Annotated in this window: 101 protein-coding genes and 10 pseudogenes (1 of these 111 running past the window's edge); 69 read left to right on the top strand and 42 right to left on the bottom strand. The window is 69.8% G+C overall.

Features of this window, described 5'->3' with window-relative positions; all coding sequences use genetic code 11:
* The 3 genes from HC362_RS00555 to HC362_RS00545 form a co-directional block, all read left to right on the top strand.
* Positions 1 to 270, top strand: partial view of a class II aldolase/adducin family protein gene (locus tag HC362_RS00555; RefSeq protein ID WP_243081688.1) — the end only. It extends 522 nt beyond the left edge of the window; only the last 270 of its 792 coding nucleotides appear in the window; its start codon lies off the left edge, out of view; its stop codon occupies positions 268 to 270.
* 341 nt (positions 271 to 611) lie between these two features.
* Complete coding sequence (locus tag HC362_RS00550) at positions 612 to 2,288, top strand: hypothetical protein (protein ID WP_243088297.1); 1,677 nt, start codon at positions 612 to 614, stop codon at positions 2,286 to 2,288.
* Positions 2,289 to 2,342: 54 nt separating this feature from the next.
* Complete coding sequence (locus tag HC362_RS00545) at positions 2,343 to 2,561, top strand: helix-turn-helix transcriptional regulator (protein WP_243088296.1); 219 nt, start codon at positions 2,343 to 2,345, stop codon at positions 2,559 to 2,561.
* A gap of 107 nt (positions 2,562 to 2,668) precedes the next feature.
* On the opposite strand, the gene HC362_RS00540 is transcribed toward HC362_RS00545, so the two are convergent.
* Positions 2,669 to 3,466, bottom strand: coding sequence for a lysophospholipid acyltransferase family protein (locus HC362_RS00540; protein WP_243081687.1), 798 nt, complete (start codon positions 3,464 to 3,466; stop codon positions 2,669 to 2,671).
* Positions 3,463 to 4,218, bottom strand: coding sequence for a GNAT family N-acyltransferase (locus tag HC362_RS00535; RefSeq protein ID WP_243081686.1), 756 nt, complete (start codon positions 4,216 to 4,218; stop codon positions 3,463 to 3,465). Before HC362_RS00535 ends, HC362_RS00540 begins: the two co-directional genes overlap by 4 nt.
* 457 nt (positions 4,219 to 4,675) lie before the next feature.
* Between HC362_RS00535 and HC362_RS00530 the strand changes: the two genes are divergently transcribed.
* Positions 4,676 to 5,353 (top strand): lysophospholipid acyltransferase family protein, encoded by a 678-nt coding sequence (locus HC362_RS00530; protein WP_243081685.1) that lies wholly within the window; start codon positions 4,676 to 4,678, stop codon positions 5,351 to 5,353.
* A gap of 421 nt (positions 5,354 to 5,774) precedes the next feature.
* Here HC362_RS00530 and HC362_RS00525 read toward each other — a convergent pair whose 3' ends face one another.
* Entirely contained in the window at positions 5,775 to 5,984 is a 210-nt protein-coding gene (locus HC362_RS00525) for a hypothetical protein (RefSeq protein ID WP_243081684.1), read from the bottom strand.
* 784 nt (positions 5,985 to 6,768) lie between these two features.
* Here HC362_RS00525 and HC362_RS00520 point away from each other — a divergent pair.
* Positions 6,769 to 7,143 (top strand): carboxymuconolactone decarboxylase family protein, encoded by a 375-nt coding sequence (locus HC362_RS00520; protein ID WP_243081683.1) that lies wholly within the window; start codon positions 6,769 to 6,771, stop codon positions 7,141 to 7,143.
* A gap of 402 nt (positions 7,144 to 7,545) precedes the next feature.
* Here the strand turns inward: HC362_RS00520 and HC362_RS00515 are convergent, their stop codons facing one another.
* Positions 7,546 to 7,830 (bottom strand): TetR-like C-terminal domain-containing protein, encoded by a 285-nt coding sequence (locus tag HC362_RS00515; protein WP_243081682.1) that lies wholly within the window; start codon positions 7,828 to 7,830, stop codon positions 7,546 to 7,548.
* 515 nt (positions 7,831 to 8,345) lie between these two features.
* Here HC362_RS00515 and HC362_RS00510 point away from each other — a divergent pair.
* Positions 8,346 to 9,314 (top strand): hypothetical protein, encoded by a 969-nt coding sequence (locus HC362_RS00510; RefSeq protein ID WP_243081681.1) that lies wholly within the window; start codon positions 8,346 to 8,348, stop codon positions 9,312 to 9,314.
* Between the two features lie 365 nt (positions 9,315 to 9,679).
* On the opposite strand, the gene HC362_RS00505 is transcribed toward HC362_RS00510, so the two are convergent.
* The 7 genes from HC362_RS00505 to HC362_RS00475 form a co-directional block, all read right to left on the bottom strand.
* The gene (locus tag HC362_RS00505; protein WP_243081680.1) at positions 9,680 to 10,669 is read right to left on the bottom strand and encodes an ArsA family ATPase; all 990 of its coding nucleotides are present in this window, start codon (positions 10,667 to 10,669) and stop codon (positions 9,680 to 9,682) included.
* Positions 10,660 to 10,917 (bottom strand): cory-CC-star protein, encoded by a 258-nt coding sequence (locus HC362_RS00500; RefSeq protein ID WP_019359067.1) that lies wholly within the window; start codon positions 10,915 to 10,917, stop codon positions 10,660 to 10,662. Before HC362_RS00500 ends, HC362_RS00505 begins: the two co-directional genes overlap by 10 nt.
* Positions 10,914 to 12,614: a carbon starvation protein A gene (locus HC362_RS00495; RefSeq protein ID WP_243081679.1), complete on the bottom strand. Its 1,701-nt coding sequence runs from the start codon at positions 12,612 to 12,614 to the stop codon at positions 10,914 to 10,916. The genes HC362_RS00500 and HC362_RS00495 overlap by 4 nt, the downstream gene beginning before the upstream one ends.
* 374 nt (positions 12,615 to 12,988) lie before the next feature.
* Complete coding sequence (locus tag HC362_RS00490; protein ID WP_243081678.1) at positions 12,989 to 13,246, bottom strand: DUF3311 domain-containing protein; 258 nt, start codon at positions 13,244 to 13,246, stop codon at positions 12,989 to 12,991.
* Between the two features lie 63 nt (positions 13,247 to 13,309).
* Positions 13,310 to 13,633, bottom strand: a complete 324-nt coding sequence (locus HC362_RS00485) for a hypothetical protein (RefSeq protein ID WP_243081677.1) — start codon at positions 13,631 to 13,633, stop codon at positions 13,310 to 13,312.
* On the bottom strand, positions 13,630 to 14,208 hold the full coding sequence (locus HC362_RS00480) for a sigma-70 family RNA polymerase sigma factor (protein WP_243081676.1): 579 nt from the start codon (positions 14,206 to 14,208) through the stop codon (positions 13,630 to 13,632). Before HC362_RS00480 ends, HC362_RS00485 begins: the two co-directional genes overlap by 4 nt.
* Positions 14,205 to 15,752: a sodium:solute symporter gene (locus tag HC362_RS00475; protein ID WP_243081675.1), complete on the bottom strand. Its 1,548-nt coding sequence runs from the start codon at positions 15,750 to 15,752 to the stop codon at positions 14,205 to 14,207. Before HC362_RS00475 ends, HC362_RS00480 begins: the two co-directional genes overlap by 4 nt.
* Before the next feature lie 604 nt (positions 15,753 to 16,356).
* Between HC362_RS00475 and HC362_RS00470 the strand changes: the two genes are divergently transcribed.
* Entirely contained in the window at positions 16,357 to 18,939 is a 2,583-nt protein-coding gene (locus HC362_RS00470) for a glycoside hydrolase family 32 protein (protein ID WP_279240052.1), read from the top strand.
* 274 nt (positions 18,940 to 19,213) lie between these two features.
* Here the strand turns inward: HC362_RS00470 and HC362_RS00465 are convergent, their stop codons facing one another.
* Complete coding sequence (locus HC362_RS00465) at positions 19,214 to 19,516, bottom strand: putative quinol monooxygenase (protein ID WP_243081674.1); 303 nt, start codon at positions 19,514 to 19,516, stop codon at positions 19,214 to 19,216.
* A gap of 128 nt (positions 19,517 to 19,644) precedes the next feature.
* Entirely contained in the window at positions 19,645 to 20,607 is a 963-nt protein-coding gene (locus HC362_RS00460; protein ID WP_243081673.1) for a carbohydrate kinase, read from the bottom strand.
* A 245-nt stretch (positions 20,608 to 20,852) separates the two neighbouring features.
* On the opposite strand from HC362_RS00460, the gene HC362_RS00455 reads away from it, so the two are divergent.
* The 7 genes and pseudogenes from HC362_RS00455 to HC362_RS00425 all read left to right on the top strand — a co-directional run bounded on the left by HC362_RS00455 (position 20,853) and on the right by HC362_RS00425 (position 29,188).
* Positions 20,853 to 21,869, top strand: coding sequence for a sugar ABC transporter substrate-binding protein (locus HC362_RS00455; protein WP_243081672.1), 1,017 nt, complete (start codon positions 20,853 to 20,855; stop codon positions 21,867 to 21,869).
* A gap of 151 nt (positions 21,870 to 22,020) precedes the next feature.
* A complete protein-coding gene (locus HC362_RS00450; protein WP_243081671.1) occupies positions 22,021 to 23,034 on the top strand; it encodes an ABC transporter permease in 1,014 nt (337 codons plus the stop codon).
* Positions 23,031 to 23,867, top strand: coding sequence for an ATP-binding cassette domain-containing protein (locus HC362_RS00445; protein WP_243081670.1), 837 nt, complete (start codon positions 23,031 to 23,033; stop codon positions 23,865 to 23,867). Before HC362_RS00450 ends, HC362_RS00445 begins: the two co-directional genes overlap by 4 nt.
* Before the next feature lie 75 nt (positions 23,868 to 23,942).
* Positions 23,943 to 24,980 (top strand): LacI family DNA-binding transcriptional regulator, encoded by a 1,038-nt coding sequence (locus HC362_RS00440; protein WP_243081669.1) that lies wholly within the window; start codon positions 23,943 to 23,945, stop codon positions 24,978 to 24,980.
* Between the two features lie 1,001 nt (positions 24,981 to 25,981).
* Entirely contained in the window at positions 25,982 to 26,506 is a 525-nt protein-coding gene (locus HC362_RS00435; protein ID WP_243081668.1) for a hypothetical protein, read from the top strand.
* Positions 26,507 to 26,930: 424 nt separating this feature from the next.
* A pseudogene (locus tag HC362_RS35020) lies at positions 26,931 to 27,350 on the top strand (transposase family protein); the annotation flags it as partial.
* A 629-nt stretch (positions 27,351 to 27,979) separates the two neighbouring features.
* Entirely contained in the window at positions 27,980 to 29,188 is a 1,209-nt protein-coding gene (locus HC362_RS00425; protein ID WP_243081666.1) for a cytochrome P450, read from the top strand.
* Positions 29,189 to 29,206: 18 nt separating this feature from the next.
* Here HC362_RS00425 and HC362_RS00420 read toward each other — a convergent pair whose 3' ends face one another.
* Positions 29,207 to 30,448, bottom strand: coding sequence for a cytochrome P450 (locus tag HC362_RS00420; RefSeq protein ID WP_243081665.1), 1,242 nt, complete (start codon positions 30,446 to 30,448; stop codon positions 29,207 to 29,209).
* 770 nt (positions 30,449 to 31,218) lie between these two features.
* Here HC362_RS00420 and HC362_RS00415 point away from each other — a divergent pair.
* A pseudogene (locus HC362_RS00415) lies at positions 31,219 to 31,325 on the top strand (RNA polymerase subunit sigma); the annotation flags it as partial.
* A gap of 118 nt (positions 31,326 to 31,443) precedes the next feature.
* On the opposite strand, the gene HC362_RS00410 reads toward HC362_RS00415, so the two are convergent.
* From HC362_RS00410 to HC362_RS00385, 6 genes are all read right to left on the bottom strand, one after another.
* Positions 31,444 to 32,604, bottom strand: coding sequence for a sugar ABC transporter permease (locus tag HC362_RS00410; protein ID WP_243088294.1), 1,161 nt, complete (start codon positions 32,602 to 32,604; stop codon positions 31,444 to 31,446).
* 101 nt (positions 32,605 to 32,705) lie between these two features.
* Positions 32,706 to 33,479 (bottom strand): ATP-binding cassette domain-containing protein, encoded by a 774-nt coding sequence (locus tag HC362_RS00405; RefSeq protein ID WP_243081664.1) that lies wholly within the window; start codon positions 33,477 to 33,479, stop codon positions 32,706 to 32,708.
* A gap of 44 nt (positions 33,480 to 33,523) precedes the next feature.
* Positions 33,524 to 34,633: a substrate-binding domain-containing protein gene (locus HC362_RS00400; protein ID WP_243081663.1), complete on the bottom strand. Its 1,110-nt coding sequence runs from the start codon at positions 34,631 to 34,633 to the stop codon at positions 33,524 to 33,526.
* A 68-nt stretch (positions 34,634 to 34,701) separates the two neighbouring features.
* Positions 34,702 to 37,173, bottom strand: a complete 2,472-nt coding sequence (locus HC362_RS00395) for a SpoIIE family protein phosphatase (protein ID WP_243081662.1) — start codon at positions 37,171 to 37,173, stop codon at positions 34,702 to 34,704.
* A 326-nt stretch (positions 37,174 to 37,499) separates the two neighbouring features.
* The gene (locus tag HC362_RS00390; RefSeq protein WP_243081661.1) at positions 37,500 to 38,000 is read right to left on the bottom strand and encodes a cupin domain-containing protein; all 501 of its coding nucleotides are present in this window, start codon (positions 37,998 to 38,000) and stop codon (positions 37,500 to 37,502) included.
* A 50-nt stretch (positions 38,001 to 38,050) separates the two neighbouring features.
* A complete protein-coding gene (locus tag HC362_RS00385; protein WP_243081660.1) occupies positions 38,051 to 38,626 on the bottom strand; it encodes a nuclear transport factor 2 family protein in 576 nt (191 codons plus the stop codon).
* A 58-nt stretch (positions 38,627 to 38,684) separates the two neighbouring features.
* Between HC362_RS00385 and HC362_RS00380 the strand changes: the two genes are divergently transcribed.
* Positions 38,685 to 39,590, top strand: a complete 906-nt coding sequence (locus tag HC362_RS00380; protein ID WP_243081659.1) for a LysR family transcriptional regulator — start codon at positions 38,685 to 38,687, stop codon at positions 39,588 to 39,590.
* A 438-nt stretch (positions 39,591 to 40,028) separates the two neighbouring features.
* The gene (locus HC362_RS00375; protein ID WP_243081658.1) at positions 40,029 to 41,063 is read left to right on the top strand and encodes a tetratricopeptide repeat protein; all 1,035 of its coding nucleotides are present in this window, start codon (positions 40,029 to 40,031) and stop codon (positions 41,061 to 41,063) included.
* Positions 41,064 to 41,534: 471 nt separating this feature from the next.
* Here HC362_RS00375 and HC362_RS00370 read toward each other — a convergent pair whose 3' ends face one another.
* Positions 41,535 to 42,464: an NADP-dependent oxidoreductase gene (locus HC362_RS00370; RefSeq protein WP_243081657.1), complete on the bottom strand. Its 930-nt coding sequence runs from the start codon at positions 42,462 to 42,464 to the stop codon at positions 41,535 to 41,537.
* 75 nt (positions 42,465 to 42,539) lie between these two features.
* On the opposite strand from HC362_RS00370, the gene HC362_RS00365 reads away from it, so the two are divergent.
* The 9 genes and pseudogenes from HC362_RS00365 (at position 42,540) to HC362_RS00330 (ending at position 50,121) form a co-directional block, all read left to right on the top strand.
* Positions 42,540 to 42,920: a helix-turn-helix domain-containing protein gene (locus tag HC362_RS00365; RefSeq protein ID WP_243081656.1), complete on the top strand. Its 381-nt coding sequence runs from the start codon at positions 42,540 to 42,542 to the stop codon at positions 42,918 to 42,920.
* Positions 42,921 to 43,836: 916 nt separating this feature from the next.
* Positions 43,837 to 44,217, top strand: a complete 381-nt coding sequence (locus HC362_RS00360; RefSeq protein WP_243081655.1) for an SseB family protein — start codon at positions 43,837 to 43,839, stop codon at positions 44,215 to 44,217.
* Positions 44,214 to 44,894 carry a hypothetical protein gene (locus HC362_RS00355; protein WP_243081654.1) on the top strand — a complete coding sequence of 227 codons (681 nt, stop codon included), beginning with the start codon at positions 44,214 to 44,216 and terminating at the stop codon, positions 44,892 to 44,894. The genes HC362_RS00360 and HC362_RS00355 overlap by 4 nt, the downstream gene beginning before the upstream one ends.
* Positions 44,894 to 45,283: pseudogene (locus HC362_RS35015) on the top strand (putative T7SS-secreted protein); the annotation flags it as partial. The gene HC362_RS00355 and the pseudogene HC362_RS35015, both read left to right, overlap by 1 nt.
* Positions 45,284 to 45,305: 22 nt before the next feature.
* A complete protein-coding gene (locus HC362_RS00350; protein ID WP_243081653.1) occupies positions 45,306 to 46,583 on the top strand; it encodes a putative T7SS-secreted protein in 1,278 nt (425 codons plus the stop codon).
* A gap of 77 nt (positions 46,584 to 46,660) precedes the next feature.
* A complete protein-coding gene (locus HC362_RS00345) occupies positions 46,661 to 46,957 on the top strand; it encodes a YrhB domain-containing protein (protein WP_243081652.1) in 297 nt (98 codons plus the stop codon).
* 35 nt (positions 46,958 to 46,992) lie between these two features.
* Entirely contained in the window at positions 46,993 to 48,309 is a 1,317-nt protein-coding gene (locus HC362_RS00340) for a YrhB domain-containing protein (protein WP_243081651.1), read from the top strand.
* Positions 48,310 to 48,972: 663 nt separating this feature from the next.
* On the top strand, positions 48,973 to 49,323 hold the full coding sequence (locus HC362_RS00335) for a hypothetical protein (protein WP_243081650.1): 351 nt from the start codon (positions 48,973 to 48,975) through the stop codon (positions 49,321 to 49,323).
* A gap of 354 nt (positions 49,324 to 49,677) precedes the next feature.
* The gene (locus HC362_RS00330; RefSeq protein ID WP_243081649.1) at positions 49,678 to 50,121 is read left to right on the top strand and encodes a hypothetical protein; all 444 of its coding nucleotides are present in this window, start codon (positions 49,678 to 49,680) and stop codon (positions 50,119 to 50,121) included.
* 420 nt (positions 50,122 to 50,541) lie between these two features.
* Here HC362_RS00330 and HC362_RS00325 read toward each other — a convergent pair whose 3' ends face one another.
* From HC362_RS00325 to HC362_RS00305, 4 genes are all read right to left on the bottom strand, one after another.
* The gene (locus tag HC362_RS00325) at positions 50,542 to 51,390 is read right to left on the bottom strand and encodes a GNAT family N-acetyltransferase (protein WP_243081648.1); all 849 of its coding nucleotides are present in this window, start codon (positions 51,388 to 51,390) and stop codon (positions 50,542 to 50,544) included.
* Positions 51,391 to 52,091: 701 nt separating this feature from the next.
* Positions 52,092 to 52,259 carry a hypothetical protein gene (locus HC362_RS00320; protein WP_243081647.1) on the bottom strand — a complete coding sequence of 56 codons (168 nt, stop codon included), beginning with the start codon at positions 52,257 to 52,259 and terminating at the stop codon, positions 52,092 to 52,094.
* Positions 52,260 to 53,085: 826 nt separating this feature from the next.
* Complete coding sequence (locus HC362_RS00315; protein ID WP_243081646.1) at positions 53,086 to 54,381, bottom strand: PQQ-binding-like beta-propeller repeat protein; 1,296 nt, start codon at positions 54,379 to 54,381, stop codon at positions 53,086 to 53,088.
* A gap of 706 nt (positions 54,382 to 55,087) precedes the next feature.
* Positions 55,088 to 56,119, bottom strand: a complete 1,032-nt coding sequence (locus tag HC362_RS00305) for a LacI family DNA-binding transcriptional regulator (RefSeq protein WP_243081645.1) — start codon at positions 56,117 to 56,119, stop codon at positions 55,088 to 55,090.
* A gap of 139 nt (positions 56,120 to 56,258) precedes the next feature.
* On the opposite strand from HC362_RS00305, the gene HC362_RS00300 reads away from it, so the two are divergent.
* The 10 genes from HC362_RS00300 to HC362_RS00255 all read left to right on the top strand — a co-directional run bounded on the left by HC362_RS00300 (position 56,259) and on the right by HC362_RS00255 (position 74,085).
* Positions 56,259 to 57,563, top strand: a complete 1,305-nt coding sequence (locus tag HC362_RS00300) for an extracellular solute-binding protein (protein WP_243081644.1) — start codon at positions 56,259 to 56,261, stop codon at positions 57,561 to 57,563.
* 32 nt (positions 57,564 to 57,595) lie between these two features.
* Entirely contained in the window at positions 57,596 to 58,561 is a 966-nt protein-coding gene (locus HC362_RS00295) for a sugar ABC transporter permease (RefSeq protein ID WP_243081643.1), read from the top strand.
* Positions 58,558 to 59,388 carry a carbohydrate ABC transporter permease gene (locus HC362_RS00290; protein WP_243081642.1) on the top strand — a complete coding sequence of 277 codons (831 nt, stop codon included), beginning with the start codon at positions 58,558 to 58,560 and terminating at the stop codon, positions 59,386 to 59,388. Before HC362_RS00295 ends, HC362_RS00290 begins: the two co-directional genes overlap by 4 nt.
* 107 nt (positions 59,389 to 59,495) lie before the next feature.
* Positions 59,496 to 61,823: a glycoside hydrolase family 3 N-terminal domain-containing protein gene (locus HC362_RS00285; RefSeq protein WP_243088293.1), complete on the top strand. Its 2,328-nt coding sequence runs from the start codon at positions 59,496 to 59,498 to the stop codon at positions 61,821 to 61,823.
* Positions 61,824 to 62,621: 798 nt separating this feature from the next.
* Positions 62,622 to 65,003 carry a TOMM precursor leader peptide-binding protein gene (locus tag HC362_RS00280; protein WP_243081641.1) on the top strand — a complete coding sequence of 794 codons (2,382 nt, stop codon included), beginning with the start codon at positions 62,622 to 62,624 and terminating at the stop codon, positions 65,001 to 65,003.
* Complete coding sequence (locus HC362_RS00275; RefSeq protein ID WP_243081640.1) at positions 65,000 to 66,970, top strand: TOMM precursor leader peptide-binding protein; 1,971 nt, start codon at positions 65,000 to 65,002, stop codon at positions 66,968 to 66,970. The genes HC362_RS00280 and HC362_RS00275 overlap by 4 nt, the downstream gene beginning before the upstream one ends.
* A 10-nt stretch (positions 66,971 to 66,980) precedes the next feature.
* Positions 66,981 to 68,762 (top strand): SagB/ThcOx family dehydrogenase, encoded by a 1,782-nt coding sequence (locus HC362_RS00270; protein WP_243081639.1) that lies wholly within the window; start codon positions 66,981 to 66,983, stop codon positions 68,760 to 68,762.
* Positions 68,759 to 71,548: a lantibiotic dehydratase gene (locus tag HC362_RS00265; RefSeq protein WP_243081638.1), complete on the top strand. Its 2,790-nt coding sequence runs from the start codon at positions 68,759 to 68,761 to the stop codon at positions 71,546 to 71,548. The genes HC362_RS00270 and HC362_RS00265 overlap by 4 nt, the downstream gene beginning before the upstream one ends.
* On the top strand, positions 71,545 to 72,672 hold the full coding sequence (locus tag HC362_RS00260; RefSeq protein ID WP_243081637.1) for a lantibiotic dehydratase C-terminal domain-containing protein: 1,128 nt from the start codon (positions 71,545 to 71,547) through the stop codon (positions 72,670 to 72,672). The genes HC362_RS00265 and HC362_RS00260 overlap by 4 nt, the downstream gene beginning before the upstream one ends.
* Before the next feature lie 366 nt (positions 72,673 to 73,038).
* Entirely contained in the window at positions 73,039 to 74,085 is a 1,047-nt protein-coding gene (locus HC362_RS00255) for a methyltransferase (protein ID WP_243081636.1), read from the top strand.
* A gap of 79 nt (positions 74,086 to 74,164) precedes the next feature.
* Here the strand turns inward: HC362_RS00255 and HC362_RS00250 are convergent, their stop codons facing one another.
* Entirely contained in the window at positions 74,165 to 75,424 is a 1,260-nt protein-coding gene (locus tag HC362_RS00250) for a glycosyltransferase (RefSeq protein WP_243081635.1), read from the bottom strand.
* A gap of 295 nt (positions 75,425 to 75,719) precedes the next feature.
* Here HC362_RS00250 and HC362_RS00245 point away from each other — a divergent pair, with 295 nt between their 5' ends.
* Complete coding sequence (locus HC362_RS00245) at positions 75,720 to 76,169, top strand: PaaI family thioesterase (protein WP_243081634.1); 450 nt, start codon at positions 75,720 to 75,722, stop codon at positions 76,167 to 76,169.
* Positions 76,170 to 76,240: 71 nt separating this feature from the next.
* On the opposite strand, the gene HC362_RS00240 is transcribed toward HC362_RS00245, so the two are convergent.
* The 6 genes and pseudogenes from HC362_RS00240 to HC362_RS00215 form a co-directional block, all read right to left on the bottom strand.
* Complete coding sequence (locus tag HC362_RS00240) at positions 76,241 to 77,323, bottom strand: methyltransferase (protein ID WP_243081633.1); 1,083 nt, start codon at positions 77,321 to 77,323, stop codon at positions 76,241 to 76,243.
* Complete coding sequence (locus HC362_RS00235) at positions 77,301 to 78,014, bottom strand: hypothetical protein (protein WP_243081632.1); 714 nt, start codon at positions 78,012 to 78,014, stop codon at positions 77,301 to 77,303. Before HC362_RS00235 ends, HC362_RS00240 begins: the two co-directional genes overlap by 23 nt.
* A 42-nt stretch (positions 78,015 to 78,056) precedes the next feature.
* The gene (locus HC362_RS00230) at positions 78,057 to 78,716 is read right to left on the bottom strand and encodes an iron-containing redox enzyme family protein (protein WP_243081631.1); all 660 of its coding nucleotides are present in this window, start codon (positions 78,714 to 78,716) and stop codon (positions 78,057 to 78,059) included.
* A gap of 88 nt (positions 78,717 to 78,804) precedes the next feature.
* Complete coding sequence (locus HC362_RS00225) at positions 78,805 to 79,269, bottom strand: PaaI family thioesterase (protein WP_243081630.1); 465 nt, start codon at positions 79,267 to 79,269, stop codon at positions 78,805 to 78,807.
* Positions 79,270 to 79,339: 70 nt separating this feature from the next.
* Positions 79,340 to 80,452 carry a ferritin-like domain-containing protein gene (locus HC362_RS00220; RefSeq protein WP_243081629.1) on the bottom strand — a complete coding sequence of 371 codons (1,113 nt, stop codon included), beginning with the start codon at positions 80,450 to 80,452 and terminating at the stop codon, positions 79,340 to 79,342.
* A gap of 426 nt (positions 80,453 to 80,878) precedes the next feature.
* Positions 80,879 to 81,374, bottom strand: a pseudogene (locus tag HC362_RS00215) (transposase); the annotation flags it as partial.
* A 230-nt stretch (positions 81,375 to 81,604) separates the two neighbouring features.
* Here HC362_RS00215 and HC362_RS00210 point away from each other — a divergent pair.
* Both HC362_RS00210 and HC362_RS00205 read left to right on the top strand, forming a co-directional pair.
* Positions 81,605 to 82,153, top strand: a complete 549-nt coding sequence (locus HC362_RS00210; RefSeq protein WP_243081628.1) for a DUF2975 domain-containing protein — start codon at positions 81,605 to 81,607, stop codon at positions 82,151 to 82,153.
* Entirely contained in the window at positions 82,153 to 82,401 is a 249-nt protein-coding gene (locus HC362_RS00205) for a helix-turn-helix transcriptional regulator (RefSeq protein WP_243081627.1), read from the top strand. The genes HC362_RS00210 and HC362_RS00205 overlap by 1 nt, the downstream gene beginning before the upstream one ends.
* 93 nt (positions 82,402 to 82,494) lie before the next feature.
* On the opposite strand, the pseudogene HC362_RS00200 reads toward HC362_RS00205, so the two are convergent.
* Positions 82,495 to 83,025: pseudogene (locus tag HC362_RS00200) on the bottom strand (transposase); the annotation flags it as partial.
* Positions 83,026 to 83,391: 366 nt separating this feature from the next.
* Positions 83,392 to 84,234, bottom strand: a complete 843-nt coding sequence (locus HC362_RS00195; RefSeq protein ID WP_243081626.1) for a helix-turn-helix transcriptional regulator — start codon at positions 84,232 to 84,234, stop codon at positions 83,392 to 83,394.
* 392 nt (positions 84,235 to 84,626) lie between these two features.
* Here HC362_RS00195 and HC362_RS00190 point away from each other — a divergent pair, with 392 nt between their 5' ends.
* Positions 84,627 to 85,547, top strand: a complete 921-nt coding sequence (locus tag HC362_RS00190) for an NAD-dependent epimerase/dehydratase family protein (protein ID WP_243081625.1) — start codon at positions 84,627 to 84,629, stop codon at positions 85,545 to 85,547.
* Positions 85,548 to 86,647: 1,100 nt separating this feature from the next.
* Here HC362_RS00190 and HC362_RS00185 read toward each other — a convergent pair.
* Positions 86,648 to 87,607: a zinc-binding alcohol dehydrogenase family protein gene (locus HC362_RS00185; RefSeq protein ID WP_243081624.1), complete on the bottom strand. Its 960-nt coding sequence runs from the start codon at positions 87,605 to 87,607 to the stop codon at positions 86,648 to 86,650.
* Positions 87,608 to 87,786: 179 nt separating this feature from the next.
* Here HC362_RS00185 and HC362_RS00180 point away from each other — a divergent pair, with 179 nt between their 5' ends.
* Positions 87,787 to 88,407, top strand: a complete 621-nt coding sequence (locus HC362_RS00180; protein WP_243081623.1) for a TetR/AcrR family transcriptional regulator — start codon at positions 87,787 to 87,789, stop codon at positions 88,405 to 88,407.
* 397 nt (positions 88,408 to 88,804) lie between these two features.
* On the opposite strand, the gene HC362_RS00175 is transcribed toward HC362_RS00180, so the two are convergent.
* Positions 88,805 to 89,209 (bottom strand): MerR family transcriptional regulator, encoded by a 405-nt coding sequence (locus HC362_RS00175; protein WP_243081622.1) that lies wholly within the window; start codon positions 89,207 to 89,209, stop codon positions 88,805 to 88,807.
* A gap of 61 nt (positions 89,210 to 89,270) precedes the next feature.
* Between HC362_RS00175 and HC362_RS00170 the strand changes: the two genes are divergently transcribed.
* Positions 89,271 to 89,996: an SDR family oxidoreductase gene (locus HC362_RS00170; protein WP_243081621.1), complete on the top strand. Its 726-nt coding sequence runs from the start codon at positions 89,271 to 89,273 to the stop codon at positions 89,994 to 89,996.
* A gap of 159 nt (positions 89,997 to 90,155) precedes the next feature.
* Here HC362_RS00170 and HC362_RS00165 read toward each other — a convergent pair whose 3' ends face one another.
* From HC362_RS00165 to HC362_RS00155, 3 genes are all read right to left on the bottom strand, one after another.
* Positions 90,156 to 90,626, bottom strand: a complete 471-nt coding sequence (locus tag HC362_RS00165) for a flavodoxin family protein (RefSeq protein ID WP_243081620.1) — start codon at positions 90,624 to 90,626, stop codon at positions 90,156 to 90,158.
* A 232-nt stretch (positions 90,627 to 90,858) separates the two neighbouring features.
* Positions 90,859 to 91,377, bottom strand: a complete 519-nt coding sequence (locus HC362_RS00160) for an RDD family protein (protein ID WP_243081619.1) — start codon at positions 91,375 to 91,377, stop codon at positions 90,859 to 90,861.
* A 178-nt stretch (positions 91,378 to 91,555) separates the two neighbouring features.
* The gene (locus HC362_RS00155) at positions 91,556 to 92,260 is read right to left on the bottom strand and encodes a hypothetical protein (RefSeq protein WP_243081618.1); all 705 of its coding nucleotides are present in this window, start codon (positions 92,258 to 92,260) and stop codon (positions 91,556 to 91,558) included.
* A gap of 164 nt (positions 92,261 to 92,424) precedes the next feature.
* Between HC362_RS00155 and HC362_RS00150 the strand changes: the two are divergent.
* Positions 92,425 to 93,610 (top strand): annotated as a pseudogene (locus tag HC362_RS00150) (IS701 family transposase).
* A gap of 160 nt (positions 93,611 to 93,770) precedes the next feature.
* Here the strand turns inward: HC362_RS00150 and HC362_RS00145 are convergent.
* Positions 93,771 to 94,301: a hypothetical protein gene (locus HC362_RS00145; RefSeq protein WP_243081617.1), complete on the bottom strand. Its 531-nt coding sequence runs from the start codon at positions 94,299 to 94,301 to the stop codon at positions 93,771 to 93,773.
* A 99-nt stretch (positions 94,302 to 94,400) separates the two neighbouring features.
* On the opposite strand from HC362_RS00145, the gene HC362_RS00140 reads away from it, so the two are divergent.
* The 13 genes and pseudogenes from HC362_RS00140 (at position 94,401) to HC362_RS00080 (ending at position 102,452) form a co-directional block, all read left to right on the top strand.
* Entirely contained in the window at positions 94,401 to 94,688 is a 288-nt protein-coding gene (locus HC362_RS00140; protein WP_243088940.1) for a hypothetical protein, read from the top strand.
* Entirely contained in the window at positions 94,624 to 95,211 is a 588-nt protein-coding gene (locus tag HC362_RS00135) for an aminotransferase class I/II-fold pyridoxal phosphate-dependent enzyme (RefSeq protein WP_243081616.1), read from the top strand. Before HC362_RS00140 ends, HC362_RS00135 begins: the two co-directional genes overlap by 65 nt.
* 108 nt (positions 95,212 to 95,319) lie before the next feature.
* Positions 95,320 to 96,744, top strand: coding sequence for a hypothetical protein (locus HC362_RS00130; RefSeq protein ID WP_243081615.1), 1,425 nt, complete (start codon positions 95,320 to 95,322; stop codon positions 96,742 to 96,744).
* A 102-nt stretch (positions 96,745 to 96,846) separates the two neighbouring features.
* A pseudogene (locus tag HC362_RS00125) lies at positions 96,847 to 96,942 on the top strand (IS5/IS1182 family transposase); the annotation flags it as partial.
* 266 nt (positions 96,943 to 97,208) lie between these two features.
* A pseudogene (locus tag HC362_RS00120) lies at positions 97,209 to 97,364 on the top strand (IS5/IS1182 family transposase); the annotation flags it as partial.
* A gap of 46 nt (positions 97,365 to 97,410) precedes the next feature.
* Positions 97,411 to 97,974 carry a protein kinase gene (locus HC362_RS00115; protein ID WP_243088292.1) on the top strand — a complete coding sequence of 188 codons (564 nt, stop codon included), beginning with the start codon at positions 97,411 to 97,413 and terminating at the stop codon, positions 97,972 to 97,974.
* The gene (locus HC362_RS00110; RefSeq protein WP_243088291.1) at positions 97,971 to 98,342 is read left to right on the top strand and encodes a GNAT family N-acetyltransferase; all 372 of its coding nucleotides are present in this window, start codon (positions 97,971 to 97,973) and stop codon (positions 98,340 to 98,342) included. The genes HC362_RS00115 and HC362_RS00110 overlap by 4 nt, the downstream gene beginning before the upstream one ends.
* An 81-nt stretch (positions 98,343 to 98,423) precedes the next feature.
* The gene (locus HC362_RS00105) at positions 98,424 to 98,933 is read left to right on the top strand and encodes a hypothetical protein (RefSeq protein ID WP_243081614.1); all 510 of its coding nucleotides are present in this window, start codon (positions 98,424 to 98,426) and stop codon (positions 98,931 to 98,933) included.
* 63 nt (positions 98,934 to 98,996) lie between these two features.
* On the top strand, positions 98,997 to 99,794 hold the full coding sequence (locus HC362_RS00100; protein WP_243081613.1) for a DUF6042 family protein: 798 nt from the start codon (positions 98,997 to 98,999) through the stop codon (positions 99,792 to 99,794).
* Complete coding sequence (locus HC362_RS00095) at positions 99,787 to 100,350, top strand: AAA family ATPase (protein WP_243081612.1); 564 nt, start codon at positions 99,787 to 99,789, stop codon at positions 100,348 to 100,350. The genes HC362_RS00100 and HC362_RS00095 overlap by 8 nt, the downstream gene beginning before the upstream one ends.
* A gap of 291 nt (positions 100,351 to 100,641) precedes the next feature.
* On the top strand, positions 100,642 to 100,893 hold the full coding sequence (locus tag HC362_RS00090; RefSeq protein ID WP_243081611.1) for a hypothetical protein: 252 nt from the start codon (positions 100,642 to 100,644) through the stop codon (positions 100,891 to 100,893).
* Between the two features lie 249 nt (positions 100,894 to 101,142).
* Complete coding sequence (locus HC362_RS00085) at positions 101,143 to 101,454, top strand: hypothetical protein (RefSeq protein WP_243081610.1); 312 nt, start codon at positions 101,143 to 101,145, stop codon at positions 101,452 to 101,454.
* A gap of 410 nt (positions 101,455 to 101,864) precedes the next feature.
* A complete protein-coding gene (locus tag HC362_RS00080; RefSeq protein ID WP_243081609.1) occupies positions 101,865 to 102,452 on the top strand; it encodes a hypothetical protein in 588 nt (195 codons plus the stop codon).
* Between the two features lie 115 nt (positions 102,453 to 102,567).
* Here the strand turns inward: HC362_RS00080 and HC362_RS00075 are convergent, their stop codons facing one another.
* The gene (locus tag HC362_RS00075) at positions 102,568 to 102,741 is read right to left on the bottom strand and encodes a hypothetical protein (RefSeq protein ID WP_243081608.1); all 174 of its coding nucleotides are present in this window, start codon (positions 102,739 to 102,741) and stop codon (positions 102,568 to 102,570) included.
* A 392-nt stretch (positions 102,742 to 103,133) separates the two neighbouring features.
* Between HC362_RS00075 and HC362_RS00070 the strand changes: the two genes are divergently transcribed.
* On the top strand, positions 103,134 to 103,712 hold the full coding sequence (locus HC362_RS00070) for a dihydrofolate reductase family protein (RefSeq protein WP_243081607.1): 579 nt from the start codon (positions 103,134 to 103,136) through the stop codon (positions 103,710 to 103,712).
* Positions 103,713 to 103,787: 75 nt separating this feature from the next.
* Here HC362_RS00070 and HC362_RS00065 read toward each other — a convergent pair.
* Positions 103,788 to 104,674, bottom strand: a pseudogene (locus HC362_RS00065) (IS982 family transposase).
* 170 nt (positions 104,675 to 104,844) lie between these two features.
* Between HC362_RS00065 and HC362_RS00060 the strand changes: the two are divergent.
* The 12 genes and pseudogenes from HC362_RS00060 (at position 104,845) to HC362_RS00005 (ending at position 114,861) form a co-directional block, all read left to right on the top strand.
* Positions 104,845 to 105,975, top strand: a complete 1,131-nt coding sequence (locus HC362_RS00060) for a hypothetical protein (RefSeq protein ID WP_243081606.1) — start codon at positions 104,845 to 104,847, stop codon at positions 105,973 to 105,975.
* Positions 105,976 to 106,037: 62 nt separating this feature from the next.
* Positions 106,038 to 106,391 carry a hypothetical protein gene (locus HC362_RS00055; protein ID WP_243088939.1) on the top strand — a complete coding sequence of 118 codons (354 nt, stop codon included), beginning with the start codon at positions 106,038 to 106,040 and terminating at the stop codon, positions 106,389 to 106,391.
* Positions 106,342 to 106,839: pseudogene (locus tag HC362_RS00050) on the top strand (ABC transporter permease); the annotation flags it as partial. The gene HC362_RS00055 and the pseudogene HC362_RS00050, both read left to right, overlap by 50 nt.
* The gene (locus HC362_RS00045; protein WP_243081605.1) at positions 106,836 to 107,519 is read left to right on the top strand and encodes an ABC transporter ATP-binding protein; all 684 of its coding nucleotides are present in this window, start codon (positions 106,836 to 106,838) and stop codon (positions 107,517 to 107,519) included. The pseudogene HC362_RS00050 and the gene HC362_RS00045, both read left to right, overlap by 4 nt.
* Before the next feature lie 1,395 nt (positions 107,520 to 108,914).
* Positions 108,915 to 109,454, top strand: coding sequence for a winged helix-turn-helix domain-containing protein (locus tag HC362_RS00040; RefSeq protein ID WP_243081604.1), 540 nt, complete (start codon positions 108,915 to 108,917; stop codon positions 109,452 to 109,454).
* Positions 109,451 to 109,978, top strand: a complete 528-nt coding sequence (locus HC362_RS00035; protein WP_243088290.1) for a transposase — start codon at positions 109,451 to 109,453, stop codon at positions 109,976 to 109,978. The genes HC362_RS00040 and HC362_RS00035 overlap by 4 nt, the downstream gene beginning before the upstream one ends.
* A 1,188-nt stretch (positions 109,979 to 111,166) precedes the next feature.
* Positions 111,167 to 111,466: a hypothetical protein gene (locus HC362_RS00030; protein ID WP_347568403.1), complete on the top strand. Its 300-nt coding sequence runs from the start codon at positions 111,167 to 111,169 to the stop codon at positions 111,464 to 111,466.
* Between the two features lie 730 nt (positions 111,467 to 112,196).
* Complete coding sequence (locus HC362_RS00025; RefSeq protein ID WP_243081603.1) at positions 112,197 to 112,664, top strand: ATP-binding protein; 468 nt, start codon at positions 112,197 to 112,199, stop codon at positions 112,662 to 112,664.
* A complete protein-coding gene (locus HC362_RS00020; protein WP_243081602.1) occupies positions 112,651 to 112,884 on the top strand; it encodes a hypothetical protein in 234 nt (77 codons plus the stop codon). The genes HC362_RS00025 and HC362_RS00020 overlap by 14 nt, the downstream gene beginning before the upstream one ends.
* A complete protein-coding gene (locus tag HC362_RS00015; protein ID WP_243081601.1) occupies positions 112,884 to 114,026 on the top strand; it encodes a hypothetical protein in 1,143 nt (380 codons plus the stop codon). The genes HC362_RS00020 and HC362_RS00015 overlap by 1 nt, the downstream gene beginning before the upstream one ends.
* 57 nt (positions 114,027 to 114,083) lie before the next feature.
* Entirely contained in the window at positions 114,084 to 114,341 is a 258-nt protein-coding gene (locus tag HC362_RS00010; protein ID WP_347568527.1) for an endonuclease/exonuclease/phosphatase family protein, read from the top strand.
* A 133-nt stretch (positions 114,342 to 114,474) separates the two neighbouring features.
* Entirely contained in the window at positions 114,475 to 114,861 is a 387-nt protein-coding gene (locus HC362_RS00005) for a hypothetical protein (protein WP_243081599.1), read from the top strand.
* The last annotated feature ends 482 nt before the right edge of the window (positions 114,862 to 115,343 follow it).

Genomic DNA, 115,343 nt, shown 5'->3' with positions numbered 1-115,343 from the left:
CGCAACCACGGCCTGCTGGCCGTCGGCGAAACCCCGGCCCAGGCCTTCCTGCGCATGTACTACCTGGACAAGGCGTGCGAGATCCAGACGGCTGCCGCGGCAGGCGGAGGCAAGCTCGTCACACCCCCGCCCGACATCTGCGCTCTCACAGCGCGCCAGCTTGCCGGTGAGGACGACAGCTCCGACCTCCAGGACGAGAAGGCCTACGACCTTGCCTGGTCGGCACTGCTGCGGCTCGTCGAGCGCGTCGCCCCCGACTACCGGGACTGATCCGAGCAGCCTCACACAACAGATGCGGGCCCCCCGGGGCCCGCACCGTGCCCGAGTGACTCCCGGTCAGTGACCGACACCATGTCTACGAGACGCGCAATGGCGGTTCGGGCAGTGCTGTCGTCGTCCCGTCCGCTTCGGCGGCCGGTTCGCGGACCGCTCCTCGCGCGACCGCGCCACGGCCCTGAGGGCCGTCGCCCTGGTGGTGCCACAGGTTGGGGCTCAGGCCGGTGCCCGCGGCGGGGGCCGTCTGCCGTGATCACGCTGTCGACCGCGTACCGTGGGTCCGGGCAAGATTGACGTAGCGGCAGATGCGCAACCACGTCAAGGGGAACGGGCTTATGTGCGGCTTCGCGGAAGCGGACCTCGAAGCGCTGGCCGGCGCAAGGTCCTTCGAGCGGGGGCTCGGCTATCTGGACGCGGTGTCGGGTGTCGAGGTCGGTGACGGCTGGATCACCGCCAGCGTCCGCGGCACGGAGCGCTACGAGGCCGAGCTGACGCTGGAGGGGCCCGACGGGCTTTCCGGCGAGTGTGACTGTCCGTTCGGCCTGGAGGGCAACTTCTGCAAGCACTTGGTTGCCCTCGGCCTGACCGTACTCCAGCAGGAGGAGAGCCTGCCGCGGCAGCGGCAGGCTGGCCGGGACCGTGTACAAGATCTCGACACGTGGCTGTCGGCGCTGTCCAGGGACGAGTTGCTCGCTCTGGTGCGGGAACTGAGCGGTGAGGACCGGCAGTGGCGGCGGCGCCTGGAACTGCGGGCCGCGAGCGAGCGCGGGGACCTTGCCTCGGTCCGGGCCCGCATCCGTGAACTGCTGGATATCGGCCCGTTCGCGCAGTACGGATACGTCGATTACTCCGACGCCCGCGCCTACGCGGATCAGGCGGGGCAGGCGGTGTCCGCCATCGGCGGGCTGACCTCCTCGGGCCGGGCCGACCAGGCTGTCGCCCTGGCGCGGGAGGCGATGCGGCTGCTGGCCGAGGCCGCAGAGAGCGTCGACGACTCCGACGGCCGACTGGGACAGGTGGCCACCGATCTCGCCGCGGCGCACCTCGACGCCTGCCGTGCCGCACGTCCCGATCCGGAGGAGCTCGCACGCTGGCTGACCGGTCACGCGCTCGGCGACTTCGACGCGGGCCTCACCGACATCGATCCGCTCGACTACGAGGACGTCCTCGGCGAAGAGGGGATGGCCGTCCTGCGGAAGCTGTCGGTCGAGGCGTGGCGGGGCAACCGCCGCGGCTGGGCGGAGAAGTACCTGCTGAAGCGCGTGACCAAGGCCGCAGGCGATGTCGACGCACTGATCGCCGTGCACGCGGCCGACCTCGCACCGAACGGCAACACTCATCTGGTCATCGCCCGGGAACTGGACGCTGCCCGGCGCAGTGGCGAGGCCCTGAACTGGGCGGAACGCGGCATCCAGGATGTCCGCGAACTCTCCGATGTCGACACTGCGCTTGTCGACTACCTCTGCGAGCGCTACGCACAAGCGGGTCGGCTCGCCGACGCCGTCGCCCTGCGTCGCGACCACTTCGGTGCCCGCCGCACCCTGTTCGCGTACCAGCAACTACGGTCCGCCGCCCGGGCGACGGACCGCTGGCCGGCCGAGCGTGAGAGCGCACTGGCGCTGCTGCGCACCGATGCGGAGGCAGAGCAGGAGGGCCGGTACGGCAACCGCACCTTGGTCGACGCCCTGCTCGACGACGGGGATGTCGACGCCGCCTGGCAGGCCGCCACCGAGGGCGGCGCCGACGACCGGCAATGGCTCGTCCTCGCCGACCGAGTCCGTGCGGGCCGCCCATCCGACGCGCTCGGCGTCTACCTGCGGCTGATCGAACCGCTGACCGGCCAGACCGGAAATGCGGTCTACGAGCAGGTCGTCAGCCTGCTGCTGAGCATCCGCGACTGCCACCGCCGCCTTGGAACCCCCGAGGAGTTCACCGCATACGCTGCCGGCCTGCGCACGTCCCAGAAGCGGAAACGAAACCTGATGCGTTTGTTGGACGAACACCGTCTGTGAGTCGCCCTGCGAGTAGGGATCGCGGTGCTGGTGCAGGCCGTCCTCGCCCCGGTACTGCCGGCGCTCACCACGGAGATACTGGTCAGCGGTACCCTGCTGGCCGAGCGCGGTATGACCCTGTCCGAACTCGCCGCCAGGGTAGGGGTGACGGTGGTCAACCTCTCCATTCTCAAGAACGACCGGGCGAAGGCGATCCGCTTCTCCACCCTCACCGCGATCTGCCGCGAACTGGACTGCCAGCCCGGCGACCTGCTCAGCATCCGCGAAGACTGACCAGACCACCTTCCGGACGGCCTGATCAGCAAGGCATCCAGTGTCGCGACCCCGGACTCCGGCGAGCCCATGCGGCCCGCATGCGGCCGGTGAAGCCCTTGAGCGGTTCAGACGTGCGCGGGCGCTTCCGTGCCACGGATCGCCGCATGGGCGCTGACGGCGAGCCTCCGTCTGTCCGGCAAAGGGCGCAGTTCAGGGTGGGCCATGACGCTCACTCTGAGCTCCCGGGCACTGATCACTCGGTGGAGGGAGGAGCCGAACGAGTCGTCGCCGAGGAACGCCGCCACTGTGCTGGGCATGCCGCGCTGCCGGTAGCTGACCGTCACCGGCCGGACGGGGGCATCAGCGTAGATCGCTGCCTGGAACATCGCACGTCTGAAGCCGCTTCCGGACTCGGTGCACCAGGTTGTGCCCTGCGGGAAGACCACGACCGAACGGCCGTCGCGCAAAGTGGCCGTGACCTGCGCCACGGTGCCGGGGAGGGTGCGCAGCCGGTCCCGGTCGATGAAGCGCACGCCCGCCTGCCGGGCCAGTGTCCCGAACAGCGGCCACTGGGCCACCTCCCGTTTGGCGAGCGTGGTTGCCGGTTCCACCGCGAACAGCGCGAGGGCGTCGAGCCAGGAGATGTGGTCCGACACGATCAGCGATCCGGGCTCGCCGGGGCGGCGTGGTCGGGTGAGCGCGGTTGTCGAGGTCTCCAGCTCCAGTCCGAGAGCGCGTATCACCCCACGGGCGCGGGCTCGCAGGACCTCACGTCGTACCAACCTCGGCCCTGTCGCCACCCCATGGGCCAGCGCGGTGGTCAGGGCCACGTACCGACGCGCCCGCACCGCAGCCGTGACCGGCGGCAGGCGGTGGCTGGCGCACTCCGCCGTGCAGGGCGAGGAGACGGCCCAGGGGCTCACTGCGACTGCCCGAGGAAGTAGCGGCGATACCGGTCGTCGAGCTCTTCCATGTCGAGGATGACGAAGAAGACCGCGACGCCGAACTGCGGGTCATGGGCGGGCGGGCCGCACACCCAGGCACCGAGCCGCAGATAGCCGCGGAACAGCGGCGGGAGCTGTGCGTAGCCGGCTGGGGCTGTGCCAACGGTGGCCTGTGTTCCGGGTTCCCAGGGGCGCCGGGGGAACACCGCAAGGCCCGGCGGTGGGGTGTGCCGGGCCGCACACAGCGACCACGCGTTCGCGGCCGTCCGTCCGCCGTCGGCCAGCGGCACCGAAGCACAGCCCGCGAGGTAGCGGTGCCCCGAGAGCAGCACATAGCGGGCGAGCGCCGACCACATCAGGTTGACCACGGCCCCGGTGCGGTGACCGGGGTGCACACACGAACGTCCGGCCTCGATCAGCGACGGGCGGATACCGTCAAGCGCGCTCAGGTCGAACTCCGTGTCCGAATACGAGTGCTTCACCCTGCCCGGCAGCAGAAGACGGTACGTTCCCACCACGTCACCCGTCGAGGTGTCCGTGACGATCAGGTGGTCCGCGAAGTCGTCGAAGGCATCCACGTCGTGGTGTGCCACGGGGGAGTCGAGAGTCGCGCCCATCTCCGTGCCGAAGACTTGGTGGCGGAGCCGCTGCGCGGCCCGTATCTCGGCGGTCGAATCGGCGACAGCGGTGACGTATGCGGCGTCGGCCTTTGCGATGGATGGAGTCGTCATGGCTGGTCGTGCCTCCTGGCAGACTCGTGCGGGGCTCGTCCCAGGTGATGGAGGGGGCCTCTCGCCCGATCGTCACAGTGCCGGCCGAAGAACATGTGAGCTGCTCATGAAGCGCGTACGACCAATGGCCGATATCCGGCGGCTGCCGTCCGCCGACCTGGCCGCCGTGCAACGGGCGCTCACCTTGTGAAGACGGCATACCGCAGGGGTGACGAAACGTCAGCCTCCACGAGGTCACCCCTGCGAGTCGGTAGCCGTACGGGGGGCTGTCAGGACTCGCCGAGTGGATCGTCGGTGCCGTGCCGTGCCGTGCCGTAGGCGTTGGCGGTGCTCCGCTCGACCATGGCCCCAGTGCGGCAATAGTGGGATAAAGCCGAACACGGCATAAAGTGCACACGAAACGTTCGCGTCGTCGACGAGGTGCACCGCTGATCGTCAGCCAAGCTGAGGGGGTGTCGTGCTCAGCCGTATCGCAGGCGTCGTGGTGCCCGTCTTCGGCCGTTTGAACATCACCTCGGATGCCGGTGCCGCGCCGGCGGCGGGCAGCATCATCATCGCCAACCACACCTCCCTCAGCGATCCCGCGATCATCCTTGCCGCGCTGCGCCGTCTGGACACCGACCCCGACCCCGTCGCCCTGGCGGCCGCCGGGTTGTGGCGAATTCCCCTGCTGGGCCGTGCCCTCACCAGAGAGGGACACATCCCGGTGCACCGCCACGACCGGCGGGCCACGCAGGCACTGCGGGACGCCCAGGCCGCACTGGCCGCCGGCCGGCCTGTGCTGCTCTACCCGGAAGGTGGGCTTCCGCACCGCGGAGGCGTCCAAGAGGCCCCGCCCCGCCCCTTCCACCCGGGCGTGTTCCGTCTCGCGCGGTCGACCGGCGCCCAGGTCGTGCCAGTCGGCCAGGCCGGGGCCCGGGCGCTCGCCTCGGGCGGCCCCGCCGAAGTGCTGGCCAGGCTGCTCAGCGCTCCGCTGCGCCGCACGGGTCTGGAGGTGCACGTCGGCGCTCCGCTGTGGTTGGGCGGCGAACAGACCCAGGCACAGGCGCTTGCCCTGGCTCGCGGTGCGCTGACCCGGGCCTGGTACACCGCTGCCCGACGACTCGGCGGGCCGGCGACTCCGCTCGCGTCCTGATCCGGTTCTCCTCCTGCAGTCGCTTCCGAAGGGGGCCGCGGACCGGTCGAGGTCGAGGAGGGAAACGGGCCGTCGGGTGACAGACGGGCGCTGCAGACAGTGACGGTGTCGGCCCCGACCCGGCTGGTGGTCACCCCTGACGGGGTTCTCCGCCGGAGTCGTCGCGACCGACTGGTCGTCGGTTACTTCGGCGCCGGCACCGGGGCGACCGCCGTGCTGTGGCGGCTGCCGAACCGGATGTGCGGGCCGCCGTCGTCTCCCGGGGCAGCAGGCCCGACCTGGCCGGTCCACAACTGCCGTGGCGAACCGGCCCGGACCGGGGACGAGGCCGGACCTTGCGGCATGGCAGCCGAGACAACCACTGCCGGTGTTCTTCGTCGGACAGGTGGTGCCGGCCGCGCCGTTCAGCGTGACAGCGTCGCTACAGGCCCTGGGAGAGCAGGATCTCGTGGGCGAGCCGTGCGCCGCGGGCTGTTTCCTCCGGCGGCGTGTCCTGCGACGGGACCGCCTCCAGGCCGCGAGCCAGCGCGCGCACGGCCTCGGCCAGTGTCCTCACCTGTGCTTCCAGTCGGCTCAGCCGGGCCTCCGCCGTGGGTGGTGTGTCGGGGCCGGGAGCGTCGTTCTGTGCCATGTGGTGGTTCCTTCCATGCGTTGACCGGCGTGACCGGGGGTGTCGGGCACTGGCGGGGGCGGGGCCGCTGTTCGGTGGGGGCGAGATCAGGCCGTGATGGCCCGCGTAGCGGTGGTACAGGACGTTCCCCGCTGCCCGGTGGTGTCGTTGGCGAGGAACACGAATGGGTGTCCGGGCAGGTCCAGTTGCTGCTTGGTCTCGAACGTTCTTCCGGGGAGCGGCGAGGCCGCTGATCGTGAGTGGTGCGGCGGTGTCACTCATGCGTTCCCGGCCGGTGTGCGCCTGGGTGAGGCGGTGGCTCCTCGGGCCGGACTGGTACAGCACTCTGTCGTCACCGGTGTCGATGTCGGTGAACAGCCAAGAAATCGTAGTCCGTCATCTCGATTTCGAAGGAACCCTCGTCGGGCGATTCGCGGCTGACGGTTGCGGCGGCGACGTGTGCGCGGGCCAGGGTGGCAGTTGACGTCCCGATCGGCCGAGCGATCACCCACCCGGCCCAGGGCCGGGTCGGCCACATGGGTCAGCTCGACACGTGCGAACAGGCAGGTTCCCGCGGACCCGTGATGATGCCGCCCGGCGTCGCCGGGATACGCGAAGATGCAGACGGGCACCCTGTTCGACCGAACGCGTGAGCCGGTGTGCGCGCATCAGCCGCGAGCACCTCCGTCCAGCGGCTGAACCACGCCGAAGCGGAGCGTCCGAGTCGTACGGAGTCGCCAGGCTCATACTGAAGTGCCGGACGACCACGACCCACGACCCACGACCTGCGGAGGCGGAACACGTCATGAGCAGCAGTTACGGCAGGGCCGTCCGGGAAGAGCTACGCCCGCTCACCCGGGAGCTGCGCCACGCCATCCCGGGCGTCTACCGGGGCTACCGGGAACTGCACGACGCCGCTTTGCAGACAGGCGCCCTTGACGCAAAAATCAAGGAACTGATCGCGTTTGCCGTAGCCGTCAGCAAGCAATGCGATGGCTGTATGGCCGCGCATGCCCACAGCGCTGTCCAGCAGGGCGCGACTCCGCAGGAAGCCGCCGAGGCCATCGGCGTCACCTTCCTGATGAACGGAGGACCCGCGACCATCTACGGAGCCCGGGCCTTCGCCGCGTTCAGCGAGGCGTACGAGGCGGGGGCCGGCAGCGACGACGCGCCCCGGTAGCTTTGGAGGGGCCCGCCGCCGGCGGAGCTCGGCCGACCGGGCTGCCGGAACGCTGCGCGGGTTCGCAGATCACCGGGCGCCAGGCTCGCTGCACGCACGTTCCGGCTCCGCCGGTGGCGCATGAGACCCCGGCGCCTCGTCGCCGACCATGCACGAACTCGTCAGGGCGCGATGGCCTTGCGCAGGGTGTGCAGACACAGGGTCAAGGCGGTGTGCTTGGACGCCCCGGCGGTGCGGGTGTGACTCACCCATGCGCCATACAGTAGCGCTCCTTTCCGTGAGGAAAATCGAGCGCTCTCATCCACGCGTGCCCGCTCCGAGGCTCGTGGGCGCACGTCGGTCTCGCGCTCCGCCCGGGACGCGGGTGGGAGTTCTCCGATCGCTTCGCGAGGTTTATGAGGGTTACACGTGAGTGGGGTGCATGCGCGGGTCGCCTCCGAGTTGGCGGCTGTTTTCGACGAGTGCCGGGTCGTCGATGGCGATTCCGCGCAGGAGCGCCTCGACGGCATGCCCCACCTCGTCGTCGCTGGTGGGGGCGTGGCCGAACAGGGCGCGGTAGTGGACCAGAGATCCGAACATGTCGAGCACAAGGGTGCGGTCCAGGTCCGGGCGCAGATCTCCGCGTGCCACGGCGCGGTCGAGCATCCGGGCCACGGCCGAGCGCGGTGGGTCGAACAGCGAGGACATGAACGCGTCCCGCGGTTGGGGGGCCGCGGTGCAGTCGGCGAGGAGCGGTCCGTACGTGCGGATGGGTCTGGCCGAAGGTTGTGATGAAGACGTTGATGCCTTCGTTGAGGTTGCAGATCGTGCACCCGGTGTCCGGAGTCTCGATTCCGCCGAGCCGGGTGGCGAGGGCGGCGAGCACCAGGAAGTGGCGGCCGGGCCAGCGGCGGTGGATGGCGGGCTTGGTGGTTCCGGCACGGCGTGCGACCTCCTCGATGGCGAGCTGACTGTAGCCCGTCTCATCGAGCACGCTCAGCGCAGTGTCGAGCACGGCTGCGCCGATGCGGGGGTCGCGGGGACGGTCCACTTCTCTCCACCGGCGTTGCCGTCGCTGAGACGGTGCTGTCCGGCCGCGAGGTGGGTTCACTGTCCGTACATCCCGCGGCGCCCGGTGGTGCAACCCGCCTCCGGGCGCGGAAGGCCGTCACCTCCCCTAGTGTGAAAACGGTGGAAAGCACGCAAATGCTTTGAGGTGCGGTATGAGGGACGACACTGGCGCGGACGAGGAGGAGCGCGATGCATACCCGTCCGACAATGACGAGCGTGCGGACGAGGAGCCGGCCGACGCGGAGTGGACCGGGGAGGACGAGGGTGAGGATCCTCTGGAAGGCGAGCTGGCAGAGGCCCCCTCGTCAGTTGACAGGTCCGGTGACCCGGACGTTCTCCTGGACGTACCGCAGCTGAGGGTCGAGGAAATCAATCTGCAGGTCGAAGACCTGCAGGCCAGGGTCTCCCTCCAGGCGGAGGTCCTGGACCTCCTCAAGCTCAATGTCGGCGCCGACGTGTCGCTCGGCCGCGTGGAACTCGACATCAAGGGCGTGGAGGCGCAGGCCCTGCTCAAGGTCCGGCTCGACAACGTCGCCGCGATCGTCGGCAGGGTGCTGTCGACCATCGACCGCAACCCTCAGCTCCTGGAGCAGGTGACCTCCGGCGTCGGGTCCGCGGCGGAGAGCCTGGGCGGCGGTGCCGGGAAGGCGGTTGGCGAGCTGGGGGAGGGTGCGGGCGCAGCGGTCGAGGATGTGGGTCAGGGCGCGGGCAAGGCTGTGGAAGACGTCGGGGCGGGCGCGGGCGGAGCCGTGAAGGACGTGGGTGGGGGAGCCGGGAAGGCGGTCGAGGACGTGGGTGGGGGAGCCGGCAAAGCCGCCGAAGATGTGGGTGGGGGAGCCGGGAAGGCCGCCGAGGAGGTGGCCGGCAGTGCCGGGCGGGCTGCCGAGGAGGTGGGGGACACCGCATCCGAGACCGCTGAGTCGGCCGGACGTGCCGCGAAGAAGTCCACGAGCCGGGTGTCCGGCAAGGTCTCGGGGAAAGCCTCGGGCCACGGCTCGAAGGCAACAGGGCGGACCGCGAAGAAGGGCTCGGACGACTCCCGAAGCAGGGGCACGTCCGAGCGGGCGGCACACAGCAGCAAGTCTGCGTTCCGCAGCCGCGAGCGGGGACGGCCGCCATGAACGTCCGCCTCCGACATCGAGGCCGTCCCCGACATCGAGGCCGCCTCCGTCGTCGAGGCCGATCGACTGCGTTCCCGCGAGCCCGGCCGGGGCGGCGCGGGTGCGGCGCGGCACCGGACGTCGGTCTTCCGCGCGGTACGCCGCTACCTGTCGTAAGGCACACCCCCCTGACCGGACGAGCAGCGTCCGGCCCGCTCGGACTCGGCGGCGCAGCCAGGGAGTGCGGACGAGCGAGTCGACCTGTCGGTCGAGGACACCCGGGACCTGAGGACCTGTTGTCCTTCCGGCTTGAGGACAGCGTTCTCCCGCAGGCAGAGGGCGTCGCGCGCCCCGGACCAGCAGGCGGTCCGGCATCATCCGGAAACTCAGGAAGAGGAGGGTCCGAGCAGGTCGGCCAGCGCGGCAAGTGCCTGAGTGCCCACCAGATCCCCCGGCAGCAGCGGTACGTCGAGCAGTGGTACGTCCACCTGCCGCCGCAGTCGGACGAGGTGCTGGTCCTCCTGCCCCCGGCGCCGGGCGAGCAGCTCACCGGCGTCCGCCGGGGAACGGCGGTTGGCGACGAGTGCGGCCACCTCGACACCGAGGCCGGTGAGCTTCTCGTACACCTCCACGGTCTCGGCGATGGGGAGCAGCTCAGCGGTCAGCACGACCACGAACCCCGCCTGAGCCGGGTCCGTCACCACCTCGCGCAACCGGGAGAAGCGGTCGCGGCGGCGCAGCAGGATCCGGCGCAACTCGGCGTCGCGGTCAGCCTGCTCGCCGCCGCCGAGGCCGCGCACCGCGGCGCCGAACCGCTCGGACCGGTCACGGTTGGCGAGCAGGGTCTCGGTCCAGGAGGTGAGCTGTTCGGGCAGCGCGAGCAGCCGTAGCGTATGGCCGGACGGGGCGGTGTCGAAGACGACCAGGTCGTACGCCTCCTCCCCGAGCTCCACCGCCTCGGCGATCCGCTCGAGCACCGCCGACTCGTGGGTGCCGGGTGCCAGCCGGGCCAGCTCCAGGTGCCGGGCGGCCGGTGCGTGCATCCGTTCGGGCAGCAGCCGTCGCATCGTCCCGGCGACCGCGGACAGGTGCTGCTCGACCGTGCGCTCGGGGTCGATCTCCAGTCCGTCGACGTGACCCGCCGTCCCGGCCCCGGGGGAGAGGTCCCCGGGGCCGGCGAGGCGCGTGGGCTCGTCGCCCACCACGCGGTCCCAGAGGTGGCCGAGGTTGTGGGCGGGGTCGGTGGAAACCAGCAGCACGCGGGCGCCCGCCCTGGCACGGCCGAGGGCGAGCGCCGCGGCGATGGACGTCTTGCCCACCCCGCCCTTGCCGCCGACGAAGACAACTCTGCGCGAGGTGAGGAGGTCTAGCAGCACCCGACATGCTCCAGTGGCGAGCGGTCCATGCCCATCCGGCGGTGCCAGGCGTGGAAGTCCTCGTAGAGGGCGGGCATCAGCTCGACGGTGTAGTACGCCGCCGGGTCGGGTACGCCCAGTGCTTCCGCGAGGACGACCATCCGGAAGAGGTCGTCCTCCTCGCGCCGGGCGCGGGCGAAGGTACGCCGGTAGGGGCCGGCGTAGAACTCCTCCAGCCCGGCCCGGAACGAGGCCCAGCGGGATGTCACCCCGTCACCTCGGCCTTCTCCGTCACATCGGCGTCAGGGGCCTCCGGTGGCTCCTGGGACGCCCGCCGCATCGCGACAACCGCCTCGAAGGCGACCCACACGGCGGCGACGATGATGACGACGTCGATGGTCAGCAGCAGCCAGTCCCGGGCGTCGTAGAGGTCGCCGAGCTGCGCGAGCGCGGCCCAGAACGCCATCACGAACACGACCGCGAGCGGCACCAGCGCAGGAGCCGGGTTGCGCCGCTTGCGGATCAGCATGACCGCGACGATGGACAGGGTCAGGGAAGCCAGCAGCTGGTTGCTGGTGCCGAACAGCGGCCAGATACGGAGGCCGCCGGCGCCATCGGCGCCCTGGCTGAAGGTGAGTCCCATACCGGCGGCGAGCGCGATGACGGTGCCGACGCCATTGCTGATCTTCAACTTTGCGACCTCGCCGGCCTCCTGGACGACGAAGCGCAGCAGGCGCATGCCGGTGTCCATGGTGGTAGCGGCGAACAGGATCGCCATGGTGGCCAGGACCGTCGAGCTCAGCGAAGCCGACAGGCCCAGGCCGCTGTTGACGATCTTGCCGCCGCCCGTGACGAAAGCCCCGACGCCGCCCTCGCCGAAGGCGGTGTAGACGGCCTTCCAGTCGGCCATGGTGCGGTAGCCCGCGATGGCGGCGATGATCGCGCCGAGCGCGAGCATGCCCTCGCCGACCGCGCCGAAGTAGCCGACGAAGCGGGCGTCGGTCTCCTTGTCCAGCTGCTTCGAGGTGGTGCCCGAGGAGACCATGCCGTGGAAGCCGGAGATGGCGCCGCACGCGATGGTCACGAACAGCAGTGGCAACAGGTCCGGGGTGCCCGCGGGCACGGCGTCGTTGAATGCCGGGGCGACGACCGTCGGGGCGCTCAGCACCACTGCGACGAACAGGATGCCGAGCCCGACGAAGAGCTGGACGCCGTTGATGTAGTCACGCGGCTGGAGCAGCACCCACACGGGCAACAGGGAGGCTATGCCGGCGTAGACGAAGAGGGCGACGATCCAGAAGGTGGCCGGGGACATGCCCAGGATCGGGTCGGGCAGCTCGACGGGGACGGCGTCACCGAGGAGGATCAGGGCGTAGAGCGCGACGACGCCCACCACGGTGACCAGGCCGAGGTTCATCCTGTAGCGGTAGACGGCCTGGCCGACCAGCAGCGCCACCGCGACCGCGCCCCAGGCGGGGATCACCGCCGAGGGAGTGGAGATCAGCAGGTCCTTGATGACCACCGCGAAGGCCGCGATCACCATCAGGAGCAGCAGGAAGATCACGACGAGGAAGAGGTTCGCGCCCCGGGCGCCGATGTAGCGGCCCGAGAGCGTGCCCATCGAGCGGCCCTTGTTGCGCGCCGAGGCCCACAGAGCTCCCAGGTCGTGCATGCCCGCGAAGAAGACCGTGCCGAGGGTGACCCACAGGAACGCGGGCACCCAGCCCCAGATCACGGCGACGGCGGGGCCGACGATCGGCGCTGCCCCCGCGACCGAGGTGAAGTGGTGACCCCACAGCACGAACTTGTTGGTCGGGACGTAGTCCACGCCGTCCTGCAGCTCGTGCGCGGGCGTCTTGAAGGACGCGTCAAGCTTGTAGACCCGGTTGCCCAGGAATTTCGAGTAGAGGACGTATCCGCCCGCGAATATCGCAAGGCCGATCAACAGCAGCGGAAGTGCGTTCATGCGAGACGCTCTCTGGGTTCTGGGAAAGGGTTCTGGGGACTTTGAGCAGTTGCCCTGCGCGGGACGTGCACCTGGCAGGCAGACCGCGTGGACGGGGAGCGTGGCCCTCCTCGACGGAGGCAGACCGGCGACCGGAACGGGGGACCGGGCGCTGGCGCCCGCTTTGCATGGCTCGGCGGCGTACCCGGCCACGGGGTGCTGGTCCGTATCCGCTGTCTGCCAACGGTGCCTCCTGACCTCCTGCATGGATGCCGCGAGCCGGCCGCCCGGCGGTCTGCTCAAGAGTTGCCGGGGGTTCCGATTCGGTTGACAGGAGATTTCCCTGAGTTTCAGGTGGCGGGTCATGACGTCACGGATACGCTTGACCCCCTCTTTCACTCCCCGGCGTCCCCGCTCCGGCGTGCCCGCTGGTCACGCCGCCACAGTTGGTAGGCAATCATCGTCAGCACTGCGGAGAGCGGCACCCACAGCATCTGGTACCAGTAGAAGAACGGGATGCCCATCAAGGCGGGGCCGTTCTTGGCGTAGGAGCCGACCCACAGCATCGCCACGAACGGGGCGACGAGACACAGGGCGATCACCACCCGGGCCGGCGTGATCACCGCTGGCTTCAACTGAGGTCTCCCCGGCATACGGGCGGCTCCATTCCCTCGCCGACTACGCGAACACAGCAGGACATCAAACCGGTCGAGAGGTCACACGGCTGGGGCGCAGGGCACGAGGCAGTCGGGGAGGGGCCGGGGGAGTGACGCGAGAACCCCGCTGGTGGACCCCGCACCGGAAAAGATGACCCCCCGCTCCGAGGGCGTCTGGTTCAGCACCCACAGGCCGATCACCGTGGCCAGTGTGAAGACGGCCGCGATGAGCACCGCGAGGACGAGTCGGCGCCGACGCTCGCGGCGCAGCCAGTCGCCGCGCGCGGTGCTGTAGGCGTCGGGGGCACCCCGCACCCCGTCCGCGAGTGCGGCCAGGGCTTCGCCCAGTTCCCTCTCCGTCCGGTCGGGACTGGTGTCGTTCATTTCCGGGCCTCCATCGCCTGGGTCAGCGCTGCGATACCGCGCGCCGTATGCGTCTTGACGGATCCGGCGGAAATTCCCATCGCAGCGGCGATCTCACTTTCCTTCAGCCCGAGCCAGTGCCGCAGCACCAGCGCCTCACGCTGCCGGGTCGGTAGCTGCCGCAGCGTGTCGATCAGCACACGTTGATCGTCGCGCAGCAGCGCGGTGCTCTCGGCCGAGGCGACCATCTCGTCGGGTGGTCTCACCGCGTGTTTGCGTGCCATTTGCAGATGGCGTATCCGCATCCGCGTCAGGTTGCAGACCGTGGAGCGCAGATACGCCTCGGCCGCCGCGGTGTCCCGCAGCCGTCGCCATCTGCGGTAGATCTGGTAGTAGGCCTCGGCCACCACGTTCTCCGGATCGTCGGCTCCCAGCAGCACGGCGAGTCGCAGCATCGGGGTGTAGTGCAGTTCGAACAGCCGGGCCACCCCGGCCTCCCTCTCCGCGTCGGCGGGGTCGTCGATCGCGGGGGCGAGTGCCTCGGCTGGAACTGCGGGCTGCGGCACGGGCACAGGGATGCCGGATCTGTGTCTCATGGGTTCTTCGCTCCCGTCTCGGGGTGCCGCCTGACGGTCAGACGCGGGGGCAGGTCGGTGAGGTCGGCGCCGCGCGGGACGCGGAGACGTTCGAGAGCGACGCTCCCGGCCACTGCGACAGTCAGATTGAGCAGCAGCGCGACGAGCCCGACGTATATCTCCAGCGGTCCGGCATCCGTGCCGAGTGGCACGATGGGCGAGAACCCTTCCCGCACCACGAGGAACGTGCCGGCCACCATGCCCACGCCCCACCCGGCAAGCAGGGCCCGGGGGTGCAGCCATCGGGTGTACAGCCCCACGGCCACAGCCGGGAAGATCTGCAGGATCCAGACCCCGCCGAGCAACTGGAGGTTGACGGCGTCCTGATCGCGCAGCCCGAACACGAAGGCCACCGCGCCCACTTTCGCGGTGAGCGACACCAACTTGGCGACGCGCACCTGCCGCTTGGGCGTGGCCGTCGGATGGACGTACTCGACATAGACATTGCGCACGAAGCTGGTCGCGGCCGCGATCGACATCACCGCGGCCGGGACAAGCGCCCCCACGGTGATCGCTCCGAACACCAGCCCGGCCAGCGGACCCGGCATCAGCCGGTCCACCAGCATCGGCACCGCCGCCTCGGCCGCGCCCTCCGGCACCCGCACCCCCACCGCGAGCGCAGCGATCCCCAGGAACCCGAAGAGTGCGAGCAGCCCGGTCCACGCGGGCAGCGCCACCGCGGTCTTGCGCAGGGTGCGCGAACCGTCGGAGGCGAAGCCCGCCGTGAGCACGTGCGGGTACATCAGCAGGGCGAGCGCGGAGCCCAGGGCGAGGGTGGCGTAGGCCGGCTGATGAGCGGGGCTGAGGAGCAGCGCGGGAGAGCCCAGCCGCTGGGCGGCGCCCTCGAAGACCGCACCCGGACCACCGAGCCGTACCAGGACCAGCCAGGTCACGGCGGTCAGTGAGACGAAAACGGCGACCGCTTTCAGCGCGGAGATGACGGTCGGCGCCCGCAGCCCGTGCCGGTAGGTCGCCACCGCGAGCCCGGCGAACAGCGCCGCCATCACCAGATCGCCGGTCGCGCCCCGCGGGTACATGCCGCCGGCTGTCAGCACCGCGCGTATGCCCAGCAGCTGCAGCGCCAGATACGGCATCGTCGCGAGGATCCCGGTCAGCGCGACCACCAGGGCCAGTGGCGCGGATCCGTACCGTCCGCGCACGAAGTCGGCGACGGTGATGTAGCCGTGCCGGCGGGCCACCGTCCACAGCCGGGCCAGCAGGACGAAGACGAGCGGGCAGACGAGTACCGTGTAGGGCACCGCGAAGAACGCGGGCGCGCCGTTGCCGTACGCCAGTCCTGGTACGGCGGTGAAGGTGTACGCCGTGAAGATCGTGCCGCCGAGCAGCAACCAGGTCCACAGGGGTCCGAGGCTCCGGTCGGCCAGCGCCCAGCCCTCCAGGGACGGAAGCCGGTCGTTGGGGCGCAGGCGGCGCGCGGTGACCGCGAGCAGCGACGCCCCGGCGAGCACCGCGAGAAACGTCGCAGTCATGGCTGTACCGGCCATGGGTCACCGTCCTTGGTGTGCCTGTTCCCTTGCGCAAGAGTTGCCCGGGCCGCCGGGCCGGAGGACAGGGAGCGAAATCCGCCGGAAATGTACTGTCAACCCTGCCGACGGGTGGAGAACTCCTGCACAGGCCTACAGCGGCCAGGAGAGGATCGTAGGCCATAGCACGAACCGTGCGTCACCGACTACGATGCGTCACGATCACGCGTGCTGCTTGTTGCGGCCCGGCCCGAGCCTGCGGAGGGCCTCGACGCGCCGGGATCAAAGATTTTCACCGACCGGTCCCGGCCCCCTGCGCCACCGCGCAAGCCTGCCGGGGAGCGCCCGGCTCACCGCGCTGACCTGTTCGATTGCCGGCTCCACCCGCCACGGACAGGCACCCTGTCGCAGTCCACGGCCTTCGGCGAGGCGATATGGAGCGGGAGCCCGAACCGGAGCAACCGTGTTCACGCCGTTGACGCGCCGGCCTGATTGCGCTTCATTGATCGGGGCAGGCGATGTCAACGCTGACACAAGTCAACGTTGACACCCCTTTTCCGGTCCGTCCGCCCCGGAGCCGCAGTCACCGCTCGTTGCGCGGACGGCCGCGGGACAAGGAGACCTCATGAGCTCTGTGCACGTATTCCGGCATGCCCGCACGCGGTCGACAGCGGCGGTGGCGATGGTCTGCGCACTGTCCGCGGCCACGCTCGCCGTCCCCCGAGCCGCGGCGGCCGACACTCCGCTGTACGCCGAGACCTACAGACCGCAGTTCCACTTCACGCCGCAGAAGAACTGGATGAACGATCCCAACGGACTCGTCTACTACCAGGGCGAATACCACCTCTTCTACCAGTACAACCCGAACGGCAACTCCTGGGGAGACATGTCCTGGGGGCACGCGGTGAGCAAGGACCTCGTGCACTGGAAGGAGTTGCCTCTCGCCCTGTCGCACGACGACAAGGAGATGGTCTTCTCCGGCAGTGCCGTCGTCGACTGGAACAACACCTCCGGTCTCGGCACGAAGAAGAACCCGCCCATGGTGGCGGTCTATACCAGCGCCTACAAGGACGGCGGCAAGCAGGCCCAGTCGCTCGCCTACAGCACCGACCGGGGCCGCACCTGGACCAAGTACCGGGGCAATCCCGTCATCGACATCGGTTCCAGGGACTTCCGGGACCCCAAGGTTCAGTGGCACGCGCCCACCAAGAGCTGGCTGATGACGGTGTCACTGTCCGCCGAGCACAAAGTGCGGTTCTACTCGTCCAAGAACCTCAAGGACTGGAAGCAGCTCAGCGATTTCGGTCCGGCCGGCGCCACGGGCGGCGTGTGGGAGTGCCCTGATCTGTTCCCCCTCGCGGTCGACGGCGACAAGAACAACATCAAGTGGGTCCTGGTCGTCAATATCAACCCAGGTGGTATCGCGAGGGGTTCGGCCGCCCAATACTTCATCGGCGACTTCGACGGCAAGAAGTTCACCCCCGAGGACAAGGGCACCTACACTCCGCCCGTCGGCACGGCGGTGCAGGACTTCGAGAGCGCCGGTTTCGGCTCGTGGACAACGACCGGCACCGCGTTCGGCCGGGGACCGGCCGCCGGGGCGGTGGACGGGCAGGGCGCCGTGACCGGTTTCGACGGCAAGGGTCTTGCCAACAGCTTCCACGAAGGCGACGGCTCCACCGGCACCCTCACCTCCCCTGGATTCACTGTCGCCAAGCCCTACCTGAACTTCAAGGTGGGCGGCGGACGGCATCCCCACCAGTCCGGAACCGTCATGGAGCAGCGGCCCGCGCCGGAGGGTACGGTGCTCGCAGATTTCGAGGGCGGCACCTACGGCGACTGGACGAGGACCGGCGACGCCTTCGGCACCGCACCAGCCACCGGCCCGCTCCCCGACCAGCAGCGGTTCTCCGGCTGGTTGGGAGACGGTCTGGTCAACACGTTCCGGAACGGCGACTCCGGCACCGGCACCCTCACCTCTCCCGAATTCACCCTCGACAAGAAGCACATCAACTTCCTCATCGGCGGCGGCCGCCACCCGGCCGGTTCCGGCAATCCCACCGCCGTCGAACTCCTCGTCGACGGCAAGGTGGTACGCAGCGCGACCGGCAAGGACGACGAGGTGCTCGACTGGGCTTCCTGGGACGTTGACGACCTCGCCGGAAAGACGGCGAAGATAAGGATCGTCGACGACAACACCGGTGGCTGGGGCCACGTCAACGTCGACCACATCGTGCTGTCCGACACCAAGGCCCAGCCCCGCTCACGGGAGACGTCCGTCAATCTGATCGTCGACGGCAAGGTCGTCCGAAGCGCGACCGGCTCCGACAGCGAGACCCTGGACTGGGCGTCCTTCGATTTGCGCCCCTGGCTCGGCAAGAAGGCGCGGATCCAGGTCGTCGACATGAACACCGGCGGCTGGGGCCACGTCCTGGCCGACCAGTTCACCGCCGCCGACGCCCCCGCCAAGTCCACCCTGCAGCGCGCCGACTGGGCCGACTACGGCAAGGATTACTACGCGGCGGTGTCCTGGGAGAACGTCCCGGACGGTAAGCGGTACATGATCGGCTGGATGAACAACTGGGACTACGCCGGCGCCATCCCCACCTACCCCTGGCGTGGGGCCCAGAGCATCCCCCGCGAGATGGCCCTGCGCACTGTCGACGGCCGCATCCGGCTGACCAGTCAGCCCGTGCAGACCGTCAAGACCCTGCGGCGGAAGCGCCCGGCGACCGCGACCGGCGTCACGGTCAGGAACTCCTCACAGCCCCTGAGCGGCACCGCGGTCAAGGGGGGCAGGGGAGTCGAGGGCAAGACCCTCGATATCGAGGCGACCTTCTCCCTCAAGGACGCCGAACGCTTCGGCTTGAAGGTACGCACCGGCACCGGCGGTGAGGAGACCGTCATCGGTTATGACACCACGACACGCGAGTTGTACATCGACCGCACCCGCTCCGGTGCGGTGGATTTCAGCGACACTTTCCCCGGCGTCCAGACCGCGCCCCTGAAGGCCAGGAACGGCAAGGTCAAGCTGCGCATCCTCGTCGACTGGTCGTCGGTCGAGGTCTTCGGCGGCAACGGCGAGGCAGTGATCACCGACCGGATCTTCCCCGACCCCTCCAGTACCCGCGTCGACGTCTTCGCCGAAGGCGGCGCAGTCACCCTCGACGCCCTGCGGGCGTGGCGGCTGAGGTCCATCCGGCGGTGACGACCTTCTCGGTTCCGTACGCCGGCTCGGACCGCCACCCGCAGCCGGCCGGTCCGGCTCTGCCGCACCTGCCCGGTGCGGCAGAGCAAGGCCGGTCGTCGGGGAGGCGGAACAGCGCGCTTTACGGCGGTCCGGGGTCGCCGCGTACCCGGAACAATTGCCGCATGTCCACGCCCCGGTGGAACACGCAGACGGACAGACCCATCGGCCCGAAGCCGGGGGCCGGTCTTCCCGTGCGCTCCGGCTTCGGGCCGCCTCCGGCGTGGGAGGCTCGCTACGAACGCGTGGACAGCGGATCGAGGAACGTCAGCACGGAGGCGTCCTCCTCGATCAGCGGGGCGAGGGCGGCGTTGAACGGGGGGCCGTACGGGGCGTTCAGGTGTGCCGTGAAGGCGTCCTCGTCCCGGTAGACCTCGAAGATCCAGTAGGCGCGTGGGTTGTCCGCCTTGGTGTAGACGTCGAAGGCCAGGTTGCCTTCCTCTGCGCGCACCTTCAGGGCGTACTCCCGGATCAGGCGGGTGACCTCGTCCTGTGCTCCCTGTCGGGCGGTGAACTCGGCGAGCAGGCTTTTCGTCATGGTTTCGTGTCCTTGTCAGTGGGCGGAGTCGTCCTTGTCAGTGCGTGGAACTCCAGGCATCGGATGACGGCCTTGTCCGTGTGGGCCGACAGCCGACCCGCCGCGGCGGCGCCGGCAGCCGTCAGCCGTCAGACCTTTCCGGCGGTTGCCGACTGTGCCAACTCGTCCCGCCAGGGCGGGTTGGGGCCGGCAACCGAGCAGGTCAGCGCCGCGACACGGGTGGCGAACCGGCAGGCCTCGGCAACCTCGTCGAGACCGAGACCGTCCAGTCGACCGGACAGGAGTCCATGGGCTTCGAGGTGGTGCAGCAGCCCGGCGGTGAAGGAGTCCCCCGCTCCCACCGTGTCGATCACCCGTGTCGCCGCCACCGGCACCCGCAGCCGTTCGCCGTCGAGTGAGACCAGGGCGCCGTCGGCACCGAGTGTGATCACGATGAGCCGTGCCCCTGCGGCATGCCAGATGTCGCATGCCTGCTCGGGCGGGGTGCCGGGCAGAAGCAGGTCCAGATCGTCCTCGCTCAGCCGCAGGATGTCGGCCAGGCCGCACCAGTGCGCCAGTCTGGCGCGGTAGACGTCCGGGGACACCAGCAGCGGCCGGACGTTGGGATCGATGCTGATGGTGGTCCGGGGAGAGGCCGCCGCAAGGAACTCTTCCACCACCGCCGCGCCGGGCTCCCGGACCAGCGCCAGTGACCCGGTGTGCACACAGGCCGTTTCGGACAAGTCCACCCGCGCCAATTCCCCTGGGCTCCACTGCCAGTCGGCCGTGTTCTGCGCGTGGAAGGAGTACGCGGCCTGTCCCTGGGCGTCCAGCTCCGCCACCGCCAGTGTGCTGGGCTCAGCCGCCGCCACGGCATACGAGAGGTCCACGCCGGACGCCTCCAGATGGGTCCGGAACAGGCGGCCGAACACATCTGCGGACAGACGTGCGAGAAAGCGTGCAGGGGTGCCCAGCCGTGCCAGGGCCACCGCCGTATTCGCAGGTCCGCCACCGGGCAGCACGCGCAGTGCGAGTTCGCTGGAAGCACTCGCGGGTGCGCAGAAGGCGTCCGCGACACACTCTCCCAAAACCGTTATCCGACGCGGGTTCATGGGCTGTCTTCCCTCCGGAAGGACGGGGCGGACCGGTCTTCGCGCCACGGCTGCCGGGCGGTACGCCTGGGCTGCGCTCGCGGATGTTGCCGATTCGTGACGGGTGGAAGGCATTGACGTTGCCTTGATCCGGAGTCCATCATCCTCGCCATGCGGTGTCAACGATGACATAAGTCAGCGATGACACCGGGGGGCAGGCTTCGATCCCAACCCCCCACGCCGTCGGCTATCCCACAGGAGTGATCATGTCGCGCCCCACTCGCCTGTCCCCCTCCCTCCTCAGAGCCGCCGCCGTCTCGGGTGCCGCGGCTCTCACCCTGACGGCCTGCGGGTCCGGATCGAGTGCGTCCAGCACCGGTTCGGGCGACATCAAGGTCGGTCTGATCACCAAGACCGACACCAACCCCTTCTTCGTGAAGATGAAGGAGGGCGCGGAGAAGACCGCGAAGGCCAAGGGCGTCAAGCTCATGACCGCGGCCGGCAAATTCGACGGCGACAACAGAAGTCAGGTCACCGCCATCGAGAACATGGTGTCCGCCGGGGTGAAGGGCATCCTGATCACCCCCAGCGATTCCAAGGCGATCGTGCCCGCGGTCGAGAAGGCCCGTGCGCGGGGTGTCCTGGTCATCGCCCTGGACACCCCGACCGAGCCGAAGAGCGCGGTCGACGCTCTCTTCGCCACCGACAACCTCAAGGCCGGTGAGCTGATCGGCGAGTATGCCAAGGGCGCCATGAAGGGCAAGAAGTCCAAGATAGCCACCCTCGACCTCGCGCCGGGCGTCTCCGTCGGCGTCCAGCGGCACAACGGCTTCCTCAAAGGCTTCGGCATCAAGAAGGGCGACCCCTCCATCGTCTGTTCCCAGGACACCGGAGGCGACCAGGCCAAGGGGCAGACCGCGATGGAGAACTGCCTCCAGAAGGAACCCGGAATCAACGTCGTCTACACCATCAACGAGCCGGCCGCCCTGGGCGCATACACCGCGCTGAAGGCAAAGGGCCGGGAGAAGGACGTGCTGATCGTCTCCGTGGACGGCGGCTGCACCGGCACCCGGGCGGTCAAGGACGGCAAGATCGCCGCCACCTCCCAGCAGTACCCGTTGGAGATGGCGGCCGAGGGCGTCAAGGCCGTCGTGACATACGCCAAGGACGGCAAGAAGGCGTCCGGTTACACCGACACAGGCACCACTCTCATCACCGACAAGGCACGGGACGGGGTCGCGTCGAAGGACACCGCCTACGGCCTGAAGCACTGCTGGGGCTGAAGAAACCGCCCTTGAGGACCGTCCGAGACCGCCATCCCTCAGCGGGTCGGCCGCCCCAGCCTCCTCGACCGGCGGGGACGGCCGTCCCCCTTGTCCTGGCGACACGCTCGTCCCGGCGACAAGGAACACTGTCTTCCGACAAGGACCTCGCATGACAGCCACGTCCACGCCCCCCAGCACGTCCGCTCCGTACGCGGAGCTCGAAGCACCGACCACGGTCCGCAGACTGCTCACGCAACCGACTACGGGTCCCCTGGTCGCCCTCATCCTGGCCTGTGTCTTCTTCTCCCTGACCTCCGACCAGTTCCTCACCGGCGGAAACTTCTCGCTGATCGTGCAGCAGGTCATGGTCGTCGGCACCCTGGCGATGGGGCAGACGCTGATCATCCTCACCGCGGGCATCGACCTGTCCTGCGGGGCGGTGATGGCGTTCGGCAGCATCGTGATCGCCAAAATGGCGGCCGAGGGCACCCTGCCGCCGCTCGCCGCCATCGCCCTGGGCCTCGTCGTCTGCGGCGGATTCAGCCTGCTCAACGGGGTGTTGGTGCAGAAGGTCCCGCTGCCGCCGTTCATCGTCACCCTCGGCATGCTCAACGTGGCATTCGCGCTGACCCACATCTACTCCGAAGAGCAGACGGTCACCAAGCTGCCCGAACCGCTGACGGCCCTCGGCCGGACCTTCCCGCTCGGCAACACCGACATCACCTACGGCTCGCTGGTCACCATCGCCCTGTTCCTCCTCCTCGCCTACGCCCTGAGCAGCACCAGCTGGGGCCGGCACGTCTACGCCCTGGGCAACAGCCGGGAAGCGGCGCGGCTGAACGGCATCCGTACCTCCAGGCTGACCATCGGCGTCTACGCGGCGGCCGGTCTGCTGTACGGCATCGCAGCGCTGCTGCTCATCTCCCGCACCGGAGTCGGAGACCCGCAGGCCGGGCAGGACGACAACCTCAACAGCATCAGCGCCGTGGTCCTCGGCGGCACCAGTCTCTTCGGCGGGCGCGGATCGGTTCTGGGCACCTTCATCGGCGTTCTCATCGTCGGTGTCTTCCGCAACGGCCTGCAGCTGATGGGTGTCTCCTCCATCTACCAGACACTGATCACCGGAATCCTGGTGATCCTCGCGGTGACCGTCGACCAGATCTCCCGGAAGAGGGCCCGATGACCGCCACCACCTCACCCACCCCTGTCCTGCAGGCCCGCGGCCTGGTCAAGCGATACGGCCACGTCACCGCCATCGACGGCGCCGACTTCGACCTGCTGCCCGGCGAGGTCCTCGCCGTCATCGGCGACAACGGTGCCGGCAAGACCAGTCTCATCAAGGCCCTCACCGGCGCCCTGGTGCCCGACGCGGGCGAGATCCGCCTCAACGGCGAACCCGTCCAGTTCTCCGGTCCGCAAAGCGCCCGCCATCACGGCATCGAGACCGTCTACCAGGACCTTGCCGTGGCCGCCTCCATGGACATCGCCTCCAACGTGTTCCTCGGCCGCGAACTGCGCCGCCCCGGCGTCCTCGGCAGCGTCTTCCGCATGCTGGACAAGAAGCGCATGCGCCAGGATGCCGCCGAGCACATGGCCGACCTGAAGATCGGCCTGCGCTCGCTCACCCAGTCGGTCGAGACGCTCTCCGGCGGACAGCGGCAGGCCGTCGCGGTGGCCCGTGCCGTCGCCTGGGCGCGCAGCGTCATCGTCATGGACGAACCCACCGCAGCGCTCGGCGTCAAGGAGTCCGGGCAGGTACTCGACCTGATCCGCCGGGTCCGCGACAAGGGTATGCCGGTCGTCCTGATCAGCCACAACATGCCCCACGTCTTCGAGATCGCGGATCGGATCCACGTCCACCGGCTGGGGAGGCGTGCCGCCGTGCTCAAACCGTCCGACTACTCCATGGCCGAGGTTGTCGCCATCATGACCGGCGCGCTCACCGTCGACGAGGGCGGAGGTACTGTCGTAACGGACTCGGAAGCCGCCAAGGCCGCAGGAGTCCAGGCCACCTGACAGCGCAACCCGCTCCCAAGTCTCCGGCGGAGGCCGCCGCCGGAGACGGGAGCCGCACAGGAGACGGTTTCCTCCATGGCAGCGAACCGCCGCCCCACCCTGGCCGACGTCGCACGAGAAGTGGGCGTCAGCGCCAAGACGGTCTCACGCGTCCTCAACGAGGACGGGCCCGTCTCGGCACAGACGCGGGAACAGGTACGCGCCGCGGTGGACAAGCTGGGCTTCCAGCCGAACCTCATGGCCCGCAACATCCGCGTCGGCGGTCTGGACACCACCATCGGACTGGTGGTTCCCGACCTCGGCAATCCCTTTTTCGGAGCGGTGGCCCGCGGCATCGAGGACACGGTCCGAGAACGTGGACTGACTCCGCTGATGGGCTCGTCCGCGGACGAGCCCGACCGCGAACGCGCCCTGACGGACACGTTTCTCGCCCGGCGCGTCAGCATCCTGATCGTCGTGCCATCCGTCGGCGCGAACCACGCGCACCTCAAGCCCCACCGTGCGGCGGGGCTGCCCGTGGTCTTCCTCGACCGTCCGGGAGTCGGCCTGTCCACGGACAGCGTCGTCAGCACCAACCGCACAGGCACCCACGACGGTGTCGCCCACCTGATCGCTCACGGGCACCGCCGTATCGGCTTCGTCGGTGACCTGCCCGTCAAGCTCTACACCCGCCGCGAGCGACTCGCCGGCTATCGCACGGCTCTGCGAGAAGCAGACATCCCCTACGACCGCTCGCTGGTCCTCAGCGCACACGACCAGCAGGGGGCCGAGGCCGCGACCTCCCGGTTGCTCGAACTGGCCGATCCGCCCACGGCCCTGTTCGCCGGGAACAACATCATGGCGCTCGGAATCGTCTCTCAACTCGCCCGCAGCAAGCGCAAGGACGTCGCCGTCGTCGCCTTCGACGACGTGTCCCTCGCCGAGGCGCTGGAACCGGCTCTGACCGTCGTCGCGCAGGACCCCGAGGAAATCGGCCGCAGCGCCGCGGCCACGGCCTTGGCCCGGCTCGACGGCGACCGCTCCCGGGCACGCACCATCACCGTTCCCACCCGGCTGATCGTACGGGGATCGGGCGAGCTACCCGCCGGTGCGGCGCAGAAGTCGCCCTCCTGAAGGTGTCTTCGCCACCCCGAAGGCGAAGACCGCGTCCGCCGGTGAGGCGACCGGATGCCGCCACCGTGATCACATCGCTGTGACCCTCGTACAACCCGGGCTCACCACGCCGGCCCCACCGGCAAGGCCGAGCTCTTGCCAGAAGCCGGGAACCCGCCCGCGCCATGGCCCCGCGCAGCAAAAAGGTCCTGGTCGACCGCCATCACGACCAAGACGTGAGCGCTTCCCTTGGAGTACCTGAATGTGTCGGGAGGGCGTATCGAACCATACGCACACACTGGTGGCGTCCGGGACGCTGGACGTGCGGGCTGAGTGACCCGTACGGCGGCGCAGGGTTCTTTTCGGCTGGCTCTTCAAGCCCTGCCGTTGGCTTCCCGCAAAGGTGGCGTCGCGGCGGTGGTGCGTTGGTCAGCGTTGAGCGTGGCGCTGGCGTAGCGGCGCGGTCAGGGAGTGTCTATTCGGTGCAGCAGTTCCCAACGAGTGCGACACCATCGGGTCCGTCGGCCGGACGTGGCAGGGACTGGTAGGAGGACCGCCCAAGGGGCGATCGGCCGTGCTGGCGTGAGCGCGCGTTGCAGCAACTCTGACGGAACTGTTCCGCGTGCTGTATTACCGGGAAGCAGCCATGGATTACCGCGTGCCGACCAGGTCTCAGGTGAATTCCTGTCCATGGCCCGCAGCTTGAGTGTGGGACGCCTGAGTGGTGGCTTCGGAACCTCAAGTGCGCATGCGACACTCGACACCTACCTAAGCTAAATGCCTGAGTTGTGACTTTATGAGTCCGCGTCAGGCGCGGCTGCGGGTGTCCGCCTGCAATCAATCCGCTGGTCAATCGGCGTGGCGGTCGCCCTCCATAGCGACCGAGGGTCACCCGGGCTGAGACCCATGGACGATGCGCCGTATGGCATAGGGGGAGGGGAGAGGGCGCACTGCGTCAACGGTGTTCTTGCCATGCGTACGGCACCTTGTGAAGATGCTACGCACGACTGGGGGAGGGGCGAATGGCAACACCGGGTGAGAGAGAGCTGGGCCGGTTCGTGGCTCGGTACGAGACCGACGTAGCGCGACATGGACGGGTCGGGATCATCTGGCTGCCGATCGGGTTGGCCGCCTTGGCCGGCTCCATTCCGGTCGTCATCCAGACCTTCAAGGAGTCGGCCAGCGGCGCCTTTGCCGGACTGCTGCTCGGCGTGGCGCTGCTGTCTCTCTGGTCGGGGATCACCAATGGGCTGCGCTACCTGAGTCGGCATGGCGAGGTCTACATACTGCGCCAGGGCGGACTGGTCTATCGCAGGACTGGAGAAACCCGGGTGATTCCATGGGAAAGTATCACCAAGGTATCTGATCAAGGGCAGCGCAACGCAATCAGTGGGGCGATGGGGTGGGACGTGCACTGCCGAATCCGGACCAGGGTCGGCAAGCGTCTGCTGCTCACCGGATTCACTGAAGACGCCGCGCAGCTGTCGCTGATAGTGCACCGTGCCGTACATGAGGGTGTACGGCCATTGCCGCCCGGGGCGGCGTAGGGGAGAGCTTCCCGTAACCGCCGACCGATCGCCGGGCACGAGCCACGTGGCCGACGGGTCACTTGGCGTGATGCCCGTGCTGCCGATGCCGCAGCACGTCGGCTCTACTGGTTCCGCGGTTGTGACGTGGAATCGGTCCACAGGTCCACTGCCTGCTGCAAGGTGAGCGCCGCAACCTGTTCGCGGGCGATCCCGACCGTGCGGATCAGCCTCTCCGCAGGCCAGTCGGGTACGGGCTCCTTGGGTGGCAAAGCTGGCGCGGTTACGTCTCCGGACAGCCGTCCGAGCCGCTCGATCACATGAGTGAGGCGAGTGAATCCAGGTTGGCTGCCTCCGGACTCCTTGCCTCTGACGGTGGCTTCCGCATACGCCTCTGCATCCGTGCGGGCTCCTACCGCCCACACTTCGCGGATCGCCACCTTTTGACCGCAACGTCGGCTCTGCGTCACGCAACTACCGGTTCTCGGCGAACCTGCACGTCTTCGTGGACGCCGACACCCGCCTGGTGATCGCGGCGGCCCGGCCGGTGTCGGGCACCACTGCGGACGCGCACGCCGGCGGGCCTCCGGCCTGGCCGCGCAGTGCCAGGGCGTGACGTCCTCGGCGATGGCGTCCACCTCAACTGCGGCCTGATCACCCCGCACCGCAAACGCCCCCACCGGCCATTGCTGCCGGGCGAGGAGGACGACAACGCCGCCCACCGCAAGGTCCGCGCCCGGGTGGAGCATGTGATCGGCCGGATGAAGAATCACAAGATCCTCCGTGACTGACGGCAACACGGCGACGGCCTCCACCATGCGGTCAGGCTGTCGCCCGCATGCACCACCTCGCCCTCGCATCATGACCAGAGGACTGTCTCCACGGGCCCTGACCTGTCCGAACACGGCCTTGTGCGACACGCTTTGGCCTGCTCGGAGAGCAGGTTCAGGCGATGAGCCGGGTCAGGGTCACCCCGGTGGGGATCTTGTCGTCGTCGATGCTGATCCGGTCGGTGTACCGGGACGACCGAGGATCGGAACTCCAAGCCATGCAACGCGGTGCGCACCGATGCGCGGTGCGGTCGCCGGCCGCGTGGTGGACGAGGACGCCATCCGGTGCGGAGGATCAAGGGACTCCTGTCGCGTGCGGGAAGCAGATCACGTTGACGCGTCCGCCTATGCGCAGTTGGGGGGCATCCGCGCACGTGGCGGAGAGCATGAACGGTGCACCGGGGCGCCATCGGACGGACGGGGTGTAGCCGCTCAGGGCCTCAGCGGCTGGCGCATACAGCCGTCCGCTTGTCGCCAGGGCAAGTCGGCGCAGTGGTCCTCATCAGCCTTACGGGTGACGAGGTGCGGGGTGTGGCACTCACCACGGCGAATCGCCGCAGACCTCCCGATCCGCTCCTCCGGACCCGAAGGGCGATCTGTTCGTGGACCTGCCCGGGCTCCTAGGGTGAGTCCCCCCCGCCGCCGTCCTGTGCCGGAGGTCCCCATGCTCGACGCCCGTCCGGTCAACCTCTTGGAGCTGCACCCGGACTTCGCGACCGATCCGTACCCGGCCTACGCGGCGCTGCGGGAGCGGGGTCCGGTGCACCGGGTGACCACCGACGGGGAGGAGTCCTTCTGGCTGGTCGTGGGCCATGAAGCGGCTCGGGTCGCCTATACGCATCCCTGGCTGAGCCGGGACTGGCGACGGTACGGCGCTCTGGCCACCGGCCTGCCGACGCCGACGACGCTGGAGAGCCCGGGAAACGCGCACATGCTGCTCGCGGACCCGCCCGACCACACCCGGCTGCGCCGCCTCGTCTCGCGGGAGTTCACACCGCGCCGGGTCGCGGCGCTGGCCCCGGGCATCCAGGAACTGACCGACCGGTTGGTGGACGCGATGCTGGAGGCACCGGAGCGGCGCGGTGATCTCGTGGACTCAGTGGCCTTCCCGGTGCGGCTCACCGTGATCTGTGAGCTGCTGGGCATCCCGGACATCGACAGGGAGGCGTTCCGTCGATGGTCGGACGAGGTCGTCGCCCCCACGAGCGGCGACTCCGCCCGCGCCGCACACCGGGAGGCGGTCGCTCATCTGACGGACCTGATAGCGGCGAAGCGCACGGACCCGGGGCCGGATCTGCTCAGCGCGCTCATCCACACGGTGGACGACGAGGGCGACAGGCTCTCCGAGGACGAACTGCTCTCCACGGCGTTCCTCCTCCTGATCGCCGGGCACGAGTCAACGGTGAACTTCCTGTGCAACGGGATCAGCGCCCTCTTCTCCCATCCGGAGCAGCTGGCTGCGCTGCGCTCCGGTCCGGACACCCTGTTGGAGGGGGCGATCGAAGAGATGCTCCGCTACGACAGCCCGGTGGAGACGTCGACCCCGCGCATCGCGGTCGAGGACGCGGACATCTGCGGCACCGTCGTACCGGCCGGTGGCGTGGTGCTGATCGCCGCGGCGGACGCGGGCCGGGATCCGGCCCGCTACGACCGGCCGGAATGTTTCGACATCCGCAGGGGCGGCCGGGGGCACCTGAGCTTCGGCCATGGGGCGCACTTCTGCCTCGGCGCTCCGCTGGCCCGGCTGGAGGGGCGCATCGTCCTGCGCACGCTCCTCTCCCGGTTGCCCGGGCTCGCGCCCGACGGACCGCCGGCCGACCGGCTGTCCAGCCTGGTGTCCCGCGGCATCCGGCGGCTGCCCGTCCGCTGGTGAGCGGGTTGAGCGCCGCCGTCACCGGGCGGTGACGCTCATGGTCAGTCCCGCCGGTAGCAAGGTGGTGCGGACGTCCGGCCGGGGCGCCATGCTGGTGACGGTGAAGCGGAGCGAGCCGGCCAGGACGCTCACCAGCGCCGAGAGTTCGACATCGGCCAGCGCCTTGCCGACGCACCAGCGGGTGCCCATGCCGTACGGCAGATAGGCGCCGGCTTCCGGTTTCAGATCCTGCCAGCGCTCCGGGCGGAAGCGGTCGGCGTCGTCGCCGAACGTCGCCGTGTTCCGGTGCAGCACGTACGGGGAGATCAGCACGGCGGCACCCTCGGGTATCCGCCAGCCCGCGGCCTCCTGCTCCCCTCGCGCGGTGCGCACGATCAGCCAGTTCGGTGGCCAGAGCCGGAGCGTCTCGGCGAGCGTCCACCGGACGTAATCCGGCACGCATCCCTCCTCCGCCGAGTGGAGTGCGCGCGCACATGCCTCGGCCGTCCGGGGGTTGTCGGCCAGGGCGACCAGACACCAGGTGACGGCGGCCGCGGGCACCCGGTAGGAGGCCAGACCGCTGGAGACGAGGACGCGCACCACGGCTTCCGTGCCGAGTCCGGAGGCGGTGAGCGTGTCGACGAGTCCACCGCTGCCGGGCCTGGCGAGCGCGCCGCGCAGTTCGTCCTCCAGAGCGTTCTGCGCACGCACCGAGCGGCGGTAGCGCGGGAGAAGCCGCCGGAGCGCCCGCGGCAGCTGGAACGGGCTGGCGATCAGCGGGGTGATGGAGGTCAGCAGTTCGGCCGTGCGGGCGGGGACCTGGCCGGCGTCCCGCGAACCGAAGCAGTAGGTGGTGAAGGACCGTGCGGTGAGCTGTTCCAGGCCGAGGAGGGGGTCAGCGATGTCACCTGCCGTCCGCCACTGCCGGCACAATGCCTCGGCCGCGGAGGTGAGCCACCGCCGGTGCTTCCGCAGCGGGTCGGGAGACATGCCGCGCTGGGTGGCCCGGCGACCGCGCATCCACTCCTGCGTGGCCGGATCGTCGCGCACACCGCTCACCTCGTCGCGCCGGATGGTGCTGGTGACGAGAAAGTCGGTGTTGGTGCGGCGCAGCACCTCCTGCGCCGCGGCGGGGTCGTTGACCAGCACGGTGCCCTCGGCGAGCTGTACGACCGGGCCGTGCTGCCGGACGGCGGAGCCGAGCGTGCCGAGGCGGTCCTGCTCGTATCTCTCCAGGAACTCGGCGGGTGAGAACCCCGTGGGCGCGGGTGGACGGAGCACGGATCCCTCTCCTTCGGACAGTGCCGGCAGTCCTCCGGAGCGTGCCGGCGGAGCTCAGGCGCGGGCGGCCCGGCTCCGGTGGGTGCCGGGGCCGGGCCGCCGTGGAACTGCCGTGGCGCGGTGCCTAGGGGTTCAACAGGTGTCTACGTCGTCAGTTGTCTACGGAACCCAGGGGTAGGCACCGGCCGCCCCCTTGACGGTGATGCCCAGCTTGCTCGCCGCCTTGAACAGCACGCGCTTGGCCATGAACGTCCCCTGTTCTGCGCGAAGTTGCCGACCGAGGGCCGACCCGACGCGCAGCAGCAAACCACACGCGCGCGCCCGCCGCCAGAGAGCGGAAGCACGCTGCGCAGCCCTCTGACCAACGGGTCTCCTTGCGGGGGCGGTTGGCCCCGGCCATCCCGCGTGCACCGCCGCCGGCTGTTCCCCCGCTCTTACGGGCAGCCACGCGGGGGTGTCCTCGGAGAGGGGCTCCCCGCGTGTTCATGCCGTGAACATGGGCCGACGGGCGCGCGTGGCGCCCGTATCGGCAGACGAGCGGGTCCGCCGTATCCCGGTGTCGATCGACGGGGTGGAGCGGCTGAGCCTGCTGGCTTGCTATTACTGCTGCTGGGCGGGGAGCAGCCGTATCGACTCCAGGCGGTCGGCTCCACCTCGGGACAGTCCCCGCACGCGGCCATCGGGTGGGTGCCGCACTCGCTGGGCGAACTCCTCGAACGCTCAGCAGACCCGTGTGCAGAGGAGGCCGCAGGTCCGGCCTCTGAGCGGGCCCGGAGGCCGCCGAACGCCTCGTAGGCGCGCTGCACCGCGACGTCCGGCGGTACGTGGCCCACCTCGGTGTCGACCCCGGGCGGCCGATGACCTCGCCCAGGACACCCCGACCGGGCGCTTTTTCGGCGCGCTTTCTGTGGGGTCCTCAACTCGTGCAAGCGGCGCGGGTAGCCCTACGGCTGACCTGGTACACGGCGGCGCTGCCGTCCGATGCCGCACTGCTCTCAGGCCAGGCCGTGGGCGTGCATCGTGCGGCGTGCGAGCGTGTCGATGATGACAGCGGCGAGCAGTACCACGCCGGTGATCATGAGCTGGACGGCCACCGGGATGCCCAGCAGCGCCATGCCAGAGGCGATCGACTGGATCACCAGGATGCCCAGGAGCGCCGACCAGGTGCGGCCTCGGCCGCCGAAGAGGCTGGTACCGCCGATGACGGCTGCGGCGATGGCCTGCATCAGCAGATTGCCGGAGCTCGCCGTCTCGCTGGCGGAGGTGATCCGGGAGGCCAGGAACAGGCCGCCGATCGCGGCCATCGTGCTGGAGATCATGAAGACCGACACCCGTACCGACACCACGGCGATGCCGGCGCGGCGGGCCGGCTCCACGCTACCGCCGAGGGCGAAGATCCGGCGGCCGTAGGTCGTCCGGCGCAGCAGCAGATCGAGGCAGACGAGGAACGCGAGGAAGATCAGCAGTGCGAGGGGCAGGCCCAGGAACTGGTTGAGCGTCCAGGCGGCGGCGAAGGAGACGGCAGCGAGGGCGAGGGTGCGCAGCACGATCTCGCGCGAGCCCTGGACCGGCAGGGCGCCGATGGCTCTGCGGCGCCGCGCGGTCCGGTAGGACAGCAGAAAGTAGGCGGCCGTACCGAGGGCCGCCAGGCCGTAGGCGACGGCGACGTCGTGGAAGTAGTAGTGGGTGAGTGTGACGACCAGTCCTTCGTCGTCGAGGATGATGGAGCCTTGCCCGCCGAAGATGTACAGCGTCAGACCGTTCCAGCCCAGCAGACCCGCGAGCGTGACGACGAACGACGGCACGCCCACCCTGGCGACGAGAAAGCCCTGGACGGCGCCGACGGCCGCGGCCGCTGCGAGGGCGAGGAGAACGGCGGGCACCTCCGGGATGCCGTAGTGCACATTGCCCGCCGCGAACAGTGCTGCGGCCAGGGCGCTGACCGAAGCGACCGAGAGGTCGATCTCGCCCACCAGCAGCACGAACACGACGCCGACGGCGATCAGGCCGGTGCCGACGATGTCCACGCTGAGATTGGAGAGATTGCGCGGGCTGAGGAAACTGGTGTCGAGGCTCTCGAAGACGGCCCAGATCACCACCAGGGCGACGATGACGGAGGCCGATCCGAGTTCCCCGGCGCGCAGCCGTCGCCGCATGACCTCCAGGAGGCCCTTGTGCCGGTGCCCGGTCTCCTTGCCGGGTGAGCGGGTGGACCCGGCTGAGCCGGAGGAGTCGGTCGGGAGCTGTTCCGTGGACGTCATAGTTCCCACTCCGGTGTCGCACGGCGGGACACAGCGTTGTCGGTGGCACCTGTGATGGAGGAGACGATCTGCTCCTGGGACGTGGTGGTGACGTCGAAGAAGCCGTTGTTCCGTCCCAGCCGCAGCACCACCGCACGATCCGCGACGGCCTTGACGTCGCCGAGGTTGTGGCTGATGAGCATGACGCCGAGTCCGCGTTCCCGCAGCCGTTCGATGTAGTCGAGGACTTGTACGGATTGCTGGACGCCCAGGGACGCGGTCGGCTCGTCCAGCAGAATCAGCTCGGGCTCGCCGAGGAGGCAGCGGCAGATCGCGATCCCCTGCCGCTGCCCGCTGGAGAGCGTGGCGACGGGGGCGCGCAGGTCGGGGATGTGGAGGGAGAAGGTATTCAGCAGTTCCCTGGTCCACTGCTCCATCGCCACCTCGTCCAGGACGCCCAGCCGGGTGACCTCCCGTCCGAGGAAGAGATTGCCGATCACGTCGAGGTTCTCGCACAGGGCGAGGTCCTGATAGGCGGCGGCGATGCCCAGCTCGCGGGCGTCGCGCGGCTGGAGGATGCGCACAGCGCGGCCCCGCCATTCGATCACGCCGTCGTCGGCCGGCCCGGCGCCGGTGATCACCTTGACGAGTGTGGACTTGCCCGCGCCGTTGTCGCCCACCAGGGCGACGACCTCACCGGAGTGGATCTCCAGGTCGACGTCGAGCAGCGCCTGCACGGCACCGAACCGTTTGGAGATGCCGTGCAGCGCCAGCACGGGGGTGGTCGACACGTGAGCTCTTCCCTTGCCTTGAGCACCTGCCGTCCGGCCGCGGTCTATTCAAGGAGGCCGGCCCTCGCGCAGGCGGAGCGGAATTCGGGGGTGCAGATCTGGTCGACGGTGTACATGCCGTCCTTGATCACGGTTTCGATGTCGGCGACGGTCAGTGAGACGGGTTCGAGTACGACGGAGGGGATGTCCTGGAAGGAGCTGTTGCTGACTGTGCCGGTGGCGATGTCGGCGACGCTCTTGCCCCGCCCCAGGGCGACGGCCATCTCGGCGGCGGCACGGGCCTCACGGCTGAAGGGTTTGTAGACCGTCATGTACTGCTCGCCGGTGATGATGCGCCGCACGGCGTCCAGGTCCGCGTCCTGGCCGGTGACCGGGGGCAGTGGGCGGATGTTGGCGGCCTTCATGGCGGCGACGGCTCCGAAGGCGAGGCCGTCGTTGGCGGCATAGACGCCGTCGATGCGGTCGGGTCCGACGGCGGAGATGGCCGCGGCCATGTCGGTGTAGGCGATCGACGGGTTCCAGTTGAGAACGTCGTATTCCTTGGGGATCTCCACCCGGCCCCTGAGGACGGAGAGGGCCCCGTTCTTGAAGTCCGAGGCGTTCGGATCGTTGGGCGAGCCGTTCAGCATGACGATGCTGCGCCGCGGTGCCCCGGGGCCCAGCGCCTTCAGCAACGCCTTGCCCTGGAGCTTGCCGACCTGCTTGCCGCTGAAGGAGACATACCCGGAGATCGGCCCCTCGGCCAGCTGGTCGTAGGCGATGACCGGCACCTGCGCCGCTGCCGCCTCCCGGACGGCGGGCCGTGCCGCCCTGGAGTCGACGGAGCCGATGATCAGCACGTCGATACCGCTGGAGAGCAGGGATTGGGCCTGCCGCTGCTGGGCGGCCGCATCCGCACCGCCCGCGACGTAACGCACTGTGCAGGTGCGGCACAGTTCGTGGACTCTGCTGTTGATCAGCGGCCGGTCGAACTGCTGCCAGCGGGTGGCCTGGCGGGACGGGAGGAGGAGTCCGATGGTGAAGCCCCCGTCGTGGTGGGGCCTGCTCCTGTTCGGCTGCCTGTCGGACTGCTTCGCCTGCCCGCAGGCGGCGAGGACCAGCATGAGCATCGCGGCGGCCAGGACGGCCCCGGTACGACCCGGGTGAGGCTTCATCCACGGCACCTCCCTGGCCGGTCCGGCACACCTGTCAGCTCAGAGGAACCATAATGTCCTAGTATTTCCTACTTCATGGCTGCGGCATCTCCATGGCCGGGTCCGTTCCCCTGTGTGGCCTCCCCTTCCTGGGCGAGCCGGTCGGGTTCTCTCGGCGGCAGGGCGATCTCGCTCCACACCTGTTTGCCGCCGCTGAACGGCACCGATCCCCAGGACTCGGACAGCGCGTCGACGAGGAGGATGCCCCGGCCGCCAGTGGCCTCCCAGTCCATGCTGGCCGCTCGGATGGGCGTACGGGGTGAGGAGTCGCTGACCGCGACGCGCAGCCGGTCGCCGGCCAGCGTGAGATCCAGCCGGACCTCGCCCCGGGTGTGCACCAGCGCGTTGGTCACCAACTCGGAGACGACCAGGAGAACCGTGTCGGACTCCTCCGTCGCGTCCCACTTGCGCAGCGTGCGAGTGGTGAAGCGGCGCGCGTGCACGGCGGCATCGGGCAGCCGCCACACCGCCCAGCCGGCCCGGCGGGGCCTGACCGCCATTCCGTCGTAGCGCAGCAGGAGCAGCGCCACATCGTCGTCGCGGCACGCGGTGTCGCCGAGCAGGGAATCCGCCGTCCCGTCGGGGTCGGACGGGTCCGCGGCTACCAGGGACGCACCGACGCGGCGCAACCCCTCCTCCACCTCCATGTGCGCGGACTCCACCAGGCCGTCCGTCATCAGGGCCAGGACGGAGCCGGGGGCGAGCGTGGCTGACGCCATGGTGTACTCCGCTTCCGTGAATACGCCCAGTGGCGGCCCGATCTCGGCGTGCAGCTGCCTGGTCGTGCCCTCCGGGTCGCGGATGACGGGCGGCGGGTGCCCCGCCTGGACGAACCAGGCGTTTCCCTCCTCCATGTCCAGCGCGACGTAGCAGACGGTGGCGAACAGATCTGTCTCCATGTCGACCAGCAGCCTGTTGGCGTGCGAGACGACCACGTCGGGGGCGTGACCCTCCACCGCGTAGGCCCTGATCGCCGTGCGCATCTGGCCCATGATGGTCGCGGCGGCGGCACTGTGGCCCTGCACGTCCCCGATGACGAAGGCGACCTGCCCGTCCGTCAACGGGATCACGTCGTACCAGTCGCCGCCCACCTCCAGCCCTGCGGTGGCCGGCAGGTACCGGGCCACGGCGACTCCGCCGGGCAGCGCGGGCAGCCTGCGGGGCAGCAGGCTGCGCTGGAGCATCGTCGCGAGCTCGTGCTCGGCGTCGACCGCACGGGCCCGCACCAGGGCCTGCCCCGCCAGAGAGGCGATGGCGGTCAGCAGCGAGCGCTCCTCCAAGCCGAACTCGTGCGGCTCGTCCCAGCCGACCATGCACGCGCCGACAACCCGGTCCTCGGCCGGCAGCGGCAGCAGAGCCAGTCCGCCGGGGCCCAGCCGGGCCAGGTCCGGCTGGACGGCCGTACGCGACGGCCACAGGCGGATGGTCCCCTCGCGCAAGGCGGCCTCCAGCGTCGGGAGGGAGCTGGAGGGCGCGTCGGGCCACTCCGTGCGCCAGGCAGACCGCCACGCCCGTGGCCAGGCGTTCTGATCCGAAGGTTCCAGAACGGTGACCACGAGCCGGTCACCCACCAGTTCGGCGAGCGCCACCCGGTCGGCTCCCAGCGAGTCGAGCAGGGCGGTGACGACGACGCTGCCTACCTCGCGGACCGTCGTGGCGTCGGCGAGGGCAGTGGCCAGACGCTGGACCCGGGAGACCTCGTGAGCGCTGGGCCGCAGCTGGGAGGCGTCGGCGACGACGCCGAGCAGCCGGTCCGGCCGCCCGGCCGAGGCGAGCTGCACCTGGCAGCTCAACGAGAGCCAGCGCAGTTCGCCTGTGCTCAGCCGAACCCGGAATTCCAGGTCCCGGACGTGCGGAGGACGCCGGTCGGGCTCCATGAGGGCCATCATGGAGGGCAGGTCGTCCGGTACAGCGCGCGAGAGCAGGGCCTCGATGCGCCCGTCGAAGTTCTCGGGTGCGATGCCGAACAGCCGGAGCATCTGGCTGTCCGCCTCGATGTCGCCCGTGTCCAGGCCGAGTGCGAAGGCACCCGGACGGATCCGGTGCAGTACCGAGGTACCGCGGGCACGCTCCCCGCCGGGTTCGAGGCCGGACAGTGGCAGGCCGTCCGCCTCGAGCCGGATCACGACCTGGGCGGCGTACATCTCCAGCAGGCGCCGCCGAGTGGGGTCGAAGCGGTCCGGACCGTTGGCGACGACCAGCAGGCAGCCGAGCGGTGCGTGCACCACGCCCAGCGGCAGGGCCCCCACGGATACCGCCGGTGTCTCCCCGGCGGTGGCCGGGTGAGCCGTGGCCGGCCACACGGACCGGCCGGTGCGGTAGGCCTCGGTCACCGGGTGGTGATCACTCAGGGACAGGACCGGAGGCAACTCGTACGGCGTGCTCGTCCGGCCGAGCTTCTCGGTCATCCGCAGCCGGTCGCCGTCCTTCCCGTCGCGCGCGTAGACGGCCGCCATTGCCGCCCCCGCGAACCCGAATGCCGCTCCCGCGTTCTCCTTCATCTCATCGCCTCCGACCCGGCCGGGTGCGGCCTCTTCCAGAGTAAGGAGAAACGTCCGCACAGCTCGCGCTGAGCAGGCGGTGCAGAGGCGGGGTGCTCAACGCTTCTGACCCGGACGGGTGACATCTGGAGCAGCCAGGTCACAGCCGCATGGCCGGGGCTTCGCGCGGAGCGGCCGGAGTGGGTAGGCCCTCGGCGCGCACGCTCTACGCCCTGGCACGCCCGCACGCTGTGATCAACGCCGAATGGCTATCAGCCCCCGAGGGCGCGGCCGGGTTGCCCGGCTCCGCGAGGACCGGGCCATCCGGACCGGGGCGGCGGAGTCGATCACGCGGAGCCCTCCAGGGCAGCCCGCCAGACGGGGCTGTCGACGTAGTGGTTGTCGAACCGCTCCGCGGAGGCGGCGATCTCCTTCGCGTCGGCCTCGCCACGCATCACCCGGCCCAGCAGGCGCAGGTAGTCGAACCGGCCCATGCCCGGCGTGAACACGAACAGCACGTCCGCCGTGCAGCCGGGCGCCGCGGCGAAGGCGTGCGGGGTGTGGGGCGGCACGGCCAGGAAGTCGCCCGTTTCCAGGACGGTGACCTCCTCACCCACCAGGACCTGGAGGGACCCGCTGATCACGAAGAACAGTTCCGTCGCCTTGGTGTGGAAGTGGGCGGGTGCCCCGACGGCCCCCTTGGCGAACGTGGACCGGTAGCTGGTGAAGCCGTCGGCGCTGCCGTCCGAGTCGGCGAGGAGCGTCATCACACTGCTGGGGTCGGCACAGGTCTCGGCCTCGGTGTGACGGGTCAGTACCGGCCGTCCGCCGGTCATTTCGGTCTTCATGTCGTGCCCTTTCCAGTGGATCGGTGAATGGTGCTGCTGCAGGTTTGGTGTCAGCCGAAGATCGCGGTGGGGTCGCCGGTGTACCAGGTGTTGTCGATGCGGAGCCGACGGATGACCCAGCGCTCGCCGTCACGGACCAGTTCGACGTCGTAGGGGTTCTTCAGCAGCGCGTGTGTGGTGGCGTCGGCGATGAGCAGGTGCTGGGCTTCCACCAGGGCGGTGAGCCGCGCTGCGTCGCCCTCGATCGTGATCCGCGTGTTGGTGATCTGGTGGGTGGTGTCCACCCGGCCGGTGAACAGGGCCAGAATGGTGGTGACGATGGTGTCGCGCCCGGACATCAGCGGCGGCTCGGCCCCCCACTTGGCGGCGGCCGGGCGGAAGTCCAGTTCGGCGTCGGCGGCGAAGGCCGACGCGAACAGTTCCTTGTCCTTGAGGTCCTGGCCCAGGCCGAAGCGGTGGAGCGCGTCGGTGATCTCCGCCCGGTCCCTGAGTTCCTCGACGGCTGCGGCGGTGTCGTGCGCGGGGGTGGTCAGTGCGCGGTCGCGGGTGACGTACATGATGTTCTCCGGTGCAGGTGAGGCGGCCTTTTCGATGCTTCTGATCCTGCTGCGGTCCGGGTAGGGCATCAATGCGCACCTGCGCAACGATCGTTAAGCTCAGGTTGACGATGGGAGGGGTGCGGGGATGCTGGAGCGGCACGAACTGGAGGCGTTCTTGACGCTCGCCGAGGAGCTGCACTTCGGCCGCACCGCCGAGCGGCTGCACGTCTCCACGGCCCGGGTCAGCCAGACCATCGCCAAACTGGAGCGCCGCATCGGCGTCCCGCTGTTCAACCGCACCAGCCGCCGGGTACAGCTGTCCCTGGTGGGGCGACAGCTGTACGAAGAGATACGCCCCGCCTGGTCCCGGATCACCGACGCGTTCGAGCGCGCCGTCGACGCCGGTCGCGGGCTGACCGGGCTGCTGCGCGTCGCCTTCACCGGGCCGGCGGCGGGCCAGCTGCTGGTCGGGGCCGCGGAGGCGTTCCGCACCCGGCACCCCGAGTGCCAGGTCCAGAACAAAGAGGCACACCTGGCGGAAGTCCTGCCATGGCTGCGCAGCGGCGAGGTGGACCTCGCACTGACCTACCATCCGATGCACGAGGAGGGCATCGTCATGGGGCCGGTCCTGGTGCGGGAGGCACGCGTGCTCGCCGTGCCGGCAGGGCATCCGTTCGCCCGCCGCGCAGCCGTCTCCGTCGAAGACCTGGCGCGCGTGACCGTGCTGCAACTGCCCGATACGCTGCCGGAATCCCTGCGTGAGGACCGCGCCCCGTGCCGGACGCCCACGGGGAGACCGATCGCACTCGGTCCGTCGGCCATGACGTTCAACGAGACGCTGACGCTCGTGGGCGCCGGGGAGGGGGTCTTCGCCGTCGGCGCCCACACCAGGCGCTACTCCGCTCGCCCCGACGTCGTCTATGTCCCCTTCGAGGACGCCGCGCCAGTGGACTGGGGTCTGGTGTGGGCCGCCGACGGTGCGACAGCCCGCGTTCGCGCCTTCAGCGAGACAGCGCTCAACCTGCTGCAGGCACCTGCACGAAACTCCTGACCGTCACGACGGCCCGGACGCCATCTTCGGGCGGAGCGCTGGGAAGCAATTTCCGTGCCCGCCCCTGGTTCTGGGGGCTCTGGGGTACAGCCGGGGTGCTGCGCCGTCGGCGCAGCTTCTCTTCGCGGCCTCGATGTGCCCAGCGGGACCTCCCGCACTCAGATCGTTCGTCATCCGGCTGCCCGACCGCTGGAACGGCGGTCCGGCCGTGGCCCGTACTCCGGCAACCCGAGCAGTACGCCAACGACCGGGCCATCGCCTCGGCCCGCCCCCCGGCAGCCGACCCCGAAGATCCCCTACGTCTTGATGACGACGTCCACCACCCCATGTGGAACCGCAGAGGTAGAGCCGAACCCTTATGCGGGCGGATTCGGCGCGCCCTGGGCGCCGCATAACTTCGTGTCCGGACCATGAAGTTGATCGAGAGGCCAGGGATCGATGTACGGCACGGCGTTTGCGCCCGAGTACCAAGGCGCGCTGAGCGAGAAGCTGGACGTGAACAGCTCCTACGAGGACGTCCTCGCAGCAGCCGCCAGCGCCCTCGCCGACGCGGACACCGCTTTGGACCGGGCCCGCGCCGCGCTCGCCCTGGCCGAGGCCCATCGGCGCCTCGGCCAGGTCGAGGAAGCGCAAGCCGCCTGGCGTACGAGCTACCGCAGCGCCCGCACCGCGGGCGATCCGGACGCCATGGCATGGGCCCTGTGGAGCGGCGGCACCCTCGCCCGCCAGTGTGGCCGGCTTGCTCTGGCCCGGCGCCTGCTGACCTGGGCGGTCAACCTGGCCGCCGAGGGCTGTGACCGGATCGCCCACGGGTACGCGCTCGCCGGGCTCGCCGAGACAGGCCGTATCCAGGGGGATTACGCGGCCGTCGCCGAACTCCACGAGCGCCTTCTGGAGCAGGCGCGTAAGCACGGCGAGGCCCGCCACATGGTGTGGGCGATGTCCGGGATCGCCCAGATGCACCGTAACCAGGGCGACCACCGCAAGGCACTCGAGCTGTTCGAGGAGGCCGCCCGCATCGCGGGTGAGGCGGGAGACGCCCGGGGACGTGCCTGGTCCTTGCGCGGGGTCGCCGACGTCCTGTCGCTGCGCGGTGATCCGGACCGGGCGCTGGCGCTGCTGACGGAGGCCGAGGTGACCTTCCGCAGCATGGATCTGACCAGCGCGCTCGCCTACAACCACAAGATGCGCGGCAATGTCCTCTTCCGGGCCGGATGGTACGAGGCGGCACGCGCCACGTACGGCATCGCCCTGGAAGAGTTCGACGCGATACGCGAGCCGCGCGGTGCGGCCCTCTCCCGTCTCGGGCTGGTGAGGTCCCGCGCGCGCCTGGGTGGTGAGCGGGACGAGACCCTCGCCGAACTCGCCGATCTGGACGCCGCCTTCGCCCGCATCGGCCTGAAGGCCGCACGGGAGACCGTCGCGGCGAGCCGGGCCGAGGTGATGGCGGAGACGGCATCAGTGGCGGTCTGAGACAAACGCGTCGACAGCGCCCTCCGCGCCCGGCAAAGGGGCCGTCCTGTGACGAGCAGTGAGCCGTGGGCCCGAGAAACCGCCGCACCGACCGCTAGGACGCCGAGAAGGACGAGACTCCTCCCGGTCGACTCCCGTGTCTCACTTGGTGAGTCGCTCCCCGGCGCCGTCTGCGATCGTCCGGGTGGATGGTGGGGACGAGGCCGGAGCGTCCGCTTCACCAGACGAGGCCGACGCACTCCCTGCCCCGCTCTCTCATGACGGAGAGCAGGCCGGAGGAGCGTGGCGGCCAGAATGCTGGACGGACCAGGGCTTGCTGAAGGACGGCCGGCGTCCTGTTCGTCGGATCCCACGTGGTTCTGCTGGCGGAGGAAGGCGCGGGCCGTGGCCGGGGTGCCCTGTTGACGACGTGCACCTTGCATTACGCACGGGTCTCATGGGGCCTCGCTCACGCGAGGCCCCATGACGGGATCAGACGGTGAGGACGAGCTTGCCCTGGAGGTGACCGCCGTCGAGCAGCCGGTGCGCCTCGGCGACCCGCTCGAACGGGAACGTCTCCTGCACGTGGACCCGGAGCCTGCCCTGTTCGACGAGTTGCGCGAGACCTCGCAGGGCGACCGGATCAGGGTCGACCGCGATGCCGCTGAAGCGCATGCCGGCCGCCTCGTACTTGGCGATGAGCTCCGAATCCTCCTCGGCGACCGCCGTCACCAGGTGACCACCTGGGCGGAGCACTTCGAGCGACCGCTGGACGGTGTCGCCGCCGATCGTGTCGAGCACGACGTCGATGTCGCGGACCGCCTCGGTGAAGTCGACCGCCGTGTAGTCGATCACCTCGTCAGCGCCGAAACCCTCGACGAAATCCCGCTTGCTCCCGCTGGCGGTCGCGATCACGTGCGCGCCGAGCGCTTTCGCGATCTGGATCGCGACGTGGCCGACCCCGCCACCACCGCCGTGGACCAGGACGCGGTCGCCCTCGCACACGCCGCCCAGGTCGACGAGGCCCTGCCACGCCGTCAGCCCGACGACCGGCAGCGCCGACGCCTCGACGTGCGAGAGCGACGCCGGCTTGCGTGCCAGGTGCAACGCCGGCGCCGACACGACCTCGGCGTACGCGCTCGCCGCCCGCGGGAACAGCGGCATCCCGAACACCTCGTCGCCGGGCCTGAACCGCCACGTTTGCGGGGCCTCCTCGACCACGCCGCTGATGTCCCAGCCGAGGATGAACGGCGGCCGGCCGATCAGCGGGAACTCGCCGGCGCGCAGGCGCGCCTCCAGCGGGTTCAGCCCGATCGCCTTGACGCGGACGAGAACCTCGGTCGGGAGGGGCTGGGGCTCGGGCGCGTCCACGATGGTGAGCACCTCGGGACCGCCGAGCGTCTCCTGGGTGATGACTCGCATGACTCTCCTGGCTTTGGAAGGGGGAGAGAAGCCAGGCTAGATTTCCGACAGGAACCAGCAGGTACCTTTGGCGCCATGAGCGGTTTCGGTCCCGGTGAGCTCTTTCTCGCCGACTGCCCGGCGCGTCTGGCGGTCGAGCTCATCGCCGACAAGTGGACGGTGGTCGTGCTCGCCGGCCTCAGCCAGGGCCCCGTGCGCCATGGCGAGCTGATCGAGCTGATCGGCGGCATCTCCCGCAAGATGCTCACCCAGACGCTCCGACGGCTCGAGGCGCACGGCCTCATCCGCCGCCACGCCTACGCCGAGGTCCCGCCCCGCGTCGAGTACGAGCTCACCGCACTCGGGGCAACGCTGATCGAACCGATCCACACGCTGGCCGAGTGGGCGAGGGCGAACGGCGACGCAGTGCTCGATGCGCTCGACGCCGATCCCAAGCCGGTCGCCCCCAACGACTGACACCCCCCGCCCGGCACGAGTACCCAACTCGCCATTCACACCAGATCCGTGATCTGCGACTTCACGAGGCACACCCCGCAGTGTTTGAACGTCTGGTTGTTGTAATCGACTTGTTGGGAGTTTGGTGGGTAGCCCTCCGCTACCTGGAGCCCGAGCGCCCAGACCGTGACGGCGTACTCGTCTCGTACCCGTGACAGGTGTCTGCGGCATTGGGACACTTCCGTCCGGCCGCGCCTCTCGTCGCCGGGGAAGTCGCGGACGAGATGGCCGCTGTGGTGCTGCCGTTCCTGGCCGAACGACTCTGACGCGCGCTTCCGGCCACCGCTCCGGGACAGAGCACCGACCCCCGGAGGACCTCTCTTGGGAGCCAACTCTGGCGGCTGCCGGCCGACACCGTCTTCGCCGGCCCACACGGTGTACGGGCTGGTACGGGGGCTTGATCTGCTGGACTCCACTCCGCGCGCGCCCATGAATACCGGGACGGCCTCGCGGCCCGTCCACCTCGCCGCCCGCCACGCGAGCCCTTTCGCCGGCGGGCGGCCTGGCTGCCTGGCTTCATTCCCGGTTGCGCTGCCGCCCGGGCCGCCGACAACGAGACACAGAACTCGGCAGACCGGCGCGGGCGGTGCCCATGCTGGGGCACCCTCGCGGCCTGGCGCACTGCTTCCCGCCCACCCCCGGAAGGCGACCCCGCCGAGCCCGGTCGCCGGTGAGCATGGTGATGTAACAGGTCTGCGCGGTTTGTTACAGAGCTGCTCCCTCAAAGGGCCATGAGCAGGGAAGATGTTGTCCCCCAGGCCCTGGCGGTGCCAGGATGCCAGCATTCGTCGCGAGTGAGCAGGAGTTCTGGAGAGGCACGATGGGGCGACTGGCGGACTTGGTGGCTTCCGAACATCTGGCTTCAGGGGTGTCCAGGATGTCCCGACAACGCTTCGAGGACTTCCTCGCCGAGTTCCGGGCATCCGTGGTGCTGGTGCCCTTCGACGACAGCGGAGGACTGTTCTCGACCAGGTTGGGCGGAATCCGCTGGATCATGGCGTTCTCCAGCGAGGAGACTCTGTCCCGCTTTCTCCTGCTGCGGAACCTGTACGGGGAGCGTGGCTACCGAGCCGTTCTCGGCGCGCGGCTCCTGGACGCCGTCGCGCCGGCCGTACCCGACCCGTGCGGCATCGCGCTGGACGCCGGAAGCGTGGGCGGCGCCGTACTGCCGCCCGTCGCCGGTGTCGTACCGGAGCAGGCGACGGTGGAGCAGCACCTGCGCTCCGAGGCGAGCGGAACGCGAGGAGTGAGGGCATGAGCGGCAAGGAACCCCAGCTGGCGGCGCCGAAGCCCGCACTGAACCTCATCACCAAGGGGATCAACGACGCCCTCGCGGAGCTGGAGGAGCTCGGCATGGTCGGGGAGGCCGGGGTGGGCAGGGGCTTCTCCGAAGTGGCGCTCAACAGTCTCCAGCTGGGGCACGGCGGGCTGACCTCGGCGTTCCGTGACTTCTGCGACCGCTGGGAATGGGGCGTCCGCGCCTTGATGCAGGAGGGGAACTCGTTCGCCGAGAGCGTCGGCCTCTCCGCGGGGACGCTGCACCAGCAGGACCAGTACATCCAGGGCGCCTTCAAGGTCGCGGTGAACGCCGGAATGGGCAACCCGTACGCGACGGAGGAGGAGATCACCGGCAAGGACTGGGGCGAGGTGCTGTCCAACAACGCCTACACCCAGATCCGCGACGCCGACTACAGCGCCGAATCCTTCCAGCAGGCCCGCGACGCCAGCGCCCAGGCGTGGAAGACCGCGGCCTGGGACGCCAGCACGGCGACCTCTTCCCCCGTGACGGACATCATCGACGCGGCCGGGCTGCGCGATGACGTCAACGAGAAGCTGAGGGACACGATCGGCCCGCCGCCCGCGGAGCAGGCAGCTCAGGCCGGCCGCCAACAGGCAGCCGCACCGGACGAACCGTCATCGGCAGGTACGGACTGATGGGGATCACCGACACCCTCGGCGACATCGTCGACGGCGGCAAGTCGCTCGCCAACGACGGCCTCGGCGCTCTCGAGGACGGATGGGAGAAGGGCAAGCGTGGCGTCGGCGAATTCGTCGACTGGGGGACGAACCAGACCGGGCGCGCCCTGGACGCGGTCGGCGCCGAAGGCGCGGCCGACGCGGTTGAGGACTGGGGCGACGAAACGGCCGCCTCCCTGGGCGCGACGGTCGGCGAGCAGCAGCTCGGACAGACAGAGGAGGCGAACGAGCTGGTGCACGGCTCGCCCTCCGACATCCGGTCCTCGGCGAAGCATCTGCGGGACTTCCAGAAAGCCTTCGACCTCGTCGGCAAGGGCATGCGCAAGCTCGACTCCTCCCACTGGAAGGGCGAGGCGGCCGAGGCGTTCCGTGACAGCTTCCCCATGCATCCGGTCAAGTGGGTGCGCCGCGAGCGACGCCTGCGAGAAGGCCGCGGCGGCCCTGGAATCCTTCGCCGACACGGTCGGCTGGGCGCAGCGGGAGGCCAAGCGCGCGGTAACGGAGTACAAGAAGGGGGAGGCGGCGTCGAAGAAGGCACGGAGCCAGGACCCGCCACCCGACAAGGACCCGGGCGACGCCCACCGGGAAGCCGCCGAGGAGATCCTGGGAAGGGCGCGCGACCAGCGCAACGAGGCCGCGCGCCTCGCGGCGAAGTCGGTGCGCGACGCACTCGCCCACGCGCCGAAGGAGCCGCCTCCGCTCAGCAGGGCCACCGCCACCTACCTGGACGGCATGCAGGCGGGTGCCATCGAACTGACCCACGTCGCGGGCGGAGTCATCAAAGGCGGCGCCGGCCTCGTCAACTTCGCCCGCGGCCTCAACCCGCTGGACGTCTACAACCTGACGCACCCGGCCGCCTACACCCAGAATGTGAGCACCACCCTCGCCGGCCTGGTCTCCACGGCGGCCCACCCGGAGCGCATCCCGCAGGCACTGCTGGACAGCTTCAAGAAGGACCCCAGCGAGGGGGTCGGGCGTCTCATCCCGGAACTGCTCGGCACCAAAGGACTCGGCGCGGCTCGCACCGGAGTGCGGGTGGCCGCCAAGGAGGGAGCCGCGGCAGCCCGCTACGGGGCTCCCGCAGCCGCGGACGGCGCCGAGGCCGCCGCCCGCACCGGGGCCCGGGAGGCTTCCGGGGCGGGCCGAGACTGGAGCGACCTCGCACAGTCCACGGAACGGGTCCAGGAGCGGGCCGTCCACTACGATGCGGTGGATCCGGCCAAGGCCCAGGAATTCCTGGACGACCAGTTCCCGTGGATGCGGGACCTGAACAACCGCTGGGAGCCGGGATACACCCACAACTGCCCCAACAACGTGGTCACTGTCGACCGGCGGCTGGACGGCCACGAGGTATCCGCGGCACCCCTGCACGGAGGCGGTGACATGCCCAACACCGCATTGGGCAGCGGACATCCCGACGGCTTCAAGTACTACATGAACAGCTACGACGACATCATCCGGGACATGTCGCAGCGCGGGCCCGAGGCGCGCGGTGCCGTGAGCATCCGCCGCGAGGACGGTACCGGCCACTTGTTCAACGTCCTCAACACCCGGCACGGCGTGGTCTTCCTCGACGGCCAGACCGGCACACTCGGCAGACTCGAACCTGACGTGATACGCATCGGATACATGCCCTACAGAAGTTGACCCGGTTACTGCCCACCACTCCCACCACTCCCGTCACCACCGGCCGACCAGTTCGCCCCACCACCCGGAAGCACATCATGATCACCCACGACGACGCTCTCGAGGCCGCTCGGGCCTTTCTCCGCACCTCGCCGTACGCGGAACAGTTCACCCTGGTCCTGCAACCGGATCTCTCCCGCGAGTACGAGAGGGCCTGGGCGATCCGGTTCGACTCCCAGGAGCACCTGGAGACGGGGGACGAGACACGGGCTCCGTTCGTCCGCGTCGTCATCGTGCCCAAGGACGGTGCCGCACCCCACCTGCCGCCCACACACCTGCCGGTGGCCGAGTACGTCCGGAACCTCGACCCCGCACAGCCACCGGCCGGAGCCTGACGAGCGAGCGGGGACAAACGGGTCAGGACAGAAACGTGAACCAGGACAACGCACGACACGCCGCCCTCGACTGGCTGAGCGCCACCTACGGGGGGCTCGTCGAACTGCGGGTGGACGAGCCGGTCGCCGAGGACGAAGCGAGCCGGCTCTTCGCCTGCCGGGCAGTGCCCCAGCCCGGCTACCCCGGCAGGCCGATGCTGGCCGCCTCGATCGCCGTACCCAAGGACGGCTCCAGCCCCTTCCACCCCGCTTCCCACGACCTGTGGGGCGACCTGGCCGAATACGCCCGTACGCGCAAGCCGCGCCCCGTCGAGGAGCAGACGCGCCGGCTCAACGCGAGGGGCTGTGTCGTCGCCGTGGAGGGCGGTCTGGCCGGCACCCCGACAGTCCCGCTGCCCTGGTCGCCCGCGCATGAGGCGCCGGGCTGGTGGGACCTGCTGCTCCGCCGGTACTTCCCCGGCGCCGACCGGCTGACCTGCGGCGATTGGGACGAGGTCATCCGCGCCACGCAGGAGTCGGGACCGGGCACCCGCGGTGTGGTGTGGATCCGGCGGCAGGCGGCCGGCGTGGAGGTCTCCGGGCACCTTGTGCACGTCCACAACAACGACGGGAACGTCGTCTTCCTCGACGGTATGACCGGCGGACTGGCACAGCTGGAGACAACAGGCGTCAAGTTCCTGAAATACGCCCGCCGACCCCCCTCGCCCCACACCCCTCCCACCCCGCCCACCCCTCCATGGCGGCGCCCCGCCGACAGCTTCACCACAGCCGTGGTCAAAGCCGAGACGTGGCTGGCACACACCTACGGCGAACCGGTCGAACTCATCGAGCCGTCTCCCGACGACGAGCGGCGCCGCGGCTGGCTGTTCGCCTGCAACACGACGGCTTTCCTGGACGGCGGCGACTGGAGACGGGGCATGCTCGACGCCGCGCTCGTCGTGCCCAAGGACGTCTCCCCTCCCTTCAGCCTGCCCAACTCCAACCCGTGGCAGTGGTTCGAAGCCTGGGACCGGGGCGCCGAACCCGGCGACGACAGCCTGCCGGCACCCCCGACCCCCACCGCCGCCGCATGGCTACCGCCAACCCTGGAGCAGCTCGGCGAACTGCGCTCGGTCTCCACGCACACCGACCTCGCGGCAGTACTGGACGAGCTGGCCACCCTGCCGCCCGGCGCCCGCGCACTCGTCTGGGTCCGGCGCCTCGACGCACGGGGCCGGGAAAGCGTGGGCCTGCTACTGAACGCCTTCCGCACAGCGGAGGGCCGCACGGCTCTGACCGACAGCTCCTCGCAACCGGTGACGGACCTGAACGCGCTGGACGCCTGCGGCTTCCGCCTACTGCGCTACCGCTGACCGCCCCCCGGGGCATCGCCGACGCAACTGCCCCAGCGCTGACCGCTCGGCCGGGTGGATTTCAGCCGGCCGAGCGGCCGCCCCGCCCTGGGCCGGGAGGAAGACGCCAAGCCCGACGGACGGCCACGGAGACCTACCCGGGCTGCTGCCGAGCCCCTTCAGTACCCGTGGGCGGCACGCCAGGTGAGTGGCGTTCGACGCGCAGCGGGATGCGTCGGCCCCGCTGGAGGAGGCGCTGCCGTGTGCTCCTCCCTCCTTGAGCGGGACCCACAGCAGGGCCGCCACGGTCACCACTGCGGCCAGAGCCAGAGCGGCCCAGGAACCGGGACCAGGCTTCAACCCCGTCGTGGTCGTCCTGGCCCCTCGGAGCTTCCGCCTCACTCAGTGCCTCGCCGCCGCTCTCGGCCTCTTCGGCCACACCCAGCCCCTTCATCTCCTGCCTCCCGCCCCGGCGTTGCACAGCACCCGTATCACCGGCGCCGGCCGCGGCTACCCTCACCCATGCGACGCCTGACTGAGCCACCGGGGCCCGCCTTCGCAGAAAGCGAGCCGGTGAGTACGCGCGAAGCAGGGAGACGAGGGGCGATGACGCGGACCAGGGCAGGACAGGCGCCACGGCGAGAAAGACCGGCGGTAGGGGCCGTGCTGTGGAGCCTCTCGGCAGTGCTGCTCCTCGTCTCGCTCACCTTCGCCCTGACCGATGTCTACGCAAACGAAGACCCCGCCGACCCGACGGCGAGCGTGCATGCGGAGTGCGGCTCCCTTCTTTCCCCAACCACACGTCACGTGGACGACTACCGCGATGCCCATGGTGGCCCTGCCGCTGCTGAGGAGTCGGTCGCCGCGCACACACGCGTCTGCGACGCCGCCCGGAGCGCTCAGCGGGACTCGGCCCTCAAAATCCTGGCAACGGGGACTGTCATCGCGGTAGTGGCCATCGGCTTGCACATACATCTGGGACGGCAGCGCCTCTCGGGCCGGGTCGAAGCGTCACCGCACGACTATGGGGACTGAGGTCGACGTCCGCTGCCTCGCCCACCTGGTGCGGACCGGCAGCGACGCGTGGGCCCGTGCCGAGTTCCTCCTGGGCGAAGCCGACCGGCACCAGGTCCGTGAGGCATGGGAGGAGTTCCGCTCACTCCACTCGCCCCCCAGGGGTCCTGCGTGCAAAGGGCGTGGCCTTCACCGGCATCCACCTCGAACGCAACGAACGCGGCAGCCGCTGACGGGCACGCCGAGCCACTCTGCGCCGGTTGCAACTTCCGGCCGCCCTGCATCCTCCCAAGCGGCCCGCGTTGCACGCGGTGACCCGGCAGACGCTGCGCCACCCGGGCACAGCCGCCACAAGGGGGTGGTAGGTTCCGCGGCGTGCACCCGGATGTCTTACAGGCACAGTTTCGTGACCGCAGCCGCCTCATCGCGAACTGGGGCATCGCCTTGCTGTTCGTGGCGACGGTGCTGTGGCTGTGGTGCGGTGTTCTGCTGACGATGCCGTATGAGGTGAAGCGTCACTCCACGGGTGGTTCGCTGCAGTGTGAGCCGCGCCTGTTCACCGACGAGGGGGCCGCCAACGAGGAGAAGCTGGAGGCTCCTTGCGCGGATGAACGGGACTGGCCCGAAGCGGTCGCGCTGCTGGGGGTGTCGGTTCCCGCGGCCGTCGCGGGCGCGGTGTTGCTGACCTGCGGCAGGCTCAGCATCCGGATGAGCGAACATGCCCAGGCTCTGATCACAGCTCGTGAGAAGGCAGCTCGTGAGAAGGCAGCCGCATCCCCTGATCAGGCAGCTCCGGCGGGGGAGCAGAACAGCACATAGCCCGACCACGGCCGTACGGGGGCTGGGCACCCCAGTGCTACACCAGGCAAAGCAGACGGCGTGCGCGGGTATTCACGACAGCGCGGGGCACGGCGCAACGCTGCAGGACCCCCTGGTCTGGCTGGGCCTCGACCACGACGAGGCCTTCGGCGGGCTGGGGGAGCCGTCCATGTCGGCGCGCCGCCTCGATGCGGTGGCGGCTCTGGCACCGCTGGAGGCCGAGTTGGCGACGGCGACAGTCCTCCACCGGGTGGCCACGGGGAGGCGAGGCTCGTCCGGGCGCTGGAGGACATGGCCCTGCTGGACCGCATCCATGCCGTCACCGTGTGCACCGTGATCATGCTGCTGGAGGCCTCGACCGCACCCAGGCCCTGGGAATCGGAGACGGTGGCTGATTCTCCGCTTTCATGTTCCTGGTCCCTATTGGCCCCGGGCCGGCTGATTGGCGATCAGCAAGGTGGTACCGGCCAGGCGGAATCCCAGGCGAGCGTAGATACGGGCGACTGTCTCTTCTGCGTAGGCGAGGAAGACGGTGCGCACGCCACGGTCGCGCGCGTGGGCGACCAGGGCTGCCATGACGGCAGCGCCGAGGCCCTGGCGGCGAGCAACAGGAAGGGTGCCGATCCCACCTATCTCGGTGGTGCTCTCCGCCGGGTGATAGTGGCCCGCGGCAAGCGGGGTGCCGTCTGGGGCGAAGGCGGCGACGAGGGTTTTGTGGCCGGCGCGGAGGGAAGGCCGGATCGTCGCTACCGTGCCATCCGCTGTGAGTCTTCTGGCCGCTGACTCCAATTCCGCGCGGCCTGTCGGCCCCACCGCCGTGCCCTCGTCCCCGAACGCCAGCTCAGGGAGGGCGAGAACGGCTGACAGGGCCGGGTCGTCGGCCCCCAGGGAACGGATGCTGACGCCCTCGGGCACGGACTGAGGGGGCAGCCGGTGGTGTGAGTCGAGGACCATCAGCGGGCGTTCGGCCACGGGGAGCCCCGCTTCCACGATGCGGCCGCGCATTGATGGCGTCGCCTCGGCAAGCCACTCGAAGGATTCCGGCACGCCGAGCTCGCGCTGCCGAGCGCGGACCAGGGCGATGTCGCCAGCAGTGGGTGTCACGGAGGCTGAGACGGGGCGGGCATGATTCGGACCGCCGTAGTACGGGCTACCCGCTTCCTTACGGACGAAGAGGTACAAGCTGCCGAACTTCTCGGTCTTGGAGAACAACAGCGGAACGGTCGCGTAGTACCGCTCGATACGGTCACGCAGAGACGACTCACTCATGCGACGCATCCCACCACAGAGAGCCCTAGCACCGCCCCTGAAAAAGTTCGCGACGGGCCACCCCAGACATCTGAGAACAGGCGTCAACCGAAGAGAAATGCGGGTGAGGTCAGGCCACCGGGGCGAACCGCTCTGTCGCCCTCACAGTGGAAGGCCGTTCATACACGCTGACGTCTCTTCCCTTTGAGCGCCTCCGTCTACAGGGGCAGGGCCTCGACCCGGTCCAGCCCGCCGCCGTCCTCGCTCTCGTCGCTCATCCCCTCAGCGTGCTGCGCCGGGCGAGCCGGCGTCCAGGCCCCTGCACAGCCGCATCGTGCCGGAGGGGCCGACCCCGCCTGACCAGCACCTGTGCGGCGCCCTGAACCGCAGGCGATGACGAGCGCCCTCACCGAGGTGGAGAACGCACACCTACCCGCGCTGCTGCACGCCGGGTCGGTCGCCTCGCTGCTGGCAGGGCACGACAGTGCCTCTGCTGTGTGCTCGGAGGGGGACGAACCGACACCCATAGACTGCAATCGCGGTTCCGAAGCGGATCCAACCCGCCGACGTCGGCACCCGGCCCGCGCCCGTACGGTGTGTCGGCGCTCGTATTCCCCTGATACTTCTGACGTCCGGTCAGGACGTTCAGGCGTGCGGGGCGCCGGGGCGGCCGGTCCCCTCGCCTGCCGACACGCGGACCGGCCGAGGGAGGCTCTTTCGGTTCATCGCACCTTGTATTTGCAGCCCTTGTCGGACTTGCCGCCCTGGTTGTCCGCGACTTCTTTCCCATCGACGGTGATGACGCAAGCGCCCGGCTTGAGCGTGCCGTCGGGGCCGGACGCGAAGAAGACGGCAGATACCGGGGCCCACGGCGGTGAGGTGAAACGCAAGGTCGCTCTTGGGTCACCCCACCGACGGCCGCAGCCGTGCACGCCCGCCCCGACCGGGGCCGAAAGCCTCGGCGAATTGGCTGACCGGGTCGGTCGTCCACCCGCCCGAGCACACCACCGCCGTTGCCTTCGACCGTATCGACCTCGCCGCCACCCCGGCATTGGCCGACGGAGCGCGCACGCTGGGGGAGGAGGACTTCGCGTCCGGTGCCACAGAGGACCGCTACCCCGGCCACTTCGGCCTCGCCCACGGCATCAGCGGCGGTGGCAGCGACCCGGCCCGCACCACCGTCACCGCCCGCCTCGCCGCTCTGCCGTACCACCAGATCGTCCCTCGGTCACGACATCGCGGCCAACGCCGACTTCCTCACCGGACTCGCGGATGGTCTGTGATCCGTTTCCCTCCCATCGGCTGTATGCGGCGGCACGGCAATTGGCCGCGCCGCCGCATCAGGAGGTGCTCGACTACCGATCGGCGTGAAGAGCAGGAGCGATCCTGCACCTGGAGCTGACAAGGCTATCGATGAAGCCGCAGTGCGGCGGCCGCTGGCGTCGCCGCTCAGCCCTGTGCGCGTGCGTGATCGTGCCGACGTCCGCTCAACCGCTGGTGGCCGCACCCAGGGACTGTGACGCACACCAAGGGGAGCAAAACTGCGGAGGATGGGGCAGCGAGCCCGCAGGCAGGTACCCGCCCGCGAACAGCAGCCCTTTGTCCCACGCTCGACCAGCAGGAATACGACCTGACGGCTTGATCACCTCTTCCCCTGAAGTGAACAGTGCCCCTCGGCCTGTCAGGTCGTCACGCCTTGCCCCTCGCCCAAGGCCGTCATGATGGACGCTCACCGTCATCGCGAAGAGCCACCACTCCCGCGCCGGTGCGGACGTAGAGCATTCCCTCGCCCGGCAGGATGGCCTGTGCCTCCTCAGAGAACCATTTCTCGCCCTGCTCACCCAGCAGAACGTGGTGGAAGACACTGTCGATCGGATGGCCGGTCTCCACGCTCCAGCGGGCCTCGCCGCTTCCGGTACCGAACGCGCGGACCACGCCGGAAGCATCGGCGCAATAGACCGTGCCTCCGGCCACCACGGGCGAGCCCACCACCTGCAGCGACTCGAACGGCCGCTCCGGGGTGAGGGGTACCGACCACAGCAGATCGCCGGTCACACTGTCGATGGCCTGAAGGTGCTTGTCATCAGTGAAGGGACCCGGCCTCGGCCTGTCGAGAACGAAGACCATGCCATCGGCTATGGCCGGCCCCCGCTCGCCGGTCATCCCAGCCATCGGCCGGTGCACACGGCGGCGCTCGCCTGTCCTCGGGTCCATGCCCACCACGGCGTCGCCCTCCGTCGTCCACACCAGGCCGTCGGCGACCACCGGATGCGCGAAGGCGAACCACGTCTCCTCCCAGCCGTTCTGCTCGAACAGCACCCTGCCCGTCGCCGGGTTGAATCCGACGATCCCGGACTGCTCGATACCCCACCCCGCGCCAAGTGCCGCATAAGCCATCCCGTCCGGACCAACCGCCGGGCACGCCCGCAGCCAGTTACAGGACTCCACGCCGCTCTCGAACCGCGCGCCGCACCAGACCTCTGTCAGTTCCGGCAGCCGCACCGCCCGAGCCCCGGCCTCGGCTTCATGGATGAGGAGCAGGTCGCCGACAACGGTCGGGGTACCTCCCCGTTTGATGGTGTGCACGATCTCTCCGGAATGCAGATCGTGCACGTGAATCCAGCGCGACGTCCGCCATTCCTCCACGAATACCCATGGCCCCCAGACTGCTGGGGCGGCAATGACACCCGGAATATCGTCGTCTACATCAACGAGCCAGTCATCGTCATCGTCCTCCGAAACCTCCTCCGTGCGGTCCCGGTACATATGGCGCCAGCGTTCAGCACCGGTACGCGCGTCGAAGGCGTGCAGCGCGCCGCCGACTTCCGTGCTCCCCGCAGTGGCGACGAGCAACATGTCACCCGCGAGCGTCGGCGAAGCAAGCACCGGGGACTCAGTCCTGGCCACCCAGGCGATCCGGCCACGCGAGGGAAGCCCCGACGCCTGGTAGGCGCCGAACCGCCCATCGTCGCCATACGAAGGGGTGGACTCACTGCGATCAATCGATGTCACGCCCGGCCTCCCAGGACCGCCACCAGTGGACGGCGCCCACCCTAACGGCCGGTTGCTGGAGAGGTTTCTGTCGAGGCCCTTCCCTTCAGAAGAGCCGCACCCAGACGAGTTCGTGGTCGCCCGCGACTCCGACGACCCCGACCGGTGGGCCGCTTTCGAGGGCAGCGCCATGTCCAATGCCTGCGGTTGTGGTGTGGATGTTCCTGGGGAAGAGCGCGGTTTCATAGGCGCGGGTGGCCGCGTCGATCTCCTGGGCTGTTCGGCGATGGCGCCGCCGAGCTGCCCTGCGTCGAAGAGCGCCCAGTTCGCTCCTTCGCCGTCCGGCGGTGCCAAGTGGGCCGCGTCCTCGATGAGCGTGACACCAGGTACATGTTCCCAGCGGTGCCCGACCGGGTAGCCCGTACAAGGGGCGGAAGATCGGCGGGATGTCGCTGTCCGCGATCAGGAACATGCCAGTCCCTTCGAGCGTCGCACGGTCACGGCGCACAGGCGGTGCTGATCGGGGAGCCTGGACAGAACGTCACGACTGTGAAGAGCGCGCGAGCGACAGCGCGTTGGAAATATCACCGGCAGTCGCTCGGAACTGTACGTCCGCCAAGGCCGGGCGGGCAGCTCGCCGCACTGAGAGTTGTCACCGACGCGCCGTGCGGCCGAACATGAAGTGTTAGCTGCGCGCGTGGTGCAACAGCCTCTCACCTTGCCGAGCTCACTCATGCGGAGGCGGTGCCGTGCTCTTTCTGACGATCAGGCTGGTGGCCAGTTCGAGTCTGGTGGTCACCGGTTCCTGTGCGCGCAGGCGCAGCAGCATATGGACTGCCTCCTCGGCCATCTGCCGCAGCGGCTGGTGCACGGTCGTGAGTGCCGGGCTGGACCATCGGGCGACGGGGACGTCGTCGTAGCCGACCACGGAAAGATCGTGCGGGACGCGCAGGCCGCGGACCCGTGCGGCCTCCAGGGTGCCCAGCGCCTGAAGATCGCTGCCTGCGAAGACGGCGGTCGGCCGCTCGGGGAGGGTGAGCAGCTTCATGGCCTGGTCGTAGCCGCCCTCGACATGGAAGTCCCCGTACTGGACGAGGGCCGGGTCGGTCTCCAGTCCCGCCATGCTCATCGCCGAGCGGTATCCGTCGAGGCGGGCCAGGGAGCAGAGCATGTCGTCGGGGCCGGTGATGATGCCGATGCGGCGGTGCCCGGATTCGATGAGGTGCCGCGTCGCCGCGACCCCTCCGCTCCAGTTCGCGGAGCCGACCGAGGGCACGTCGGGGTCGGGATCTCCGGCCGGATCGATGATGACGAACGGGATGGCACGAGAGTGCAACTGCTGCTTGACCTCGGCCGGAAGTGCGGAGAAGACGAGCACCACGCCGAGCGGCCTGCGTTGCAGTACCCCCTCGATCCACTCGGGGCCGGGAGCGTGCCGGGTGCCGCTCTCGGTGAGCACCACGCTGGCTTGGTGGGCCTTGGCGACGTTCTCCACACCGCGGATCAGCTCCATGGCCCAGATGCTGTCGAGTTCGTGGAAGACGAGCTCGATGAGGGGTGCCTCCCGGGCCGCACGTGTGGTGCGCCGATAGGCATGGGTCTCCAGCAGACGCTCCACCTTGACCCGTGTGGGGGTGGCGACGTCCTGTCGCCCGTTGAGCACCTTCGAAACTGTCGAAATGGAGACACCGGCCTTCTCGGCCACCTGGGCCAGGGTGATGCGGCCCAACTCCTCGTCATCGCGCATGGTGAGGAGCATAAGGCACGCTCATCTCCCGCCGCAGCATAACGAGTTGGTAACTGAGTGAGTGGGGGTTGACCCTCTGCGAGCCGCACTCTAGCGTCCCGACGCAATAAGTTTCGGCGATAGCGTCGAAATATTTTCGAGAGGCGATGCGATGAGGCGACGCGCACGGTTCCCGAGGTCCTCTGCCGGTGGCGCAGTCCTGGCCCTGATGCTTTCCCTGTCCGCGTGCGGGGGAGGCTCCGGCTCGGCGGGCGGGGACGACGGCAAGATCCACGTCCTGGTCTACGGCGACGCCACGAACAAGGTGGAGAAGCAGCTCGTCGCCGACTTCAACAAGACCTCGGACGTCAAGGCGGTGCTGGACACCATCCCGGGCGCCGACTACCAGGCCAAGCTTCAGACGATCATCAACAGCAAGCAGGCGCCCGACATCTTCTTCAACTGGGGCGGCGGCAGCATCAAACCGTTCGTCGAGGCGGGACTGCTGCTGCCGCTGGACGACTTCATCGCCAAGGACCCAGGCCTGAAGAAGAATTTCCTGCCCTCGGTGTTCAACAGCGCCGTGGTGGACGGCAAGGCGTACGGCATCCCCATGCGCGGCACCCAGCCCGTGCTGCTCTTCAGCAACAAGAAGGTACTCAAGGACGCCGGCGTCCGGCAGCCGGAGACCTGGGAGGACCTGCTGGCCGCCGTCAGAAAACTGAAGGCGGAAGGTGTCACACCGATCGCCCTGGGCGGCGGGGACAAGTGGCCCACCCTCATGTGGTTCGAGCACCTCTACGACCGAGTGGCAGGACCGGGGCTGTTCCGGAAAGCCCTCGACGGGGACAAGGACGCCTGGACCGGCGCCGGGAGCCGGAAAGCCCTCGGCATGCTCCGGGACCTGGCCGACGCCGGAGCCTTCGGCACGAACTACGACTCGGTGAAGTTCACCGACCAGGGCTCGCCCACTCTCCTGGCCAACGGCAAGGCGGCATTCGAACTGATGGGTTCATGGGAGTACGCCACGCAGCAGGACGCCCATCCGGAATTCGCCGAGAAGAACCTCGGCTACAGCGCCTTCCCCACCGTCGAAGGCGGTAAGGGCGACCCCCGGAACCTCGTCGGGAACACCAACAACTTCTACTCCGTCCTGAAGAAGACGAAGCACCCCGAGGCCGTCGCGGAGTTCCTGAAGCTCCAGTACTCGGACAAGTTCGTCAAGGCACAGCTGGGGGTCGGCAACCTGCCCACCACAACGAACACCGAGAAGTTCCTGGACACCGCCGCCAGCCCCCGCTTCGCGCACTTCCAGTACGACCTGGTCAAGAAGGCCCCGGACTTCCAGCTCTCCTGGGACCAGGCGTACCCGCAGAAGGCGAAGACATCCATGTACCAGGCCGTACAGCGGTTCCTCAACGGAGGGCTCGACGAGGACGGCTTCATCAAGGCGATGCAGGCCCTGCCCACCTCCTGACCGCGCGCCGGCCCCCTGACTTGGATCACGCCATGACGACCACCAGCCTCACCCCACCCGCCACGCAACGCCGCCAGGCAGCATCGGGCGGACGGCCACCAGGCCGCTCCGGCACCGGCGCCGGCACCGGGACCAGCCGCCCGGGTTCCGCCTGGGCGGTACCCGCCGCCGCCTTCTTCGCCCTGTTCGCGCTCGTCCCGCTCGTCCTGGTCGCTGCGCTCTCCCTCAGCAGCTGGGACGGGCTGAGCGAACCGGAGTTCGTCGGACTCGACAACTGGAAGAAGCTGTTCGACGACCCCGTCATGCTCAAGAGCCTCTGGCTCAGCGTTCTGCTCACGGTGCTCGGGGTCGCCATCCAGACCCCGCTCAGCATCCTGCTCGGCGTCTGGGCCGCAGGCCACCAGCGCAACAGGGCCGTCCTGTCGGCGATCTACTTCGTGCCGCTGCTGCTGTCAGCGACCGCCGTCTCGGTACTGTGGCGCGCCGTACTCGACCCCAACTTCGGGGTGCCGGCGCAGGCGTCCTGGCTGTTCGGCGACGGCAACCTGTTCGGCGTGCAGAGCAGCGCCATCGGCGTCCTCGTCTTCGTCAGCGCCTGGCAGTTCACCCCGCTGCACACGCTCATCTACCAGGGCGCGGCGCGCGCCGTGCCGCAGGTGCTCTACCAGGCGGCGCGGATCGACGGCGCGGGCACCGTGCGGCAGTTCTTCCACATCACGCTGCCTCAGCTGCGCAACAGCATCATCACCTCGATGATCCTGATGGTGGTGGGCGGCCTGACGACCTTCGAAACCGTCCTCATCCTCACCCAGGGCGGCCCGGGCACCGACACCACCATCAGCGCCTTCTACATGTACCAGCAGGCCTTCAAGAGCTTCGACTACGGAACCGCCTCGGCGATCGGTGTGCTTCTGGTCCTCGTCGCCACGTTCATCTCGCTGATCATGGTGCGCCTGTCGGGCTACGGCAAGATGCGCAGCACGATGGAGGGCCTGTGATCAAGCGCCGTCCCAACTACCTCGCCGGCTTCGGGTCCCTGGTGTGGCTCTTCCTGGTCGGGCTGCCGCTGTACGTGATGCTGACCGCCACGTTCCAGTCGCGCTCCGGTTATGCCGAGAACGGTCCACTGGCGCTGCCGGACAGCTTCACGCTCGACAACTACCTCAAGAACCTCGACAACACGGAGAGCGGCTTCGGGCAGTACTTCCTGAACACTCTGATCGTCACCGTGTGCGTAGTGGGCATCGTCCTGCTCCTGGTGCCCCCGCTCTCCTACGCCATCGTCCGCAGCCGCAGCCGGCTGACGAACACCGTCTTCCGGCTCTTCCTGCTCGGCCTCGCCATCCCGTCGCAGGCCGTGATCGTGCCCATGTTCTACGTCATCAGCAAGGCGGGGCTCTACGACAACCTCGTCGGCGTCATCCTGCCGACCGCCGCCTTCGCGATGCCGGTGTGCGCGCTGGTCCTCACGGGGACGATGCGCGACATCACCCCCGATCTGTACGAGGCCATGACCGTGGACGGCGCCTCACCTTGGCGGATCTTCTTCCGTCTGGTGCTGCCACTGTCCCGCGGTGGCCTGTCGACGATCGTCGTCTTCTCCGCGCTCCAGGCGTGGAACGGATTCCTCTTTCCCTTGGTGCTCACCCAGTCGGCGGAGACGAAGGTGATCACGATGGGGCTCTACGACTTCCAGACCGAACACGGAGTAGACACCCCGGGTCTGTTCGCCGCGGTCGTCCTGTCCATGCTTCCCATCCTGCTCGTCTATCTGTTCGCCCGCCGTGCCCTGGTCAAGGGGCTGATGGGCGTCGGAGGAAAGTGACCGGCCACGTGACAGTAGAGACCGCACGCCCCGAGGAGTCCCATGTCCCGCTGTGGAGGGACAAGTGCCGCACTCCGCAGGAGCGGGCCGACGCCCTGCTCGCCGAGATGACACTGGAGGAGAAAACCGCCCAGCTCGTCGGGGTGTGGGTCGGCACCACCGACGAAGGAGCCGAGGTCGCCCCGCACCAGCACGACATGGAAGACCCCGTCCAGCTCGATGACCTGCTCCCGCACGGACTGGGACAGCTGACCCGGCCGTTCGGGACAGCCCCTGTCGACGCCGCGCTGGGCGCCGTCGCGCTGCTGCGGGCCCAGCGCAGGATCGCCGGTGCGAACCGGTTCGGCATCCCGGCCCTGGCTCACGAGGAATGTCTCGCCGGCTTCACCACCTGGGGCGCGACCGCCTACCCCGTGCCGCTCTCCTGGGGCGCCACCTTCGACCCCGCGCTGATCCAGGACATGGCCGCGGCGATCGGCCGTGACCTGCGTGCGGTCGGCGTCCACCAGGGCCTCGCCCCGGTCCTCGACGTCGTGCGCGACGCCCGCTGGGGCCGCGTCGAGGAGACCATCGGCGAGGACCCCTACCTCGTCGGCACCATCGGGACTGCCTACGTACGCGGACTGGAGTCCGCGGGGGTCATGGCCACCCTCAAACACTTCGCCGGATACTCCGCCTCCCGCGCGGGGCGCAACCTCGCGCCCGTCGCCATGGGGCCCCGCGAGCGCGCCGATGTCATCCTGCCGCCGTTCGAAATGGCCGTACGCGAGAGCGGCGCACGGTCGGTGATGCACGCCTACACCGACACCGACGGCATCCCCTCGGCGGCCGACGAACGTCTGTTGACCGGGCTGCTCCGCGAAACCTGGGGGTTCGACGGGACCGTCGTCGCCGACTACTTCGGGATCGCGTTCCTCAAAACGCTGCATGGCGTCGCGGGCAGCCTCGGCGAAGCCGCAGCGCGGGCACTCACGGCCGGGGTCGACGTGGAACTCCCCACCGTGAAGGCCTTCGGCGAGCCGCTGCACCGCGCCGTCCGAGACGGTCTCGTACCCGAAGCCCTCGTGGACAGGGCAGCGCGCAGGGTCCTGACTCAGAAAGCCCAGTTGGGCCTCCTCGACGCGGACTGGGACCCGGTGCCGCCCGCGCTCGCCGGGACGGCCGCAGCCGCCGAAGTGGACTCGGACAGGCCGGACGCGGGCACGGACGCTGCGGACCCGCGCGGCACCGTAGATCTCGACACCCCCGCCAACCGCGCGCTGGCACGCCGCGTCGCCGAGCGTGCCGTCGTCCTGCTCCACAACGACGGCACACTGCCCCTCACGGCGGATGCCGCGCCGGCCCGCATCGCGCTCATCGGACCCAACGCCGACGTGCCGACAGCGGTGCTCGGCTGCTACTCCTTCCCCGTCCACGTCGGCGCCCAGCACCCGCACAAACCGCTCGGCATCGACCTGCCGACCGTGCGCGAGGCCCTGGCGGCCGAGTTCACCGGCAGCGAGATCGTCAGCGCGCCGGGCACGAGTGTCGACTGCCGCGACACGGACGGCTTCGCTGATGCCGCACAGCTGGCTCGCGGAGCCGACCTGGTGATCGCCGCGTTGGGGGACCGGGCGGGACTCTTCGGCCGGGGCACCAGCGGCGAGGGCTGCGACGCCGGTTCCCTGGCCCTGCCCGGGGCCCAGCAAGAACTGCTCGACACGCTCCTGGACACAGGAAAACCGGTCATCGTCACACTCCTGGCCGGCCGCCCCTATGCCCTGGGCAGCGCGGCTGCACGGGCAGCCGCCGTCGTACAGACCTTCTTTCCCGGCGAGGAGGGAACGCGGGCACTCGCCTCCGTCCTCAGCGGACGGGTCGCCCCCTCGGGACGGCTGCCCGTCAGCGTGCCGAAGCTGCCCGACGCGCAGCCCGCCACCTATCTCGCAGCCCGGCTCGGCCACACCAGTGACGTCTCCAGCGTCGACCCGGCACCGGCCTTCGGCTTCGGACACGGACTGACCTACACCACCTTCGCCTGGTCACAGCTCGACGTGGCAGCGGAAGAGGCCGGTACGGACGGTGAGTTCGCGCTGGCCTGCACCGTACGCAACACCGGCACACGCACCGGCACCGAGGTCGTCCAGCTCTATCTGCACGATCCCGTCGCCTCGGTCGTCCAGCCAGTGCAGCGCCTCGTCGGCTATGTACGTCTCGAGCTGGCGCCCGGTGCGGCGGCGCGGGTGCGGGTGACCGTACCGGCCGACGTCGCGTCGTTCACGGGCCGCGACGGGCGTCGCGTCGTCGAACCCGGCGAACTGCACCTGCGGCTCAGCGCCTCCAGCACCGACCCGCGACTGACAGCCAGGCTTCGGCTCACCGGTGAGGCGCGCACGGTGGACCACAGGCGGCGGCTGCACCCGGAGTTCCGAGTGGAGCACCAGCCCCTGCCATGACCGTCCCCATGACCCGCGAAGCCCGCTGGCCCCCAGGGCCGGGATCCGGCGGAAGCCGTTGCGCGCAGCCCGTATCACCCGTCACACCCGCACCGAAAAGTTTCGACAGTGTCTCGCCATTGTTTCGAGGGCATGCCATGCACCAGGATCTGCCCCAACCATGGCGAAACCCGGACCCAGGACCGGCGCTGCAGACCTTCGGCTGACGCCACGGTGGCGGCCGGTCGCGAGACTCGGAAGCATGGAAGTACAGGAGAAGGAGACCACGGTCGTGCAGCCGCGCTGGCTGGTGCCCGGATTGGCGCGGCGGGCATGCTCGCCGGGTTCCTGGCGAAGCCGGCCGCCGGGTGGGTCGTCGCGAGGTCGTGCAGATGCCAGGCCGCGGCGCGCAGCGCGAGATCGCGGTCGTCGGCCGGCTCCTCCCAGCGCCGGGAGGCGAAGTCGCGGCCCCGCTTGGCGCGTTGAAGGCCGCCCGGTGCATGTTGGCGATGCCGGACGAGGCGTCCGGCTTGATTCGCTGACAGGAGCGCTCCAGCTTCGGGCGGTGCGGCTTCTACGCCTCGCCGTAGAGGATCGCCATGAGCAGCCGCGGGTCGGTGCCCGCCTCATTCGGGTGCCCCCGCTCCCGGTCCTCCGCGGTCGCGCAGGGGGCCGCTGTTCGAATCTTCGATCTTCTTCCGATCTTCGCTGACACCGCGCCGGATGACCGGGTAGCGTCCCTGCTCACCATCCGTACGATCAACGTGCGCGCGAGGGCGGTCGTGCCCGGTGTGCGCGCAGTGCGCGGGAGGCCGCTACGTGGACCCCACCCACGACGTACGCCCCAGACTGCGGGCGGACGCGCTGTTCACGGCGACCGACGACGGTGTCCTCCTCCAGTACCCCGAAGGCCGGTTCGTGCTCAAGGGGCGTACCGCCTACCGGTGGATGTGCCGCCTCGCACCGCACCTGACCGGTGCCCACACGCTGGCCGAACTGTGCCACGGGCTGCCCGAGGAGCGCCGCGCCACCGTCACCGCGATGGTGCGGACGCTGCTGGCGCGCGGGGTGGCGCAGGACGTACGGCCGGAGGAAGTCCCGTCCGGACAGGGGAGTTCACAGCTGCCCGAGGCCGTCCGGGACCGCTTCGCCGACCAGCTCGGCTACCTCGACCACCGGCTCGGCGGAGGCGCGACCGCCGCCTTCGCCCGCTTCCGCGCCACCCGCGTGCTGATCGCGGGCCACGGCCCGGTGGCGGAGAGCTGCGGCGTGACCCTGCTGCGCAACGGGCTGCGGACCGTCGCGCTCACCGGCCCGTATCAGCAGCCGCCGCGCCAACTCCTGCTGGAGCGTGCCGCGTTGCGCGATGCGCGGTGCGAAGCCGAGGTGGAGGTGGTTGCGGCGGAGGAGGACGGCGGCCGACCGGGGGAGGTGGCCGCCGCAGCGGATGTCGTCGTCGCGTGCGGTACGGGATACGGCGAGCTCGCCCGCCGCAACCGCGCGGCGCTCGACGGCGGCCCGGCACTGCTGCCGCTGACGGTGCTGGACGGTAGTGCCGTGCTCGGGCCGCTGGTGCACGGACGCGGGGATGACGGCGGCAGCGGTGACGGTGGTGCCGGCGGCGGTGGCAACGGCGACGGCGACGAGGGGAACGGCGGCGGTCGGCAGGTCGCGGGCTGCTGGCAGTGCGCCGTGCTGCGGCTCGCCGCCAACCTGGAGCCGACCGACGCCGCGGCGCTGCTGCGGGCAGTCCACACCGGGCGGTCGGCCACCGGTCCGGCCACGCAGCTCGGGCGCATGCTCGGGACGATGCTCGCCTTCGAGGTCTTCCGATACCGCACGGGAGCCCTCCCGGCTGAGTGCACCGGCGCCTTGGTCCTCCAGGACCGTACGACACTGGCGACCTCGCGGGAGACGCTGCTCGCGCACCCGGACTGTGCGGCGTGCGGCCCGGCACCGAGGACGGCACGGGGCGGGGCGGGCCCACGGACCGCTTCCGGAGTCCGGGACGGGGCCGACCCGGCGGGGGAGGGGGTGCTGTTCGGCGCGTACGCGGGGGTCTTCCGGCGCTACGCCGACGACGCGCTGCCGCAGTCACCGGTTCGCGCCGCCCGTATCGAGGTCGCGGCACCCGGGCCGTCCGCCGTACGTCCCCGCTCCGTCACCGCCTTCGCCCTCGGCACCCAGGCCGACGCCAGGACCACCGCCCGGTACTCGGCCGCTCTGGTGTACGAGAGGCTGCTGCACGCGCACGGCCTGCCGCGCAGCGCCGCACCGTACCTCGCGGACGGGGCGGTGGAGCGGGTGCCCGGCGCCGAGTTGAGCAACTGGAGCGGCATCCGCGACAGCGGCGACACCGACGGCGCCGGCGGCGCGTCGGCACCGGGCGGGGCGGACGAGCGCGCCGCCGAGGGGCCGTGGCTGAGAGCGTGGGAGTGGGAGCCTACGCAGGGCGCGGCTCCCGGGCACGGCCGGACGGTCGCCGTCCCGGCGGCGGCCGTGCATCCCGGCGGCGCGCTCGACCCGGACGGCCGCTTCGAACCGGGCGGTGCCGGTGCCGGAGCGGGTGCCACCCTCGACGCAGCGGCCCGCCGGGGCCTGTTGTCGGCGCTCGCCCGCGAGGGTGTCGTGGCGGCGCTGCGCGCGCAAGCAGCGCCGCGCGTGCTTCCGGCGCCGTCCGGGGACGCGGCAGCCGAGGACGACTGCGGATTCCTGTTCCGCGCCGCCGCCCACCTCGACCGGCAGGTCACCCTTCTCGAACTTCCCGGCGCCGCACCCGCACATGCGGTCGTCGCCCTCGCCGGTGACGGACCCACCCACGCCGCCGAGGCGCTCGGTTATGGCACAACCCGCGCCGAAGCCGTCGCACACGCCCTCCGCGATCTGGTCGGCACGCTGCAACTCGCGGCGCACGGCGATCGAACGGACCTGGGCGACCCCCTGGTGCCGGGCATCGACGCACCGGCGCTGCTGGCGGCGGCCGAACCGGCGCCCGAACCGGCGGCCGAACCGGCGCCCGAACCGGCGGCCGAGGCGACAGCCGCGGAGCAGCCGACGGCCGGGAAGCACCGGTCGAGGCGGATGTCGGCGGAGCGCGGACAAAAGGCCCTCGTCGTCCTGACGACCCCTCCCGACCTGCGTGCGGGCGGCGTGGAGACCGTACGCGTGCTGCTGCGCAGGCCGCGGGAGGCACCGGCGTGAGTACCGCCACCGAGGGACTGCCCGAGGCCGACCGGCTGCGCGTCGAGCGCGCGCTGGCCTCCCGTCTGCACGACGCCGCGCAGCAGCCGCTGTCCGTCCACGTACGGCTGCTGGGGATGCGCGACGCCTACGCGGAGCCGGACCGGCCGCCCGCCCCCGCGCCCGGCGCGACACTCGTCCCCGTCCAACTGCACGGCAACTACGCCCTGCTGGGGCCGCTCGGCCCGCCGCAGCCGCTCCCGGGCCATCCGTGCTTCCACTGTGTGGCGACCCGCTGGCAGGCCCTCCGCCCCGCCGTCGAGCGCGACGCGCTGGAACTCGGGCCTCGGGCCCGCGTCCATGCGGCGGCCCCGAACCCGTATCTGACCCCCTTCGCCCTCGACATGCTCGCCCACCTGGCGAGAGCCGCACTCGACACCGTGCGCCGGGAGGAGCCGACCACGCCCGGTACCGGCACGCCCCCGACCGGCACCGTGCACCGGCTCGCGCTCGACACCCTCCGCGTGGAGCGTGTCCGGCTGCTGGCCGACCCCGCGTGTCCCCGGTGCGGGGCGGGGGAGCGGGCTGCCGTGGACCCCGCGCGCAGCGCCGTCCGGCTGCGGCCCGGTCTCGTCCCGCGCCCCGGCACCGCCCGGCTGCTGAGCGCCGCCGAGGCGGTGCCGGAGCGGGCCGCCGACGCGCTCGCCAACCCCGTCTGCGGCGCACTCGGCACGGGGGTACGGCCGGACCGGGAAGCGGCCAACACCGCCCCGGCCGGTGGACGTTTCGCGGTACGCGGCACACCCCGCCTCATGGACGTCCACTGGAGCGGGCACGCCGACACCTACCGGGACAGCGCGGCCCTGGCCCTGTGCGAGGGGCTGGAGCGGCTGGCGGGGCTGCGCGAGGGCGGACCCGGGCGGATCCTGGCCGCTCGTTCGGCGCTCCGTCACCCGTCCGTGGACCCGCGCGAGTGCGGACTCCCGCCGGCGGCGTTCTTCGACGGCGCGCCGCCGCACTTCGCGCCGTACGACGAGGACCTCGTCCTGCCGTGGCTGTGGGGCTGGTCGCTGCGGGACGAGCGGCCGGTGCTGGTTCCCGAGCAGTTGGTCCACTACCGGTCGGCCGGTCCCGGCCCGTTCTTCGCCGCCGGGACCTCCAGCGGCTGCGCGGGCGGCTCGTGCGTGGAGGAGGCCGTGCTGCACGGGCTGCTGGAGCTCGTGGAGCGGGACGCGTTCCTGGTGGCCTGGCTCGGACGGGCCCGGCTGCCGCGGATCGCGGTGGACGGCCGCCGGTCCCCGGCGACCCGGCTCCTCGCCGAGCGGATGCGGCGCGGCGGCTATCGGCTCCGGCTCTTCGACAACCGGATCGATCTGCCCGTTCCCGTCGTGACCGCCGTCGCGACCCGCGAGGACGGCGGGCCGGGGGCGCTGTGCCTGTCCTCCGCCGCCGCGCTCGACCCGGAGCGCGCCGCCGAGTCGGCCGTACGCGAGGTCGCCAGCTATCTGTCGGGCTTTCCCGAGCGCACGCTGGACAACCTCGACCGGCTGCGCGCCATGGCACGGGACTTCTCCCTGGTCCGCGAACTGTCCGAGCACGCCGCGCTGTACGGTCTGCCGGAGATGGAGCGGCACGCCGCGTTCCTCCTCGGCCCGGACGACCGGGCACGGCCACCGGCCGCGGCCTTCCGGGACGGAGCCGCACCACCCGCCGGCGATCTGTCCGCCGCCGTGCGCCACTGCCGGGACCTGCTCGCCGCGCGGGGCTTCGACACGGTTGTCGTCGATCAGACCGGACCGGAACAGCGGGCGGTCGCCACCCGAGTGGTGCGGGTACTGGTGCCCGGGCTGCTCCCGCTCGACTTCGGGGCCCGGCGGCACCGGGCCCCCGGCATGCCCAGGGCCCGCACCGCGCTGCGGAGCGCCGGGCTGCGTGCCGACGACCTGACGGCTGCGGAGCTCAACCCGGCTCCGCACCCGTTCATGTGAGGGGGAGAAGGTGTCCCAGTGCCGACGACCGGGTCCGGGAGGAGCGGCGGACCGCACCCTCCCGGTGACCCGCTATCTGGACGCGGTGCTACGGCGGGCCTCGGTGCCGATGGAAGCCGAGCCGTTCGAGCCGGACTGGCAGGACCAGCCGCGGAGCCACAAGATCTATCCCGGGGCACCCGGTTTCCCGCTCCCCGACGAGGTGCCGCCCTCTGCGGCCCCGCTGGGGGAGGCCCTGCTCGCCCGGACCCCGGAGCCGCGGGCGGCCGGGGCGGGCTTCACCGTGCCGCTGCTCGGGGGTATGCTCCACCACTCCTACGGCTGGCTCTCCCGCCGGCTCCAGGTCACCGCGGACCCGGGCCAGGGCGGCCGGGAGGCGTACGCGCACGCCGCGTGGGCGCGCGGCAGCGCGGCGGGCGGTGGCCTGTACCCGTGCGAGATCTACTGGGTGTGCGGTCCGGGCGCGGGCCCGCTGCCCGGCGTGTACCACTACGACCAGCCCGCGCACGCGCTGCGCCGCCTCGCCGCGGGCGATGTCTCGCCGCAGGTACGCGAGGCGCTGGGCGGCGTGCCGACCGCGGGCCGCCAGTTCCTCCTCGTCACCGTCCGCTTCTGGCAGAACGCCTTCAAGTACGGGGAGTTCAGCTACCACTGCGTGACCATGGACCTCGGCTGCCTGCTGCGGACCTGGCAGACCTGGGCGGCGGCCTGCGGCATCGGGCTCCGCCCCCGACTGTGGTACGACGAGCCGGCGCTGGACCGCCTGCTGGGTCTCGATCCCGTCACCGAGAGCGTGCTGGCGGTGGTGCCGCTGCCCTGGCGGGGTGCCGCCGAGGCGGGGAGCGACGGGCCCGCCCCCTCGCGGGCTCCCGCGCCACGGATGGCCGCGCCCCTGCCCGAACGGTCCCGTACCGTCCTGCGGTTCCCCGCCGCCGAGGCGGCCCACCTGGCGGCGGCGTACGACACGGGACCGCCCCCGGGCCCGGAGGCGCTGGCCGAGGCCGCCGGCCAGGAGCCGGACCCGCCCGCCGGAGGGCAGCCGGACGCGTCCGCGCCCGCTCCCGTTCCGCTTCCCGCCCCCTCGCGGCTCGGCGCGGGTGTCGCCGAAGCACTCGCCGCCCGGCGCAGCAGCTTCGGCCGGTTCTCCGCGCACCGCCCGCTGTCGGCCGCCGACTTGGCCGCGCTGCTGCAGGCAGCCGCGGCCGGGCGGCATCTGCGTGCGGACGGGGATGGCGGCCGGGTGTCGTCGCGCCCGGCGCCCGCGCTCACCCGGCTCGCCGTCTTCGTCCAGCATGTGGCCGGAGCACCGGCGGGTCTCCACCTGTACGACTCCGCCGCGCACGCCCTGGTTCGGCTGCCCGGACCGGCCCCGCACCCCTTCCTCCAGCGGAGCTACACGCTCAACAACTACAACCTCGAACAGGCCGCCGCCGTCCTGTTCGTACTGGCCCGCCCGCACGCCGTCGTGGCCGCCGCGGGGCCGCGCGGCCACCGGCTGCTCAACGCCGAGGCGGGCGCCGTCGCGCAGGCCGCCTACCTCGCTGCCGCGTCCCTCGGTACAGGCTGCGGTGCGGCGCTCGGCTTCGACTACGAGGCCCTCCACGCGGCTCTCGCTCCGGCCGTCGGCCCGGACACCTGGCCGCTGCTCCTCCTGATGGCCGGTCACGAGCGCTGCGACCGCCCGCGTTTCGACGCCCCCCTCGTCCCGAACGGCCCCTGCGGCGGCCCCAGCCACCACCCACACCCCCACCCCCGACCCAGCCCTCGCACGGACCGGACCGGCCGCCCATGACCGACACCCCCTCCCACCCGACCCCCGCAACCGCACCCGCACCCGCAACCGCGCCGTTCACCCTCGCCCCCGACTTCCTGCTCCGCGTCGCCGGGCTCCCCACCGCGGTCCTCACGCCCCTGCGTGCGCCCGCCACCACCGCGTGGGCGCGCACGGCGCTGGAGCTGGAGGACGGCATGGCCGTGCTTGCCCCCGCTGCCGAGGACGCCCTCGCCGAGGCTGTCGCCCGCACCGCGCCCGCGAGGCGCCGCGCCCTGCTCGCTCTCCGCCGCGACATCCACAACGCCCGCACGCCCTCCCGCGCGACGCTGCGGGGCGCCGAGGCGGTGGCGCCCTCGGCCGCCGCCGACTGGCTCGCCCTGCGGCGCCGCTACGAGGAGCATCTGGCGGCCGGTGAGCGCATCCAGGCCGCCGAACTCGTCTCCGCCCGCCTCCAGTTGCGTCGCCTCGCCCGTGACCCGGTGCTGCGAGCCGGCCTCCAGGCGGCCTCACCCTCCCTGGACGCCGCCCTCCCGGCGTATCTGGCGGCCGGTGACGCGCCACCGAGCGGCAAGCGGAACCGGAAGGCGGAGCGCGCCCTGATGTCGTACGTCTACCGGGCGGCGCTCAAGACGAGCCCTTTCAGCACCCTCACCACCTTGGCGCGCGGGCGCTTCCACGACTCCGGTCCGCCCCTGGGGCTCGCCCCCGTGGGCGACGCTCCGCCGCAGCCGCTGCTGCGTGCACGCGCCAATGTGACCGCGCTCCACGAGATCGCCGTCGCGGCGCTCGGCGACCCGGCCACCCGGGCGGCCCTCCCGTTCCACGCCGTCGGCGGGTGGCGCCGCTCAGGAGGGCGCATCCACTTCACACGCCGCAGGTACCGGTCCGTCGATCCCGGCCTCGCTCTCGCCACACCGGGCGTGCTGCAGGAGGAGCCGTTCCAGGTGCCCGCGGGGCCCGTTCTCGACGAGGCGCTGCGGCTGCTCGACGCGGCCGGGGACGCCGGTACGACCCTGCCGCGGCTCGCCGAGGCGCTGCACCGCTCCGACCCGGACGGCCGCCCGCGGGAGCGGCTGGAGGGCTATCTCGCCAAGCTGGTGGAGCTGGGCCTGCTCACCACGCCCGCTCTCACCCTCGACATCCACCACCCGGACCCCGTCGCACAGCTGGCCGGGCGGCTGCGTACGCTCGGTCCGCTGCCGCCCGCAGGCGGCGGACCTTCCCTGGCCGACCGGCTCGACCGGATACGGGAGCACGCCGACGGCTTCCCCCTCGCGCCGCTGGAGGAGCGCGCCCGCCGTACCGCCGCGCTCCGCACCGAGGTGGCCGAGGCGCAGCGGGCGCTGGGCCGCGCGGCACCGGTCGTGCCCAGGACAGCCGTCTACGAGGACGCCGTGCTGGCCGCGCCCGCCACCGCCTCCCGCCGGGCCTGGGCCCGGGGACCGCTGCCCGCGCTCGGCGACTTCGCCCGGCTGCTGCCCGCCTTCGACCTGCTGCTGCTGGACAGGCTGCTGGCCCACGCCTACTTCCGCTCCCGGTACGGGCCCGGCGGGGTCTGCGACGACGTGCCCGGTTTCGCGCACGAGTTGTACCGGGACTGCGGCACGCGGCTGTCGGGCACCGGCACCCGCCTGGGCACGCTGGACGCGGACGGCAGGTATCTGCCGCGCGCCAACCCCTACGACGATCCGCGGGTCGCGGCGCTGAGCGCGGCGCACGAGGCGTTCGCCCGCGCGCTGCGCGGCGCGCTCGACGCCCGGCGCCCCGAAGAACGGCCGCAGCCGTCCGATGCCTCCGAGATCGTCCTGGACCCGGCGGCGCTGCACCGGGCCGCCGCCGCGCTGCCTCCCGGCAGCCGGGGCCTGCCGCGCAGCTACTCCTGCTACCTCCAGTGGGCCGGACCCCGCCTCCCCGGCGGGCCGCCGCTCGCCGTCCTCAACTGGGCCTACTCGGGCCTCGGCCAGCCTCTCGCCCGGTTCGCCAGGTCCTTCGGCCCGGAGGCCGAGCAGGAGCTGACGGAGGGCATCCGGGCCCGGTTCACCCGGCTGCTGCCGCCCGACGCCGTCGCCGCGGAACTGAGCGGCGGCTACGACACCTCCAACCTGGCGTTGCGGCCCGCAGTGGCCCCCTACCGGCTGATCGGCCCCGCCGAGGCGCCGCACGGGCCCGCCGAGCGCCGACTGGGGATCGACGACCTGCGGCTGGTCGACGACGAGGAGAGCGGTGAACTGCTGCTGGTCTCCCGGCGGCTGGGCAGGCGCGTGGTGCCGCTGTGGCTCGGCGGCCTCGTCCCCATGGCGCTGCCCCGCGTGCAGCGCACCCTGCTGGCGCTCTCCCCGGCAGCCATGCCGCTCGTGGCGGACCTGTGGGGGTGCCTGGAGGGGGGCGGGCCGGCCCACCGTCCCCGGGTGCGGCACGGCTCGCTGGTCCTGGCCCGCCGCAGCCGGCGGTTGGCCGGGCCCGAACTGCCCGGCCCGCAGCCACCCGCAGAGACCGCGCGCGGTTTCCTCGCCCGCCGCCGCTGGTGGCGTGCCGCCGGGCTGCCGGAGCGGGTGATGGTCCGTACGGACATCGACCGCAAGCCGCATCCGGTGGACGCCGGGAGTCCGCTGTCCCTCTCGCTGCTGGACCACCGGCTGCGCGGGGCCGGGGAGGCCGTCTTCACCGAGCTGCTGCCCGACGCCACCGAACCGGCCCTCAGCGCGGGCGGCTCCACGTATGTGTCGGAGGTGTGCGTGGAGCTGGACGCGGCGCCACTTCCCACCGGCCTCACACAGCACACCGGAAGGACGGACCCCCAGTGAGCGAAGCGATCGACACCGGCCAGGCGCGGCTCCCGGCGCGGCAGCGCCGGCCCGGACCCGCCGCACCCCTGAACGCCGACGACCGTCCGCCCACCGAGCTGGGACCCGGCGAGTGGCTGTCGGCGCACGTCTACTACGCCGGGGATCGCGACCCGCTGCTGGGCGAGTGTGTCGGCCCGCTCTTCGAGCGGCTGCGCGCCGAAGGCCTCGCCGACCGCTGCTTCTTCCTGCGCCACTGGCTGGAGGGCCCGCATGTGCGGCTGCGGGTGCGGCCCACCACCCCGGCCGCGATCCCGGCGCTGACCGGCGCGATCGAGGAGGCCGTCGGCGACTTCCTGCGCCGCTGCCCCTCCGTCTACGACCCAGCGGTGGATCTGAGCGACGAGCAGTACCGGGAGCGGTTCCGGCTGGAGTTCTCCGACGCGCAGTGGGACGCCCGCTACGGCCCGGACACCGTGCGGATGCCGCGCCGCCCCAACGACTCACTCGCCTACCTCGGCTACGAGCCGGAGCTGGAGCGGTACGGCGGCCCGGCAGGTGTGGCGCTCTCCGAGTGGCACGCCGACCGCTCCAGCAGCCTGGTAGCGAGCCTGCTGGCCTCAGCCAACACGCAGGTCGGCAGCGTACGGCTGGGGCTGGCCGCACAGCTGACGGCCACGCTCGCCCTCACGGTGCTGGGCGACACCGAGCGCACCGTCGCCTTCTTCGAGCGGCGCATGGCCGACTGGGAGCCGCTGTTCAAGGAGCGCTACAGCACCTACGCCGCCGCCTACCTGCGGATGGCGGGCCCGGTGGGCGACAAGGTGGAGGCCCTGCACGCGGGGGTCCTCGGCGGCCGGCCCGACCGGCTCGCCGGATTCCTGCGCCGGTGGGCCGAGCACGGCGCCGAACTGCGTGCCCGTATCGACGAGGAGGCCCGGCGCGGGGCGCTGGTGTTCCCCGCGGGGGAGGGGACGGGGGCGCCAGTGCCGGTGGACGCGGAGACCGCGCGGGCCGCGCTGCTCGCCGGATTCGTGCACATGGGGTGCAACCGGCTCGGGGTGACCGTCGGCAGCGAGGACTATCTCGCCTATCTGCTGCGCCGAGCCCTCAGGGAGCGGGTCCAGCAACTGCCCGCGGATTGACCGCGACCGCCGCCGGCCGGCTATTGACCATGGCGAAAACTGATCCACACAATGGCGGGTGTCCGCGTACATCGCGTAACACGCCTATCAAGCAAGGGAGTTGGCACATGCTCGTAGACGAGCTGGAGGCGCTGGAAGCCGAGACCTTCGAGATCGAGGAGATCGAGGAGCCGCCGCAGGTCATCGCCAGCACGACGGCCTCGGGGCCGCTCTGCCACTGAGCCGTGCGGCAGCCGCCGCCGGGCACCGCCCGAGCCGTACGGCGAACGGACGGCGCCCGGCGGCGAGCGGCCGAGAGGCGGAACGCAAGCGGACCGTCCCGGCCATCCGCCGGGCGTTCGCACCCCATCCACGACCGGGAAGACGGTGACCCAGACGGTGACCCAGCAGAACAAGCGGCCCCGCGGCACGAGCGACATCTGGGAGGTCGCCGACCTGGTCACCCCCATGGCCGTAGGCGTCGCCGCCACCCTGCGCCTTGCCGATCACATCGGGGAGGGCACCGCCCCCCTCGGCCGGCTCGCCGAGCGCTCCGGCACCCCCGCACACCTGCTGGAGCGGCTGCTCCACCACCTGGTCAACGCACAGGTGTTCACCCAGCCCGAGCCGCACGTCTACGGTCTCACCGAGCTCGGCGCACAGCTGCGCGCCGACCACCCCGGCAGCCCCCGCGACTGGCTCGACACCGGCAGCGCCTTCGGCCGCGGTGACCTCGCGCTGGTCCACCTGCTGGAGAGCATCCGCACCGGCCGCCCCGGCTACGACACCGCCTACGGCCGCTCGTTCTGGGCCGACCTGGACGCCGACGCAGAACTCTCCGACTCCTTCGACTCCTTGCTCGCCTCGCTGCTCGTGCCCGGCGAGACGAAGGCCGCAGCCGACGGCTACGACTGGGGCTCGCTCGGCCACCTCGTCGATGTCGGCGGCGGGGACGCGACGCTCCTGTGCGCGCTGCTGACCGCGCACCCCGAACTCCGCGCCACCCTGGTGGAGCTGCCAGGACCGGCTGCCGCGGCCCGCACCAACCTCGCCGAGCAGGGGCTGGGCGAGCGGTGCGCCGTGCTGGAGTCCAGCTTCCTCGACCCGCTGCCGGAGGCGGCTGCCGGTGCGGGCGGCTACCTGCTCTCCGTCGTACTGCACGACTGGGACGACGAGCACGCGCTGGCCATCCTGGAACACTGCGCCCGCGCGGCCCGCCCCGGCAGCCGGGTGCTGCTGATCGAGGGGCTGCGCGACGACCCGCAGGGGGCGCGGGTCCGCTCCGAGATGGACCTGCGGATGCTCACCTACTTCTCCGGGCAGGAGCGCACCCGCGACCAGCTCGCCGCGCTCGGCGACCGCGCCGGATTCGACCTCGGCACGGTGCGCAAGCTCAGCTACTACCGTTCCCTGGTGGAGCTCGTCGCCCGCTGACGTCCGCGCGGGGCCCCGGCTCCGGCCCGGGCTCCGGCCCGGGCTCCGGCCCGGCGCCCCACCGGGCCGCATCGGCGGGTCAACCGAGGCGGCCGAGGGCGGCGGCGACCGCCGCGGTGCCGTTCTCGGCGCCCAGCAACCGGGCCACCTGCCGTGCGCGGTGCCCGTACGAGGGCGACCGGGTGGCTGCTGCCAGCGCGGTGGCAAGCCGGTCCACCGTCAGCTCCCGCAGCGGCACCGCACGCGGGGCGACGCCGAGCGCGACCAGGCGACGGGCCCAGAAACCGCCGTCGAACTGCACCGGCACCGGTACCGCCGGCACCCCGGCGCGCAGCCCGGCGGCCGTGGTGCCCGCCCCGCAGTGGTGCACCACGGCCGCCATGCGCGGGAAGAGCAGGGCGTGCGGCAGCTCGTCCACCGTCAGCAGATCGTCCCCGGCTCCGGGGTCGGCGTGCAGTCCGGCCCAGCCGCGCTGCACCACCCCGCGCACTCCCGCGGCCCGCAGCGCACGCACCAGCACCGCACTGGTGGCCTCCGGATCGCGGACGGTCGCGCTGCCCAGTCCGACGAAGACCGGCGGCGGCCCGGCGGCCAGGAACTCCTCGACGTGGGGCGGCAGTTCGGCGTCCGGTGGAACGTACGACCACCAGTAGCCGCACACGTCGAGACCCGGTCGCCAGTCGCGGGGCCGGGGGACCACCACCGGGCTGTAGCCGTACTGCACCGGCCACAGCCGCCGCTCCCTCGCCCGGTGCCCCGTACGCCGTACCGTGCTCGGCGGTGCTGCGAGCAGGTCCCTGACCGTGGCCCGTACCGTGTCCGCGAAGATCCGCTCGACAGCCGCGTTGACCACCCCGGCCGCCATCCTGTTGCCCACCGGGCCGAACGACCGGCCGCCGAGGACGGGAGGGCCGAACGATGCCGTGGGGTGCAGCGGCTGCAGATACGCGCCCATGCTGGGCACCCCGAGCCCCTCTCCAACGGCGTGGCCCAGCGCCGCCAGTGAGCCGGACAGCAACAGCACATCGCTCTGCCGCGCGACATCCACCAGGGGCGGCGCCATGTCTCCCACCAGGGCCCGGGCCATACGGGTCAGCCGCAGCATCTTGCCCGCACCGGTCGCGCTGTCGTGCAGCGCCCGGCCCTTGTCGGACTCCAGCTCGGCCCGCGGGTCGACGGGCAGCGGCCGGAAGCCGACACCCGCCGCCCGCACCAGGGGGCCGAACACCCCGTGCGTGGCCACCGTGACCTGGTGCCCGGCCTCGGCCAGCCCGTGGGCGAGCCCCGTATAGGGCGCCACGTCGCCCCGCGAACCCGCCGTCATCACCGCAACGCGCATCCACCCAGTATCCGCCCCGCCGGCCGTTCGGTCCTTCGCAGCGGCGAGACGAGCCACCTACGGGCGACGGCCGGCGGCTGCACGGCTGCACGTCTGCGCCGTCGTACGGTTCATGGCCAGGCTGCAGACCGGCAGTCCGCCGTCCACCGGAAGGGACAGGGGGGACCGCCCCCTCCAACCGATCGCGGGACGCCGCCCGGAACGCCGGCATCACAGCGACCCTCGGCCGTCGGCGAGGACGCGCCCTGGCCGAGATCGGCGGAAGCCTCGCCGCATCGAGTCTAGGGTGAGCAACATGGCTGAACGGGAAGAGAAGAAGGGTGTGTTCTGGGACGTGCAAGCCGGGCGGCTCCCACCACCGCCCGCTGCCGTGACCCTGGGCTGGGAGCTGATCGACGTCGACACGGACGCGGGCACCATCGAGGTGGGCTTCACCGCGGGGGAGCAGTTCCTGAATCCGGCGGGTGTGGTGCAGGGCGGGTTCCTGGCCGCCATGCTCGACGACACGCTGGGTCCCGCGCTGGTCGCGACGCTGCCGGACGGGCAGTTCGCGCCGACGTTGGACCTGCATGTGCAGTACCTGCGGTCGGCGTTGCCGGGACGTCTCGTCGGGCGTGGGCGGATCGTGCAGCGTGGGTCCCGGGTGTGTTTTCTCGCGGGCGAGCTGCTCGGCCCGGACGGCAAGCCGGTCGCGGTGGCGACGGCGACGGCACACATCAAGTCCCCTCCGGTTCAGACCGGTTGAAGGGCCGCAGGTGTGGCTCCCCGTCGGCGGCTCGTACGACGACGGGGAGCCACGCCGCTGGCTGGACGACCTCAGACCGGGGCGCCTTCCAGCACGCTGTAGCCGAAGGGCGCGAACGGCTCCGTGGCGTGCTCAAGCCTGAATCCGGCCTCGGCGAAGAGGTCCGCGAACTCGCTTTCGGTACGTTCCCGTCCGCCTGTCACGACCAGCATCAGCAGGTCACGCAGATACGCGTGCGTCTCCCCGCGGCCGGCGACCGCGGTGTCGGGCAGTCTGCGCTCGATGACGAGCAGGCGGCCCCCCGGCCGTATCGCGGACCGGATGGTGCGGAGGATGTCGACCGATCGCTGGTCGTCCCAGTCGTGCAGGATCTCCTTCAGGATGTACGCGTCACCGTCGGCGGGCACTTTCTCGAAGAAGTCGCCGTCCACCACCCGGCAGCGCCTCTGCACGCCGGCGCCGGACAGGGTGCGCTCCGCGCCGGCGAGAGCGCCCGGAGCGTCGAAGAGCACACCGTCGAGGCCGGGGTGGTCCCGCAGAATGCGGGCGATGAGCGTGCCGTCACCTCCGCCGACGTCGACCACCGTAGGGAATCGCGAAAAGTCCGCGGCCGCCACGATGCCGGGAATGGCATCGCGGGTGTGCTCGGCCTGTGAGCGGTGGAAGACGGCCGCCGGCCCTGGATTGCCCGTGTAGTACTCGATCCAGCTCATACCGTGCGCCAGGTCCCACGCCGGCGTTCCGGTGCGCAGGCTGGGCACCAACTGCTCCCAGCTTCGCCACGTCTGCGGTCCGCCTCCCATCAGCACGACGCCGCGGACCGAGTCCGGTACGTCGTCGCGGAGCGGCCGTCCCGCTTCGGTGAGTTCGAACCGGTCCGGCGCCTGCCGCGCGACCAGTCCCAGACCCACCAGGACGTGCAGCAGGCGCCGCAGTGACGGTGCGTGGGTACCGGTGGCGGCGGCGAGGCCATCGGTGGTCTGTACGCCCTCGGCCAGCCGGTCGGCGATGCCCAGTTCGGCCGCTGCGTACGTCGCCTTGGCCGCCATCATCTGCAGCAGGGGCGCCAGCAGGTGGGAGGCACCCGGCGCTGTGGCGGGGGCTTGCCCCTGCCGCCCCTCTTCGGGATCGTCAGCCGTTGAGCGCAAGTTCACCGCCCACGGGGTGGCGGCGGGCGCGCTTCACGTCCTCGTCGATCTCCCGCATCGTGACCTTCCGGTGGAAGTAGTGATAGCCGCGGGCGATGGCGTAGTCGACCTGCGCCTGGTTCTCCGTCCGGAAGTAGGTGACGTAGTCGTCGATGCCGGCGTCCCCCAGCAGGTGGAGGGGTTCATGGCGGACGGGGATGGTGCCGAAGTCGGCGAAAAGCGGGAGCATTTCGTGCCGTATGACACCAGCGACGAGGTCGTACCCTTTGCTGTGCGAGAGGACCGCGCAGTTGCGCAGGATGATGCCGAGCAAGAGGTCGCCGCGGAACGCTTGCTCGATCGCGACATTGTTCACCTCGAGGATCCGTTTGTCGTGGGCCCCGGGGATGATGCGGTGCAGGGCCGATTCGGGTTCCGCCGGGGTCAGCCGGTGGATGGCCACGAGCCGGTCCTCGAAGGTGACCTTGTAGCAGACGGCGCCGGTGCCGGGCAGGAACTCCTCGCTGTACAGGCCGAACGGCTTGAGTGCGTCGCGCAGGAAGGCGCGGTAGTCGTCCAGGTCTGCGGCGTCCGAGATCTCGTGGATCTGGTACTTCCGCACTTCCCGCAGCACGTCTTCGTCCATGGGGGCCGCGGTGAATGTGGCCGGGTTGCTCGGTTCACTCTCGTCCAGTCCTGCGATCACTTGGGGCTGCAAGGACTCCTCCCTCCGTCGGTTGACCGGTTTCCCGAGCGCCGCTTACGCGCTCTCCAGCACGTCGCGGAACATCTGGGCGTAGTAGTAGATGGTCATGCGGCGGCCATGGATGACCTCGCCCAGGTCGTTGTCGCTCAGCAGTAGGTCGTTGACGGCCTCCTTCACGTCCTCGATGTGTCGGGCGTCGAAGCCGGCGTGGCTCTTGATGAACGTGACCTGGTTCTTCTCCAGGTGGTAGGTGTCCCTGAGTATCTCCGCCATCGACTTGCCGAGGTCAGCGCCCAGCCCCTCGGTCAGGCTGGCGACGCCGAGGATTCCCAGCGGGCTGCCGTAGGTGGCCATGTAGTAGTTCTGCGAGACCAGACCCCATGAGCCGCGCTTGGGCGGCACGGCGAGGACCTGCTCGGCGTCCTCGCCGAGGTTCTCCAGGTCACGTATGCAAAACAGGTCGTGGTTGTTCTCCTCACGCACCTGCTCGAAGAACCAGTCGCGCAGCTTGCGGTAGTCGTCGCCGAGCCGGGCGCCCGCGAGGGAGAGCATCCGCGAGGTGTGCCGGACCATGTGGTACGTCTCGCGGAGGTAGGCGACGTAGTGTTCCTGCTTCATCTGGCCGCCGGCGACGACTTCGATCAGCGGGTTCTGTCCGATTTCACGGTCGAACTCGGTCTGGGTCGCGGCGAGGAGTTTCTCGAAGTTGCTCATGGCGGGGAACCTTCTCGGTGGGCTTGGGAAGGGGAGACGGGGAGGTGGGACAGGACCGGCCCGGGACCGGCCCTGGACCGGGCCGGTGTCAGGCCGGGCGGGGGCGCAGGGCCTCCGGCCAGGGCAGCAGGCGGTAGACGCCCGTGGCACGGGCCAGGGTGAGTCCCTCCGCGCTGCACAGGCGCGCCTCGAGGAAGGCGGACGTGCGCCCCATCGAGGTGACGATCCCCTGGCCGTAGATCTTTCCGACCATGACCGGTTTGATGAAGTCGATGTTCATGGAGACGGTGGACGGCAGGAACCGGGCCTCGTGGAGCCCGACGACCGCGGACCCCATGCATTCATCCAGCATGGCGGTGAGGAACCCGCCATGTACCGTGCCACCGGGATTGACGAACTCGGCCGGCGAATCGAACGACAGGTGAATGACCTGCGCCTGCTTGTCGAGCTGCAGCAGAGTCCAGCCGACCAGTCTCGCCACGGGTGGCACCTCACCCGGCAGGCGGTCGAAAACGGTCTCTTGCTTTTCTTCCTTGATGACTACGTCTATCAAGTCCGTGAAACCTTTCGGGTGTTGTCCGGCCGGTGTGTGTGCGCTGCTTCGTCCTGCGGATTCCTGTGAATCAGTCGGCGGAGGTCCGTCCGAAGGAAATCGCGTCGTCGACTTCCCTCTTCCGCGCGGCGATCTCCTTTTCGTACCGCTGACGGTCGACCTCGTCGGCGATTTCCTCGTCCTGCCGCATCAGTGCCTCGAGATCGGTCTTGGCGTTGTCGAGGATTCCCATGTCGCGGTAGGCGGCCTGGATCTTCCCGCCCCACAGTCCGATGTCCTTCACGCAGGGCACGATGCGGCTGAACAGCAGCGACTGGTAGAGCTGGTACATCTCGGAGTTCTCGACGAAGTCCATGCACTCGCCGAGCGGCAGCCCGAGCTGTTCGTAGACCTCGCGGGCCTTGAACCGGTCGCGCAACAGATAGCAGCCCTCGACCACGAACTCCTCGCGCTCGGCCACCTCCTTCTCGGTGAGCTGCGCGTAGTAGTCCTTGAGCGAGAGCCGGCCGAATGCGACGTGTCGTGCCTCGTCCTGCATGACATACGCCAGCAACTGCTTGACGAGCGGCGTCGTGGACACGTCGCGGAAGAGCCCGAAGGAGGCCAGGGCAAGGCCCTCGATCAGCACCTGCATCCCGAGGTACGGCAGGTCCCAGCGGGAGTCCTCGAGCGACTCGGCGAGCAACTTCGCCAAGTCCTGGTTGATCGGGTAGTACATTCCGATCTTCTCGTGCACGAACTTGCCGTACAGCTCGACGTGGCGTGCCTCATCCATGGTCTGGGTGGCGGCGTAGAACTTGGAGTCGAGGTCGGGCACGGACTGCACGATGCGTGCGGATACGTTCAGCGCGCCCTGCTCGCCGTGCAGGAACTGGCTGAACAGCCACGCTCCCTGGTGCCGGGTGAACTCGTCGCGTTCCTTCTTCGTCATCCGGTCCCATACCCGCGACCCGAAAATCGGGTTGAACTCCTCGGGCAGTCCGGCAGGGTCGACCGGGTCGACGGGAAGGTCCCAGTCGATACGCTCAGCCGCGTCCCACTGCTTGCTCTTGCCTTTCTGGTAAAGGTTGAGCAGCGTGTCGCGACCATCCTGGTATTCCCAGGTGAACCGGGTGTCGCCCGCCATTGGAACATTCCACACAACTTCAGGTACGGGTGGCAGATAGAACTCGAATGAACTCACGGCGAATCGACCTCCGGACAGGGGAGTCGCGCAATACAGAGAGGGCTCAAGTCGAAGCGTGCACTCGGCGCCCTTTCAGGTCGGGCGAGGGGCTCACTCTAGGAACGCCGGGTTTGCGGTGTCAACGCACTAAACCGGCCACCGCCCTTCCGGAATTCTGGCCACCGCCTTTCCGGAATTTTGGCTTCCAGGCGGTGCACCGTTCAGATTCTGCTCATGTCACCGAGATCGCGTATCGCCGGGTCTGGTGCGTCAAATGCTGGTGTTGTTTGTGGTGTGCGAGATGTGGGTGGTGGGAAAACCAAAAACGTCCGCATGCGCGGACCGAGCTGATTCCGGTTTCGTGGAGTGACGGAAGCCGGGTTTGTGATCCTGGCCCAAAGGGGGCTCACCGGTGGTGCAGGCACCGTGCAAGACGGTGTCCTGCGTGGTGAGGCGGAGGAGTCGCTTGTGGCAGCACAGGGCTGCGGCGAGGCCGAGAAAGGCGGGCAGTTGGGGGAGTGGCGTTCGTAGCGGGAGTTGAGTCGGCGGTAGCCGGACAACCACGAGATCGTCCGCTCGATCACCCACCTGCGGTGGCCGGACCGTTCGCTGGACTCGATGCCTTGGCGGGCGATGCGGACGCCGATGCGCTTGCCGCGTAACCATCGCCGCAGGTGGTGTGTCATACGCCGTGTCGGCGTACAGGCGCTGAGGCTTGAAGTGGCGGCCGCGGCGGGGGTCGTGTCTCGTGCGGTGGCCGGCGACCATGGGCTTCAGGGCGTCGCTGTCGTGGACGTCGGCCGCGGAGTTGCTGTCGAGGAGGGGCGGGCCGTTCGCGTCCGACCGCCGCCCTGCGGTCGCACCTTCGACGGAGGATCAGCGGCTTAGCGATCTCCCACAGCCCGTCTTGAGCGATCCAACTCCACGTACCCCGCCCCATGCCCAGCTCAACAACGCCTCACCCCGTGGACACGGTCTCAGGCCCTCCTCTGCCTCGCCCACCACTGCAACCGCATCAGCGTGCTGTTCGCCATGCTCCGCGACGGCACCTTCTACCAGCCCAGCACTCCACACCTTGCTTGACGAGAGGCATAAGTACACCCCCCACCAAGACAAGACTATCGAGTTACGATAGGTTTCGCTCGTAAGTCGATAGATTAAGGAGTACCGGTGACGCACCTACTCGCGCGCTCCCTGCGCGCCGCCCTCCTCGTAGCGTTCGCCCTCACCCTCGGTGTCCAACTGATGATGTTGTTCATCGCCAACACGCAACCCGTCGAAGACGACATCGCCGTCTCCCGTGACGGAACTGTCGTGACGAACAACAGCTTCGTCGACGTCGTCATACAAGATCGCGGCGTCGAGGTCGCCCTCTGCGCCATCCCCGCCCTCATCCTGCTGCAGGCCGTCATGGTCTGCATCTGGCGTCTGACCACCCTCGCCCAGAACGGCAAGGCCCTCACCCCGGCGTCCCTTCCCTACCTCACCATCACTATCCGCGCGCTCGCCGGGATGACCATCCTTCTGGCCATCCTCGCCGTCCGTCTCAGCAGCGACCACACCCTCCCTCTCGGCTTCACCCTCTACCCCTACGGGGCCGTCCTGGCCTCCGCTACCGGCGCTCTGGTCATGCTCCTGCTGCGCGCCCTGCTGCACCAGGCCATAGACCGCGACGACGAAGCCGCCCGTATGCGCAGTGAACTCGACGAGGTGATCTGATGCCGATCGTCATCGACATCAACGTCATGATGGCCAAACGCAAACTCACCGTCGGCCGTCTCGCCGCCCGTGTAGGCATCACTCCCGCCAACCTCGCCGTGCTCAAGAACGGCCGCGCCAAAGCCATCCGCTTCACCACCCTCGAAGCCCTGTGCGATGCCCTCGACTGCCAGCCAGGCGACCTGCTGCGCTACACCCCCGACACCGACGACCCCGAACCTGACGAACTGGAAAGCCGAGATGGATGAAAAGCTGTCCAACTCGTTCGCGCAGGGCACCGGGACCGAGCTCGACGTTGACCTCGCCTGTCACTCGACCTGCTGATCTGCGGTTCTTCGGCGTCAGCGGGCGCGGCCGTTCTCCACGCTTCGGGATGTCGAGTCACCAACTGCGCGTGCTCTTGGGGCCAGACGCTGTTCGGCCAGGAAGGCGTGGACGGCGGTCACGAGGGTGACGTGGTGGTGCCGGCCGAGCCAGGACCGGCCGTCGAAGTGGTCCAGGCCCAGGCCGTGCTTGAGTTCGCGGTAGTCGTGTTCGATGCGCCAGTGGACCTTGGCCAGACGGATCAGGTCGGCGATCGGGGTGTCGGCCGACAGGCTGGACAGCCAGTAGCCGGTGGGCGCCTCGGCGTCCTCGGGCCATTCGACCAGGAGCCAGCAGTCGGACAGTACCCCGTCCCACCAGCCCTGTCCGGCCGAGGTGGCGGCCCGGATCGGACGCTCGACGGCCTTGCCGGCCGGGCGGACGCGCACGGCGTCGAGGCGGGAACGTAACGGGCCGCGCGAGCCCTGCCGTCAGGTGAGGGAGGTGAACGCTTCCTTTCCGAGTTCGGCGGCCAGGGCCGCCACCGAGGGGGCCCGGTGGCGGTAGCGGGCGCATGTCGCCTGCCTCGGCCATGCTCTTGCCGAGCTCCTGGCCCATCACCTCGTCGCTGTACCGCAGACCCCAGGCACCGTGTGCGAAGTCGCCGCGAGTGTCTTCGTCCGGGCGGCCGAGGCCCTGGACCACTCGTCCAGGGTGACGAACATCGTTGCTGTGATCGTACGCATCGGCTTGTTCCTTCTGTGTCGGATCCGGGAGTCGGGCCCATCGCCGTGGCCGAGCGGTCACGAAACCGGTCGGCTCGGCCACGGGACCGGCCCAGGGGGAGGCGCGGGCGGTTCGCAGGGCGGGTGGATCGCCGACGGGCATGGGGTGACCAGGGCAGCGGTCACGGGCCTGTGCCGGCTCCGGCTCGCTCAGCTCGCGAAGGACTGGGTGCCGAGGACACGGAGGAACTCCAGGCGTTCGGCCGTTTCGGTGCCGGGCTGCGGCCGGTAGAGGAAGAGGCGCTTGCTGGTGACCGGACTGAGGACGACGTCGCACTGCAGATCCAGCCGGCCCGCCTGGGAGTGCAGGACGGATTTGCGGGTGGACCGGACGGGGGCGACCTCGCCGAGATCCCACAGCGCGGCGAACTCCTTGCTCCCGTTGCACAGTTCGTCGACGAGGGCCTGCCCGCACGGGTGGTGCCCGTGGCGGAAGACGGAGGCACGCAGGTCAGCGACGATGGTGCGGCCGATCGCCTCGTGCTCCTCCTCGGCGTAGACGCCGCGAAGTGCGGGCCGCATGAACCAGAGCCAGGCGCCGTTGTCCTCGTGGCCGGGGCGGTCGACCAGCGGGCCGAGCAGAGCGATGGCCATCGGATTCTGGATGACGACCGTGCCGAGGCCGTCGACGATCTGGGCCGGCGTGTCCTTGAGGGAGTCGAGGATGTGCATCAGCCCGGGGTCGGCGTAGCCGTCGTGCGACAGCCCCTGGGGCGGCTGATACCCGGCGACCGCGTAGAGGTGATCGCGTTCGTCGGTCGACAGGCGCAGTGCCCTGGCGAGCGCGGCAAGCAGGGTTTCCGACGGATTGACGCCGCGGGCCTGCTCGAGCCGCTCGTAGTAGTCGGTGGATATGCTCGCGAGCATCGCCACCTCTTCGCGGCGCAGACCGGGCGTACGCCGGCGACCGCCCGGCACCAGTCCGACGTCGGCCGGCCGCAGGGCCTCTCGGCGAGCCCGCAGGAAGTGGCCAAGTTCAGCACGGTCGGTCATCGCTGTGTTACTCCGGGATGCAGGTGGGGCGAGACTGGTCAAAAGGCTCCGCCGCCGATCCGGACGGAACGGTCCAGCCCTCGGGTTCCTTCAGTGTCGGACGGCCACGGCGGGCCAGCCACGGTCTGTGAGTCCGATGACAGGCGCACCGTGGTTGTCACCGCACGTCCCCGCGACGCTCATGTCGAAACGTCTCCCACCGCCGCGCTTCCCGGACGCCCCGCCTCACGAGAGAGGCCTTCGCCCGAATGGACCAGTGGGTGAGGACGTCCATCGGGGCCACAAGCCGGGGCGGGACGGCAGGGTGGAAACGGTGGTCATCTGGAACATCACCTGCGACCTCCGTCCTGACCGCGGTGAGAGGCCACGACCACTACAGGAAGGTTCTTCTCGTGCGTGTTCTTGTCACCGGCGCATCCGGCTGGGTCGGCTCGGCCGTCGTACCCGAGCTCCTCGCAGCCGGTCACCATGTCACCGGGCTCGCCCGCTCGGAGGCGTCGGCAGCCGTTGTCGAGGCCGCCGGCGCAGCGAGCGTCCGCGGCACCGTCGAGGACCTCGACGTGCTGCGCGACGCCGCGGCCCACGCGCACGCCGTAGTCCACCTCGCGTTTCCGGTTGAGCGGTCCTTGAGCGGAGGAATGGCCGAGGCCGTCGCCTCCGACGCCACGACCATCCAGGCGCTCGGCGAGGGGCTCCCCTCCGGTGGGGCGATCGCTGTCGCGTCCGGCACTGTGGGACTGTCGCAGCACGGGGTGCCTGCCACTGAGCACGATCGTCCCTCGCCCGACGCGCTGGTTGCCACGCGGCAGCCCTCGGACGACGCCGCCCTTGCGCTCGCCGAGCGGGGGCTGCGGCCCACTGTCCTGCGTCTCGCGCCGACCAACCACGGCAAGGGAGACAACGGCTTCGTCCCGCACCTCATCGCGACCGCCCGCCGGGCCGGCTTCTCGGGCTATCCGGGCGACGGGTCGTCGCGCTGGCCCGCGGTACACGTCCGGGACACCGCCCGGCTCTTCCGGCTGGCGATCGAGGCCGCACCGACGGGATATCTGCACGCCGTGGCCGAGGAGGGTATCGCGGTCCGCGAGATCGCCGCTGCCATCGGGCGCCACCTCGGCCTCCCGACACGGTCGGTGCCGATGGACCGGGTCGACGAGCACTTCGGCTTTCTCGGGATGTTCCTCACGCCGGACAGTCCCGTCTCCAGTGCCATCACCCGGGAGGTGACCGGCTGGGCTCCAGCCGAGGCCGGTCTGCTCGAGGATCTCGACCAGGGGCACTACTTCGAACCAAGTCAGGCCACCGCCGGGTGACTCCGGTCGCAGTCCGGTGCCCGTGCTGCTCAGAGCGCTCCGGCTCGGAGCGGACCGGCGAAGTCCCGCGCCTGCGATCCTGAACGCTGTGATCGGAGGCCGACGCGTGCGCCGTCGTGTCCGGGCCCTGGGCACGGAGCGTTCACGGCGTCGGTTGAGGCCTCAGCCGGTTCGGTACGCCGGGTCGGCTGGGGCGCCCCGGCCTTGTGCGGTGGTCGGGGAATGGGTACCGGGCCGCCGGCTCAGGCCGTCGGCACGGCCAAGGGCTGGGACGGCGAGCCGAGCAGGAACAGTCCGATTGCGGGTCTCCCGCCGCTGGTGACCCGGAAGCCGCGCGCGCCGGCCCCGGACCGTGCGGGTCGGCATGCGGGCCGCGACGGCCGGCAGGCGCAGCACATCGTCCGCAGGAGGCTGCGCATTGGGCACCTGCGGGTCGCCGCGCCTGCCGGGGTGGGAGCTGTTCGTCGAGTACCGGGCGTGGGGCCGGGTGCGGCAGCAATCGCCTCAAGGGGCACCGGGCCGTGGCCATGAGGTACGACAAGCTCGCGGTCGCTACGAGGCGACCGTCCTCGTCGCTGCGGTCAACGAGGGGCTGTGACCCTGCGGTTCAGATCGGACTGCGGCGCGCCAGGGCGAGAAACTCCGCTGTTCGAAGACCGTCCGTTGCGGGCCTGGCCGACACATACCAGTCATCACCAACCTCCCACCGAGGCGGCCGCGCATGCGCCACACCCTCAGCCTCCAGCGCGCACCGGATGAACTCCAGCACGGTCCTGATCTGCTCGGTACGTCGCGCCGCTTTCGTACACGCCCTCGCGTGGAGTTCCGCGATGGTGTGGTCGAGTTCGGCGATGTGTGGATCCGTACTCCTGGTCGTGACGCAGACCCGTCGGGTTGGTGTCACGCCCAGGTGGGCCGGTGCGTATGGGCTGTGGGGCGGTGCAGTTGTGCCGGTGGGTGTGCGAGAAGCCGGGGGTTCGCCGTGACGTGCGTGATCAGGGGGGGCGGAGCTGACTCCCGGTGACTTCGCGGTCGGTGCCGTGGAGTACCCGGCCGGCGTCCGGGTAGCGGGCCGGGCCGGGTAGTCGGCGACGTGTGTGTCACAGGAGGATGACGGTGCGTTCGCCGGGTGCGTCCTGGTGGGCCCAGGCCGCCTCGACCTGGTCGAGTGGGAACGGGTGCGGGCGTACGGACATGCCGCCTGCGGCGATCGCGGCGGCGAGCTCGGTGAGTTCCCGCTGGATGACCTGCATGTCCACCTGGCCGAAGCCGCTGCCCAGGATGCGGAACGCGTTGGAGCGCAGGATGTGCCCGGACAGGGTGATCTCGTCTCCGCCCATGCCGCCGGTCTGCACCCAGTCGAGGGGGCGGGTGTGCTGGGTACGTGCCCCGAGGATGGCGCTCATGGCGAGCTCGGTGGGCGGCCCCCACACGTAGTCGAGGACCACGTCGACCTCTGCGGCGGCCTCGGCGAGCGCGGCGGCGGTGGCTTCCTGGTCGGGGGTGAGCTGGACGATGTCGTCCGCGCCCTCGCTCGTGAGGTCGTCGAGGCGGGTGCGGTTGCGTCCGGCGGCGATCACTCGCCCGGCGCCGAGGTGCTTGGCCACCTTGACGGCCATCGATCCAGCGTTGCCGGTCGCGCCGTGCACCAGGATCGACTGGCCGGCCTCGAAGGGCGCACGGGTGCGCAGCGCACACCACGAGGACAGGGCGGGGTTCATGGTCGCGGCCAAGACGGCGGGATCGGCGTTGGCCGGGACCGGTATGGCGGCGGCCGGATCGATGGCGATGCGCTGGGCCAGCGTGCCGGCGCCCAGGACCATGACGTACGCGAGGCTGCCGTCCGCCCGGCGGACGATGCCGTCGGCACCCGCCGGCGCGGGCAGCGTCTTGGGGCTGGTGTAGTGCTTGCCGGCGGCGATGCCGCGGGTGGCGGGGTGTACACCGACGGCGAGGACGTCCACCACTTCTTGGCCGGGGATGGCCTCGGGCGCAGGGATGGAGCGGAAGTGCGGCGGCTCGTCGAAGGACTCCACCAGCGCGGCATTGATCATGGGCATATGAGTTTCCCCGGTGTGGGTCGGCGGTGCGTGGGCGGCTCGGCCGGGCCTGAACCGGCGAGCGAGCGTAAGATACTGAGTCGTTTCTTACTTCTTCGAAGCTACGCCCCTGAGATAAGATACGCAAGCGAATCCAATTATCTGGCGGTATCTCGCGAAACGGGTATAAAGGGGTAGCGGTGAGTGAGCAGAGCGCGGAGAGCACCCCCACCCGACGCCGGGGAGCCGCCCTGGAGAACGCGATCACCGATGCCGCCTGGGAGGTGCTGGTCGAGCAGGGCTACAACGGCTTCACCTTCGAGGCCGTTGCAACGCGCGCAGGCACCAGCAAACCGGTGCTCTACCGGCGCTGGCCGCACCGCGAGGATCTCCTCATTGCCGCACTCGCCAGACACTGGCGCCCCCTCGACATCCCCGACACCGGCAGTCTGCGCCAGGACGCCCTCACCCTGCTGCGCACCGTCAACGCCGAGCGGGCCCGCCAGCTCATACTCATGCGCGTCCAACTGGCGGACTACTTTCGCGAGACCGGCACCGACTTCAACGACCTGCGCAGCCGCGTCCTCCCCGCAGACCGGACGCCTCCCTTCACGCGACTCGTCGACCGTGCCGTCGAGCGCGGCGAGCTCGCGGACGTGCCGCGGTCCGAGCGCATGGTGAACCTGCCCTTCGACCTGGTGCGCCACGACATGCTGATGCGCATGCGCGCGGTGCCGGACGAGACGATCGTCGAGATCGTGGACACGGTGTGGTTGCCGCTGCTCGGCCTGTCTCCCCACGGCGCGCAAACAGGACGCTGAGCCGCCTCAGTCGCCGAGCACGCATGCGTCCGCCGTGCCGGGGGCGCCGACGCGGGCCGCGCCCCGCTGCACCGCGCACCGTTACCGGGCGCCCCGGCGGGCTGGTGCCGGACGGGCCGCCGTCAGGGGCCACCATGTGCACAATGTCGGTTTCCACGCCGGCCTGGACGAGCACGATCGGGTCGTCGAGCCGCTGATGGACGACGGCCGACAGGTCGCGGTCGTCGCGCCAGGCGAAGCTCCTGCGGCCGTCACGTCGCCTTCGTCGCGTCCTGGTGTGGCCGATAGGACGGACGGCACTGCTGTTGGGAGTCGTGGCAGGTCAGTGCCATGAGGAATGGCAAGCCCGCCGTCGCTACGAGGTACGACAAGCCCGGTACGACAAGCCCGCCGTCCGCTACGAGGCGACCGCGCTGGTCGCAGTCGTCGACGAGTGGCTCGAGTGGCTGTGGGCCGACCCGCCGCGGTTGTCGGCGGCTGTGATGAGCTGGTCGAGTCGGCGCAGTGTATGGGTCATTTCCTCGACCCTGTCCGCGAGGCGGTCGCGTTCGGCGTGCAGCATGCGGCGCTGGGTAGCGGTGGTGCGCCCGCTGTTCACGCAGGGCAGCAATGCCGCGATGCTACGGCTGCTGAGGCCGGCCGCGTAGAACTGCTGGAACAGGCGTACCACTTCCACGGTGTCCTCGGTGTAGCGGCGCTGTCCCGACGGTGTGCGCTCCGGGCTGAGCAGACCTTGTTCCTCGTAGTAGCGCAACGCGCGCACGCTCACGCCGGCCCGCTGAGCGAGCTCTCCGATCTTCATCGCCCCGTTTTCCTTCCCGCGCTTGACTCTCACGTTGACGTGAGGTTCTAGCGTAGCGGGCATGGACATTCGAAACGAGATTGCGCTGGTCACAGGCGCTAACCGGGGTATCGGGCACAGCTTTGTCACCGAGTTGCGGCGCCGGGGCGTCAAAAAGGTCTATGCGGCCGCCCGCAGGCCGGAGACCGTCCCCGAGATACCCGGCGTCGTCCCGCTGACGCTGGACGTCACCGATGACGCGTCCGTGACCCGAGCCGCAGCCATGGCCGGCGATACGACACTGCTCGTCAACAACGCCGGGGTGTCGACCTTCGCTCGGCTCACCGACGGTGCGGAGAAGGACATCCGGCTTGAGATGGAGACCAACTACTTCGGCACCCTGCGCATGGTGCGTGCCTTCGCGCCGGTCCTGAGCGCCAACGGCGGCGGTGCCGTGCTGAACGTGTTGTCGATCATGGCGTGGATGGCGTACGAGCACTCCAACAGTTATGGGGCGTCCAAGGCCGCGGCCTGGGCGCTGACCAACGGTATCCGGTACGAACTCGCTGACCAGGGCACTCAGGTCACGGCACTGGCCATGGCAAGCGTCGACACCGACATGATGGCCGGCATCGAGGACGAGAAGTCGGACCCCGATGTGATCTCCAAGGCGGCGCTGGACGGCCTCGAGGCCGGTTCCCTCGAAGTGCTGGCCGACGGCCGGACGGCCCAGTGGAAGTCCCGGCTCGGCGAGGACCCGGCCCTTCTGTATCCGCAGCTGTCCGCGCTCGATGCCGCCAGGCCGTAAGCCGATATCGCCCGGGACGGATGCGGGCTGCCCTCACCCACCGTCCCGGGCGCGGCACCACTCCTCGAGCGCACTGTCGCAGCGGGCCCCGGTACGCCGGGGCTCCGGATCGTGAACCTGCTGGCCGGGGGCGCGGCAGAAGCTCCCGTGTGGGACGAGTCAGGACACCGGCCCCCGCCCGTCCCGCAGCCGTTCGGCGAACGCCCGCGCGGTGGCCAGGTCCCCGGCGTTCGGGCGCTGCTTGTTGATGCCGCCAACAACCTTGAAGGGCAGCCAGGTGTCGAACGCCCGGCACGAGAAGGTCCCGTCCACCTCGAAGCCCTTGCTTGCGAGGAGCCGGACCAGGGGGCGGGTGAAGGGCGCCGGCGGCACCTCTGGCAGCCCGCTGGTGGCGAACACGAAGGCCCGGCCCCGCTGCCGGGGGAGTGTCTTGACGAAGTCGGTCAGTCGGCGGTGGAACCTGCCGTAGAAGATGCCCGAGCCGAATCCCACGAGGTCGGTGTCGGCAAGCTCTGCCGGGTCGGCCTGTTCAGGGGAGACGACCCTCGCGCCCAGTGCCTCGGCCATGCGGTCGGCGACACGACGCGTATTGCCGTGCGACACAGAGGTGCACACGATGACGGCCTTCATCCTCGCGATCCTTTCTCTCGCTTCTGTAGTGAGGACAGCGTGGCGACGTCCGATGTGACATCACTCAGGTGTGAGGGCAGTCACGCCATCTGGGGCAGCGGCAAGCCTCCGTGAAGGACGTCAACTGGAGTTGGAGTACTGGGGAGGGAACAAACTGTGGCAGCGGACGCTCGCTCACCAGGCGTTTGACACGCGGTATATGCGTGGCACGTCGCGGATAGGAGTCCAGTCTCTACAGGGGAGCGGCGTTGGCGCGGACAACCACCACGCTGGTGAGCTTGTCAGCGAACGTTTGGTTCTTGGCGTCACCGAGGGCCCACCACCAGCCGAGCCCGAAGACGGGATAGTTCAGGAACTGGAGCAGCCGGCGACCGAGTGCCAGACCTACGCCCAGCATCTGGCCACCGTGGTCACGGAGGGCTCGGATACCCAGCAGCTCTTTGCCCACGGTCTGCCCAGTGCGGCCTTCGCGAATCAGTTGGTAGAGCACGACAGCGCTCGTCACCAGAAGTCCGGTACAGGCCAGGGCGTTTGCAATCGTCTCGCCGTTCTCCCCGATGGGCTCCCACACGGCATTCTCGAAGATCATCAGCAGGAACAACGGCGCGGAGTTCAGCGCGATGTCGAGGAGAAACGCGCTGGCCCGCCGCAGCCAACTGGCGTAGGACGGATGCGGTGGTGCGTACAGGCCCGGTTGGCAGTGCGGCGGGTGAGTGACTCCGTACGACATCGAGGGGCCAGGGTGGCTCATACATACTCCTTGATGGCGACTCGGTGTGAACGAGTGCCCGCGGGCTGGTCTAAGGACGAGGCAGGGATCTTCCGTCGGTCACGCCCGCGCCATGCTCCGGCCTCACCGCTGAGGAGGTGCCGCCGCGATTCCTTGGCCGCCGGGTACCCCGCCAAGCACCGCGCGGCCGCCTCCCATGTCAGTGTCCTGCTTCGTGCGTGCGCAGAGTGCTTGCTGCGAACTTCCGGGTGCGTTCAGCGGCCTTGGCCACGGGCACATGGGTGCCGGAAGGTGGGTAGAAGTCGACGACACCGAGGGCTCCGTAGTTCGCCCACATACAGGTGGTCATCGGGAAGTTGTCCGCCACGTTCTTCTGGCACTCGATCACCAGCTCCTTGGTGGTGAAGGTGCGGGGCTTGCCCACCATGGAGCGCCCGTAGCTGCCAATCAGGTCCATGGTGTAGCGGAAGGATTTTTTCAGAGAGGCCTTGGGGTCGGCGATCCTCTTGTACAGCTTGGTCTCGCCCATCAGGTGGGGAACAGTTGCCGGCACACTGCCCTTGGTCAGCACGATGCGCTTGGCACCGAAGCAGGATGCCTGGAAAGATTTCTCCTCCGAGTCGCTCTCCTGCAACTTGAGCCCGTCGTCCCCAAAAACGCCCATGTCCAGGCCATCGCCATAGCGGAAGCCCCCATCGCCTTCGTCGCAGGTCATCCCTGGCAGGTGCGGGATTCGAGCTTGTTTGTAGCGCTTGCCGGTATCGGCAGCGAGCTTCTGCGGGGCCAGCGGGCTCTTGCTCTTGCCGCCCCCGCCCCTGGCCTCATCCTCGGCCTTGCCCGCACCGCAGCCCGCGGTGAGCACCCCCACAGCGGCGAGTATCGCCGCGGCCTTCCTCCTGGTCACGTGATCCCCTCTGGTCACCCCTGATGATCACCGGAGAGTCTAGGGGGAAGCGCCTGGCAGCGCCGCCGGGAAGAGCCCCACGTGCCCCTCTACCGCCTCGGCGGCGTCCAATACTGCAATGGTGCTTGCGGTGACTGGTGGCCAGGTTGGTCGTTGGTGTGGCTATGGGTGGGGACCTTGGTGATGTCGGGGTGTGGGCTGGTGAGCTGGAAGCGGTGCATGCGCGGTTCGTGCACCGTTTCAGCAGGTCGGAGCCCCGGGAGTCGGCACTGGCCTACATGCGGGGCCTGATCGCTCCGCTGCAGCGGAAGAACGGCTGGACGCTGGCGGAGGAGGCCGGCCACGCGAGCCCGGACCGTATCCACCGGATGCTGAACCGGGTCGAGTGGGACGCCGATGAGGTGCTCGACGATGTGCGCCGGTATGTGGTCGACAACCTCGGTGACCGGGACGCTGTCCTGGTCGTGGACGACACGGGCTTTCTGAAGAAGGGGACGCGGTCGGCAGGGGTGCAGCGGCAGTACTCCGGCACCGCCGGGCGGACGGAGAACTGCCAGGTCGGGGTCTTCCTCGCCTATGCCACCGATCGCGGGCGGACGCTGATCGACCGGCGTTTGTATCTGCCCACCTCCTGGACCGACGACCGCGAAAGGTGCCGCCGGGCCGGAGTCAGTGACGAGGTCGCCTTCGAGACCAAGGTGGCCATGGCCAAGGCGATGGTCCGCCGCGCGATCGCGGACAAGATCCCGTTTCGGTGGGTGACCGCGGATGCCGCCTACGGCTTCTCCAAGGGCTGGCGGTCGGAACTGGAGCGGGCGGACGTTTTCCACGTCATGGCCACCACCCGGCACGACACCGTGGTCACCCGCTGGGCGATCGACCATCCCGTCCACGACCTGTTTAACGGCCTCGCCCGGCAGAAATGGAAGCGCCGTTCCTGCGGCAGCGGGGCTCACGGCCTGCGGATCTACGACTGGGCACGCGTTGAGGTGCGGCCCTGGCACCGGCCTGACCGCCGCCACTGGGTGATCGCCCGCCGCAGCGTTGTCCGCCCGCAGGAGATCTCCTACTACATCGCCTACTGCCCCGCCGAGACCACACTGGACGAGCTGATCCGCATCGCGGGCAGCCGATGGGGCCATCGAGGAATGCTTCCAGAGCGCGAAGCAGGAGTGCGGCCTGGACGACTACCAGGTCCGCCGCTACCCCGGCTGGCACCGCCACGTGACCCTGGCCATGGCCGCCCACGCCTGCCTGACCGTCCTGCGGGCCCGTGAGCTGGAGGCTGGGAAAGCAGAAACGGATCCTCCCAGCTCGTCCACCTCAGCCTCGCCGAAATACGGCGGCTGATCACCCGCCTCATCGACCGCCGCCCCACACCCGTCGAGCACATCCTGCACTGGTCGACCTGGCGCCGAAGGCGACAACACCAGGCCCGCACCAGCCACTACAAACGACGCGGACACAGCCCATCACCTGGCCACCAGTCACCGCAAGCACCGTTGCAGTACTAGGAGTTGGCCCGGTTGGCACCCGGCCCGCGACGGGCGAGGCCGAACCGTCCCGGCGCATCTTCGTCCAGCCAGCCCCGCTCCACCAGCCGCTTCAGTTTCCCCCGGGTCCCCTCGATCTTCCCGGTCGTGGCCTCCAGCCCGACCCGCGGCACGATCTGCTTGGCCTGCAACGGGCCCGGCGCGTCCGCAATGACCTCTACGATGTCCCGGTACATGTCCGGCAGTACCGCCGTCACCAGTCCCTCCCGCCAGGGCGGCACCATTTTCACCCCGACACCGTGAGGCGCCGATGTCTTCTCCGGCCCTGGCACCTGCCCCGCTGGCACGTCCGGCCCGGCATCACTCTCCGTGGCCGACAGCTCAGCCAGGACCTCCGTGACCGTCTCCCGCGTGATCTCCAGCCGTGACAGAACCTCTCGCGACTTCTCCAGCCGCAGGGCCAACTCCACGACCTGGGCCTCAAGTTCCTCGGCTCGCTGCCGAGCCGCAGCCTCCCGGGCCTGAAGCTCTTCCGGCAAAGACACCACGGCGCCCCACCTCCACCCGTCACGGTAGGACTACGACAGCACTGCCTACACGCCAATCAGCGTCTTCCCAGCTCAGCCACCCGAAAGGATCCGCACCCTGTGGAGAACCACATCAATGGCGGAATATTCTTCGGCACGGTCGTGATGGGGCAGCGGGTGAAGATCACCCTCCCGCGGGAGATCACCCCCGCGCTGAACGGGCTGCCCAAGCGCGGCCGGATGTTCTCCGGGCGCGGCGACGAACTCGCCATGATCGTCGGAGAACTGGAGCGATTCCGGTGCACTGCTCGGCCCGAGTCACTGGAACGCCCTCGCTCCCGTTTTGGAGAGGCACGACTGCTGGCTGATCCACAACGCGGCGATGGAACGCATCCTGTTCGACGGTAACCGCCCGGCGCACCCGGCCGCACACCCCGCCCTCGCCGAACGGACCGTCACCGTCGGATCGGCGTCAAAGGAACTGCGCCTGATCGGCTGGCGGGTGGGCTGGGTCGTGGGTCCCTCCCGGATCATCTCGGACGTCGCCCTGGTGGGGATGACCAACGTGGTGTGCCAGGTGGGAATCGCCCAACAAGCCGTCGCCGCGGCGCTGGACGCGTCCGACGCCGACGAGGACGTCGCCGCGGCCACGCGCGTCTGGGAGCAGCGCCGGAACATCGTGATGCAGCAGCTCGACGGATACCCGCTCGTACGACCGCACGGCGGCTGGTCCCTTCTTCTCGACACCGCCGCGCTGGGACTGGCTCCGGGTGAGGCGTCCGAGCGCCTCTTCCGTCACGGACGGGTCGCCGCGACGCCGATGACGGGATGGGGGCCCAGGGGCGAGAGGTATCTGCGGCTGGTCTTCGCCAACGAACCCGCCGACCGTCTCGGCGATCTGCGCGAACGCTTCCGTACGGCTTTCGGATGAAGGCCACGTCAACCTCAGGTCGCACATGGTCGCGCCCTGGGATTGATGCGGGGACGACGGTGGCGCACCCAGCATGGCGGTGTGACAGAAACACTGCCGGGTCTTCACATGTCCTCTCTGGAAATCGTGGTTGTGGCAAGTGCCGTCGCGCTCGTGACGGCCCGCTGGCTTCCCCGACGCACGCGTCGGCCGACCGCGTTCAGCGCCTCGGTGGTGGTGCTGTTGTCCGGCGTGGCGCTGGTGTGGAGTTCGCTGCGGTGGCAGATGGTGCCCGTACTGACCGGCGCCGCACTCGTCCTGCCGTTCGCCGTCGCAGCCGAACTCCGGGCGCGCAGCGGTCGGCCGCCGCGCAGGGCCCGATGGTGGGCGGCCCTGCCGGCGTCGCTGGTGTGCCTGTGTCTGATAGCGGTCGGCCCGGCTGCCGCCTGGGCCCTGCCCGTGCCGACGTTCCCGGCGCCGTCCGGCTCCTTCGCCGTGGGCACCAGCGTGGTGCAGTGGACCGACACCGACCGCCCCGAGAACGCCACCCCCGACGACGACCGGCGCACCGTCGTAGTGCAGTTGTGGTACCCGGCGCGAAAGAGCCCGGCGGACGCGCAGCGCGCCGCCTACCTCGGACGCTCGGACCGTGAGGCGGACATCGTCTCCGACGCCCTCGCCGACTACGTCGGCGTACCCGCCTTCCTCCTCGACGGCCTGCCCCGCGCCCGTACCCACGCGGTGGTCGACGCGCCGGTGGCCGACGGCAGCGGACGTTTCCCGGTCGTGCTGTTCTCCCCGGGGCTGGGTGGAGTGCGTACCCAGAATTCGGCATGGGCGCAGGAACTGGCCAGCCACGGCTACGTCGTCGCGGCCCTCGACCATCCCTACGACTCGGCCGCCGTCGTCCTCGCCGACGGTCGGACCATCCGCACGAAGGTCACCGCCACGGGTGACGCCGACCGTGACGAGAAGCGGGCGGCCGAGTGGACCGCAATCCGTGCCGCCGACCTGAGCTTCGTTCTTACTCAACTGAACCGTGTCGCGCGAGGTGAACTCGCGGGGCCGGTGGGCGGGCGGATGGACACCGGCCGAGTGGCCGTTGCCGGTCACTCCCTCGGCGGAGGCTCCGCCCTGCAAGCGGCTCGCCAGGACACCCGGTTCGACGCCGTGATCGACCTGGACGGCTTTCCACACGGCCCCGCCCCGACACGCTTCCCGCAACCGGTGCTGGCGCTGACCCAGGACGTCCACCGGGACATCGACCCCGACTACATCCCCCGCCTCACACACGTGCTCGGCTTGAGCGGCGCGACCAGCTACCGGCTCACCGTCCCCGGCGCGGCACACCTCACGTTCACCGACGCACCGCTCTACCTCCCCCCGGTGGAGTCGATTGTCGGATCACAGGGCCGTACCGACGGACCGCGCATCACCGCCGCCGCCTCGCTCGCCTTCCTCGACACCACCCTGCGCGACCAGCCGGATGACTTGGCCACCGCTCTGGCCGCACACGGTGATCTCACCGTCCACTCCCCCCGCGGCAGTAGTTGAGGAAGGTGGGTGGGCCCGCCCGCTGTGTATCGAAAGTGGATCTCGAGCTGTGAATGATCACGGTTCCTGGCGCGGGGAGATCTCACGGACAAGCAGTGGGCGGTGCTGGAGCCGTTGCTCCCGAAGGGCACGAAGACAGGCCGGCCGTCCGTCTGGCCTCGGCGGCAGTTGATCGACGGCATACGGTTTCGGGCGCGGACCGGTGTGCCGTGGCGGGATGTGCCCGCCGAGTACGGACCGTGGGGCCGGGTCTATGACCTTTCCGTCGGTAGCGGAACGGAACCTGGCAGCGGAGATCCTCACCCGCCTTCAAGCCCTGGCCGACGCAAAGGGGGCGATCAGGTGGGACCTGAGCGTCGATTCCCCTGTGTGCCGCGCTCACCAGCATGCGGCCGGTGCTCGAAACCGGGCGACCTGGAGGAGGAACCGCCGGTCGGTGTGTTTACCGAGCCTGGTGATCACGGTTGGGACGCTCGCGCGGCGGGTTCACCACCAAGCTGCACTTGGCGGTTGAGCAGGGGCAGAAGCCCACGCCGATCGTCGTCACGGCCGGGCACCGCGGGGACTCGCCGCAACTCGAACCGGTGCTGGAGAAAGTCCGGGTGCCCCGTATCGGGCCGGGTTGGCCACGCGTCCGCCCCGATCGCGTGCGGGCGGACAAGGCGTATGCTTCCCGAAAAGAACCGCGCCTCGGTGCGCCCCTGGCTCGCGGGCATCGCCCGCACCTGGACGGAGAGCCTCGCGCTCATGCACGCCGCCGGGTGGGCCCACGCCGACGTCCAGCCGACCAACACCCTGGTCACCCACGACGGCCACGCCGCCGTCATCGACTACGCCCTCGCCTGTGGCCCCGGCGACGGCCGCCGCGTCCCATACCGGGGCGCGCTCACCCACACCACCGCCCCCGAGCTCGCCACGCAGATCCTCGACACCCCCGCCGACACTCACATCCAGGCACAACCCTCCGGCGACATCTGGAGTCTGAGCGCCTCCTTGTTCTGGTGCTGGACCGGACAGAGCCCCGTCGCCTACGGCGACGACCTCGATCGGTTGGAGAAGCTGGCCGTCATCGCCCGGGGCACCACCACCGCGCTGAGACGACGTCCGGCCTGGTCCTTCCCAGAGTTCGAAGACGCCATCACCGCGTGCCTGGCACCCGACCCCGCCGACCGGCCCACCGCGAAGAAGCTGACGCCGCATGGTGGCCCTGTGCGCCCTGGCCCTCGATGACGCCCCCGGCCCTCACCCGCATCTACAGCGGGGCATCCATCCGGTACACCACCGGCAAGCCCCTCACCCCCGAACAGGCCCACGAGAAGGTCCGCGCGACCCTCGCCCGAGCCGCCGAAAGCCCCCGCGCGCAGTGGAGCTGGGGCATCCTCCACGCGGACGACCTGATCGGCCTGACCTCCCTGCGCCGACGCACTCCGACCACGGGCACCACCAGCTACATCCCCCGGGACGACAGCTGGGGCAACGACTACGCCGCCCAGGCCGCCCACCAGGTCGTCGCTGTCGCCTTCACCACCGCCGGCCTCAACCGGCTGGAGGCCATGCACCACCCTGACAACCCCGCCTTCGGCCGCGTCCCGGCCTGAGCCGGGTTCACCCGCATCGGCACGGCCGACCGGGACACCGGGCCCGGAACCGTCCCTTACGGGCTGAGAGCGGTGCCTGACATGAAGCTCAGCGACCTCGGCCCGCTGCTGGCCCGCCGCCAAGACGGCGGCCTCAGCTTCGAGCGCTTCCGCGCCGACCCGGCACTGGCCGCCCTGCAATGGCCCAACGATGTCCTGAGGGACTTCCTCTTCGACCACGGCGACAACGGCCACTTCGTGGACGACTACGGAGACGTCGATCTGTGCGCCATCACCTGGAAGCTGGAGACGATTCCGGCCGCGGCCTTTCCCACCATGCCGACCGGCGAGAACGACGCCGGCTGCATCGAGAGCTACGCCGCCGACCCGGTGTACTGGGTCAAGGCGCGGCCCCCGGAAGTCGGCCGGCACTGGGAAGACCACGGGACGTGGATGCGCCCGCCGCTCCTCGTCGACCGGCGCCTCCTGGACCCGGCGGACAGCGGACTGCAGGTCCTGGAGGGCCGCACCCGCGCCGGAGTGCTGTGCGGCCGCCTCCGCGAGCAGCTGCGCGTCGCCCCGCACCACCAGACGTGGATGGGACGGCCGTGAGAACCTGCCGGGTCTCGCTGCGTACGCTGCGAGCATCGAGGCGTTTTCGAGGAAGAGCTGCGGATGACTGAGAAGGCGTCTGTTCCCGGGCCGCGCCCGGGACATGGCGATGCACAACGACTGGTGGGTGTCGGGCTGGGAGCACGTCCTGCCCCGTCAGGGCTTCCCGCTGACCGTGCTGATCGGGACGCGTGCCAGCCTGGTTCCACCGGCTCCCTGGACGACCTGGTACACGAGATCTTCGACGGGCACTGGGACATGATCCGCGGTGACCTCGACGGTCCCCTCACCTTTTCTTGGCCGGATGAGGAATGGGACTACGAGGCCGCGCCCGAGGGCCGTGAGGCATGCGAGGCGGCCCGCTGGGAGCAGTTCAGCGCCATGCTGACGACAGCCGGCTTCCCGGTGCCCACCACTGTGCGGGACCTGTCCGAGCTCTCCTTGACGTGGGGCCTGGCCCGCCGCGAGGAGACGCCGGACGGCACCCGGTGGTCGATGCCCGCCGCGCTGCCCGGCGACCTGCTGCCCTTGGACCCCGAACTCACCGAGCGCCTCGACGGGATCCGCTGGACGATGCGCACCGGCCCGCTCCTCGACACCCTCATCGACCACCTGGTCGACGATCTGGGTGAACCGACAAAGGCCGTCACCTCCCTGGACCGGCTTGCGGCAGCCACAGGCCAGGACATCGACGACGTCCGGCTCGCTGTCGCGGAACTCGTGAAATCCGGCGACGCCCGTGTCCGGCGCGGCGAGGAGCCGGCCGACGCGGAGCGCCTGGAGGCCCACTGCCGCTTCCGCCTGGTCATGGACTGGGAGCACTTCCACGAGCACCGCATCCAGGTCAGCCGCGGTGACTGAGGCCGCGCACGGCACCGTGGGGACCAGCGACACGCGCCTGATCGTGCTCCGAGGCAACAGCGCCTCGGGCAAGTCGTCCGTCGCGGCCGGCCTGCGCGAAAAGTTCGGGCGCAACCTCGCCATCGTCGCCCAGGACAACCTCCGCCGAATCGTGCTGCGCGAACGCGACCGGCCCGGCGGCGCCAACATCGGCCTGATCGACCTCACCGCCCGCTACGCCCTGGACCACGGCTTCCACGTCGTCGTCGAAGGTATCCTGTACGCCGACCGCTACGGCACGATGCTGCAGAACCTGGTGCGCGCCCACCAGGGCGTCACACGGTGCTACTACCTGCACGTGCCCTTCGAGGAGACGGTGCTCCGGCACGCGACGAAGCCAGATGCCGAGTACCTTGCGCACGTCAACGAGGGCCACCTACGCGACTGGTACCGAGAGAAGGACCTGCTCCCCAACGGCCTGGAGACCGTTATCGACGCGGCCAGCACCCTGGACGACACGGTCCGACAGATCCTCTACGAGAGCGGCCTGGACGGCATTCTCCCGCTCGACCGCTGAGGGGCCGCCACCGCAGGTACGGTCATCATCACGGCACCGATGACGGCACACACCACCGGACCCAGGGGGCAATGGGCGTGGAGAACGGATCGCAGAGCATCCCGTGGGGCGGCGAGCGGCGACGTCACCTCCGCTCCGATGCCGAGAGGGATCTCGTGCGCTCGTGGATGAGCCGTGTCGAATGCCCGTCCTGCAAGGCAGCCGTAGGGCGGGCCTGCCGCACCGCCGGCGGTGCCGCAGGGGCGAAAGGAGGGCCTCATCCCGGAGCAGCCGACGTACACGATTCCGGCCGTGCTCAAGGAGACGGAGAAGGCACGCGCCGACTACAACGTGGACACCGCCCTGGCCGACGGTGTGGCGGTCGTTCGGATGCTCCTCGCCGACCGACTCGGGTTGTTCCTCCAGGGCGAGGAGGCCATGGACCGCATCGACGACGCCGTGCGCAAACTGATCGAGGTTCCGCGGCCCGGTGGGGACGGCCGACGTGGTCACTGTCCTCGCCAGCCAAGTCGCCTCGCTGCTGGCTGCGAACGCCGGACCTGACGGCGATCCAGAGGCCCTGTTCGACACGATGATCCGCGCGCAGATCGACATGGTCGGCAGGAGGAATGCGATCGAGAAGGAACGAGCCGACGGCTGACCGGCCGGTCAACGCCCATCGTGACCGCGATCTGGGCAACGAACACTTAGCCAAGGCGATCGGGAACACGTACGGTCGGCGGGCCAAGGAGATGTACAACTGCAGTACCAACGTGCACGCTGGCGAGTCCCGTTCGAGCGAAGGGCTGAGCTGTGCCCGTCCGACCTGAAATCGTCTGCATCTGCGGCTCTACCCGGTTCGTGGACGAGATGCGTGCGGCGAATCGCGATCTGACCCTCGCCGGGGTCATTGTTGTCGCGCCAGGCGAAGCAGACGAGTTGATCACCGACAAGCAGAAGAAGGCGCTGGGCGCCCTCCACCTGCGCAAGATCGACCTGGCAGACCGGGTTCTGGTCGTCAACCCTGGCGGGTACATCGGCGAGTCCACGAGCAGGGAAATCGACTATGCCCACGCCACCGGCAAGCCGATTTCGTTCACCGATCCCGCTCCGGCTGCCACGTAGTTCGCCGGGGGAGTGTCCCAAGATCCCAGGGCCTACACGCACACCAGTGCGATGCCGCAGCTCAGGATCCCCGGGCATCGCACCCCACAGTGCGTGCAGGGCCTGGAAGCGGTGCCGCTGGCCCGGGACAGCGAAGGACCCCCCGGGCCGCCCGTGCGCCGGGGTCCTTCGCCGGTCTCACCGCCGCCGCTCATCAGTCGTCAGGTGCGCTGCCCACCCATACGATCGGCCGGCCCTCGCTGTTGCGGCCCCGGTTCGGTTCCTCCGACTATCCGGCGGGCCATTTCCCCCGCCCTTTCCACCGTCCTCTGTGTTCCTGGAGAAGCCGCGTTGACTAGAACCGCCCAGGCACCGGCGCGGCGCCGCCGTCATGCCCACCTGATCGCGACCACCACCCAGTTGGTGGGCGAGTGCGCCCAGGCCGTCGCAGCTTCTACGACCCGATCAGCCAGGCTCCGCCCGACCAGGAAGAGGTGCCGGTTTCTCTCGGGCGGGCCCACATGCTCCTCCACACCCCCCCGGCCGTCTGGATGCCGCACGCGCCCAGGACGACGCCCGCTGGCCCGAGGCCCTCGACCACGAACGCCAGCAGCGCCGGACCTCCTTCCGAGCGGCGCTGCGCCGTCATCGACGCCGAGACGGTCTTGCTGGACGCTGCTCTCGGCTTCGAGGGCAGCGCTCCCGAAGGACCGGCACTGCTGCCGTCGCCGACGCTGATGGCGGCCGCGGGTGTCACCGACGCCGGGGTGGAGCTCCTGGAAGCCGATCCTGACCGTCTCCTCGAGCTGCTGGAGCAGCTTGACTGGGACGGGTTCGCCCGCGAGGAAGTCCTCGACGACGCCCTCGCCACTGTTCTGGCCGGCGCCTGCCCCACCTGCGGGAGGCCACCGGCCAGCAGGACCCCAGTAGAGCGGCCGAGCACTGCCTGTCCGCTGCCCGTGCCCTTGCTCAGGCTGGTGATCCTCGCCTGTATCGACACCGGCCCTGAGCTCACCTGACGCGGACTCTCACGGCGGAGAACCCCGTGCGTCCAGCCCAACCCAGCGGCCACGAGCACCGATCGCCTGCTGCCCTGATGGGGAACGTCATCGCGCCTGCCGCGGGTGGCTTCTGTCAGGCGCGGGGAAGGCCGGTGCCTTCCGGGGCTTGGTAACAGGGCGAGACGAGGGTGACGCTGATCTGCGGTTTGAGGTTCCCTGAGCGTGTCTTCAGTGCCTCAATCGCCACGTGGTGCCCGGAGGTGGTGTGGACTGCCTTGATCTCCGGATTGCGGGCACTGCTGTTCATCGGCCCGTCCTTGGTGATATGCCACCCCCGTGCCCGGTGGTCGGGTGCGCAGTTTGTCCATGGCGGTATCGGAGTCGTCCGCGTCCGCTCGTCACAGTGCCCAGGGGGGCACTCTGTAGTAGGTGGTGAAGTCCGGGTCGATGACGCCACAGGGTATGGCGGCTGCAGGAAATGTGACTTGGGGTGGAGGAATCGTCAAGACCTGTGGATCGGCGTGCCGCGCTCTTCGTCCCACGCCGTGTCGCCGACCATGCCACCGTCCTGGCCGGAGTCAAGCCCTGGAGCCGCGTCTGGGGGGGCGGCCGGGCTCCGGAAAGGCCAGCGGCGATGAGTTCGGTCGTCGTTCACGGTCTGTCTCTTGAACCTGATCAGCCGCACTCGAGGAGAGCAACGTGACCGCTACCTACACCTTCGACGTCTTTTCCACCCTCGACGGCTACGGCGCCCACATCGGCAACTGGGGCGGCTACTGGGGCAAGCAAGGTCCCGAGTTCCTCGAGCGACGCCTCGCCTTGTACGACCAGGAGCAGCGGATGGTCTTCGGGGCCAACACGTATCGGGCGCACTCCCAGATGCTGGCCTCGGGCATCGAGGAGTCCGAGCTGAGTGACCCCTGGGTCACCCGGATGAGAAACCTGCCGGCAACGGTGGTGTCAACCACGCTGAAAGAACCCCTCGACTGGCCGGACGCGACCGTCGTGAGCGGAGACCCTGTCGACATCGTCGCCCGACTCAAGGAGGAATCCGAGGTGCCGTTGCGCTCGCACGGCAGCCTGTCGCTGAACCGGGCGCTGCTGGCCGCCGGTCTGGTCGACCGCGTCCAGGTGACGCTCTTCCCCGTGATCAACGGCCTGACCGGAGTAGACCCTGTCTTCCAGGGTGCGGCCGACTTCGATCTCGAGCTGATTGAGAGCCGGACGCTCGACGGCCGCACCCAAGAGCTCATCTACCGGCCAACCCTGCATGTCTGAGTCCACCCACCCACCCACGCCTCCAAGCAGCCGAACCTGACCCGGAAGTTCCCTAGATGAGTGAGTCCGATGTCGTTAGTGGTCGTAGGCGGTCAGGGATCGTTTGATCTTGGCGCCGGTGGTCCAGTTGTGCCAGATGCCGGCTGCGAGGGCGAGGAGTCGTTGGCTGGTGCGGGCGAAGAGACCCCGGCGGGGGTTCTGGCTCCGTGTTGTTCGAGGCTGAGCTGTCCTTTGAGGGTGTCGATGACAGCCTCGATCCACTGGCGGACGCGGGCGGTCTTCCCGTGCCGGACAGGCTCGTCCTTGCGGTCCGGCCGCACCAGGTGAGCCCCCAGCCGGTCGGCGAGGAAGGTCTCGAACTCCTTCCCGGCGAAGCCCTTGTCGGCGAGGATCACCTGTCCGGCCCGGACGAGGCGGTGGTCGCGTTCCAGCAGCGCGGCCATCACCTCGCGCTCGCCGAGCTTCGGGTTGGCCAGGCACCAGGTGACGGGCATCCCCTCGGCGGTCGTAACCAGGTAGTAGCGGAAGCCCCAGAAGAAGCGGGAGTGGCTGCGGCAGTAGCCGTATCCGGCGTGCCCTGCCAGGTTGGAGCGTTTGACGGTCTCGCGGGAGGCCGCACACGGCAGCGGCGTGGAGTCGATCAGCCGCAGGTCGTCGTGCCAGGTGGGCACCTGCCGGGCGAGCATCTCGATGGTGTGGCTGATCAGCGGCCCGGCTGCGTTGAGACGCTTGTTGTAGGCGGACTGCTGGGGCAGTTAGCGGAAGAGGTGAGCGAGCCGGTCGTGGGCGAAGCGGATCCAGTGCCGGGCCGAGGGGAAGCCCAGCAGGACCTGGGCGACTGCCAGGCACAGCAGTTCGCTGTCGGTGAGTTTCGGTGGTCGCCCGATCCGGCGACAAGGGGCCACATGGTCATCGATGAACACGTACAGTGCCGCCAGAAGGACGTCCAGGTTCGAAGTCACACTCAGACCAACGGGCGCCCTTCGCCATGGTCGCGACCAGCACAAACATCGGACTCAATCACCTAGTACCGGTTGCAGGGGGAGGGGTGGCGTGCCGGACCCCGGTCGACATGGTCTCCGGGTCCGGCCGGGGACCGACCGTGACGCGTCGAACCCCTCTGGAGGTGTACGTGGAACGTTTCGACGCCGCAGCCGCGCTACGCGAACTCGGGCTCTACTGCTCAGGAGACGGCGACCTGGACGCACTCGACCGCCTGCTGTCCGAGCTCCGGGTGGGCGCGGCCGCGGTCGAGGACCCGGCCGCGGCACGGGCACGGACGGAGGTCGCCGGCGCGCTGGGGCTGTACGAGTACGTGTCGCTGCACCCGAGTCTCGACCCGTGCAAAGAGCAAGGCTGGATCGCCCGCATCCACGCCGCGACCGCGGCACCCGACGGCGCGCTCACCGCGCAGCTCGACCACCCCGAGGCCGAGGTGCGCACCCTCGCCGCGTGCGTACTCCGCTACACCCGCGGGACCGGGCCGGGCGTGCGCACTGCGCTCCGGCGGCGGCTGGAGCGGGAGGAGGACGACGCCGTCCGCCTCCAACTCTTCGCCGCACTCGGCAGTTGCACGGCGGGCGCCTCCGACGGTGCGGCGGAGTGCGAACTGCGCGACCTCCTGACGGAGGAGCACGACGCCGTCACCAGGTTCGGCGCCGCCCTGGGGCTGCTGCGGCTCCTCGGGGCCGACCGGGTCGACGAGCCGGAGAGCGACCTTCCGCCGTACGTTCGGGCACAGCGCCACCACCTGGACGACGAGGACGTCGACGCCACCTTGCTGGACGCACTCGGCGAGTGCCTGGGCCCCCGCGAAGAGGCGCTGCTGCCACTGCCCGTGGCGGCCGGCTACGGGAACGCGCGGGAGGTGTTCGCGGAGCACTGGGCGCTGGCCCCGCGAACCCGTGTGCGCCTGTTCTCCCTGCTGCTGGCCCGGGTGCGCGGCGACCGCGAGCCGACGTGGGCAGACCGGCTCATAAGAGCAGCGCGCGACGCCTGCGGGTACGGCTGGGAGGGATCGGAACACCTGGCCGCGGAACTGGCCGACCTGAGCGCCCACGGCGACGCAGACGTGGCCCGGGAAGCGGTTCGGGCGACCCGTCGCGTGATCGCCAACCGCACGGACCTGCCGCCCGCCGTCCTCGAGCGGGTCCGGGACCGCCTCGCGGCGGTTCTCGACCACCCGCGCCTGGCCGGCGAGGTCGCCCAGATCCTCGCTGCCACGGGCGACGAGCGCTGCCTGCCGACACTGGCCGACCTCTAGGTGATTGAGTCCGATGTTTGTGCTGGTCGCGACCATGGCGAAGGGCGCCCGTGGGTCAGTGTGTGAAGACAAACCTGGACGTCCTTCTGGCGGCACTGTACGTGTTCATCGATGACCATGTGGCCCCTTGTCGCCGGATCGGGCGACCTCCGAGACTCACCGACAGCGAACTGCTGTGCCTGGCAGTCGCCCAGGTCCTGCTGGGCTTCCCCTCGGCCCGGCACTGGATTCGCTTCGCCCACGACCGGCTCGCTCACCTCTTCCGCTACCTGCCCCAGCAGTCCGCCTACAACAAGCGCCTCAACGCAGCCGGGCCGCTGATCAGCCACACGATTCGAGATGCTCGCCCGGCAGGTGCCTACCTGCGTCATCGCTTTGAACACCACCTCCGGCGCCGACATCGGCGCCGCCGATGAGGCCGCGGGCACCGAAACGGTCTCGGTGGACGACTCGCTGTCCGCGATCGGCTCCTACACCTCCGAAAACGGCTCCCTGCAGCTGATGCGCGGCTTCCTCTTCGCCATCTCCGCCCTGGTCATCGGCGCCTTCTTCACCGTCTGGACCATCCAGCGCAGCGGCGACTTCGCCGTCCTCAAAGCACTGGGCGTCTCCACCGCGAACCTGCTCAAGGACGCCCTCGGCCAGGCCGTGATCCTGCTGACCGGCGGCACCCTGATCGGCACCGGCATCGCCGTCGGCCTCGGCGCCCTCGTCTCCGGCTCTGCCGTGCCCTTCCTCCTCACCCCCACAAGGGTTTTGCTCCCCGCCGCCGTGACGATTCTCCTCGGAGCCCTCGGCGCCGCCTTGTCCATCCGCCGCATCACCTCCGTCGACCCGCTGACCGCCCTGGGGAGCGTTCGATGAGCCTGAACCTGACCGACATCACCCTCACCTACCCCGACGGCGAGACCCGCCTGACCGCCCTCGACCAGGTTGCCCTGGACGTGCCCCAGGGCAACCTGACCGCCGTCGTCGGCCCCTCTGGCTCCGGCAAGTCCAGCCTCCTCGCGGTCGCCGCCACCCTCATCACGCCCGACACCGGCACCGTCACCATCGACGGCCGGACCACCACCGGCCTGACCCGCGGTGAACTCACCGAACTACGCCGCCACAAGATCGGCGTCGTCTTCCAGCAGCCCAACCTGCTGCCCTCCCTCACCGCCGCCGAACAACTCCAGGTCATGGCCCAGATCGACGGCCGCAAACCCCGCACCGCACGCGACCGCGCGATGGCACTCCTCGACGCCGTCGGCCTCGCCGACCAGGCAGGCCGCCGCCCTCACCAGCTCTCCGGCGGCCAGCGCCAGCGCATCAACATCGCCCGCGCCCTGATGAACGACCCCACCGTCCTCCTGGTCGACGAACCCACCAGCGCCCTCGACCACGAACGCGGCGCTGCCGTCCTCGACCTGATCCTCCGCCTCACCCACCAGCAAGCCACCGCCACCGTCCTGGTCACCCACGACCGCGCCCACCTCACCGCCGTCGACCAGACAGCCGAAGTCCACGACGGGCGCCTGCGCCGGCTGGCATCGATGCGCTGAACCAGCAAGCCCGCCAAGAGAGTGGGCCCTTGCTCGTCGGCATGCTCGACGGGACGCGGGAGCCCGCATCGCCAGCCACCGCGGAAGCGGCAGGTGCCACCACCGCAGATGCCACCACCACACGCCACCACCGCGTGAACGGTCCGCCCGGTGCTCTGAGCCGCCTGGGTCTGCCCCGTACCGGCCTGCCCGGCGTACGGCTCATTTCTCTGATCCATCGTCGTCCTCATCCTCACCAAGGCCGGGTGCGTCCGGTTCGCGCAGGGGCCGCAGAGCCCCGCGCGGGGGTGGAGGGGGTGAAGCTGTAGCGGCCCAGGACGTACCTGCAGCAACGAGACCCGCTTCACCGACAGTGTTGGGCTGGACCAGCTCTCTCCCGGCTTCCAGATTTGCGTCCAGACCAGCTCGGGCCACGTCGCCCTCGTCACCTACCGAGGGCGCCCTTCAAAAGGGAACAGAGCGACTACGTCAAGCTCGACGTCACGGTCTGGCGCAACGCCATCGAGGCGAAGGATGAGTGAGCAGGAACGGTCGGCGAGGGGGCGGCTACTTACCGTTCCCGTTTGCGTTCCCCGAGCCCGGTCAAAGCCGCCGACAAGTCGGCGGCGACCTCGTGCATGAGGGGCGCGGCTGGGTCCGCGCCCCTCAGCCCGAAATCCTCCCCCGGCCCACCAGCCCACCTGCGCCTCGTGCCACGTTGAACACGCTGGAGGGCGACGGGTCGAGTCCCTTGGGCATGCATCCACTTGCCCGTACCCGGTTGCCGAACTCGTCGGTGCCCTCAGCCAGGTCCTCGGGCGTGCGGACGCGATCAGTCCCCCCGGCTCCGCGGTGGCAGACCGGCCCGGCCGGCATGCTGGTCAACCGCTCGCCACCCCCACCCTGCGTCGCCTCTTCGCGGCCGACAGCTTCCCTGCCTTCTTCCGAGCCTTTGCAGCCGATGCGCATCCGCGGTTCACTTCTTCGGTGCCGTGCGCTGACGCCGCAACTGGCGATTGCACTCCTGCGCGGCCCGGAGCCGCCGGTTCTCCTCCGCCAGCGAGATGTTCCCACTCCTAGCCTTCTTGGAGCTCTCGACCGGCTTGACGGTGCTCGGGAACGGTCCCTGTGACCGGACCCCGCGCGGAGGCGCGAACAGCCACTCAGGGCAACACCCGGGTTGTATGCCGGTGCATGGCGCCTCGCCTGGCCGTGCGGCCCGTGTACCCGTGCGCTGGTGGGGTCTGCGAACGGCAGGGCAGGCGCAAGGCAGAAGGTTGTGGGCGCGCAATGGGCGGTAGTGCATGCGGGCACGCGAGTTGATGTCGGAGTCGAACGCCGCCGGTTGCTTACTGACCTTCAAAGCGTGGTGTCGGTAGGGCTGACGGCCCGTGATCCCTGCGGTATCACGAGTACATGAGGTATGCCCAGGGCGGTGGCTTGACCGACGAACGGCGGTCCTTCCGTGAGAAGTTACGGATGGAGGCGGCCGAGCGGTTCCGGCACGGCGAGGAGAACGCGGTCGTCGCGCACGACCTGCGGGTCAGCGTCCGGTCGGTGCAGCGCTGGCGCAAAGCCTGGTCACAGCGCGGGACCAGAGCCCTGGCCTCGAAGGGCCCGGCATCGCTGCCGCTGCTGAGCGACGACCTGTTCGCCGTGCTGGAGCAAGAGCTGGCCAAGGGGCCGGTGGCGCACGGCTGGCCGGACCAGACCTGGACCCTGGCGCGGATCAAGACCCTGATCGGGCGCCGGTTCCACAAGAGCTACACCGTGCAAGGGGTGGCCGCCCTGCTCAAGCGGCACGGCTGGAGCTGCCAGGTTCCCGCCCGTCGCGCGATCGAGCGCGACGAGGCGGCAGTGGCCGGCTGGGTGAAGGATGCCTGGCCCCAGGTGGAAGGACCGTGGCGGCGCTCGACGCCTGGCTCGTCTTCGAGGACGAAGCCGGCTTCTCGATGACGCCGCCGACCACCCGCACCTGGTCCCGCCGCGGTCACACCCCTGTGGTCCGCGTCCGGGGCCGCTCCCGCCGCCGCTTATCGGTCGCCGCGCTGGCCTGCTACAAACCCGGCGAACGCCCCCGCCTGATCTACCGGCCCTGCCCGGACGCCCGGCCCGACGGGCGCAAAAGGTTCTCCTGGAAGGACTACCGCGACCTGATCCAGACCGCGCACCAGCAGCTCGGCGGCCCGATCGTGCTGATCTGGGACAACCTCAACACCCATCTCACTGCCGGAATGCGCCGCTACATCGCCGACCGCGACTGGCTCACGGTCTTCCACCTGCCGTCTTACGCGCCCGACCTCAACCCGGTCGAGGGCATCTGGTCGGTCCTGCGACGCACCACCGCAGCCAATCGCGCTTTCGCCGACCCCGACGACCTGATCACTGCCATCCGACGCGGCCTACGCCAACTCCAATACCGCCCCGACGTCCTCGACGGTTGCCTCACCGGAACCGGCCTACGGCGCCAGCCACCATGACGACACCACGCTTTGAATGTCAGTAGGCATGGACGGAGTACTCCCGCGGTAAGAACGCACGGTTTGACGGCCAGGAGTCCAGTGCATTACCCGCCGCAAACAATAGGGGAGCACCTGGCGGGATTCATTAGAGTGGGGCCGTGCGCAATATGACGGCGGCCGTTGCGGGGCGACCTTCGCCGGTGACGGCGTGAATACCGGGAGCTGGCAGCATGGGCGGTTTGTCAAGAGCCTGGCGTGGAGTGGTGATGGGGGACTCGTAGCCGCAAAGATGGGAGGGGGATGGGGAGTATCCGCAATCGTAGGACCGCGCGCATCGAACATGTGTATCGATCCAAAAACGGAACGTCACCATTCATGGATACCGCAGGGTGCTGAATTTGAAAGCCACGCATAGCAACTTTGAAACCAATGCGGGCCTATCGAGTGCATTCTGTGGTGCAGGTGGCGTGAGCCCGGGGAGCGAGATCGGGATATACTGAAGAGTAAATAGATCGATCCGGGGGGATGCGGATTGATGTGTGATGGAGACTGCGGGGGGAGCGGCAGTGAAAGCAACTGTATTGAGACGCAGATCCTGGCTGGTGTTCAGCTGGCTAATTGCCCTGGGCCTTGGGGTTGGAATGATCGTGGCGGTGTCCAAGGTTACATCGGTGCATGGATTCCAAACCGGCTGGCAGGGAATACCGGTATACCTGGGGCTTGTGGGTGTTTGTGGGAGGGTTGCGAATTGTAAAATCATCCTACGTGTGAATATTCTCGTGGTGATTAACCCCCTACGTACGCATGTCGTTCCGAGGTCGGTCATCGATAAAGTCTCGGTCTGCGATGACGGCTCACTGAAAATCGAAACTTGCTCAGGCTGCACCATCTCGGTTTTTGCATTTGGTGGATCCCTCTTGGATCATTTTGTAGGCGCAAGTCGCGAGGCCGGGCGAAGAGTCAACAATTGGCTTCGATCAGGTGACGCAGTAACGGTCGGTAAGGAGTCTCCGCGGGTCCATTGGACGCGCTGTATGCTTGCTGATTTTTCCCTTGTGCTGTGCGCTGCGACGTCAGGCGTGGGTGTGATCTGGATGGCACTCACCTGATAAGAGAGGAGGCGAATATACGGCTATCGTCCTTTCCGGGTTGTGTCGTTATATACCTGTTTGTCCAGCTATAGGTGCTGTTCTGTAGCCGTAGCTCATGCCACTCGCACTACCGGCCGGCCTGACCGGCCGCCACGCTTTGGACGGCGGCTATCACGCCGTCATCGAAGGCATCCTCTACGCCAACCACTACGGCGCCATGCTCGCCCAACTCCTCGCCGGACGCTGGCCACCACTGCGGGCGTGGTCCTTGCCGTTCGCCGAAACCCTCGCCCGCCACGTCGCCAAGCCGATCGCCGGCATGGTCAGCAGGACGCAGCTGCGCGACTGGTCCGGCCGCGTGATCTCCTTCCCGGCGGCGTCGAGACCCTCATCGGCGCCGACAGAAGCACCTTGACCGTCGGCTGCATCATGCTCGACTCGGGCCTGGCCGGCCTTCCCGCACTCGAGGAATGACGGGAAGTGCCCCGGCGATCCACCGCAGCTCCTGACTCGCTCCCCCCCCCGAAGGTCCGCCGCGAGGACGCGCACCGCGTTCTTCAGCAGCGTTCAGCAGTCCTCCGGGGGCCTGGCGGCCGTCGCCCGACTCGTTCCGGCCGGCGGCGTCCTCGGCGCGCTCATCTAACCCGTAGACCGCTGTGGTGAGTTCGGGCTCGGTGTCTTCCGGACCCGGGCGGGCGGATCTGCTGCGAGGCTGTAGGCGTCACCGGCGGCTCCCCATCGGGTTCCGCGTTTGCTCGGCGCTCGTGGCGGGGGAGTGGGATGCCGGCGCGTGTCCGCCCTGATGCGAGGTGACCCTGGGCACCGCGAACGGACCGCCCCTGCTCGCGCGGGGACCACTCCTCGAAGTGGTCGTGTGTCGCCCGGTACAACGGGCCACCCCCGCTCGCGCGGGGACCACTTGGCCCACCGGTTCTGCGTGAGCCCCTTGAGCGGACCACCCCCGCTTGCGCGGGGAGCAGATGGCCCTGGCCTTCCTCAGTATCGGCGCCCTGGGATCATCCCCGCGCCTGCGGGGAGCAGTCCAAGCGTGCGCGCGTAGGGCGGTCTCACGAGGGGCCATCCCCGCGCCTGGGGGGAGCAGTTGTCGACGGCCGCGGCGATCTCGAAGTCGAACGTGGGCGCTTATGAGGGCTCAGGAGAACGTCCGGGCCGCGATCGAGGCGAAGGCAATGATCTGTATCTACGGGCAGGCCGGCAACGGCAAGTCCTTCGCGGTCAACGCTTCGCTTCGGGAACTGGCACCGACCTTGACCCGCCGTATCCAGTTCCGGGCCCGCCCCACCACCCGGGACCTGCGGCACGAGCTCTTCCACGCCCTGGGCCTGCACGGCTGCCCGCCCTCCCACGCGATCGAGTTCGACCGCATGCTGCGCGGCGCACTCGAAGAGCCCCGGGTACTGGTCTGTGACGAGGCGCAATGGTTGTCAAAACTGTGTTTCGAGTACCTGCGCTACTTGTGGGATGACACCGACTCCGACCTGACGATCGTCTTCACCGGCGGCAACGGCTGCTTCGAGATGCTGCAAAGCGAGCCGATGCTCGAATCCCGGGGTCTACGCCTGGCAGGAGATCGGCGGCATGCCCCTGGATGAAGTCCTCACCGTGATCCCCGCCTTCCACTCCATGTGGTCCGACGCCGACCCCGACCTGATCGCACTGTGCGACCAGGAAGCCGCCCACGGAAACTTCCGCGCCTGGGCGAAGATCACCCACCACCTCACCACCGGCCTGCAGGAGACCGGCCGCAAAACCGCGGACGAGGACCTCCTGCGCTGGGCCTACAGCAAACTCCGCACTCGCCAGGCCGCCTGATGCTGACCTGCCCGAGCCCACCGGCCATCGCACTCGTCACCGACCCGCACGACGACGTCACCCACACCCGGGCCGCCCTGGCCGCCCACGACCCCGCCGAGGGCCGCCTGACAATCCATCCGACTCCCGGAACCCGCTCCACCCTCGCCCTTGCCCACGACATCCTCGCCGCCCTGGGCAAACCCGTCCCCCTGACCGGCTACCGCCCCCTCGACCACCGCCCGGCCTGGACCTTGTGCGCCGCCTGGATCCTCGCCCTCCCCGTCACACACCTGGCCCTCCTGCGTGCCCATCTCCTCGACCCCCACGCCCTGGACGACCTGCTGGCCCTGCGCGCCAGGACAGGGCTGCGCCTCGCCTTGGTGTGCCACAGGCGAAAGGTCCCCACGGTCCTGGAGAGGGCCCTGAGCCGAACGGACCACTACCTCGCGGACGCGGAAGCACTCCTGCCTGCCGAGGAAACCGCCACCCGGCCCGAGACCGGTGCTCCGGGCAAGCCGTCACGGCGTTGGATCACTCTGCCGGCACTGACCACCCTGCGCTCCCTCGACGAGGCCGACCACTGTGCCTGTCAGCCACCGACAGCCGACGAATGCGGCTTCACCCCGCCCTCTGTGCCCGCCGCCGACCGCAGCCTGATCACCTGCCGTCTCCAGGCCGCCACCGCCCACCCGCACCTGGCGGCCCAGCTGGCCACGGCCTGCTTCACGGCTGCCTCGATGACCCAGCTGCGCACTGCCCGCGTCACCGACGCCGCTTTGGACGCCCGCACCCTGACACTCCACGACTCGGTGAACGCCCGGCAGGGCTGTATGACCCATCCCGTGCCCTCGTGGGCGCGCCCCTTCCTCCGCGCCACCGTGTTCCTCCACTTGCTGATCACCGACAGCAAAGGTGCCCGTCTCTTCGCTGACCCGCTTCGAGCAGCTCGGCTGCCGCGTCTGACCGACTTCGCGGAGCAGTGCAAAATCCGCCCACCCCAACCGCTCCTGCCAAAGAACACCCGCCGGAAGACGCCGCCACCCACCGTGTGGCCACTGAGCACCGCTCACCACAGCACACTCCGCGAGAAGGACACGATCGGCTTCCTCCAACTCCTCGGCCACAGGAAGTCAGTGGGCCGTCGACGGCACCACGTGTGAGCAGCTCTGGTAGGTCGACAGGAGGGTTGAGACTGACGGAACGCTCGTCTCGCCACGCTGACGGGATGCCCGGCAGTACTCGTCGGTGACTTCAACACTGGCCGTTCCACCGTGGCATCGGCTCTGGGAACGGGTTTCGCCGCCGTGGATCTGCCGCCGGACGCCCTGCCGACACGGCCGCACACCTCAGGCTCGGCGTCACAGTGGGGGATCGACCATGTGGTCGTGCGCGGTGCTGGTGTCAGCAGCGCCGCAGTCGAGAGGGCGGGCGGACTCTCGGACCCCAACCTGATCCGCGCGAGCCTCACGGTGTGATCCCCGCTGCATTGCTGCGCCGCCCTGGCCAGGACGGCGTGGGATCACATCTGCCGTTACTGGTGCCGCAAGGAGCGGTGGTAATTTATATGGCTCAATGAGTCAACCGCCTGATGGAATAGAGAGCACCACAATGCCTGAATCGGCGCTCTACGAAGCGCTTGTCAATGGATTCCGCGAGGTATCCGCGATCCTTGACCAGAAGCATTCCACGCTCGCAGCCGACCCCGTATTGGCCGATCTCGCCGCTCGCGTGGAATCAGTTCCTGAGTCGGAGGAAGTGAAGATCGCCATCCTGTACGCCCTCGATTCGCGCGAGTTGTCCGGATCCGCAGAGGTCGTCCAGTATTTCGCCCACCGATTTCGATGGAACTGGCTGAGGAGTGAGCTCGAGAAGCGGCATAGCGGCTCTCTCGCGAACGTAGACCACAGGCTCACCCGCCACTACGAGAGAATGCTGGAAGCATTCACTCAAGATTGGGAAGACAGGGATCTATTCCCAAGCCTTGATCGCCAGTAAGGGAACTTTATCACTGACGGGCCGCGTCTTTTTGTCAGTGGTTGGATGACGTTTCTGCGGTTTTAGTGCGGCGTTTATAGGGTCGGGCTGTGTGGTGCTGGGATGCGGGGTGGTGTGCTGTGGTCCCAATTCCGACCCCATCGTGCATACTTGATTCGGAGTCAGGGAATCGCCCCTGGAGGGTGCGGGGGAGTGATTCCGGAAGCCAAAATCGACCCCGGTATGCGTACAGGAGCAGTCAGGCGGGACCGCACCCCTTCCCGCAGTTCGCCGGTACGCGACCCCGGAGGGGGCGCGTACCAACCCCAACCCCCACACTGGTCCGCAGACCGGAAAACAAGGCAACGCCACAGGCCACAGGGCCGGTTGGCCACGCCGGAGGCGGGGCCTCCGACCCCGGAGGGGGCGGGACTGGCCCCCGGAGGGGCCAGTCTTACGCCGCGTAGCGGCGTCGCGTCGTGTCTGCGGAGCAGACCGCGCGC

This window comes from Streptomyces sp. 891-h, assembly GCF_022760275.1.
In the GTDB taxonomy this organism is placed as follows: Bacteria; Actinomycetota; Actinomycetes; order Streptomycetales; family Streptomycetaceae; genus Streptomyces; species Streptomyces spirodelae.
Note: the sequence above shows the minus strand (reverse complement) of the source record. Positions and strands in the feature narration are given on the sequence as shown.

Excerpts from the sequence above, each read along its gene's own strand:
- HC362_RS00550 (WP_243088297.1), top strand. The coding sequence starts at position 612 with ATGTGCGGCTTCGCGGAAGCGGACCTCGAAGCGCTGGCCGGCGCAAGG.
- HC362_RS00535 (WP_243081686.1), bottom strand. The coding sequence starts at position 4,218 with ATGACGACTCCATCCATCGCAAAGGCCGACGCCGCATACGTCACCGCT.
- HC362_RS00525 (WP_243081684.1), bottom strand. The coding sequence starts at position 5,984 with ATGGCACAGAACGACGCTCCCGGCCCCGACACACCACCCACGGCGGAG.
- HC362_RS00520 (WP_243081683.1), top strand. The coding sequence starts at position 6,769 with ATGAGCAGCAGTTACGGCAGGGCCGTCCGGGAAGAGCTACGCCCGCTC.
- HC362_RS00515 (WP_243081682.1), bottom strand. The coding sequence starts at position 7,830 with ATGTCCTCGCTGTTCGACCCACCGCGCTCGGCCGTGGCCCGGATGCTC.
- HC362_RS00510 (WP_243081681.1), top strand. The coding sequence starts at position 8,346 with ATGAGGGACGACACTGGCGCGGACGAGGAGGAGCGCGATGCATACCCG.
- HC362_RS00495 (WP_243081679.1), bottom strand. The coding sequence starts at position 12,614 with ATGAACGCACTTCCGCTGCTGTTGATCGGCCTTGCGATATTCGCGGGC.
- HC362_RS00490 (WP_243081678.1), bottom strand. The coding sequence starts at position 13,246 with ATGCCGGGGAGACCTCAGTTGAAGCCAGCGGTGATCACGCCGGCCCGG.
- HC362_RS00485 (WP_243081677.1), bottom strand. The coding sequence starts at position 13,633 with ATGAACGACACCAGTCCCGACCGGACGGAGAGGGAACTGGGCGAAGCC.
- HC362_RS00480 (WP_243081676.1), bottom strand. The coding sequence starts at position 14,208 with ATGAGACACAGATCCGGCATCCCTGTGCCCGTGCCGCAGCCCGCAGTT.
- HC362_RS00475 (WP_243081675.1), bottom strand. The coding sequence starts at position 15,752 with ATGGCCGGTACAGCCATGACTGCGACGTTTCTCGCGGTGCTCGCCGGG.
- HC362_RS00470 (WP_279240052.1), top strand. The coding sequence starts at position 16,357 with ATGAGCTCTGTGCACGTATTCCGGCATGCCCGCACGCGGTCGACAGCG.
- HC362_RS00465 (WP_243081674.1), bottom strand. The coding sequence starts at position 19,516 with ATGACGAAAAGCCTGCTCGCCGAGTTCACCGCCCGACAGGGAGCACAG.
- HC362_RS00460 (WP_243081673.1), bottom strand. The coding sequence starts at position 20,607 with ATGAACCCGCGTCGGATAACGGTTTTGGGAGAGTGTGTCGCGGACGCC.
- HC362_RS00455 (WP_243081672.1), top strand. The coding sequence starts at position 20,853 with ATGTCGCGCCCCACTCGCCTGTCCCCCTCCCTCCTCAGAGCCGCCGCC.
- HC362_RS00450 (WP_243081671.1), top strand. The coding sequence starts at position 22,021 with ATGACAGCCACGTCCACGCCCCCCAGCACGTCCGCTCCGTACGCGGAG.
- HC362_RS00445 (WP_243081670.1), top strand. The coding sequence starts at position 23,031 with ATGACCGCCACCACCTCACCCACCCCTGTCCTGCAGGCCCGCGGCCTG.
- HC362_RS00440 (WP_243081669.1), top strand. The coding sequence starts at position 23,943 with ATGGCAGCGAACCGCCGCCCCACCCTGGCCGACGTCGCACGAGAAGTG.
- HC362_RS00435 (WP_243081668.1), top strand. The coding sequence starts at position 25,982 with ATGGCAACACCGGGTGAGAGAGAGCTGGGCCGGTTCGTGGCTCGGTAC.
- HC362_RS00425 (WP_243081666.1), top strand. The coding sequence starts at position 27,980 with ATGCTCGACGCCCGTCCGGTCAACCTCTTGGAGCTGCACCCGGACTTC.
- HC362_RS00410 (WP_243088294.1), bottom strand. The coding sequence starts at position 32,604 with ATGCGGCGACGGCTGCGCGCCGGGGAACTCGGATCGGCCTCCGTCATC.
- HC362_RS00400 (WP_243081663.1), bottom strand. The coding sequence starts at position 34,633 with ATGAAGCCTCACCCGGGTCGTACCGGGGCCGTCCTGGCCGCCGCGATG.
- HC362_RS00395 (WP_243081662.1), bottom strand. The coding sequence starts at position 37,173 with ATGAAGGAGAACGCGGGAGCGGCATTCGGGTTCGCGGGGGCGGCAATG.
- HC362_RS00390 (WP_243081661.1), bottom strand. The coding sequence starts at position 38,000 with ATGAAGACCGAAATGACCGGCGGACGGCCGGTACTGACCCGTCACACC.
- HC362_RS00385 (WP_243081660.1), bottom strand. The coding sequence starts at position 38,626 with ATGCCCTACCCGGACCGCAGCAGGATCAGAAGCATCGAAAAGGCCGCC.
- HC362_RS00380 (WP_243081659.1), top strand. The coding sequence starts at position 38,685 with ATGCTGGAGCGGCACGAACTGGAGGCGTTCTTGACGCTCGCCGAGGAG.
- HC362_RS00375 (WP_243081658.1), top strand. The coding sequence starts at position 40,029 with ATGTACGGCACGGCGTTTGCGCCCGAGTACCAAGGCGCGCTGAGCGAG.
- HC362_RS00370 (WP_243081657.1), bottom strand. The coding sequence starts at position 42,464 with ATGCGAGTCATCACCCAGGAGACGCTCGGCGGTCCCGAGGTGCTCACC.
- HC362_RS00365 (WP_243081656.1), top strand. The coding sequence starts at position 42,540 with ATGAGCGGTTTCGGTCCCGGTGAGCTCTTTCTCGCCGACTGCCCGGCG.
- HC362_RS00360 (WP_243081655.1), top strand. The coding sequence starts at position 43,837 with ATGTCCCGACAACGCTTCGAGGACTTCCTCGCCGAGTTCCGGGCATCC.
- HC362_RS00355 (WP_243081654.1), top strand. The coding sequence starts at position 44,214 with ATGAGCGGCAAGGAACCCCAGCTGGCGGCGCCGAAGCCCGCACTGAAC.
- HC362_RS00345 (WP_243081652.1), top strand. The coding sequence starts at position 46,661 with ATGATCACCCACGACGACGCTCTCGAGGCCGCTCGGGCCTTTCTCCGC.
- HC362_RS00325 (WP_243081648.1), bottom strand. The coding sequence starts at position 51,390 with ATGAGTGAGTCGTCTCTGCGTGACCGTATCGAGCGGTACTACGCGACC.
- HC362_RS00305 (WP_243081645.1), bottom strand. The coding sequence starts at position 56,119 with ATGCTCCTCACCATGCGCGATGACGAGGAGTTGGGCCGCATCACCCTG.
- HC362_RS00300 (WP_243081644.1), top strand. The coding sequence starts at position 56,259 with ATGAGGCGACGCGCACGGTTCCCGAGGTCCTCTGCCGGTGGCGCAGTC.
- HC362_RS00295 (WP_243081643.1), top strand. The coding sequence starts at position 57,596 with ATGACGACCACCAGCCTCACCCCACCCGCCACGCAACGCCGCCAGGCA.
- HC362_RS00285 (WP_243088293.1), top strand. The coding sequence starts at position 59,496 with ATGACACTGGAGGAGAAAACCGCCCAGCTCGTCGGGGTGTGGGTCGGC.
- HC362_RS00265 (WP_243081638.1), top strand. The coding sequence starts at position 68,759 with ATGACCGACACCCCCTCCCACCCGACCCCCGCAACCGCACCCGCACCC.
- HC362_RS00250 (WP_243081635.1), bottom strand. The coding sequence starts at position 75,424 with ATGCGCGTTGCGGTGATGACGGCGGGTTCGCGGGGCGACGTGGCGCCC.
- HC362_RS00245 (WP_243081634.1), top strand. The coding sequence starts at position 75,720 with ATGGCTGAACGGGAAGAGAAGAAGGGTGTGTTCTGGGACGTGCAAGCC.
- HC362_RS00230 (WP_243081631.1), bottom strand. The coding sequence starts at position 78,716 with ATGAGCAACTTCGAGAAACTCCTCGCCGCGACCCAGACCGAGTTCGAC.
- HC362_RS00205 (WP_243081627.1), top strand. The coding sequence starts at position 82,153 with ATGCCGATCGTCATCGACATCAACGTCATGATGGCCAAACGCAAACTC.
- HC362_RS00195 (WP_243081626.1), bottom strand. The coding sequence starts at position 84,234 with ATGACCGACCGTGCTGAACTTGGCCACTTCCTGCGGGCTCGCCGAGAG.
- HC362_RS00185 (WP_243081624.1), bottom strand. The coding sequence starts at position 87,607 with ATGCCCATGATCAATGCCGCGCTGGTGGAGTCCTTCGACGAGCCGCCG.
- HC362_RS00175 (WP_243081622.1), bottom strand. The coding sequence starts at position 89,209 with ATGAAGATCGGAGAGCTCGCTCAGCGGGCCGGCGTGAGCGTGCGCGCG.
- HC362_RS00170 (WP_243081621.1), top strand. The coding sequence starts at position 89,271 with ATGGACATTCGAAACGAGATTGCGCTGGTCACAGGCGCTAACCGGGGT.
- HC362_RS00165 (WP_243081620.1), bottom strand. The coding sequence starts at position 90,626 with ATGAAGGCCGTCATCGTGTGCACCTCTGTGTCGCACGGCAATACGCGT.
- HC362_RS00160 (WP_243081619.1), bottom strand. The coding sequence starts at position 91,377 with ATGAGCCACCCTGGCCCCTCGATGTCGTACGGAGTCACTCACCCGCCG.
- HC362_RS00130 (WP_243081615.1), top strand. The coding sequence starts at position 95,320 with ATGTCCTCTCTGGAAATCGTGGTTGTGGCAAGTGCCGTCGCGCTCGTG.
- HC362_RS00115 (WP_243088292.1), top strand. The coding sequence starts at position 97,411 with ATGCTTCCCGAAAAGAACCGCGCCTCGGTGCGCCCCTGGCTCGCGGGC.
- HC362_RS00110 (WP_243088291.1), top strand. The coding sequence starts at position 97,971 with ATGACGCCCCCGGCCCTCACCCGCATCTACAGCGGGGCATCCATCCGG.
- HC362_RS00105 (WP_243081614.1), top strand. The coding sequence starts at position 98,424 with ATGAAGCTCAGCGACCTCGGCCCGCTGCTGGCCCGCCGCCAAGACGGC.
- HC362_RS00100 (WP_243081613.1), top strand. The coding sequence starts at position 98,997 with ATGACTGAGAAGGCGTCTGTTCCCGGGCCGCGCCCGGGACATGGCGAT.
- HC362_RS00075 (WP_243081608.1), bottom strand. The coding sequence starts at position 102,741 with ATGAACAGCAGTGCCCGCAATCCGGAGATCAAGGCAGTCCACACCACC.
- HC362_RS00045 (WP_243081605.1), top strand. The coding sequence starts at position 106,836 with ATGAGCCTGAACCTGACCGACATCACCCTCACCTACCCCGACGGCGAG.
- HC362_RS00040 (WP_243081604.1), top strand. The coding sequence starts at position 108,915 with ATGAGGTATGCCCAGGGCGGTGGCTTGACCGACGAACGGCGGTCCTTC.
- HC362_RS00035 (WP_243088290.1), top strand. The coding sequence starts at position 109,451 with ATGACGCCGCCGACCACCCGCACCTGGTCCCGCCGCGGTCACACCCCT.
- HC362_RS00030 (WP_347568403.1), top strand. The coding sequence starts at position 111,167 with ATGCCACTCGCACTACCGGCCGGCCTGACCGGCCGCCACGCTTTGGAC.
- HC362_RS00025 (WP_243081603.1), top strand. The coding sequence starts at position 112,197 with ATGAGGGCTCAGGAGAACGTCCGGGCCGCGATCGAGGCGAAGGCAATG.
- HC362_RS00020 (WP_243081602.1), top strand. The coding sequence starts at position 112,651 with ATGCCCCTGGATGAAGTCCTCACCGTGATCCCCGCCTTCCACTCCATG.
- HC362_RS00015 (WP_243081601.1), top strand. The coding sequence starts at position 112,884 with ATGCTGACCTGCCCGAGCCCACCGGCCATCGCACTCGTCACCGACCCG.
- HC362_RS00005 (WP_243081599.1), top strand. The coding sequence starts at position 114,475 with ATGCCTGAATCGGCGCTCTACGAAGCGCTTGTCAATGGATTCCGCGAG.